This is a genomic window from Serratia sp. K-E0102 (genome assembly GCF_029962625.1).
Taxonomy (GTDB): Bacteria; Pseudomonadota; Gammaproteobacteria; order Enterobacterales; family Enterobacteriaceae; genus Serratia; species Serratia sarumanii.
On sequence record NZ_CP124754.1, the window covers coordinates 1,415,091 to 1,524,523 of the forward strand.

General features: G+C 62.8%; 115 protein-coding genes and 1 pseudogene (2 of these 116 cut by a window edge). 61 read left to right on the forward strand and 55 right to left on the reverse strand.

Annotated elements, in window-relative coordinates:
- From lsrG to SSARUM2_RS06795, 3 genes are all read left to right on the forward strand, one after another.
- On the forward strand, positions 1–51 hold the end of the coding sequence (lsrG, locus tag SSARUM2_RS06785; protein WP_004939559.1) for a (4S)-4-hydroxy-5-phosphonooxypentane-2,3-dione isomerase. It extends 243 nt beyond the left edge of the window; only the last 51 of its 294 coding nucleotides appear in the window; its start codon lies beyond the left edge, outside the window; the stop codon is at positions 49–51.
- 87 nt (positions 52–138) lie between these two features.
- Complete coding sequence (locus SSARUM2_RS06790; RefSeq protein WP_033647025.1) at positions 139–1,044, forward strand: EamA family transporter; 906 nt, start codon at positions 139–141, stop codon at positions 1,042–1,044.
- An 83-nt stretch (positions 1,045–1,127) separates the two neighbouring features.
- Positions 1,128–1,718: a LysE family translocator gene (locus SSARUM2_RS06795; RefSeq protein WP_049233815.1), complete on the forward strand. Its 591-nt coding sequence runs from the start codon at positions 1,128–1,130 to the stop codon at positions 1,716–1,718.
- Here the strand turns inward: SSARUM2_RS06795 and SSARUM2_RS06800 are convergent.
- Positions 1,694–2,521 (reverse strand): AraC family transcriptional regulator, encoded by an 828-nt coding sequence (locus SSARUM2_RS06800; RefSeq protein WP_049195102.1) that lies wholly within the window; start codon positions 2,519–2,521, stop codon positions 1,694–1,696. The two genes, SSARUM2_RS06795 and SSARUM2_RS06800, sit on opposite strands and share 25 nt — an antisense overlap.
- A gap of 69 nt (positions 2,522–2,590) precedes the next feature.
- Between SSARUM2_RS06800 and SSARUM2_RS06805 the strand changes: the two genes are divergently transcribed.
- Positions 2,591–2,809 carry a hypothetical protein gene (locus tag SSARUM2_RS06805; RefSeq protein ID WP_033647021.1) on the forward strand — a complete coding sequence of 73 codons (219 nt, stop codon included), beginning with the start codon at positions 2,591–2,593 and terminating at the stop codon, positions 2,807–2,809.
- A 9-nt stretch (positions 2,810–2,818) separates the two neighbouring features.
- Here SSARUM2_RS06805 and SSARUM2_RS06810 read toward each other — a convergent pair whose 3' ends face one another.
- The 5 genes from SSARUM2_RS06810 to SSARUM2_RS06830 form a co-directional block, all read right to left on the reverse strand.
- The gene (locus tag SSARUM2_RS06810) at positions 2,819–3,667 is read right to left on the reverse strand and encodes a PA4780 family RIO1-like protein kinase (protein WP_033637570.1); all 849 of its coding nucleotides are present in this window, start codon (positions 3,665–3,667) and stop codon (positions 2,819–2,821) included.
- Positions 3,668–3,787: 120 nt separating this feature from the next.
- Complete coding sequence (gene amyA, locus SSARUM2_RS06815) at positions 3,788–5,278, reverse strand: alpha-amylase (RefSeq protein WP_060452739.1); 1,491 nt, start codon at positions 5,276–5,278, stop codon at positions 3,788–3,790.
- A 118-nt stretch (positions 5,279–5,396) separates the two neighbouring features.
- Positions 5,397–6,053 (reverse strand): DUF799 domain-containing protein, encoded by a 657-nt coding sequence (locus SSARUM2_RS06820; RefSeq protein WP_033647017.1) that lies wholly within the window; start codon positions 6,051–6,053, stop codon positions 5,397–5,399.
- Positions 6,050–6,406, reverse strand: coding sequence for a DUF4810 domain-containing protein (locus SSARUM2_RS06825; protein WP_033637573.1), 357 nt, complete (start codon positions 6,404–6,406; stop codon positions 6,050–6,052). Before SSARUM2_RS06825 ends, SSARUM2_RS06820 begins: the two co-directional genes overlap by 4 nt.
- 18 nt (positions 6,407–6,424) lie before the next feature.
- Positions 6,425–7,096: a CsgG/HfaB family protein gene (locus SSARUM2_RS06830; protein WP_033647014.1), complete on the reverse strand. Its 672-nt coding sequence runs from the start codon at positions 7,094–7,096 to the stop codon at positions 6,425–6,427.
- 481 nt (positions 7,097–7,577) lie between these two features.
- Here SSARUM2_RS06830 and SSARUM2_RS06835 point away from each other — a divergent pair, with 481 nt between their 5' ends.
- Together SSARUM2_RS06835 and SSARUM2_RS06840 are read left to right on the forward strand one after the other, a co-directional pair.
- Positions 7,578–8,483 (forward strand): helix-turn-helix domain-containing GNAT family N-acetyltransferase, encoded by a 906-nt coding sequence (locus tag SSARUM2_RS06835; RefSeq protein WP_033647012.1) that lies wholly within the window; start codon positions 7,578–7,580, stop codon positions 8,481–8,483.
- A gap of 84 nt (positions 8,484–8,567) precedes the next feature.
- Entirely contained in the window at positions 8,568–9,866 is a 1,299-nt protein-coding gene (locus tag SSARUM2_RS06840; RefSeq protein ID WP_060452740.1) for an SLC13 family permease, read from the forward strand.
- Here SSARUM2_RS06840 and dapF read toward each other — a convergent pair.
- The 3 genes from dapF to SSARUM2_RS06855 all read right to left on the reverse strand — a co-directional run bounded on the left by dapF (position 9,841) and on the right by SSARUM2_RS06855 (position 11,538).
- Positions 9,841–10,716 carry a diaminopimelate epimerase gene (gene dapF / locus SSARUM2_RS06845; protein ID WP_047568715.1) on the reverse strand — a complete coding sequence of 292 codons (876 nt, stop codon included), beginning with the start codon at positions 10,714–10,716 and terminating at the stop codon, positions 9,841–9,843. The genes SSARUM2_RS06840 and dapF overlap by 26 nt on opposite strands.
- A 113-nt stretch (positions 10,717–10,829) precedes the next feature.
- Positions 10,830–11,087, reverse strand: coding sequence for a YdgH/BhsA/McbA-like domain containing protein (locus tag SSARUM2_RS06850; protein ID WP_004939517.1), 258 nt, complete (start codon positions 11,085–11,087; stop codon positions 10,830–10,832).
- A gap of 193 nt (positions 11,088–11,280) precedes the next feature.
- Positions 11,281–11,538 (reverse strand): DUF1471 domain-containing protein, encoded by a 258-nt coding sequence (locus tag SSARUM2_RS06855; RefSeq protein ID WP_033637578.1) that lies wholly within the window; start codon positions 11,536–11,538, stop codon positions 11,281–11,283.
- 176 nt (positions 11,539–11,714) lie between these two features.
- Between SSARUM2_RS06855 and SSARUM2_RS06860 the strand changes: the two genes are divergently transcribed.
- On the forward strand, positions 11,715–12,359 hold the full coding sequence (locus SSARUM2_RS06860) for a TetR/AcrR family transcriptional regulator (protein WP_033637579.1): 645 nt from the start codon (positions 11,715–11,717) through the stop codon (positions 12,357–12,359).
- Positions 12,360–12,394: 35 nt separating this feature from the next.
- Here the strand turns inward: SSARUM2_RS06860 and SSARUM2_RS06865 are convergent, their stop codons facing one another.
- From SSARUM2_RS06865 to SSARUM2_RS06880, 4 genes are all read right to left on the reverse strand, one after another.
- The gene (locus SSARUM2_RS06865) at positions 12,395–13,213 is read right to left on the reverse strand and encodes a MetQ/NlpA family ABC transporter substrate-binding protein (RefSeq protein ID WP_033653453.1); all 819 of its coding nucleotides are present in this window, start codon (positions 13,211–13,213) and stop codon (positions 12,395–12,397) included.
- Positions 13,214–13,232: 19 nt separating this feature from the next.
- Positions 13,233–13,901, reverse strand: coding sequence for a methionine ABC transporter permease (locus SSARUM2_RS06870; protein WP_033653452.1), 669 nt, complete (start codon positions 13,899–13,901; stop codon positions 13,233–13,235).
- Positions 13,894–14,919, reverse strand: coding sequence for a methionine ABC transporter ATP-binding protein (locus tag SSARUM2_RS06875; RefSeq protein WP_060452742.1), 1,026 nt, complete (start codon positions 14,917–14,919; stop codon positions 13,894–13,896). Before SSARUM2_RS06875 ends, SSARUM2_RS06870 begins: the two co-directional genes overlap by 8 nt.
- A 264-nt stretch (positions 14,920–15,183) precedes the next feature.
- Entirely contained in the window at positions 15,184–15,627 is a 444-nt protein-coding gene (locus tag SSARUM2_RS06880) for an acetyltransferase (protein ID WP_015377088.1), read from the reverse strand.
- Between the two features lie 242 nt (positions 15,628–15,869).
- On the opposite strand from SSARUM2_RS06880, the gene SSARUM2_RS06885 reads away from it, so the two are divergent.
- From SSARUM2_RS06885 to SSARUM2_RS06895, 3 genes are all read left to right on the forward strand, one after another.
- The gene (locus tag SSARUM2_RS06885) at positions 15,870–16,742 is read left to right on the forward strand and encodes an oxygenase MpaB family protein (protein WP_004939498.1); all 873 of its coding nucleotides are present in this window, start codon (positions 15,870–15,872) and stop codon (positions 16,740–16,742) included.
- Positions 16,743–16,905: 163 nt separating this feature from the next.
- Complete coding sequence (locus tag SSARUM2_RS06890) at positions 16,906–18,009, forward strand: suppressor of fused domain protein (protein ID WP_033653450.1); 1,104 nt, start codon at positions 16,906–16,908, stop codon at positions 18,007–18,009.
- Positions 18,010–18,038: 29 nt separating this feature from the next.
- A complete protein-coding gene (locus SSARUM2_RS06895) occupies positions 18,039–18,566 on the forward strand; it encodes a cysteine hydrolase family protein (RefSeq protein WP_060452743.1) in 528 nt (175 codons plus the stop codon).
- A gap of 33 nt (positions 18,567–18,599) precedes the next feature.
- Here the strand turns inward: SSARUM2_RS06895 and SSARUM2_RS06900 are convergent, their stop codons facing one another.
- Positions 18,600–19,475 carry an NAD(P)-dependent oxidoreductase gene (locus SSARUM2_RS06900; protein WP_060452744.1) on the reverse strand — a complete coding sequence of 292 codons (876 nt, stop codon included), beginning with the start codon at positions 19,473–19,475 and terminating at the stop codon, positions 18,600–18,602.
- 279 nt (positions 19,476–19,754) lie between these two features.
- On the opposite strand from SSARUM2_RS06900, the gene trpS reads away from it, so the two are divergent.
- From trpS to urtE, 15 genes are all read left to right on the forward strand, one after another.
- Positions 19,755–20,762, forward strand: coding sequence for a tryptophan--tRNA ligase (trpS, locus tag SSARUM2_RS06905; protein ID WP_041034039.1), 1,008 nt, complete (start codon positions 19,755–19,757; stop codon positions 20,760–20,762).
- Positions 20,763–20,879: 117 nt separating this feature from the next.
- The gene (gene phnC / locus SSARUM2_RS06910) at positions 20,880–21,713 is read left to right on the forward strand and encodes a phosphonate ABC transporter ATP-binding protein (protein ID WP_041034041.1); all 834 of its coding nucleotides are present in this window, start codon (positions 20,880–20,882) and stop codon (positions 21,711–21,713) included.
- A gap of 41 nt (positions 21,714–21,754) precedes the next feature.
- A complete protein-coding gene (gene phnD / locus SSARUM2_RS06915; protein ID WP_025302014.1) occupies positions 21,755–22,687 on the forward strand; it encodes a phosphonate ABC transporter substrate-binding protein in 933 nt (310 codons plus the stop codon).
- Positions 22,688–22,765: 78 nt separating this feature from the next.
- Entirely contained in the window at positions 22,766–23,629 is an 864-nt protein-coding gene (phnE, locus tag SSARUM2_RS06920; RefSeq protein WP_033637590.1) for a phosphonate ABC transporter, permease protein PhnE, read from the forward strand.
- The gene (phnE, locus tag SSARUM2_RS06925; protein WP_033637591.1) at positions 23,626–24,525 is read left to right on the forward strand and encodes a phosphonate ABC transporter, permease protein PhnE; all 900 of its coding nucleotides are present in this window, start codon (positions 23,626–23,628) and stop codon (positions 24,523–24,525) included. Before phnE (SSARUM2_RS06920) ends, phnE (SSARUM2_RS06925) begins: the two co-directional genes overlap by 4 nt.
- 109 nt (positions 24,526–24,634) lie before the next feature.
- Positions 24,635–25,099, forward strand: coding sequence for a DUF1456 family protein (locus SSARUM2_RS06930; RefSeq protein ID WP_004939471.1), 465 nt, complete (start codon positions 24,635–24,637; stop codon positions 25,097–25,099).
- 179 nt (positions 25,100–25,278) lie between these two features.
- On the forward strand, positions 25,279–27,846 hold the full coding sequence (locus SSARUM2_RS06935; RefSeq protein WP_041034047.1) for a putative mucin/carbohydrate-binding domain-containing protein: 2,568 nt from the start codon (positions 25,279–25,281) through the stop codon (positions 27,844–27,846).
- Between the two features lie 223 nt (positions 27,847–28,069).
- Positions 28,070–29,899, forward strand: a complete 1,830-nt coding sequence (gene atzF, locus SSARUM2_RS06940) for an allophanate hydrolase (protein ID WP_033653444.1) — start codon at positions 28,070–28,072, stop codon at positions 29,897–29,899.
- Positions 29,900–29,901: 2 nt separating this feature from the next.
- A complete protein-coding gene (uca, locus tag SSARUM2_RS06945; RefSeq protein ID WP_060439070.1) occupies positions 29,902–33,522 on the forward strand; it encodes an urea carboxylase in 3,621 nt (1,206 codons plus the stop codon).
- A gap of 14 nt (positions 33,523–33,536) precedes the next feature.
- On the forward strand, positions 33,537–34,247 hold the full coding sequence (locus tag SSARUM2_RS06950; RefSeq protein WP_033646979.1) for a GntR family transcriptional regulator: 711 nt from the start codon (positions 33,537–33,539) through the stop codon (positions 34,245–34,247).
- A gap of 35 nt (positions 34,248–34,282) precedes the next feature.
- Positions 34,283–35,551, forward strand: coding sequence for an urea ABC transporter substrate-binding protein (gene urtA / locus SSARUM2_RS06955; protein WP_060438960.1), 1,269 nt, complete (start codon positions 34,283–34,285; stop codon positions 35,549–35,551).
- 56 nt (positions 35,552–35,607) lie between these two features.
- Positions 35,608–37,188: an urea ABC transporter permease subunit UrtB gene (gene urtB / locus SSARUM2_RS06960; RefSeq protein WP_060438959.1), complete on the forward strand. Its 1,581-nt coding sequence runs from the start codon at positions 35,608–35,610 to the stop codon at positions 37,186–37,188.
- Entirely contained in the window at positions 37,188–38,264 is a 1,077-nt protein-coding gene (gene urtC, locus SSARUM2_RS06965) for an urea ABC transporter permease subunit UrtC (protein ID WP_033637598.1), read from the forward strand. The genes urtB and urtC overlap by 1 nt, the downstream gene beginning before the upstream one ends.
- Entirely contained in the window at positions 38,261–39,067 is an 807-nt protein-coding gene (urtD, locus tag SSARUM2_RS06970) for an urea ABC transporter ATP-binding protein UrtD (RefSeq protein ID WP_015377102.1), read from the forward strand. Before urtC ends, urtD begins: the two co-directional genes overlap by 4 nt.
- 12 nt (positions 39,068–39,079) lie before the next feature.
- Positions 39,080–39,778: an urea ABC transporter ATP-binding subunit UrtE gene (urtE, locus tag SSARUM2_RS06975; protein ID WP_033653440.1), complete on the forward strand. Its 699-nt coding sequence runs from the start codon at positions 39,080–39,082 to the stop codon at positions 39,776–39,778.
- 7 nt (positions 39,779–39,785) lie between these two features.
- Here the strand turns inward: urtE and SSARUM2_RS24365 are convergent, their stop codons facing one another.
- Together SSARUM2_RS24365 and SSARUM2_RS06985 are read right to left on the reverse strand one after the other, a co-directional pair.
- Positions 39,786–40,043 carry a type II toxin-antitoxin system RelE/ParE family toxin gene (locus SSARUM2_RS24365; protein ID WP_308316030.1) on the reverse strand — a complete coding sequence of 86 codons (258 nt, stop codon included), beginning with the start codon at positions 40,041–40,043 and terminating at the stop codon, positions 39,786–39,788.
- A gap of 24 nt (positions 40,044–40,067) precedes the next feature.
- The gene (locus SSARUM2_RS06985) at positions 40,068–40,331 is read right to left on the reverse strand and encodes a type II toxin-antitoxin system ParD family antitoxin (RefSeq protein WP_049195072.1); all 264 of its coding nucleotides are present in this window, start codon (positions 40,329–40,331) and stop codon (positions 40,068–40,070) included.
- A gap of 134 nt (positions 40,332–40,465) precedes the next feature.
- Between SSARUM2_RS06985 and SSARUM2_RS06990 the strand changes: the two genes are divergently transcribed.
- Positions 40,466–40,978, forward strand: a complete 513-nt coding sequence (locus SSARUM2_RS06990) for a DUF2165 family protein (protein ID WP_033653439.1) — start codon at positions 40,466–40,468, stop codon at positions 40,976–40,978.
- A 22-nt stretch (positions 40,979–41,000) separates the two neighbouring features.
- On the opposite strand, the gene SSARUM2_RS06995 is transcribed toward SSARUM2_RS06990, so the two are convergent.
- From SSARUM2_RS06995 to SSARUM2_RS07015, 5 genes and pseudogenes are all read right to left on the reverse strand, one after another.
- Positions 41,001–41,513 (reverse strand): GNAT family N-acetyltransferase, encoded by a 513-nt coding sequence (locus SSARUM2_RS06995; RefSeq protein WP_043146939.1) that lies wholly within the window; start codon positions 41,511–41,513, stop codon positions 41,001–41,003.
- Positions 41,514–41,537: 24 nt separating this feature from the next.
- Entirely contained in the window at positions 41,538–41,843 is a 306-nt protein-coding gene (locus SSARUM2_RS07000; RefSeq protein WP_033637605.1) for a type II toxin-antitoxin system RelE/ParE family toxin, read from the reverse strand.
- 1 nt (position 41,844) lies between these two features.
- Complete coding sequence (locus SSARUM2_RS07005; RefSeq protein ID WP_033637606.1) at positions 41,845–42,105, reverse strand: type II toxin-antitoxin system Phd/YefM family antitoxin; 261 nt, start codon at positions 42,103–42,105, stop codon at positions 41,845–41,847.
- 68 nt (positions 42,106–42,173) lie between these two features.
- On the reverse strand, positions 42,174–43,409 hold the full coding sequence (locus SSARUM2_RS07010) for an FAD-dependent oxidoreductase (RefSeq protein WP_033653437.1): 1,236 nt from the start codon (positions 43,407–43,409) through the stop codon (positions 42,174–42,176).
- Positions 43,410–43,485: 76 nt separating this feature from the next.
- Positions 43,486–43,626: pseudogene (locus tag SSARUM2_RS07015) on the reverse strand (DUF4865 domain-containing protein); the annotation flags it as partial.
- Between the two features lie 124 nt (positions 43,627–43,750).
- Between SSARUM2_RS07015 and SSARUM2_RS07020 the strand changes: the two are divergent.
- Positions 43,751–44,620 carry a LysR substrate-binding domain-containing protein gene (locus SSARUM2_RS07020; RefSeq protein WP_033653436.1) on the forward strand — a complete coding sequence of 290 codons (870 nt, stop codon included), beginning with the start codon at positions 43,751–43,753 and terminating at the stop codon, positions 44,618–44,620.
- On the opposite strand, the gene sseA is transcribed toward SSARUM2_RS07020, so the two are convergent.
- The gene (gene sseA, locus SSARUM2_RS07025; RefSeq protein WP_033653435.1) at positions 44,617–45,462 is read right to left on the reverse strand and encodes a 3-mercaptopyruvate sulfurtransferase; all 846 of its coding nucleotides are present in this window, start codon (positions 45,460–45,462) and stop codon (positions 44,617–44,619) included. The genes SSARUM2_RS07020 and sseA overlap by 4 nt on opposite strands.
- A 101-nt stretch (positions 45,463–45,563) precedes the next feature.
- Between sseA and SSARUM2_RS07030 the strand changes: the two genes are divergently transcribed.
- Entirely contained in the window at positions 45,564–45,986 is a 423-nt protein-coding gene (locus SSARUM2_RS07030; protein WP_033646950.1) for an NUDIX hydrolase, read from the forward strand.
- Here SSARUM2_RS07030 and SSARUM2_RS07035 read toward each other — a convergent pair.
- Complete coding sequence (locus SSARUM2_RS07035; protein WP_060438957.1) at positions 45,974–47,413, reverse strand: PLP-dependent aminotransferase family protein; 1,440 nt, start codon at positions 47,411–47,413, stop codon at positions 45,974–45,976. The two genes, SSARUM2_RS07030 and SSARUM2_RS07035, sit on opposite strands and share 13 nt — an antisense overlap.
- A 180-nt stretch (positions 47,414–47,593) precedes the next feature.
- Here SSARUM2_RS07035 and SSARUM2_RS07040 point away from each other — a divergent pair, with 180 nt between their 5' ends.
- The 3 genes from SSARUM2_RS07040 (at position 47,594) to SSARUM2_RS07050 (ending at position 49,768) form a co-directional block, all read left to right on the forward strand.
- Positions 47,594–47,776 carry a DUF1127 domain-containing protein gene (locus tag SSARUM2_RS07040; protein WP_060438956.1) on the forward strand — a complete coding sequence of 61 codons (183 nt, stop codon included), beginning with the start codon at positions 47,594–47,596 and terminating at the stop codon, positions 47,774–47,776.
- A 9-nt stretch (positions 47,777–47,785) separates the two neighbouring features.
- Positions 47,786–48,409, forward strand: a complete 624-nt coding sequence (locus SSARUM2_RS07045) for a glutathione S-transferase family protein (RefSeq protein WP_060438955.1) — start codon at positions 47,786–47,788, stop codon at positions 48,407–48,409.
- A 228-nt stretch (positions 48,410–48,637) separates the two neighbouring features.
- Complete coding sequence (locus SSARUM2_RS07050; protein WP_041034068.1) at positions 48,638–49,768, forward strand: Gfo/Idh/MocA family oxidoreductase; 1,131 nt, start codon at positions 48,638–48,640, stop codon at positions 49,766–49,768.
- A gap of 102 nt (positions 49,769–49,870) precedes the next feature.
- Here SSARUM2_RS07050 and SSARUM2_RS07055 read toward each other — a convergent pair whose 3' ends face one another.
- The 3 genes from SSARUM2_RS07055 to SSARUM2_RS07065 are packed head-to-tail and all read right to left on the reverse strand — an operon-like array spanning position 49,871 to position 53,002.
- A complete protein-coding gene (locus tag SSARUM2_RS07055) occupies positions 49,871–51,742 on the reverse strand; it encodes an amidohydrolase (RefSeq protein ID WP_060438954.1) in 1,872 nt (623 codons plus the stop codon).
- Between the two features lie 21 nt (positions 51,743–51,763).
- Complete coding sequence (locus SSARUM2_RS07060; protein WP_033637617.1) at positions 51,764–52,309, reverse strand: antibiotic biosynthesis monooxygenase; 546 nt, start codon at positions 52,307–52,309, stop codon at positions 51,764–51,766.
- Positions 52,310–52,357: 48 nt separating this feature from the next.
- A complete protein-coding gene (locus tag SSARUM2_RS07065) occupies positions 52,358–53,002 on the reverse strand; it encodes a hydrolase (RefSeq protein WP_033637618.1) in 645 nt (214 codons plus the stop codon).
- 140 nt (positions 53,003–53,142) lie between these two features.
- Here SSARUM2_RS07065 and SSARUM2_RS07070 point away from each other — a divergent pair, with 140 nt between their 5' ends.
- The 8 genes from SSARUM2_RS07070 to SSARUM2_RS07105 all read left to right on the forward strand — a co-directional run bounded on the left by SSARUM2_RS07070 (position 53,143) and on the right by SSARUM2_RS07105 (position 60,339).
- The gene (locus SSARUM2_RS07070; protein WP_033646934.1) at positions 53,143–54,054 is read left to right on the forward strand and encodes a LysR substrate-binding domain-containing protein; all 912 of its coding nucleotides are present in this window, start codon (positions 53,143–53,145) and stop codon (positions 54,052–54,054) included.
- A 43-nt stretch (positions 54,055–54,097) separates the two neighbouring features.
- On the forward strand, positions 54,098–54,469 hold the full coding sequence (locus tag SSARUM2_RS07075; RefSeq protein ID WP_060438953.1) for a cell envelope integrity protein TolA: 372 nt from the start codon (positions 54,098–54,100) through the stop codon (positions 54,467–54,469).
- A gap of 154 nt (positions 54,470–54,623) precedes the next feature.
- A complete protein-coding gene (locus tag SSARUM2_RS07080; protein WP_041034075.1) occupies positions 54,624–55,655 on the forward strand; it encodes a fatty acid desaturase in 1,032 nt (343 codons plus the stop codon).
- Between the two features lie 40 nt (positions 55,656–55,695).
- Entirely contained in the window at positions 55,696–56,625 is a 930-nt protein-coding gene (locus SSARUM2_RS07085) for an ABC transporter substrate-binding protein (RefSeq protein WP_033637621.1), read from the forward strand.
- A 61-nt stretch (positions 56,626–56,686) separates the two neighbouring features.
- Entirely contained in the window at positions 56,687–57,847 is a 1,161-nt protein-coding gene (locus SSARUM2_RS07090; protein ID WP_060438952.1) for an ABC transporter permease, read from the forward strand.
- The gene (locus SSARUM2_RS07095; RefSeq protein WP_033637623.1) at positions 57,844–58,779 is read left to right on the forward strand and encodes an ABC transporter ATP-binding protein; all 936 of its coding nucleotides are present in this window, start codon (positions 57,844–57,846) and stop codon (positions 58,777–58,779) included. The genes SSARUM2_RS07090 and SSARUM2_RS07095 overlap by 4 nt, the downstream gene beginning before the upstream one ends.
- Positions 58,776–59,549, forward strand: a complete 774-nt coding sequence (locus SSARUM2_RS07100; protein WP_033637624.1) for an ABC transporter permease — start codon at positions 58,776–58,778, stop codon at positions 59,547–59,549. Before SSARUM2_RS07095 ends, SSARUM2_RS07100 begins: the two co-directional genes overlap by 4 nt.
- Positions 59,550–59,577: 28 nt before the next feature.
- Positions 59,578–60,339 (forward strand): PhnD/SsuA/transferrin family substrate-binding protein, encoded by a 762-nt coding sequence (locus SSARUM2_RS07105; protein ID WP_080435369.1) that lies wholly within the window; start codon positions 59,578–59,580, stop codon positions 60,337–60,339.
- Positions 60,340–60,601: 262 nt separating this feature from the next.
- Here SSARUM2_RS07105 and SSARUM2_RS07110 read toward each other — a convergent pair whose 3' ends face one another.
- The 4 genes from SSARUM2_RS07110 to SSARUM2_RS07125 all read right to left on the reverse strand — a co-directional run bounded on the left by SSARUM2_RS07110 (position 60,602) and on the right by SSARUM2_RS07125 (position 63,241).
- A complete protein-coding gene (locus SSARUM2_RS07110) occupies positions 60,602–60,778 on the reverse strand; it encodes a hypothetical protein (protein ID WP_016928550.1) in 177 nt (58 codons plus the stop codon).
- 106 nt (positions 60,779–60,884) lie between these two features.
- Positions 60,885–61,805 (reverse strand): drug/metabolite exporter YedA, encoded by a 921-nt coding sequence (gene yedA / locus SSARUM2_RS07115; RefSeq protein ID WP_041034079.1) that lies wholly within the window; start codon positions 61,803–61,805, stop codon positions 60,885–60,887.
- A gap of 110 nt (positions 61,806–61,915) precedes the next feature.
- Complete coding sequence (locus SSARUM2_RS07120) at positions 61,916–62,410, reverse strand: DUF2878 domain-containing protein (protein WP_033637629.1); 495 nt, start codon at positions 62,408–62,410, stop codon at positions 61,916–61,918.
- Between the two features lie 177 nt (positions 62,411–62,587).
- Positions 62,588–63,241: a metalloregulator ArsR/SmtB family transcription factor gene (locus SSARUM2_RS07125; protein WP_033637630.1), complete on the reverse strand. Its 654-nt coding sequence runs from the start codon at positions 63,239–63,241 to the stop codon at positions 62,588–62,590.
- Positions 63,242–63,344: 103 nt separating this feature from the next.
- Between SSARUM2_RS07125 and SSARUM2_RS07130 the strand changes: the two genes are divergently transcribed.
- The 3 genes from SSARUM2_RS07130 (at position 63,345) to SSARUM2_RS07140 (ending at position 66,076) form a co-directional block, all read left to right on the forward strand.
- On the forward strand, positions 63,345–64,799 hold the full coding sequence (locus SSARUM2_RS07130) for an MFS transporter (protein ID WP_033637631.1): 1,455 nt from the start codon (positions 63,345–63,347) through the stop codon (positions 64,797–64,799).
- A 186-nt stretch (positions 64,800–64,985) separates the two neighbouring features.
- The gene (locus SSARUM2_RS07135; protein WP_033646915.1) at positions 64,986–65,555 is read left to right on the forward strand and encodes an XRE family transcriptional regulator; all 570 of its coding nucleotides are present in this window, start codon (positions 64,986–64,988) and stop codon (positions 65,553–65,555) included.
- A 2-nt stretch (positions 65,556–65,557) separates the two neighbouring features.
- Positions 65,558–66,076: a GNAT family N-acetyltransferase gene (locus SSARUM2_RS07140; RefSeq protein ID WP_060438950.1), complete on the forward strand. Its 519-nt coding sequence runs from the start codon at positions 65,558–65,560 to the stop codon at positions 66,074–66,076.
- Between the two features lie 3 nt (positions 66,077–66,079).
- Here the strand turns inward: SSARUM2_RS07140 and SSARUM2_RS07145 are convergent, their stop codons facing one another.
- The 3 genes from SSARUM2_RS07145 to ompC all read right to left on the reverse strand — a co-directional run bounded on the left by SSARUM2_RS07145 (position 66,080) and on the right by ompC (position 69,056).
- Positions 66,080–66,910, reverse strand: a complete 831-nt coding sequence (locus tag SSARUM2_RS07145; protein ID WP_060438949.1) for a 5'-nucleotidase, lipoprotein e(P4) family — start codon at positions 66,908–66,910, stop codon at positions 66,080–66,082.
- Between the two features lie 17 nt (positions 66,911–66,927).
- A complete protein-coding gene (locus SSARUM2_RS07150) occupies positions 66,928–67,779 on the reverse strand; it encodes a GNAT family N-acetyltransferase (protein WP_033653416.1) in 852 nt (283 codons plus the stop codon).
- A 179-nt stretch (positions 67,780–67,958) separates the two neighbouring features.
- On the reverse strand, positions 67,959–69,056 hold the full coding sequence (ompC, locus tag SSARUM2_RS07155) for a porin OmpC (protein WP_033646909.1): 1,098 nt from the start codon (positions 69,054–69,056) through the stop codon (positions 67,959–67,961).
- Between the two features lie 241 nt (positions 69,057–69,297).
- On the opposite strand from ompC, the gene SSARUM2_RS07160 reads away from it, so the two are divergent.
- The 4 genes from SSARUM2_RS07160 (at position 69,298) to dinG (ending at position 73,058) form a co-directional block, all read left to right on the forward strand.
- Entirely contained in the window at positions 69,298–69,954 is a 657-nt protein-coding gene (locus tag SSARUM2_RS07160; protein WP_041034091.1) for a glutathione S-transferase family protein, read from the forward strand.
- 124 nt (positions 69,955–70,078) lie between these two features.
- Positions 70,079–70,411: a carboxymuconolactone decarboxylase family protein gene (locus tag SSARUM2_RS07165; protein WP_033653414.1), complete on the forward strand. Its 333-nt coding sequence runs from the start codon at positions 70,079–70,081 to the stop codon at positions 70,409–70,411.
- Complete coding sequence (locus tag SSARUM2_RS07170) at positions 70,401–70,793, forward strand: tautomerase family protein (protein WP_033646903.1); 393 nt, start codon at positions 70,401–70,403, stop codon at positions 70,791–70,793. The genes SSARUM2_RS07165 and SSARUM2_RS07170 overlap by 11 nt, the downstream gene beginning before the upstream one ends.
- 66 nt (positions 70,794–70,859) lie before the next feature.
- Complete coding sequence (gene dinG, locus SSARUM2_RS07175) at positions 70,860–73,058, forward strand: ATP-dependent DNA helicase DinG (protein WP_033637643.1); 2,199 nt, start codon at positions 70,860–70,862, stop codon at positions 73,056–73,058.
- Here the strand turns inward: dinG and SSARUM2_RS07180 are convergent, their stop codons facing one another.
- Entirely contained in the window at positions 73,059–73,493 is a 435-nt protein-coding gene (locus SSARUM2_RS07180) for an Lrp/AsnC family transcriptional regulator (protein ID WP_033646897.1), read from the reverse strand.
- 136 nt (positions 73,494–73,629) lie between these two features.
- Here SSARUM2_RS07180 and SSARUM2_RS07185 point away from each other — a divergent pair, with 136 nt between their 5' ends.
- Positions 73,630–74,538, forward strand: a complete 909-nt coding sequence (locus SSARUM2_RS07185; RefSeq protein ID WP_033637645.1) for a DMT family transporter — start codon at positions 73,630–73,632, stop codon at positions 74,536–74,538.
- A gap of 3 nt (positions 74,539–74,541) precedes the next feature.
- Here the strand turns inward: SSARUM2_RS07185 and prpR are convergent, their stop codons facing one another.
- The gene (gene prpR, locus SSARUM2_RS07190; protein ID WP_060452745.1) at positions 74,542–76,131 is read right to left on the reverse strand and encodes a propionate catabolism operon regulatory protein PrpR; all 1,590 of its coding nucleotides are present in this window, start codon (positions 76,129–76,131) and stop codon (positions 74,542–74,544) included.
- Positions 76,132–76,376: 245 nt separating this feature from the next.
- On the opposite strand from prpR, the gene prpB reads away from it, so the two are divergent.
- The 4 genes from prpB (at position 76,377) to SSARUM2_RS07210 (ending at position 80,675) form a co-directional block, all read left to right on the forward strand.
- On the forward strand, positions 76,377–77,267 hold the full coding sequence (gene prpB, locus SSARUM2_RS07195; protein WP_060452746.1) for a methylisocitrate lyase: 891 nt from the start codon (positions 76,377–76,379) through the stop codon (positions 77,265–77,267).
- Positions 77,268–77,300: 33 nt separating this feature from the next.
- A complete protein-coding gene (gene prpC / locus SSARUM2_RS07200) occupies positions 77,301–78,464 on the forward strand; it encodes a 2-methylcitrate synthase (protein WP_033646891.1) in 1,164 nt (387 codons plus the stop codon).
- Positions 78,465–78,514: 50 nt separating this feature from the next.
- Positions 78,515–79,966 carry a bifunctional 2-methylcitrate dehydratase/aconitate hydratase gene (locus SSARUM2_RS07205; protein ID WP_060452763.1) on the forward strand — a complete coding sequence of 484 codons (1,452 nt, stop codon included), beginning with the start codon at positions 78,515–78,517 and terminating at the stop codon, positions 79,964–79,966.
- A gap of 79 nt (positions 79,967–80,045) precedes the next feature.
- A complete protein-coding gene (locus tag SSARUM2_RS07210; protein WP_048321374.1) occupies positions 80,046–80,675 on the forward strand; it encodes a LysE family translocator in 630 nt (209 codons plus the stop codon).
- Here SSARUM2_RS07210 and SSARUM2_RS07215 read toward each other — a convergent pair.
- A complete protein-coding gene (locus SSARUM2_RS07215; RefSeq protein WP_033637650.1) occupies positions 80,672–81,511 on the reverse strand; it encodes a helix-turn-helix transcriptional regulator in 840 nt (279 codons plus the stop codon). The two genes, SSARUM2_RS07210 and SSARUM2_RS07215, sit on opposite strands and share 4 nt — an antisense overlap.
- Before the next feature lie 99 nt (positions 81,512–81,610).
- Here SSARUM2_RS07215 and SSARUM2_RS07220 point away from each other — a divergent pair, with 99 nt between their 5' ends.
- From SSARUM2_RS07220 to SSARUM2_RS07235, 4 genes are read left to right on the forward strand one after another with little or no spacing between them, the layout of a single operon-like run.
- Entirely contained in the window at positions 81,611–83,035 is a 1,425-nt protein-coding gene (locus SSARUM2_RS07220; protein WP_033653410.1) for an MFS transporter, read from the forward strand.
- 56 nt (positions 83,036–83,091) lie between these two features.
- Entirely contained in the window at positions 83,092–83,721 is a 630-nt protein-coding gene (locus SSARUM2_RS07225) for an FMN-binding negative transcriptional regulator (protein WP_060452747.1), read from the forward strand.
- Between the two features lie 38 nt (positions 83,722–83,759).
- A complete protein-coding gene (gene ybiB, locus SSARUM2_RS07230) occupies positions 83,760–84,719 on the forward strand; it encodes a DNA-binding protein YbiB (RefSeq protein ID WP_060452748.1) in 960 nt (319 codons plus the stop codon).
- 46 nt (positions 84,720–84,765) lie between these two features.
- Entirely contained in the window at positions 84,766–86,622 is a 1,857-nt protein-coding gene (locus SSARUM2_RS07235) for a M3 family metallopeptidase (RefSeq protein WP_041034103.1), read from the forward strand.
- A 66-nt stretch (positions 86,623–86,688) separates the two neighbouring features.
- Here SSARUM2_RS07235 and SSARUM2_RS07240 read toward each other — a convergent pair whose 3' ends face one another.
- The 3 genes from SSARUM2_RS07240 to SSARUM2_RS07250 all read right to left on the reverse strand — a co-directional run bounded on the left by SSARUM2_RS07240 (position 86,689) and on the right by SSARUM2_RS07250 (position 88,669).
- Positions 86,689–87,324 (reverse strand): carbonic anhydrase, encoded by a 636-nt coding sequence (locus SSARUM2_RS07240; RefSeq protein ID WP_004939270.1) that lies wholly within the window; start codon positions 87,322–87,324, stop codon positions 86,689–86,691.
- Between the two features lie 287 nt (positions 87,325–87,611).
- A complete protein-coding gene (locus SSARUM2_RS07245; RefSeq protein ID WP_015377148.1) occupies positions 87,612–87,872 on the reverse strand; it encodes a YdgH/BhsA/McbA-like domain containing protein in 261 nt (86 codons plus the stop codon).
- Positions 87,873–88,039: 167 nt separating this feature from the next.
- The gene (locus SSARUM2_RS07250; protein WP_033646882.1) at positions 88,040–88,669 is read right to left on the reverse strand and encodes a flavin reductase family protein; all 630 of its coding nucleotides are present in this window, start codon (positions 88,667–88,669) and stop codon (positions 88,040–88,042) included.
- 118 nt (positions 88,670–88,787) lie between these two features.
- Between SSARUM2_RS07250 and rlmF the strand changes: the two genes are divergently transcribed.
- A complete protein-coding gene (gene rlmF, locus SSARUM2_RS07255) occupies positions 88,788–89,753 on the forward strand; it encodes a 23S rRNA (adenine(1618)-N(6))-methyltransferase RlmF (RefSeq protein ID WP_165790341.1) in 966 nt (321 codons plus the stop codon).
- A gap of 294 nt (positions 89,754–90,047) precedes the next feature.
- A complete protein-coding gene (locus tag SSARUM2_RS07260; RefSeq protein WP_033653405.1) occupies positions 90,048–91,352 on the forward strand; it encodes a PAS domain-containing methyl-accepting chemotaxis protein in 1,305 nt (434 codons plus the stop codon).
- A 34-nt stretch (positions 91,353–91,386) separates the two neighbouring features.
- On the opposite strand, the gene ybiO is transcribed toward SSARUM2_RS07260, so the two are convergent.
- The 6 genes from ybiO to dps all read right to left on the reverse strand — a co-directional run bounded on the left by ybiO (position 91,387) and on the right by dps (position 97,225).
- On the reverse strand, positions 91,387–93,597 hold the full coding sequence (ybiO, locus tag SSARUM2_RS07265) for a mechanosensitive channel protein (protein WP_060452749.1): 2,211 nt from the start codon (positions 93,595–93,597) through the stop codon (positions 91,387–91,389).
- A gap of 154 nt (positions 93,598–93,751) precedes the next feature.
- On the reverse strand, positions 93,752–94,474 hold the full coding sequence (gene glnQ / locus SSARUM2_RS07270; protein ID WP_004939230.1) for a glutamine ABC transporter ATP-binding protein GlnQ: 723 nt from the start codon (positions 94,472–94,474) through the stop codon (positions 93,752–93,754).
- Positions 94,471–95,130 (reverse strand): glutamine ABC transporter permease GlnP, encoded by a 660-nt coding sequence (gene glnP / locus SSARUM2_RS07275; protein ID WP_004939229.1) that lies wholly within the window; start codon positions 95,128–95,130, stop codon positions 94,471–94,473. Before glnP ends, glnQ begins: the two co-directional genes overlap by 4 nt.
- Before the next feature lie 102 nt (positions 95,131–95,232).
- Positions 95,233–95,976, reverse strand: coding sequence for a glutamine ABC transporter substrate-binding protein GlnH (gene glnH, locus SSARUM2_RS07280; RefSeq protein ID WP_004939223.1), 744 nt, complete (start codon positions 95,974–95,976; stop codon positions 95,233–95,235).
- A 338-nt stretch (positions 95,977–96,314) separates the two neighbouring features.
- A complete protein-coding gene (locus SSARUM2_RS07285) occupies positions 96,315–96,581 on the reverse strand; it encodes a DksA/TraR family C4-type zinc finger protein (RefSeq protein WP_049196278.1) in 267 nt (88 codons plus the stop codon).
- Positions 96,582–96,721: 140 nt separating this feature from the next.
- Positions 96,722–97,225: a DNA starvation/stationary phase protection protein Dps gene (gene dps, locus SSARUM2_RS07290; RefSeq protein WP_004939215.1), complete on the reverse strand. Its 504-nt coding sequence runs from the start codon at positions 97,223–97,225 to the stop codon at positions 96,722–96,724.
- 355 nt (positions 97,226–97,580) lie between these two features.
- On the opposite strand from dps, the gene SSARUM2_RS07295 reads away from it, so the two are divergent.
- Positions 97,581–98,132 carry a shikimate kinase gene (locus tag SSARUM2_RS07295; protein WP_060452764.1) on the forward strand — a complete coding sequence of 184 codons (552 nt, stop codon included), beginning with the start codon at positions 97,581–97,583 and terminating at the stop codon, positions 98,130–98,132.
- On the opposite strand, the gene SSARUM2_RS07300 is transcribed toward SSARUM2_RS07295, so the two are convergent.
- Both SSARUM2_RS07300 and rhtA read right to left on the reverse strand, forming a co-directional pair.
- Positions 98,114–98,581, reverse strand: coding sequence for a YhcH/YjgK/YiaL family protein (locus tag SSARUM2_RS07300; protein ID WP_033646871.1), 468 nt, complete (start codon positions 98,579–98,581; stop codon positions 98,114–98,116). The genes SSARUM2_RS07295 and SSARUM2_RS07300 overlap by 19 nt on opposite strands.
- A 132-nt stretch (positions 98,582–98,713) precedes the next feature.
- Complete coding sequence (gene rhtA / locus SSARUM2_RS07305; RefSeq protein ID WP_004939202.1) at positions 98,714–99,601, reverse strand: threonine/homoserine exporter RhtA; 888 nt, start codon at positions 99,599–99,601, stop codon at positions 98,714–98,716.
- Between the two features lie 400 nt (positions 99,602–100,001).
- Here rhtA and ompX point away from each other — a divergent pair, with 400 nt between their 5' ends.
- Positions 100,002–100,520 carry an outer membrane protein OmpX gene (gene ompX, locus SSARUM2_RS07310; protein ID WP_033637662.1) on the forward strand — a complete coding sequence of 173 codons (519 nt, stop codon included), beginning with the start codon at positions 100,002–100,004 and terminating at the stop codon, positions 100,518–100,520.
- 87 nt (positions 100,521–100,607) lie between these two features.
- Here the strand turns inward: ompX and SSARUM2_RS07315 are convergent, their stop codons facing one another.
- Positions 100,608–101,591, reverse strand: coding sequence for a nitrilase family protein (locus SSARUM2_RS07315; protein ID WP_060452750.1), 984 nt, complete (start codon positions 101,589–101,591; stop codon positions 100,608–100,610).
- Between the two features lie 91 nt (positions 101,592–101,682).
- On the opposite strand from SSARUM2_RS07315, the gene SSARUM2_RS07320 reads away from it, so the two are divergent.
- Positions 101,683–102,555, forward strand: a complete 873-nt coding sequence (locus SSARUM2_RS07320) for a LysR family transcriptional regulator (RefSeq protein WP_060452751.1) — start codon at positions 101,683–101,685, stop codon at positions 102,553–102,555.
- Positions 102,556–102,558: 3 nt separating this feature from the next.
- Here SSARUM2_RS07320 and SSARUM2_RS07325 read toward each other — a convergent pair whose 3' ends face one another.
- From SSARUM2_RS07325 to ltnD, 6 genes are all read right to left on the reverse strand, one after another.
- Positions 102,559–103,089, reverse strand: coding sequence for a GNAT family N-acetyltransferase (locus tag SSARUM2_RS07325; RefSeq protein WP_033637665.1), 531 nt, complete (start codon positions 103,087–103,089; stop codon positions 102,559–102,561).
- 63 nt (positions 103,090–103,152) lie between these two features.
- A complete protein-coding gene (locus SSARUM2_RS07330) occupies positions 103,153–104,523 on the reverse strand; it encodes a GntP family transporter (protein ID WP_033646865.1) in 1,371 nt (456 codons plus the stop codon).
- 104 nt (positions 104,524–104,627) lie between these two features.
- Positions 104,628–105,404: a 2-oxo-tetronate isomerase gene (otnI, locus tag SSARUM2_RS07335; protein WP_060452752.1), complete on the reverse strand. Its 777-nt coding sequence runs from the start codon at positions 105,402–105,404 to the stop codon at positions 104,628–104,630.
- 3 nt (positions 105,405–105,407) lie between these two features.
- Entirely contained in the window at positions 105,408–106,040 is a 633-nt protein-coding gene (locus SSARUM2_RS07340; RefSeq protein ID WP_033637668.1) for an aldolase, read from the reverse strand.
- On the reverse strand, positions 106,037–107,296 hold the full coding sequence (gene otnK / locus SSARUM2_RS07345) for a 3-oxo-tetronate kinase (RefSeq protein ID WP_080437560.1): 1,260 nt from the start codon (positions 107,294–107,296) through the stop codon (positions 106,037–106,039). Before otnK ends, SSARUM2_RS07340 begins: the two co-directional genes overlap by 4 nt.
- Positions 107,296–108,210 carry an L-threonate dehydrogenase gene (gene ltnD, locus SSARUM2_RS07350; protein WP_033646860.1) on the reverse strand — a complete coding sequence of 305 codons (915 nt, stop codon included), beginning with the start codon at positions 108,208–108,210 and terminating at the stop codon, positions 107,296–107,298. The genes otnK and ltnD overlap by 1 nt, the downstream gene beginning before the upstream one ends.
- A gap of 283 nt (positions 108,211–108,493) precedes the next feature.
- Here ltnD and ygbI point away from each other — a divergent pair, with 283 nt between their 5' ends.
- Positions 108,494–109,264, forward strand: coding sequence for a DNA-binding transcriptional repressor YgbI (ygbI, locus tag SSARUM2_RS07355; RefSeq protein ID WP_060452754.1), 771 nt, complete (start codon positions 108,494–108,496; stop codon positions 109,262–109,264).
- 77 nt (positions 109,265–109,341) lie between these two features.
- Here the strand turns inward: ygbI and SSARUM2_RS07360 are convergent, their stop codons facing one another.
- A protein-coding gene (locus SSARUM2_RS07360) for a hypothetical protein (RefSeq protein WP_041034124.1) crosses the window boundary here: on the reverse strand, positions 109,342–109,433 show its end. The gene runs 508 nt beyond the window's last position; only the last 92 of its 600 coding nucleotides appear in the window; the start codon falls outside the window, past its right edge — the gene reads right to left on this strand; the stop codon is at positions 109,342–109,344.

Consider the following 109,433-nt stretch of genomic DNA (forward strand, 5'->3'; position numbering starts at 1 on the left):
ATGACCGGCCCGCGCAAGAAGACCACCTTTATCGGCCTGATGCCGGAATAATCGCCGGCGTTTGCCGGTGTCCATGCGCCCGGTTTGGTTGTAACCTGCAAGCTAAAGCGAATTTTCAATGGGATAAGCGGGGCGAGGATGACATTGCGCGATCGGCTGTTGGCGCTGTTGGTGGTGGTGATCTGGGGCGTGAATTTCGTCGTGATTAAGTTTGGTTTACAGGGCATGCCGCCGTTTCTGCTGGCCGGGATGCGTTTTTTGCTGGTGGCGTTGCCGGCGATCTTCTTTATCCCGCGCCCGACGATCCCGTGGAAATGGCTGCTGCTGTACGGCATGACCATGAGCTTCGCGCAGTTTGCCTTCCTGTTTGTCGCCATCAAGGTGGGCATGCCGGCGGGGCTGGCTTCGCTGGTGTTGCAGGCGCAGGTGTTCTTCACCCTGCTGTTGGGTGTCGTGCTGATGGGCGAAAAGTTGCGCGTCAACCATTTCGTCGGCATCGCTATCGCCAGCGGCGGCATGCTGGTGCTGGCGCAGGCCAGCCTGCATAAGCCGGGCAGCGGCGCGGTCCCCCTGGCGGGCCTGCTGCTGACGCTGGCGGCGGCGTTTTCCTGGGCGCTGGGCAACCTGACCAACAAGAAGATCCTGGCCGGTTTCCCGCAGCGCAACATTTTGTCGCTGGTGGTGTGGAGCGCGCCGATCCCGGTCGTGCCGTTCCTGGCCTGCAGCTGGTTGTTCGACGGCCCTCAGGCGGTGCTGAGCAGCCTGGGCCATGTGCAGGTCGGCACCTGGCTGGCGGTTGCCTACTTGGCGTTTGCCGCCACGCTGTTCGGTTATTCGGTGTGGGGCAGCCTGCTGGGGCGCTATGAAACCTGGCGCGTTGCGCCGCTGACGCTGCTGGTGCCGCTGGTCGGGCTGTTCGCCGCCTGGCTGCTGCTGGATGAAGCGCTGTCGCCGGCGCAGTTCGGCGGCGCATTGCTGGTGCTGGGCGGCATGGCGGTCAACACCTTCGGGCTGCCGCGCCGCCGGGCGGCGATCGCGCGTTAAACCGAACAGGGCAATTCTGTTCAATACCTTGTCGACGGCGGTCGGCATTCTGGCGCCTGTGAATACTTTCTCAGGTGACCATCATGAATATCTACTTTTCCATGGCCGCGTTTGCGCTGGCGGCCTCCATCACCCCCGGCCCGGTCAACATCGTCGCATTGAGTGCCGGGGCGCAATTCGGCTTTGGCGCGGCCCAGCGCCACGTGTTCGGCGCCACGCTGGGGTTTACCCTGTTGCTGGTGCTGCTGGGATTGGGCATGCACCAGCTGCTGATCCTGTGGCCGGCGCTGACCCGCTTGATTCAGTGGGCCGGCGTGGCTTTCCTGCTGTTTATGGCCTATCGGTTGGCGTTTGACGACGGCAGGTTGGGCAGTGGCGCGGCGCGGGCGCCTTCCTGCCGCTACGGCGCGCTGATGCAATGGCTGAACCCCAAGGCGTGGCTGGCGTCGGTGGCCAGCCTCGGCGCCTTTGTCGGCGACGGCGACATCCGGCTGCTGTGGCAGTTCGCCGGGCTCTACTTCGTGATTTGCTATGCCTCGGTGGCCTGCTGGGCCTATGTCGGCGCGATGCTGCGCGGCCTGCTCAGGCAGGCGCGCAACGTGCGGCGTTTCAACCGCGCAATGGCGGCGTTGCTGGCGACCAGCGCCTGCTATCTGCTGGCGGAGGGTTTTTGATACTGGCCGGGCGTGGCGGCCAGCAGCTGTTTGAAGGTGCGCTGGAAGTGCGCCTGATCGGCAAAGCCGCTTTCGCTGGCGGCCGCGGCGATCGGCAGGCCGCTTTTCAACAGCCGATGGCCGTACTGCACGCGGCGGTTGACCAGATAGGCGTGCGGCGTCATGCCGTAACGCTGGCGGAAGGCGCGGATCAGGTAAGAAGGGGACAGCGCGGCGGCGCGGCAAATGTCGTCCAGCGTCAGCGGCCGGGTGCAGTGCGCGTCGATAAACGCCGCCGCCGCTGCCAGCCGGGTATGCGGCGGTGTCTCCGGTTGGCGGACATCGCCCAGCCCGAGCTGCAGGGCGCTGAAATACTCCACCATGGCGATCTGTTTTTCCAGCGCGCTGCACAGCGGATCCGTCAGCAGCGCATAAAGCCGGTTCAGGCCGTGGAACAGCGCCGGATCGCGGCTCAGCGGCTGGCTGAACGGAACAAAACGGTCGCCGTCGCCGCCGAGCAGCTCCTGCTGCAGCGCGCCGAGCCAGGCGAGATCGAGATAGAACATGATGTACGACCAACGCCGATCGGCGATGGGGTTGCAGGCATGCGCCTGCTGCGGGTTGATGACAACCAAATCGCCGGCGCTGACCTGCATGCGCCGCTCGCCGTTGACATAGGTGCTGACGCCGCCGGTGATGGCGCCGATGGAAAAGAATTCGTGGCTGTGCAGGCTGTAGCACACCTGGCGGCCATCCGCGATGGCGCGGGCTTCGACGAACGGCAACTGCGGATCGCGCCAGAACTGCGGCGTTTTTTCACTCATACGCTTTCCTTTTCACTGCGGCGGCATCACAGTGTTATAGCCTGAAAGCGACGAGAGGGGGAATGGCGGATGATGATTTTTAACGTATTCGGCCGTCTGCTGGGCGTGAAGCGCATCGGGGACGAATGGCGGCTGTTCCGCGTGACGCTGCCGGAGCGCAAGTATGCCCCCAGCTACGATATCGTGCTGCCGGCCGACCTGCGCGAAGAGGAGATCGCCGGCTATCTGGGGGATATTTATCACGAGGCGGCGACGCTGCAGCGGCCGGAGGTGTTTCGCGTCGAATAGCGCGGCGCGTTACTCTTCCGCGTTGCGCGCCATCATGCGGCGTTGATGTTCCTCGCCGGCGGCCTGGATCTCTTCCAGCACCGAGCCGACGTCGGCGCGTTTCAGGGTTTCGCTGAACCGGCCGCTGAGGACGCTGTCCGGCGTCAGGTTGCCTTCCTGATACAGCGCCCAAATCTCTTTGGCGTATTGGCTATCGCGCAGCTCCGGCGCGAACTGGCCGTAATACTCCGCCAGATTGCCGATATCGCGCTCGAACATGCTTTTGGCGTGGTTGTTGGCGGCGGCGTCCACCACCTGCGGCAGATCGATGATCACCGGCCCGTCTTTATCCATCAGCACGTTGAATTCCGACAGGTCGCCGTGGACCAGGCCGGCGCACAGCATGCGCACCGCGTAGTTCATCATCAGGGCGTGATCGGCGCGCGCCTGTTCCGGCGTCAGGATGACATCGCTCAGGCGCGGCGCCACCAGGCCTTCTTCGTCGGTGATCAGCTCCATCAGCAGCACGCCGTCCAGGCAGATATCCGGCTGCGGCACCCGCACCCCGGCCTTGGCCAGCAGATACAGCGCGTCCACTTCGGTGTTTTGCCAGGCTTCTTCCTGCTGCTGGCGGCCGAATTTGGAGCCTTTGCTCATGGCGCGCGCGTCGCGGCTATTGCGCACCTTGCGCCCTTCCTGATAGTGAACGGCCTGCTTGAAGTTGCGCTTCTCGGCCTCTTTGTACACTTTGGCGCAGCGGATCTCATCGCCGCAGCGCACGATAAACACGTCGGCTTCTTTGCCGCTTTTCAACCGGCGGATGACGTCGTCGATTAATCCGTCATCAACCAGCGGCTGGAGTCGTTTTGGAATTTTCATGCAGCCTTGTACCCTATTTAGGCTCCGGTGTGAATGGCTTGCGCAGTTGATAGCGTAAGTTAGACCCGAAAGGCAAACATTAGTTTTGCCGCCGCTGCATCATTGCGCGGCGGCGGGCGCTTACAGGCTGGCGGCCGGCACCCAGACGCTGACGCTGCCGGCGTTGACCGGGAAATGGGCGCTGCCCTGGTCGTCGGTGGTGATTTCCTCCTGACGGTTGCCGAGGAAATCGCGCCAGGCGGTGTGCGCCAGATCGGCTCCCAGCGCGACGGTTTTGCCGCTTTCGCCGCCGTTGGTCAGCACCACCACGCACCCTGGGGTCTCGGCGGTGCCGGCGCGGCTGAAGGCCACGCAGTGGCTGTCGTCGAAGTAGTCGGTTTGCGGGCCGTTGGCGAAACGCTGGCGGGCGGCGATCAGCTTCTCCAGCTCCGGGATCGCCGGCATATCAATCTGGTACTCGCCGCCGTCGCGCCCCTTGTCACGGTAGCTGGCGCCATACAGGTCGGGATAAAACACGCAGGGCACGCCCTGTTCGCGCAGCAGGATCAGCGCGTAGGCCAGCGGTTTGAACCAGGGTTCCACCGGCGCTTCCAGCGACTGCAGCGGCTGGGTGTCGTGGTTGGCGACCAGCGTCACCGCGTGGGCCGGATCGGCGGCGGTCAGGGTATCGGTGAAGATTTGCGCCATGTCGAAGCCGTCGCCCTGTTTCGACGCCTGATGAAACTTCAGGTGCAGCGCCACGTCGAACAGCATCACCTTGCCGTCCACCAACTCGATGTATTGTTGCAGCGCGCTCAGATCGTGCGACCAGTATTCGGCAACGATCAGCAGGTCACGCTGCGCGCTGTCGCGCACGTGATCCGCCCACTCTTTGAAGAACCAGGCGGGAATGTGTTTGGCGGCGTCCAGGCGGAAGCCGTCGCACGGCAGGCTTTCCAACAGCCAGCGCGCCCAGTATTTGAGCTCCTCCGTCACGGCGGTATTGCGGAACTCCACGTCGGCGCCCATCAGATAGTCGTAGTTGCCCTTTTCGTCGTCGACCTGATCGTTCCAGCCGTCGTCGCCATAGTCGTTGGCGATTTTGAACACCCCTTTGTCGTCCGGCTGCTCAACGTAGTCGACGCCGCTGAAGCATTTGTAATCCCAGATAAACTCGGAATGCACGCCCTGGCGGCCGGGAAAGGTGAAGCGGGTGTAGGCCAGCGCGTCGAAGCCCTGGTCGTCGATGTCGTTGCGGTTGTTGGCGTCCACCTTGAACACGTGTACCTGTTCTTTCTCGTCCGCGCCGAGCTTGTGGTTGAACACCACGTCGTAGAGCACCCCCACGCCGTGTTCGCGCAGCGTATTGGCGGCGTGTTCGAGCGCCTCCTTGTCGCCGTATTTGGTGGCCACGCTGCCTTTCTGGTCAAACTCGCCGAGATCGAACAGATCGTAAGTATCGTAGCCGACGGAGTAGCCGCCGGAAGCGCCCTTGCAGGCGGGCGGCAGCCACAGATCGGTGATGCCCAGTTCGGCGAGGTGCGGCGCGCGCTCGGCGGCCTCCTGCCACAGTTTGCCGCCGTCGGGGTAGTACCAGTGGAAGAATTGCAGCAGGGTGGTTTTTTTCGTCATGAGCCAGCGTCCCGGTTAGCCAGAAGGAGAGGAGCAGTTGCCGTTAAAGCATGGGCTACTTTTGGCAAAAGGGACAAGTTTGGCATAGGCGGCCCGAGAAGGCCGCCCGAGAGACGGCTTAACGCTGGCTGGCGTAATGAGGTGAGCGTGGGCCATAAAGAATGGCGCCGTTCTGACCTGTCGCCGATAGCAGGCGGGTGTTGGCGATGGCGCCAACATCAAATCCTTTGTCGCTGATGGTATCGGCGATTTGCGAAATCGCGGCGCTGATCACCATGCCCAGCAGGCCACCGGAGTTGTTGTTGCCTTCGTTGCTGGATGCGGTGGCGGTGCCGGCCCACAGCTGTTTGCCGTTGCGCAGATCGACCAGACGAGCGGCTACGGTAACGCGGGTTTCGCTGCTGATCACCATGTAGCTGGTGCCGTATTGCGTGACATCCAGGTACAGCACGGTGTCGGCGCCGAAAATCTGGTGCAGTTTTTTCGGACTGACGGCGCGGATGTCGTTGGCGTTGGTTAGGCCGTTTTGCAGGAAGGTTTCCTCCACTACAGCGACCGGCAACACATAGTAACCGGCCTCGGCCAGCGGCAAGGTGGCGCTGGCGAGCACGCTGTGGCTGGCTTTGACGTCCGGCGACTGGTTAACCGGCGGCAAGACCAGGATCGACTTCGGCTTGCTCTCATGGAACGCCGCATAGTCATAAGGCGTCTGCTTGGCACAGCCGCTTAGCAACAGGGTGGCGGCAACGGCGAGGAAAGTGAGTACACGTTTCATTTAAAGCTCCCTTTATCCCTGGCCATCAGGAAATTCATAAACGGCGCCGACTCCGGGAACAGCGTTTTTTCCGTGTTGAATTCATTCATGGCTTGTCCGTCGTTGCCGATTTTGCTGTACAGCAGCCCCAGCTGCGCATGCAGACCTGGCGGTACGGCTTTATCCTTGGCGCGGGATTTCTCGACGATCTCTTTCAGCGTGGCGATCTGCTGCTCAGGGCTTTGCCCCTCCTGCTGGTAGTATTGATAGAGAGAAGTCTGGTAGCCATCCCAATTGTAAAGCGTTTTCGGCGCGGCGCAGCCGGCCAGCAGGGTCGCTGCAAACAGCGCCCCGCCCATTTTTTTAGTTATCATCTTTCTGCTTCTATTCCGTTAGTTAGCAGGGCGCCATGCGCCGTTTTCGATACCGGTGACCAGGTTATTGACGGCTTCACGCACGGCCAGATCCAGCACCTTGCCGTTGAGGGTGGAGTCGTAGCTGGCGGTGCCCCCGAAACCGATGATTTCGCGATTGGACAGTTCGTATTCACCGGCACCCTGAGCGGAATAGACGACTTCTGAGGTCTGTACGTTTACGACGTTCAGATTGACTTTGGCGTAAGCGACCTGTGATTTACCACGGCCCAAAATCCCCCACAGCTGATGATCGCCGACTTCTTTACGGCCGAATTCGGTGACATCGCCGGTAATCACATAGTTGGCGCCTTTCAGCGTTTGCGCCTTCCCTTTAATGCCGGCTTCAGTTTTCAACTCTTCCATGTTGGCGCGATCCAGCACGTTGAAACGGCCAGTCTGCTGCAAATGCGTGATCAGGATAGTCTTGGACTGATTGCCCAGCCGATCGACGCCATCGGAGAAGATGCCGTTCATGTAGCTGGATCGGTTGTCGAATTTGCCGACGGCGATAGGGCTGCGTGGGCCCTGATAAGTGGTGTTGTAGGAAGCCACTTTCGGCACTTCCAAAGAGCGGGAGGATTCGGTCGCGCAGCCCGCCAGCAAAGTGACGGAAAGGGCAACGGAACAGACGGCGAGTGATTTTTTCATTGGCATGCGATCTCTCCATGAGCATAAAACAGCGCGGGAGCAACCCGCGCCCGACGTTGACATAACGAACGTTGCCGCCGTTATGGAAACGCCGCGATCCTGCCATGAATATGTAACAAATTACAACAAGATATCGGCATTAATGTCGTTATTAACATTGTTGTAACCCGTTGGAATGCAATGAATTAGTATCGATTTTCTCTTGTCATCACAGCGTTTTCCACGATTGTGCATTTTTTGTCTGGGTTATTGTCTTTTTAATCGCAAACATATGGCCATTAATCCTGAAATATTTTAACTAATCAGTTTGTTGTATTGAGTAATGTTACGTTTTGCATCAACTCCTGTGTTATGCCGGGATTCATGGCGGCTTGATGATCCGTTAAGGTAGTGAAAAATAGGTAACACTATCAACCAAGTGTCATTTTTCATCGGTAGCTAATCGGGGATATCAATTGTGAACATCAGGGATTTCAGAGCATTGGCGCGTAGTTTGGTCAGAGAATTCGGCATGTTGAACAAGCAGAGCAACGGCTCGCGCTTTTCGCCGCTGCAGATCCATCTGATGATCGAAGTCAGCGAGCAGCCGCTGGGCGTCACCGAGCTGGCGGCCCGGCTTTGCATCGACAAGGCCAGCGCCAGCCGGGCGCTGCGCAGCCTGGTGGCCGCCGGCGTGATAGAAACGGTGGATCATCCGGATGACAGGCGGCACAACCTGCATCGGCTGAGTAAAAAGGGCGGCAAGGCGCTGGCCGGCATCGAGAGCGACGCCGACGGTTTTATGCAGGCAGCGCTGGCGCAGTTGGACGACGATGAGCTGGCGAGCACCACGGCGGCGATGAAAAAGATGACCGCGGCGCTGCGCAGCGCGCGCAAACAGCGCGACGCCAACCTGCGGGTGCGGCCGATCGCCGCGCGCGACGATGCGGCGATGGCGGCGATCATTCGCGACGTGTTTCGCGAGTACGGCATGGACAAGATGGAAGGGGTCAGCCTGCACGATCCGGATCTCGATCGGCTGACCGGCTTGTATCGCGACAACGGCGGCCACTACTGGGTGCTGGAGCGGGACGGGCAGGTGGTGGGGGGCGTCGGCATGGCGCCGCTGGCGGGCGAAGAGCCCGGCTATTGCGAGCTGCAGAAACTGTTCTTCAAGCCCGGCGCGCGCGGGCTGGGCATGGCGCGCTATATGGTGGTGCAGGCGCTTAAGGCGGCGCGGGCGGCGGGGTATCGCTACTGCTACCTGGAAACCACCGAACAGTTGAAAGAGGCGATCGGGCTGTACTACGCGCTGGGGTTCACGCTGTTGACGGAACGGCGCGGCAACACCGGCCATCACGGCTGCAACGTGTGCATGCTGAAAAATCTGCAGAACGACGATATGTGAGCGGTTTCAAGGTTAGCGCCCGCGCCTTGTGCCACCCTGTTAACCGTTTGATAACAATCACAACGTTTTATCAGGGAGGAAACTATGTTGGGGGATCCGATGGCGCTGTCCGCGCTGGTCACGCTGGTGGTCATCGCGCTATGGGCCAGCGCCCGCTTACCGGAGTATCTGGTCGCGCTGCTGTTCTTCGCGGCGGTGATGGTGTTGCAGCTGGCGCCCGCCGCAGTGACCTTTTCCGGTTTCGCGTCTTCCGCATTCTGGCTGGTGCTCAGCGGTTTCGTGCTGGGCACCGCCATCCGCAGCACCGGCTTGGCGGATCGCCTGGCCAACCGACTCTTGCCGCACCTGGCCGGCTCCTGGCCGCGCCTGGTGGGCGGCGTGGTGGCGATAAGCTACGCGCTGGCGTTTGTCATGCCTTCCAACATGGGGCGCATTACGCTGCTGATGCCGATCGTCATGGCGTTGGCCGATCGCGCCGGTCTGGCGGAGGGCACGCGCGGCCGCATCGGTTTGGCGCTGGCGGTGGGGTTCGGCACCTTCCAGCTCTCCGCCAGCATCCTGCCGGCCAACGTGCCCAACCTGGTGATGAGCGGCGCGGCGGAAAGCGCCTACGGCAGCCACTTCGCTTATCTCTCTTACCTGCTGTTGCACGCCCCGGTGCTCGGGGTTGCCAAAGGCGCGCTGCTGACGCTGTGCATCTGCGGCCTGTTCCGTGCGCGGCCGCAGCCGGTGGCGGCCGAGGCGGCGCAAACCCCGCTCAGCGCCGCCGAATGGCGGCTGATCGCGCTGTTGGGCGCCACGGTGTTGCTGTGGATGACCGACAGCTGGCACGGCATCGCTCCCGCCTGGATCGGGTTGGCGGCGGCCTGCTTGTGCCTGTTGCCGCGTATCGGGTTTCTCAACGGCGAGCAGTTCGCCGCCGGGGTTAACGTGCGCACCTGCATCTACGTGGCGGGGATCCTGGGGCTGACGGCGCTGGTCAGCCACTCGGGGCTTGGCGATCGGTTGGGCGGTGCGCTGCTGGCGATGATGCCGGATCTGCACGGCAAACCGTTCACCGCATTCGGTTCGCTGGTGGGGATCACCGCATTGCTGAATTTCGTGGTGACCGCCAACGGCGTGCCGGCGCTGTTTACCCCGCTGGCGCAGGCGCTGTCCGCGGGCAGCGGCCTGCCGCTGCTGACGGTGCTGATGACCCAGGTGATCGGTTACGCCACGCCGCTGCTGCCGTATCAGGCTTCGCCGATCGTGGTGGCGATGGGGATGGGCAAAGTGCCGGCGCGCGAAGGGCTGAAGCTGTGCCTGCTGTTGGCCGCGCTCAGCTTTGCGCTGCTGGTGCCGTTGGACTATCTGTGGTTCAGACTGCTGGGGTGGATCCCGTAAACAGCCCCGCGCCGCCGGCAAAACAATCTTCGTCCAGCGTCAGGGTGGCGATTTTATGCACCGGTCCGCGCATGCTGACCTGAAAATCGCCGCTGAAGGCGATCTGCAGTTCGCCGCCAGGCATCCGCACGCTAACCCGATCGCCGACTCGTCCCAACTTGCGCATCACGCTGGCGGCGGCGCAGCTGCTGCTGCCGGAGGCGAGGGTAAAACCGGCACCGCGCTCCCAGATGCCGATGCGCAGCGTCTGGCGATCGACCACTTCCACCAGTTGTACATTGGTGCGTTTCGGGAACAGCGGATGGCGTTCAATCTGCGGTCCGAGCCGATGCACCTGCGCCAGATCCAGTTTCTCCACCGGCACCACGCAGTGCGGGTTGCCCATCGACACCAGCGAAACGCTTAACGTCTCCTCCCTCAGGGGCAGGGGATAGTTCAGCGCCTCCGGCAGATCGATCAAGGCCGGCAGCGCCGCCGGGCTGAAATTGGCGCGCCCCATCTCCACGGTTATCTGATGCGCGTCTTCCGCCACTTGGCAACGCACGTCGCCGCCGGCGGTGTGCACCAGAAACGGCTGATGCCCTACGCGCTCGCTGTCGAACAGATACCGCGCGTAGATACGCAGGCCGTTGCCGCTTTTCTCCGCTTCGGAGCCGTCCGGGTTGATGATGCGCAGGGTGGGATTGACGGCGTCGCCGCTGTCGATCAGCAGGCCGTCGGAACCGATGCCGTAATGCGGGTGGCACAGCAGGCGGATCTGTTCCTGGCTCAGACGATCGGCGACCGAACGGTGGCATACCAGGTAGTCGTTGCCCAGGCCGTGATATTTGTGAAACAGCAGGGGAGTCATGTCGTTGCTCGGCTCAGCAAAAAAAGGTTGCTACAGCTTACAACAGAACGTTGGCGTCAAAACAAACAAAAGGCGGCCTGAGCCGCCCTTTTGCACGATTACCTATCTGGCAATTAATTGTAGATGATCGCGGTACCGTGCAGTTTGTTGTCGCCGGTGGTGGCGATGATCTGGAAGGATTTGGCGCCGGCCGCGTCGGCTTTGGCCGCCAGTTTGTTTTCCAGGCTGCTCAGGTCGGAAGCACCGCTGACGGTAACGACGCCGGCTTTTTGCAGATCGGCCGGTTGAGCGTTGACCAGTTCGGCGGCGAAGCTGCCGAAAGAGACGGAGGCCAGTGCGATGGCGGCGATGGTCATTTTCAGGTTTTTCATGGTCTTATTTCCTATCTATGTTCTTTACGATGTTTGTTTTGTAAGGTCGTTAAATTAATTAACGATCGATAATTTAATGTTAGATGCCGGTTTGACGGATTGCAAGTATTTTTTTAATGCTCGTTAATTAATTTTTTTTGATGCCCTGGCGTCGGGAGCAGAATTTCTCGCGATCCGCTGGATTAATGTCTTGTTATTGATAGATTTCTGCGGTGCCATGCAGCTGGTTGTTACCGCCGGCGCCGATGATGCGGAAGGATTTGGCACCCGCCTGATCGGCTTTGGCGGCCAGGCTGCTTTCCAGCGAGGTCAGATCGGACGCGCCGCTGACGGTGATGACGCCCACTTTCTGCTGGTCTGCCGGTTGGTTCTGGACTAAATCGGCGGCGAAGCTGCCGAAGGAAACGCTGGCCAGAGTGAGAGCTGCTAAGGTTAATTTTAAGTTTTTCATAATGTTAATTCCTTTCCGATAACGGTGAATAAAGGGTTTTAATCCGCTTCGCTAAATTATCTTAACGATCGATAAATAAATGCTAATCGGTTCTCGACGAAGGCGCAATATTTTTTTATAATGATCGTTAATTTATTTGTGCTAACCCTGCCGTGGAGCGGGATAGGAGAGGAACGATGAGCATCAATGAAGAGGTTTGCGGCAAGAAAAGCCGCGGCAGACCGAAACAATTTGATCGCGACCGGGCGCTGGAAAGCGCGCTCGATCTGTTCTGGCGGCACGGTTATGAAGCCACCTCGCTGGCCGATCTGGTGGAAGTGACCGGCGCCAAGGCGCCGACGCTGTATGCGGAATTCGGCAACAAGGAAGGAATGTTCCGCGCGGCGGTGGAACGCTATCTGCAAAAATACACCACCTGCACCAACCAACTGTTGGAGCAAGATCTGCCGGTGGCCGAGATCGTCGAGGCCTACGTGCGCTCTTCCGTTGAAGTGTTTACCGACCCCGATACGCCGTCAGGCTGCTTTATGGTGTGCGCCTCGGCCGCGCTGTCGTCTGCGTCCGACGACGTCGCCCAGATGCTGCGCAGGAAACATCATGCGCAGGAAGCGGCGCTGAAGGCCTGCTTCGATCGCAAGGTGCAGCAGGGCGAACTGCTGGCGAAAACCGACACCACGCTGCTGGCGAAATACGTGATTTGCACCATTGAAGGCATGTCGGTGCAGGCGCGCGAAGGGGCAAGCCGGAGCGATCTGCTGCGGTTGCTGGAGGCGTTGATGCTGGTGTGGCCGCGGCTCAGCCAGATTGGCAATAAGGTATAACAACCGGCCCGGTTTTTACCGGGCCGTGTAACCCATTACTGATTGACCGGGATCACCGCGCCCTGATATTTCTCGCGGATAAAGTCCTGAATCGGTTTGGAGTGCAGCACCTTCACCAGCGCCACGATCTCCGGCTTGTTCACGTCGGCCTGGTGCACGGTGATGATGTTGGCGTACGGGTTGTTTTCGCCGCTTTCGACCGCGATCGGATCTTTGGTCGGGTTCAGCCCGGCGTCGATGGCGTAGTTGGCGTTGATCACCACCGCGTCGCCTTCGTCGTTGTTGTACATCTGCGGCAGCAGCGCGCCCTCAACGTTGGCCTGGAATTTCAGGTGTTTCGGGTTTTCCACCACGTCGGTGATGCGCGCGTCCACTTTGCTCACCCCCGGCTTCAGCTTGATCACGCCTTCCCGCTCAAAAATAGACAGGATGCGGCCTTCTTCCGCCACCGCGTCGCGCATGATGATTTTGCCGTTTTCCGGCAGATCTTTCAGGCTCTTGTACTTCTTCGAGTAGATGCCGATAGGCTCAATATGGATCGCGCCGGCGCTGACGAAGTCGTAGCTCTTGTCGTCGGCGTGGTCTTTCAGCACCGAGTTCAGGTAAGGCACGTGCTGGAAGTAGTTGGCGTCGATGTCGCGGCTGGCCAAGGCGGTGTTCGGCAGGATGTAGTCCTGGAAGCGCTTGATCTGCAGGTCGATGCCTTCCTTCGCCAGTATCGGCTTGGCCTGTTCGAGGATCTCGGCGTGCGGCACGTTGGAGGCGCCGACCACCAGCTTGGTCGCCGCGGCGGCGCCGTAAGAGGCGAGGGTGGCGACGGAGGCGAAAGCCAACATCAGTAGGTGCTTTTTCATCATCGTTTTCCTTGGTTAATTAACGTTTATCGAGCGTTCTTGTCAGGGTGTCGCCGATGAACTGAATGACGAAAACGATCAGCAGAATCGTCAGCGTCGCCACCAGCGTCACGTCACTGTGGTTGCGTTGAAACCCTTCCAGATAGGCCAGGTTGCCCAGGCCGCCGGCGCCGATCACCCCGGCCATCGCGGTGTAGCTCACCAGCGCGATCAGGGTGACGGTGATGCCGGAAACCAGCGCCGGCGAGCTTTCCGGCAGCAATACGCGGAAAATCAGGGTGCGGTTTTTGGCGCCCATCGAGCGCGCCGCTTCGATCACCCCTTTGTCGACCTCGCGCAGCGCGATCTCCACCAGCCGGGCGTAGAACGGCGCCGCGCCGACGATCAGCGCCGGCAGGGCCGCGTCCGCGCCGAGAATGGTGCCGATCAGCGACTTGGTAAACGGGATCAGCAGCACGATCAGAATGATGAACGGAATGGAGCGGAAGACGTTGACCAACACGGAGATCAGCGAGTAGACCGCCCGGTTCTGCCACAGCTGGCCTTTCGAGGTTAAAAACAGCAGCACGCCGAGCACGATGCCCAGCACCAGCGTGGCCAAACCGGCGATGCCGGTCATGTACAGCGTTTCCCAGGTGGCGTCCCACAGTGAGTCCAGGCGCAGGTGGGGGAACAGGGATTCAATCATGTTGGATAACCTCGACGGCGATATCTCTTTCGTGCAGCAGGCTGAGCATGTCGGCGACTTGTTGTTCGTTGCCTTCGGCGTGAATGTACAGTTCGCCGAACGAACCGTTGAGGGTGTGGCTGATCTTGCCGTGCAGAATGTTGATGGTCAGGGCGTAGCGCCGGATCACTTCGGCGATCACCGCCTGATGGGTTTGCACGCCCACGAAGGTCAGCTTGAAAATCGCCCCCGGCAGATGGGCGGTGAGCAGCGGATTGAAGCTCTCTTCGGTATCCGCATACTGCGACACCTGTTTGACGAACTGCCGGGTGATCGGTTGCTGTGGCCGGGTGAACACGTCGAGCACCGGGCCTTCTTCGACGATGCGGCCGTTTTCCATCACCGCCACGCGGTGGCAGATTTTGCGCACCACGTGCATCTCGTGGGTGATCAGCACGATGGTCAATTTCAGCTGGCGGTTGATATCCAGCAGCAGGTCGAGAATGGCGTCGGTGGTCTGCGGATCGAGCGCCGAGGTGGCCTCGTCGCACAGCAGCACGTTCGGGTTATTGGCCAGCGCGCGGGCGATGCCGACGCGCTGTTTCTGGCCGCCGCTGAGCTGCGACGGGTAGGCGTCTTCGCGCCCCTGCAGGCCGACCAGCGCGATCAGTTCCGCCACGCGCGGCGCAATCTGCGCCTTGGGCACGCCGGCGATCTGCATGGAAAAAGCGATGTTTTGGCTGACGGTGCGCGACCACAGCAGGTTGAAGTGCTGAAACACCATGCTGATTTTCAGACGCGCCTGGCGCAGGTGGCTGCCTTTGGCGCGGGCGATATTGAAGCCGCCTACGTCAATGCGGCCGCTGGTGGGCGTTTCCAGGCCGTTAAGCAGGCGGATGAGCGTGCTTTTGCCGGCGCCGCTGTAGCCGATGATGCCGTAAATTTGCCCTGCCTCTACTGCCAGACTGACGTTGTCTACCGCCACGACGCGGCCCTGTGTGCTGTCAAAAGTTTTGCAAACGTTCGAAAGAACGATCATAGCGAAGCGGATCCTTATCGATACATCACAGCATTCCGTCCAGAGCGCGGTGCGCCGGACAGGGATCGTTCGGCTTTTCGGCGGGCACAACCCGGCGGGGAGTGGCGGACGGAACCTCTGTTGCGGGTGAATACCGGGCAATCCTACCGAGGGTTTATAGTGACAGGAAGAATGTAAATTCTATTACTTATTCTGATTTGATATATAAAACGGTGGGTGAAACAGGGGGGGAGAAAACCGGCCGCAGGGCGGCCGGCGGGAGGGCTAGCGTTTGTCCAGCTTCATGTGCAGCAGCGGGAACGGGTTGCCCTGGCCGTCGAGCGGCGAGCGGCCGGTGATGACAAACCCGTAGTGGCGATAGAAACCGCTGGCCTGCGGATTTTGCTCGTTCACGTCCAGCTGCAGCTCATCGTGCAGCGTTTCCGCATGGGTGAGCAGCGCTTTGCCCACCCCTTTGCCGCGCTGATCGGCGTCGATAAACAGCATCTCCACCTTGTTGCCGTTCAGGCCGATAAAGCCGCAGGGGTGCCCCGGCCGCTCTTCGGCCACCCAGACGTTAACCGCCGGCAGGTAGTCGTTCAGCACCAGCGGGAACAGCTGCGCGATGTTGTCTTCGGTTAAAAAATGGTGAGTGGCGCGCACCGAACGCAGCCAGATATCTGCCAATTGCGCGTTGTCTTCCGCCGCGCGTGCTCTGATGGTAATCATCGAACTCTCTGCTATCTAAGTTGGAGGAAAAAAACTAGATAGAGGTTTTGTGGGGTTAGTGCCGAATTAACGTGGGTTAACGCCCTGCAAAGCGCCTCTGCAGTGGATCGAATAGGCCCGCCTTTCTGCCGGCGGTATAATAAATGTAATTCAGTAAGTTAATGCTTTCAACCGCCGCAGGGCGCAATGAGGCGCCCGACGCGTGGTACACTGGCCGCCGGGTGAACAGCGGAGGCAGCAGGATGGAAGCGGTACGCGCAGCGATAGAAAAACAGGTGCTCAGCCTGACCGGGCTGGCGCTCGGCGGCGTCGATTTTGAGAACCCGCCCGGCGATCCGGGCTTGTTCGGCCCGCAGTCGGTCATCTGGCAGGTTCACCGCGATTTCACCCCGATGCTGTGCGGCGGCGTCAGCGCCTTGCTGCTGCAGATGCTGCACCCGCTGGCGCTGGCCGGGGTATGGGATCACTCCAACTTCCGAGAAGATATGATTGGCCGCCTGCGCCGCACCAGCCAGTTCGTGTCGGTTACCACCTTCGGCCCGACCGCCGAGGCGCAGCGGCTGATTGCCAAAGTCAAAGCCATCCATCTGCGGGTGACCGGCGTCGGCAGCGACGGCACGCCTTATGCCGCCAGCGATCCGGCGCTGCTCACCTGGGTGCACGTCGCGGAGAGCAGCCGTTTTCTGGCCAGCCACCTGCGCTACCGCAACCCCCATCTTTCCCGCGATTTGCAGGATCAATACTACCGCGAAGCGGCGCGCGTGGCCGCCGCGCTGGGGGCGACCGCCATCCCTCAGTCCTGCGCGGAGGTCGAAGAGTACCTGCAGGCGATGCGGCCGCAGCTGGTCTGCGATGAACGCACGCAAGAGGTGGCGCGCATTCTGCTGAAGGCGCCGGCGCCGAGCGCATTGGCGCGCCCGCTCGGCGGGGTGGTGATGCAGGCGGGCATCGATCTGTTGCCCGATTGGGCGCAGCGGCAGTTCGGTTTTCATCCGGGCGCGCTGCGGCGGCGGCTGGTGCGAACGGGCGCCGCAGGCCTCGGCAAGGTGCTGGGCGCGTCGATGCGCAACGGCTCCTATCAGCGCGCGGTGCGGCGCATCACTCAGCCGTCATGAGCCACAGCCGCTATAATTAACCTTTGTTTATCTTCGTTTACGGCCGCTTTTGAGACTTTTACGGGTGATCCGGCCAGTAATGCGTTTTACACTTGGGGGCAAAACCACATTCCATTTTTAGCGCGCAGCCGATTCTGCCGCGCCCTGACCCTATTGAGGTGATATGAACGAGTCATACGTACTTGCTGAAGTCAGCAATGAGAACCAGACGCTGGTTGCGGTGGTTCAGCAAGGGAGCAGGGCAGCCTATTTTTATATCTATCCCGCCGAAGCCTACAGCGATCGCTATCAGGTGCGCGCCTGCTGGCTGCGCAACCTGGCCGCCGCGCCGCTGCAGGAAGATCGCGCCGCGCTGGAACAAGGGCAGCCGCCGATGCTGGCGGCGGAGTATTGCCGCAACCTGGAAGGCGAAGCGCCGCTGAACCCGGAAGGGCTGATGGTGGTGTGGAGCGAAAGCGACGACGGCGCGGCCCTGTGGTATTACGGCCAACTGCTGGCGGTGATCCCCGGTTGGAGCCTGTATATCGACCATTCGGTGTGCTATTCCGCCAGCTGCATCAAGGAGAGCCCGCTGGCCTATCCGCTCGGTTCGGCCTCGACCAACACCCAGTATGCGCAGGCGGAGAGCACCCGCCAGTTCTGGCGCAGCTGGCAGCGTGAAGAGGGCAACCCGTGGCCGAAGATGCAGCGCGATTTTCAGGCGCGCTATGAGCCGCATTTCGGCCCTTCGGTGAAGTACTACGCCATCGATCAGGGCAAGTGGCCGCCGATGGCCATCACCCAGCACGAGCGCGACGGCATCTATTACTTCCTCACCATGGGGGTCAGCATCCGGCCGATGCCGTGGGTGGAGATCCTGTTCAACGACGAGGCTTCGCGCTATCGCCGCATGGAGATGGCGATCGCCATCGACAGCCAATACATGACCGAAGACAACGCGGTGCAGATGGCCAGCGCGCTGGCCGGTTTCGCGCATGCGCCGTGGGCGCGGCTGACCTGGATCGGCGAAGGGCATACGCTGGAGTCGGACGTGGCGCCGCTGGGCTACGAGGGCTATATTTTATCGTCGTCCTTCTACCCGCATAACGCGCACCTGACTCTGCCGCAGCAGTACGGCGATCCGGTGAACCTGTTCTGGGCCAGCCCGGTGTTTACCGCCGAGCGGCAGCTGGCGCACGCCACGCCGAACGGCGGGCACGATCTGGTTAACCGGCTGCGGGAGCAGGGCGTCGACCATATTTTCCGCCCGCGCCAGCCGGTGTGCTGACGCCACTTATCTTCTGTTCGGGAGCCGCCATGACCAGCGCGCTGTTGATTATCGATGTGCAGGAAGGATTGTTTACGCCGCCGCCGGCGGATGCCGCGGGCACCGTTGCGCGCATCAATCAGCTGAGCGAGCGCGCACGCCGGGCGGGCGTGCCGGTTGTCGTGATTCAGCATCATACGCCGGACGACGAGCTGCCGCACGGCAGCGCCGCCTGGCAAGTGCTCGCGGCGCTGAAGGTGGCGCCAGGCGATCATCGGGTGGATAAAACCACGCCGGACTCGTTCCTGCGCACCTCACTGGGTGCGTTGCTGATCGCTAACGGCGTATCGCAGCTGGTGGTTTGCGGCTACTCCACGCCGTTTTGCATCGACACCACGGTGCGCAGCGCGGCGGCGCACGGCTATCCGGTGACGCTGGCGGCGGATGCGCATACCTGCCACGACAAACCCTATGCCGACGGTCTGCTGATCCGCACCCACCATAACGAGACGCTGTCGAATATCGACAGCTTCGGCGTGCCGATCCGCGCCGTGCCCGCGGCGGACATTGTGTTCTGAGAACGGAAAAACGGGGGCCTCGGCCCCCGTTCGTTATTTCAGGCCCGCCCGCCGCGCCGCCACCTTGGCCAGCGCCGCCCAGTCCAGATCCGCATCCCCCTGCGCCATCGCGTCGAGGAAGTTGTCTTTCAGCACCCCGGCGAACGGCATCGGCGTATGGCTGTCGGCGCCGGCGGCCAGCGCCAGCCCGACGTCCTTCAGCCCCAGCGCCAGCCGGAACCCGGCGGGGGAATACTTCTCGGCGGCGATCAGCGCGCCATAGCCCTGATAGGCCGGGGCGGCGAAGACGGTGCTACTCAGCATCTGCAGGTAGTCGGCGCCGGACACGCCGTAGTTGCGCACCAGCGCGCTGCCTTCCGCCATCGCTTCAATGGCGCTGGCCAGCGTAAAGTTGGTGGCGATTTTGACCACGTTGGCCTGCGCCGGATCGGCGCCGAAGTGCCAGGTTTTCTGGCCGAGGGCATCGAACAGCGGCTGCGCTTGCTTCAGCCGCTCGCTATCGCCGGCCGCCAGAATATTCAGCTTGCCGGCGGCGGCCACGTCGACCCGCCCCAGCACCGGCGCGGCGAGATAGCCGATGCCGTGTTCCGCATGCAGCGCCGTCAAACGCTTGGCGAGTTCGACCGAGATGGTCGCCATATTGATATGCAGCGCGCCCGGTTTCATCCGTTGCAGCAACCCGCTGTCGACCACCACCTGTTGCGTGGCGGCATCGTCGGCCAGCATGGTGATCAGCACGTCGGCATCGGCCAGCTGTTCCGGCCGTTCTGCCTGCCGCGCGCCGGCGCTCACCAGCGGCTGCGCCGCCTGCGGCGAGCGGTTCCATACCGTTAAGGTGAAGCCCGCTTGCAACAGGTTCGCCGCCATGGCGCTGCCCATCCCACCCAGTCCGGCAAATCCGATCTTCATCATGCGCTCCTTTTTCAGGTTGAAGGTTTTACCCTAGCGCGCCAGGGCAGGAACGCAAATGCCGGAGTGTAACGCCGTCTTACGCGCTATTGACGCGTTGCCGCTGCGGGTATACCTTGATGCCATGAATATATCGATGCACTCCACCCACAATCAGTCATGGTGGCGCCTCTTCTGAGGCGGCACGAGTATTCACATCTCTTATTAATGCCGCCGGTTTGGCGGCATTATTTTGTGTGGCGTTGATCCGGCGGTCTACAGACCTTCAGGAGCACTGTCATGAGTTACACCATTCTTACCGGCGATCGCGCCACCGGCCCACTGCATTTAGGCCACTTCGTCGGCTCGCTGCGCCAGCGCGTGGAACTGCAGCACCAGCATAACCAAACGGTGATGGTGGCGGATCTGCAGGGTCTGACCGACAACGGTAACAACCCGCAAAAAATCAGCGCCAACGTGCTCAACGTGGTGGCCGACTATCTGGCGGTGGGCATCGATCCGCATAAGACCACGATCTGCCTGCAGTCGGCGCTGCCGGCGTTGGCCGAGCTGACGATGTACTACCTTAATCTGGTCAGCGTGGCGCGGCTGGAGCGCAACCCGACGGTGAAAAACGAAATCGCCGAGAAGGATTTCGCCCGCAGCCTGCCGGCCGGTTTTTTGATTTATCCGGTCAGTCAGGCGGCGGACATCACCGCCTTTGGCGCCACCCACGTGCCGGTCGGTGAGGATCAGCTGCCGATGCTGGAGCAAACCAATGAGATCGTGCGGCGTTTCAACCACATCGTCGGCCAACCGATATTAACGGAGTGCCGGCCGCTGTTAAGCAACGTCGGGCGTCTGCCGGGGCTGGACGGGCAGGGCAAGATGTCGAAATCGCGCGGCAACGCCATCCAGCTTGGCGCCGGCGCCGACGAGGTGCACAAGGCGGTGATGAGCATGTTCACCGACCCCGGCCATCTCAACGTCAGCGATCCCGGCCGGGTGGAAGGCAACATGGTGTTCACCTACCTGGACGCCTTCTGCGAAGACACCGCGCTGGTGGCGGATCTGAAGGCGCACTATCGGCGCGGCGGGTTGGGGGACGTGAAAATCAAACGGCTGCTGGAGGATTGCCTGCAGAGCCTGCTCGAGCCGATCCGTGCCCGCCGCGCCGAATTCATCGCCGATAAAGGCGAGCTGACGCGCATCCTGCAGCACGGCACCCGCCGCGCGCATCAGGTCAGCCAGCAGACGCTGCAACAGGTCAAGACGGCGCTGGGGCTGGACTTCTTCACCCTGGCGTGAGGTGAACGCCGGGGCGGCACGCGTCACGCCCCGGCCATAAAACCATCATCCCACTGTCATAAACTTATCCGTTAATAGGTGCCCATAATGATTAGCCACTGAAACCAGAGAAATCATATGGCTCAGGCACTGTTAAAATTGGCACAGCACGACTTTCCAGGGCAGCACGCCGCCGCATCCCGCAAAGTATTGTCGGTAAAGGGACTCGGCAAGGCCTACAAAGCGCAGCAGCGCGTGCTGGATGACATCAATTTCGATCTGCACGCCGGCGAATTCGTGGCGGTGATCGGCCGCTCCGGGGCGGGCAAGTCCACGCTGCTGCATACCCTGAACGGCACCATTCCTTCCAGCTGCGGCGAGATGCTGCACTTCGAAGACGATGGTGTGGCGCAGGATATCGCCCAGCTGGCCGGCCGCCAGATGCGCCAGTGGCGCGCGCGCTGCGGCATGATCTTCCAGGACTTCTGCCTGGTGCCGCGGCTGGACGTGATGACCAACGTGCTGCTGGGCCGCCTGAGCCACACTTCCACTCTGAAATCCTTCTTCAAACTGTTCGATGACGCCGACCGCGCTCGCGCCATCGAGCTGTTGCAGTGGCTCAACATGCTGCCGCACGCGCTGCAGCGCGCCGAGAACCTCTCCGGCGGCCAGATGCAGCGCGTCGCCATCTGCCGCGCGCTGATGCAAAACCCGCAAATCCTGCTGGCCGATGAACCGGTGGCGTCGCTCGATCCGAAAAACACCCGCCGCATCATGGACGCGCTGCAGAAAATCAGCGAAGACGGCATCGCGGTGATGGTGAACCTGCACTCGGTCGAACTGGTGAAAGAGTATTGCTCGCGGGTGATCGGCATCGCCCACGGGAAGATCGTGTTTGACGGGCATCCTTCGCAACTGAACGAACGGATCCTGCACCAGCTGTATGGCGAAGAAGCCAATCAGATCCATTGAAGCACTTTTGACCTTTACCCTTTACACACAAGGCACACCTGATGAAAAAAGTATTGAGTCTGACCACCCTGATGGCCGGCGCGATGATGGTATTTAATGCTGCCGCAGCGGATGCGCCGAAAGAGCTGAACCTGGGCATTCTCGGCGGCCAGAACGCCACCCAGCAGATCGGCGATAACCAGTGCGTGAAGCAGTTCCTGGACAAAGAGCTGAACGTCGATACCAAGCTGCGCAACTCGTCCGACTATTCCGGCGTGATCCAGGGCCTGCTGGGCGGCAAGATTGACCTGGTGCTGAGCATGTCGCCGTCGTCGTTCGCCTCGGTCTACATCAAGGATCCGAAAGCGGTGGACATCGTCGGCATCGCGGTCGACGACGTCGACCAGTCGCGCGGCTACCACTCGGTGGTGGTGGTGAAGGCCGGCAGCCCGTACCAGAAACTGGAAGACCTGAAAGGCAAGGCCATCGGCTTCGCCGATCCGGATTCCACCTCCGGCTTCCTGATCCCGAACCAGGCGTTTAAAAAGCTGTTCGGCGGCACGGTCGACAACAAATACAACAACACCTTCTCCAGCGTCACCTTCTCCGGCGGCCACGAGCAGGACATTCTCGGCGTGTTGAACGGCCAGTTCGAAGGCGCGGTGACCTGGGCGTCGATGATCGGCGACTACAACACCGGCTACACCAGCGGCGCGTTCACCCGCATGATCCGCATGGATCACCCTGACCTGATGAAACAGATCCGCATCATCTGGCAGTCGCCGCTGATCCCGAACGGCCCGATCCTGGTGAGCAACTCGCTGCCGGCCGACTTCAAGGCCAAAGTGGTCACCGCCATCAAGAAGCTGGATAAAGACGATCACCAGTGCTTTATCAAAGCGATGGGCGGCAAGCAGCACATCGGCGACACCACCCTGGCGGAATACCAGACCATCATCGATATGAAGCGCGAGCTGACCAAAGGCGACCGTTAATCCCCTGCTGTCTCGGCCGTCCGAATGAAGGGGTTCAGCGTGCTGAGCCCCTTGTTCCATAAAGATGGAAGACCTCTTTTGAATACCGATTTCGCACACTATTACCAACGGATCCGCAGCAAGCAAAAGCGCGAAGCGCTGCTGTGGTCGCTCGGGCTGGTGGCGCTGTACCTGGGCGCCGGCAACCTCGCCGAGTTCAACCTGCACACCGTTTGGGTGTCTATTCCGCACTTCTTCGACTACCTGGCCGAAACCATTCCGACGCTGCACTGGCCTCTGCTGTTCGCCGACGGGCGCACCGAGGGCTCGCTGGCCTACTGGGGTTACCGCCTGAATATCCAGCTGCCGCTGATCTGGGAGACCCTGCAGCTGGCGCTGGCGGCGACCATTTTCTCGGTGCTGGTGGCGACCGTGCTGGCGTTCTTGGCGGCCGGCAACACCTATACCCCGGCCTCGGTGCGGCTGGCGATCCGCACGCTGGTGGCGTTTTTGCGCACCATGCCGGAGCTGGCGTGGGCGGTGATGTTCGTGATGGCGTTCGGCATCGGCGCTATTCCCGGCTTCCTGGCGCTGGCGCTGCACACCATCGGCAGCCTGACCAAGCTGTTCTACGAATCGATCGAAACCGCCTCCAACAAACCGGTGCGCGGGCTGGCGGCCTGCGGCGCCACGCCGCTGCAGCGCATGCGCTTCGGCCTGTGGCCGCAGGTGAAGCCGGTGTTTCTCTCCTACAGCTTCATGCGGCTGGAGATCAACTTCCGCCAGTCGACCATTTTGGGGCTGGTGGGGGCGGGCGGCATCGGCCAGGAGCTGATGACCAACATTAAACTCGACCGCTACGATCAGGTCAGCATGACGCTGCTGCTGATTATCGTGGTGGTTTCCGTGCTCGACTACGTGTCGGGCGAGCTGCGCAAGCGCGTGGTGGAGGGGGCAAAATGATAGCGGGCACTCCGGCGTCGGCGGAAACGCTGCGCCAGTTGAAACAGCAGCATCCGGCGATCTTCGCGCAGCAGGGGCGCTACCTGCGCACCGTCGGCCTGATAGCATTGGCGATCGTGCTGTACTACGTGTTCTTCTTCCTGGTGTTCGGCATTACCTGGCCGCAGTTTATCAACGGCTGCCAGCAGCTGGGGCGCTATTTCCTGCGCATGTTCGTCTGGCACGACTTCGTCAACTGGCCGTTCATGTACTACTTCCAGCAGATCGGCATCACCATCGCCATCGTGTTCGCCGGCACCATTACCGCGTCGCTGATCGCGCTGCCGCTGTCGTTCTTCGCCGCGCGCAACGTGATGTCGACGCCGCTGCTGCGGCCGATCTCCGTGCTGGTGCGCCGCTTGCTGGACGTGCTGCGCGGCATCGACATGGCGATCTGGGGGCTTATCTTCGTGCGCGCCGTCGGCATGGGGCCGCTGGCCGGGGTGTTGGCGATCGTGATGCAGGACGTCGGGCTGCTGGGCAAACTGTACGCCGAAGGGCACGAGGCGGTGGACAAGTCCCCCAGCCGTGGCCTGACGGCGGTAGGCGCCAACGGGTTGCAGAAGCACCGCTACGGCATCTTCACCCAATCGTTCCCCACCTTCCTGGCGCTCAGCCTGTACCAGATCGAGTCCAACACCCGCTCTGCGGCGGTGCTGGGCTTCGTCGGCGCCGGCGGCATCGGCCTGGTATACGCGGAGAACATGCGGCTGTGGAACTGGGACGTGGTGATGTTCATCACCCTGATCCTGGTGGTGGTGGTGATGATCATGGACAAGGTCTCGTCGATGCTGCGCAACAAGTACATCATCGGCGAAGACATCCCGCTGTATCAGCAAAAAAGCCAAATCGATTGAGAAACCCCTTGCCGATCCCTATACTGCCGCACATTCAAGGTGTGTGGCAGTCATTTCGTTTCGCAATGTGCGCACGTCCCCGTTAGACAAGTAAAGGCAATGCAATCCCATGATGAACAACGACGTGCTGCGCAGTGTGCGCTATATGCTGAGCATTAACAACGCCAAAATGGTCGAGATTATCAAACTGGACGATTTCGAGGTGGCGGTGTCGGCGATGGACGCTTACGTGATCAAAGAAGGCGAGCCGGGCTACGAGAAGTGCCCGGACGAAGTGATGGCGCACTTCCTCAACGGCCTGGTGTTCTTCAAGCGCGGCAAGGACGACAAGTTCCCGGCGCCGGCGGTTGAACTGCCAATCACCAATAACCTGGTGCTGAAAAAGCTGCGCGTGGCGTTTGAGCTGAAAGACACCGATATGCACCAGATCTTCACCGCGGTGGACTTCCGTATCTCCAAGCCGGAGCTGAGCGCGCTGTTCCGCAAAGAGGGCACCAAGAACTACCGCCCGTGCGGCGATCAGATGCTGCGCTACTTCCTCAAAGGGCTGGCGCAGCGCGTTCGCGGCGAGTAACGCGCAGCGTTCACCGAACATCGGGCGCAATCGCAAGGTTGCGCCTTTTTTATTGCCGTTCTCTCTCGCCCGCCGTTGTTGTACTGGCCCTCAGCCATCCGCCATCGATGGTGGGCGTGCCGCCCCTCCGGTTACTTTCTCATGGTCAATTCAATCCCCCCAACCATGAGGAAAGCAGGATGCCAACCATCACGAAAACCCAATCACTTTACACGTTGACCCGGCCGGTCTGGCTGGATGCGGCAGGCATGAGCAAGGGCATCGACCACGATCGTCAGCACCTGGGCATCATTCTCGCCGCCGGGCAGGTGCTGCGAGTGCGGCAGACCAACGCGGCGTTTACCGGCAAGCTCACGCTGCGCTTGCTGAATGACGACAGCAAAACGGAGGCTGAATTCAGCGTCGGCGCGAGCTGGGTCGAGGCCCAGGTCAATGCCGTCTCGGTGCCGTTTATCGATACGCCGTACGGGCAGGGCGAACCGGCGCTGGAGTTCGAGTATCCGGACACGGCGAAAGCGCTGCCGGTTTATCGCCGTGGCGAAAACGAAGCCGCATTCTTCGCCCGCTGGGACGATCGGGACGCCGAGTTTGCGCTGGTCGATGCGGAATACGCGGTATTGCTGGTGCCGAAAATCAGTAAACCGGCGCTGAAGTCGCTGGGCGAAGCGAAAAACATCGACGGGCTGATCGCCTACTATGACCGCATTTTCACCTTCTACAATGCGCTGACCGGTGTCTCGTTCGAGGCCGAACACGAATCCGATCGCAATATTCGCAACCGCTACTTTATGAAGGCCGATAAACACGGCGCCGGCGCCGCGTATTACGGCGGGCGCTGGACGGCGGAAACCAGCAACTCGGTCAGCAGCTTCTGGCTGACGCCGAAAGACAGCAACTGGGGCAGCCTGCATGAGATTGCGCACGGCTATCAGGGGCACTTTATGGGCGACAAATATTTCTCCACCGGTGAGATGTGGAACAATATTTACGCCGCTTGCTATCAGGACGTGATGCTGGGAGAGCGCAAATACCAGGAAGGGTGGCTGTATAACTACGGCAACGCGGCCGGCGTCGAGAAGAAAATCGTCGATCTGATCGCTCAGGGCACGCCGCTCAACCAGTGGGATCTGCGCTCCAAGCTGTTCTTCGCGATGCTGATGGTCGACAAGGCAGGCAAGAACGCCTTCACGCACTTTAACCAGCAGTATCGCCAAAGCTGCAATACGCCGGGCTTCGTGCCGTCCGAACATGCCTTGCTGGATCTGCTGTCGGCAAGCTTCGCCGCGGCCGGCGAGCAAATCGACGTGACGCCGTTCGTCGAGCTGACCGGCGGCGTGATCACCCAAACGCAGCGCGATCTCAACGCGTTCAGCCACGCCAAGGCGGTGTATCCGCTGTATCAACTGGTGGATGCGCAGAGTTTGCCGGCGGTGCAGGCACAGCTGAAGCTGGATTCCTCCCTGCGCCTGGTCGATTCCTCTCAGCTCAAGGCGAGCGGCCTGAAAGGCGATGTCGCCCTGAGTCTGGATATCGATGACTTTGCGCAGATCTACGGTGAGGATCTGGTGCTGATGGAAGGGGCGCGCTATGCCCACAAGGTCCGTATCGACGCGCCGACCCTGGCCCTGAATGCGTTGCCGATCGGCGTGTACACCCTGCGGTTACCGACCGGCAAGGATCGCAAATATCGGCCAACGGCGGGTTACCTGACGGTGAAGCAGGGGAAAAACGCGGTAACGCTTCGCTTCGAACGCAAAGCCGCTTCGCCGATCGTTTCACAGGAGATCGCTCTGTTGGGCCTGAGCGATGCGGTCTTCGCCACCGTGGTCGTCGATCGCGCCAAGGGCGCAGTGGTGGTTGACGTGACCAGTACCACGCCGCATTCCTACTTCCCCGGTGAAACCTATGCCCGAGTGACGCTGCGCGATCGGCAGGGCGCGGTGCGCTTCACTAAGGAGATTCAGGGCACTCAGGCTACGTTAAGTCATGACGAGCTGCCGTTTGCCGAGGGCGATGACATCGAGATTTACCATGTGGAGCCGAGCCGGGTGCGCTTGAATCCGGCGGCGGCCGGCGTCATCGACAACAAAAACAAAACCAACGTGCTGCGTATCGAAAAAAGCGGGCTGAAAAATCCGGCGTTGCCCGGCGATCCCGAGCAAGCGCTGCTGGCGCGCCTGGAACAGGCGGCGCAGCGTTTGCGCCGCCTGCTGCCGGCTTACTACGCGCCGTCGTCGTCGTTCAAGGACGATATTTATCTGGCGATCGGAACCTTCGCCGAGCCGCAGCGCGAGTCGCTGTTGGCGACCTATCGGGATTGCCTGCCGGCCGACAATACGCCGCCGGACGCTAACGTCGGCAATGCGTTTACCGTGGTTTGCAAAGGGATCGGCGATCGCCAGTTTCTGACCGGCGCCGTCGATCTGGTGAAGAAAACCGTGACCGTGACGCTGGCGGCGGGGATTGCCCACCACTACTTTGCCGACAGCTACGCCTTCCTCAGCGTGACGGATGCGGACGGTAACACCTTGCTCAGCTACGACGTCATCGGCAGCCAAAATCAGCCGGCTAAAACCTGGGTGCTGCCGCTGTCAGGCTATGGCGGTGAGGTGATCCATCTGCGGCATGAAGAGCCGGACAACCGTCTGGCGATCGTCAACGAGATGCAGCACGTGCGGTTGGCGGAGAAGGGCAAGCAACAGACCTACTGCATTACCTCGATCGGTTTGAAACGTATCAACGACTGATCCACATCCCCCTCCCGGGGCGGCGAGCGTCGTCGCCCCGGTTTTCCTCTGCATCATCCCCTTATTGCACTCTTTTTGTTCTCCCGCTGCGCGCCGTTGGTGCAGCCCATTCGCCGCCGTCGTCATAAGTTTTAATTATAATTTATTGAAATCATGAGATTAAAAATTGGCACGCCGGTTGCTCTGTTGAATCCCATCTTGTGTACCAGATGGAATTCAGCCGATGAGCGACCCTGTTGAAACGTGCGGTTTTACCCTCAGTGAATGGCAGCACCATTATCAAACCCGTCCGGCGGGCGAGCGCCTCGCCTGCGTCAGCGCCACGATCGAAGCGCTGGTCGCCGATTTGGATTCAGACGACAACGCCTGGCTGTATCTCGCCACCCCGGCGCAGCGCGAGCGGCAGTATCGGCAACTGGCACAGAGGCTCGAAGCAGTCGCCGGCGATCTCAGCCGCCTGCCGCTGTTCGGCGTGCCCTTCGCCATCAAAGACAATATCGACGTCGGCGGCTGGCCGACCAGCGCCGCCTGCCCGGCGTTCACCTATCAGGCCGCGGCGGACGCCACCGTGGTCGCCAACCTGCGCGCCGCCGGGGCGATCGCCCTCGGTAAAACCAATCTCGACCAGTTCGCTACCGGGTTGGTGGGCACCCGCTCACCCTATGGCGCAGTGGTCAACAGCTTCGACAGCCGCTACGTCAGCGGCGGCTCCAGTTCCGGCTCCGCTTCGGTGGTGGCGCGCGGCCTGGTGCCGTTCGCGCTGGGCACCGACACCGCCGGTTCGGGGCGCGTGCCCGCCGGGTTCAACAACATCGTCGGGCTGAAGCCGACCAAAGGGCGGTTGTCCAACCGCGGCGTGGTGCCGGCCTGCCGGTTGAACGATACGGTGTCGGTCTTCGCGCTGACGGTGGCCGATGCCGCGCAGGTGGCGGAACTGGCGAGCGGCTTTGACCCGGCAGACCCGTATTCCCGCCCAGATCCGCATACCGCGCCGGCGGATATCCCCGCCGCGCCGCGTTTTGCCGTTCCCGCCCAGCTGGAGTTTTTCGGTGACGTGCAGGCCGAGCGGGCGTTTCACCGCGCATTGGCGCAGCTGCAGGCGGGCGGAGCCACGCTGGAGCCCCTCGATTTCGCGCCGTTTCGCACCCTGGCGGAGCAGCTGTATTACGGCCCCTGGGTGGCGGAGCGCACCGTGGCGATTGAGCAGGTGCTGGAAGCGAACCCGCAGGCTATCGACCCGGTGGTGCGCGGCATCGTCGGCAACGGCCTGGGCTACAGCGCCTGCGACGCCTACAAGGCGGAATACCTGCGTGCCGAATTGGCGCGGCAGATCGCTCAGCGGCTGGCGCCGTTCGACGCGCTGGTGGTGCCGACCGCGCCCACTATTCGCACCCTGGCGGAGATGGCGCAGGAGCCGGTGCTGTTCAATTCGCAGTTCGGCACTTACACCAATTTCACCAACCTGGCCGATCTGAGCGCGCTGGCGCTGCCGGGGCCGCTGCGCGAAGACGGGCTGCCGGCGGGCATCACCCTGATTGCGCCCGCCTGGCATGACCGGGCGCTGGCGGCGTTTGGCCTGCGCTGGCAACGGCAAAGCGCCTTGCCGCTCGGCGCAACCGGCCGGGCATTGCCGCCGCAGCCCGCGCCGGCGCCGTCTTCGGGACACGTGCGTCTGGCGGTAGTGGGCGCTCACCTCAGCGGTATGCCGCTCAACGTCCAGCTGACGCAGCGCGACGCGGTGCGGGTGGAGCAAACCGTCACCGCACCCTGTTACCGCCTGTACGCGCTGGCCGATACCGAGCCGCCGAAGCCGGGGCTGGCGCGCGCGGCGCAGGGAGCGGCGATCCGTCTTGAGCTGTGGGACATCCCGCTGGCCCGTTTCGGCGAGTTTGTGGCGGAAATTCCGGCGCCCTTGGGTATCGGCACGCTGCTGCTGGCGGACGGCCGGCGGGTGAAGGGGTTTATTTGCGAAGCCTGGGCGCTGGAAGGCGCCACGGATATTACCGAGTTTGGCGGCTGGCGCGACTATCTCGCCGGCGTTAAGGGGGCATGAACATGTTTACTACCGTACTGATCGCTAACCGCGGCGAAATCGCCTGCCGCGCCATTCGCACCCTGAAACGCCTGGGCGTCACCAGCGTGGCGGTTTATTCCGACGCCGACCGCAATGCGCCGCACGTCACCGAAGCCGACAGGGTGGTGGCGCTCGGCGGCGACAAGGCCGCCGACAGCTACCTGAGCATCGACAAGATCCTTGCGGCGGCGGCAGCCACCGGCGCGCAGGCGATCTACCCCGGCTACGGCTTTTTGTCCGAGAGCGCCGAGTTTGCCGACGCCTGCGAGGCGGCGGGTATCGCCTTTATCGGCCCGACGGCGGCGCAGATGCGCGAGTTCGGTCTCAAGCACCGGGCGCGCGAGCTGGCGGCGTTGGCCGGGGTGCCGATGACGCCGGGCACCGGCTTGCTGGAGAACGTGGAGCAGGCGGTTGCCGCCGCCGCGCGCATCGGCTACCCGGTGATGCTGAAAAGCACCGCCGGCGGCGGCGGCATCGGCCTGACGCGCTGTGACGACGAGGCGGCGCTGCGCGAGGCGTACGACAGCGTCAAACGGCTGGGAGAGCAGTTCTTCCGCGACGCCGGCGCGTTTATCGAACGCTTCGTCGATCGGGCGCGTCACGTCGAGGTGCAGATTTTCGGCGACGGCCAGGGGCGGGTGGCGGCGCTCGGCGAGCGCGACTGCTCGCTGCAGCGCCGCAACCAAAAAGTGGTGGAGGAAACCCCGGCGCCACACCTGCCGGCGGCGACCCGCCAGGCGCTGCAGCGGGCGGCGGTGGCGCTGGGCGAATCGGTGAATTACCGCAGCGCCGGCACCGTGGAATTTATTTACGACGCCGCGCGCGACGAGTTTTACTTCCTCGAAGTGAACACCCGCTTACAGGTCGAGCACCCGGTCACCGAGATGGTCACCGGCCTGGATCTGATCGCCTGCATGCTGCAGGTGGCGGCGGGCGATGCGCTGGATTGGGCGGCGTTGCAACGCGCGCCGCAGGGTGCGGCGATCGAAGTGCGCCTCTATGCCGAAGATCCGCTGAAGAACTTCCAGCCCAGCCCCGGCGTGCTGACCGAGGTGCATTTCCCCGCCGACGTGCGCCTCGACGGTTGGGTGGCGACCGGCAGCGAAGTCTCGGCGTTTTACGACCCGATGATCGCCAAGCTGATCGTACACGGCGCTGACCGCGCGCAGGCGCTGGAAAAACTGCGCGTGGCGCTGGCGGCGACCCGTTTGCACGGCATCGCCACCAACCTCGATTATCTGCGGCAGGTGATCGCCACGCCGCAATTTCAGCGCGGCGACGTTTGGACGCGCCTGCTGGACGATTTGCATTACCAGCCGCACTGCCTCGAAGTGCTGCAACCCGGCACCTACAGCAGCGTGCAGGACTATCCCGGCCGCCTCGGCTATTGGGACATCGGCGTGCCGCCGTCCGGCCCGATGGACGACTTCGCGTTCCGGCTGGCCAACCGCATCGTCGGCAACCACCCGGCGGCCGCCGGGCTGGAGTTCACCCTGCAGGGGCCGACGCTGCGCTTTCACTGCGACGCCACCATCGCGCTGACGGGTGCCAGCTGCCCGGCCGATCTGGACGGCGAAGCGGTCGCCTACTGGCGGCCGATCGCGGTGCGGGCCGGGCAGGTGCTGACGCTGGGGCGCGCCACGCACGGTTGCCGCACCTATCTGGCGGTACGCAACGGCTTCGACGTGCCGGTGTATCTCGGCAGCCGTTCCACCTTCGCGCTCGGCCAGTTCGGCGGCCACGCCGGGCGCACCTTGCGCGTGGCGGACATGCTGGCGATCGCTCAACCGGAATTGGCCGCCAGCACCACGCCGGCGCCGATCGCCGCGCCGCAGGCGATGGACGACACCCTGATCCCGCACTACGGCGACCAGTGGCACATCGGCGTGCTGTACGGGCCGCACGGCGCGCCGGACTTTTTCACCGCCGAATCGATAGACGCCTTCTTCGCCACCGACTGGCAGGTGCATTACAACTCCAATCGCCTCGGCGTGCGCCTGGCGGGGCCGAAGCCCGAGTGGGCGAGAGAGGACGGCGGCGAAGCCGGTTTGCATCCTTCCAACGTGCACGACTGCGAGTACGCCATCGGCGCGATCAACTTCACCGGCGACTTCCCGGTGATCCTGACCCGCGACGGGCCGAGCCTCGGCGGCTTCGTCTGCCCGGTGACCATCGCCAAGGCCGAGCTGTGGAAAGTGGGGCAGGTGAAGCCGGGCGACCGCATCCGGTTCCATCCGATCGGTTTTCGCCAGGCGCAGTCGCTGGAACAGGCGCAGCTCGGCAGCATCGAAGCGCTGGCGGCGGTGAAGGCCATCACCCTGCCGCCGCCGGATCTGGCCCCGGCGGATACCGTTTCCGCCGCGGTGCTGGCGGCGCTGCCGGCGGCGGAAGGGCGCCCGGCGGTGGCGTATCGCCAGGCGGGAGACGGCTACATCCTGATGGAGTACGGCGACAACGTGCTCGATCTGGCGCTGCGGCTGCGCATTCATCTGCTGATGCAGTCGCTGCGGCAGGAGGCGATACCGGGCGTGGCGGAGCTGGCGCCGGGCGTGCGTTCGCTGCAGATCCGCTACGACAGCCGGCTGATAAGCCAGGCCGATCTGCTGCAGCGCCTGCTGGCGCGCGAACGGGCGCTGGGGGACGTCAGCCGCCTGAAGGTGCCGACGCGCACCGTCTGGCTGCCGATGGCGTTCGAGGATTCGGCCACGCTGGGGGCGGTCGATCGCTATCAGCAGACGGTGCGCGCTTCGGCGCCCTGGCTGCCGAACAACGTCGATTTTATTCAGCGTATCAACGGCCTGAGCCGACGCGAGCAGGTGCGCGACATCCTGTTCGACGCCAGCTACCTGATCCTCGGATTGGGAGACGTCTACCTCGGCGCACCCTGCGCGGTGCCGCTCGATCCGCGCCATCGCCTGCTGAGCTCCAAATACAACCCGGCGCGCACCCACACCGCCGAAGGGACGGTCGGCATCGGCGGCATGTACATGTGCATCTACGGCATGGATTCGCCGGGCGGTTACCAGCTGGTGGGGCGCACGCTGCCGATCTGGAACAAATTCCTCAAAAACCCGCAGTTCACCGCCGGTGAACCCTGGCTGCTGCGCTTCTTCGATCAGGTGCGCTTCTACCCGGTCAGCGAGCAAGAACTGGACGAGCAGCGCGAAGCGTTCCGCGAAGGGCGCATGCAGGTGCGCATCGAAGAGAGCGAATTCGACTTCGCCGCCTACACCGATTTCCTGGCCGACAACGCCGGGGCGATCGCCGACTTCCAGCATCGCCAGCAGCAGGCGTTCATCGCCGAAGTGGCGCGCTGGCGCAGCGATGACGACGAGGCCGAGGCGCAGCTGTTGCCGCCGGTTGAAGAAGACGCGATCGATGGCGATCTGGTCAGCGCCGATCTGAACGGCAGCGTGTGGAAGATCCTGGTGGAACCGGGGCAGGCGGTGGCGGCCGGGCAGCCGCTGATCGTGGTCGAGGCGATGAAGATGGAATTGGCGGTCACCGCGCCGCGCGCCGGGATCGTCAAACGCATCAGCTGCCGGCAGGGGCGGCCGGTCGGGCCGGGCGACGCCCTGCTGTGGCTGGAAAAAGCGATCTGAACGGAGGGGCGAAGATGCAAATCACCAACGGAGAGCACAAGGCGCGGCCGGAGGGGCTGGCGGAGCGCATTTATCTGCAGCTCAAGGCCGACATCTTCGAGTTTCGCCTGCTGCCGGGCGATCGCTTCAGCGAAAGCGACGTGGCGCAGCGCATGGCGGCCAGCCGCACGCCGGTGCGCCAGGCGCTGTTTCGACTCGAGCGCGAAGGCTATGTCGAGGTGCTGTTTCGCAGCGGCTGGCAGGTGCGGCCGTTCGATTTTGCCTACTTCGAAGAGCTGTACGACCTGCGCATCGTGCTGGAACAAGAGGCGGTGAAACGGCTGTGCGAATGGCCGGCCGGGGAAACGCCGGCCGCGCTGGCGGCGCTGAACCGTTTTTGGACCGAAGCGCCGCGTCTGGCGGACGGCCAGGTGGTGTCGCAGCACGACGAGCAGTTTCATCAGGCGTTGGTGGCCGCGGCGGGCAACGGCGAAATGGCGCGCATCCACCGCGAGCTGACCGAAAAGATCCGCATCATTCGCCGATTGGATTTCACCCAGCAGGCGCGGGTGGACGCCACCTACCGCGAACACGCCGCCATTTTGCAGGCGATCCTGCAGCGGCAAAGCGGGGTGGCGCAAGCGCTGCTCGGCGAGCATATCGCCGTCAGCAAGGCAGAGGTACGAAAAATAACGCTGCACATGTTGCACCAGGCGCGGGCCCAGCAGCCGGCGCGCTCGGCGTAACGATTTTGATTTCACACACATCAGGAGTTTGAACTATGCAACGTCGTCGTTTTATCAAAGCTTTTGCGCTGTCCGCCGCCGCGCTCGGCCTGGGCCTGGCCTGGAGCGCGCAGGCCGCCGACACCATCAAGGTCGGCATTCTGAGTTCGCTTTCCGGCACCATGGCGATTTCCGAGACGCCGCTGAAGGATGTGGCGCTGATGACCATCGACGAGATCAACGCCAAAGGCGGGGTGCTCGGCAAAAAGCTGGAGCCGGTGGTGGTGGATCCGGCCTCCAACTGGCCGCTGTTCGCCGAAAAGGCGCGCCAGCTGCTGAGCCAGGACAAGGTGGCGGCGGTGTTCGGCTGCTGGACTTCGGTGTCGCGCAAGTCGGTGCTGCCGGTGTTTGAGGAGCTGAACGGGCTGCTGTTCTACCCGGTGCAATACGAGGGCGAAGAGATGTCGCCGAACGTGTTCTATACCGGCGCGGCGCCGAACCAGCAGGCGATCCCGGCGGTGGAATACCTGCTGAGCGAGGACGGCGGCGGCGCCAAGCGCTTCTTCCTGCTGGGCACCGATTACGTCTATCCGCGCACCACCAACAAGATCCTGCGCGCCTTCCTGCACAGCAAAGGCGTACAGGACAAGGATATCGAAGAGGTCTACACGCCGTTCGGCTACAGCGATTACCAGACCATCGTCGCCAACATCAAAAAATTCGCCGCCGGCGGCAACACGGCGGTGATCTCCACCATCAACGGCGACTCCAACGTGCCGTTCTACAAAGAGCTGGCCAACCAGGGCGTCAAGGCCACCGACGTGCCGGTGATCGCCTTCTCGGTCGGCGAGGAAGAGCTGCGCGGCATCGACACCAAACCGCTGGTGGGCAACCTGGCGGCCTGGAACTACTTCGAATCGCTGGATAACCCGACCAACAAGCGGTTTGTCAGCCAGTGGAAAGCCTACGCCAAGGCGCACAACCTGCCGAATTACGCCACCGCGGTGACCAACGATCCGATGGAGGCCACCTACGTCGGCCTCCACATGTGGGCGCAGGCGGTGGAAAAGGCCGGCACCACCGACGTCGATAAGGTGCGCGCGGCGATGGCCGGGCAAACCTTCGCCGCGCCGTCGGGCTTCACGCTGACCATGGACCAGACCAATCACCACCTGCACAAGCCGGTGATGATCGGCGAGATCGAGGGCAACGGCCAGTTCAACGTGGTATGGCAGACCGAGGCACCGGTGCGCGCGCAGCCGTGGAGCCCGTATATCGCCGGCAACGACAAAAAACCGGATTACCCGGTGAAAGGCGGCAATTAACGTCACTCAGCGCCGGCGCGGCCCAGCGCCCGCCGGCCCAACAGAAGAGGCAGCTGATGCAATCTCCGTTTTTATCCTCTTTGCGCGTCGGGCTGTGGCTGCTGTGCGCCTGGCCCCTGCTGGCGCAGGCCGGGCCGGCCGATGAGTTCGCGGCGGCCAACCGTGCGCAGCAGGCCAAGTTGCTGCAGGCCTGGGCGGCCGAGCCGGACGCCGCGCGCCTGCCGCTGCTGCAGGGGCTGCAGCAGGAAACCGTGGCGATCGACGGGGCGAAGCGCGCCTTTATCCGCCAGGGCGATCGCTATCTGCCGCTCGAGGGCGAGGCGGCCCCGGTTGGCGAACCGAAGAAGGTGTGGCTGAACAACCGGCTGCGCATTCTGATCGCCAACGCGTTGTCGGCGCAGCGGTTGGTCAGCGCGGACGCGGCGGTGCGGCTGCAGGCGGCGACCGCGCTGCAGCGCGAAGCGCAGGGCGAGCAGTTGCCACTGTTGACCCGGCGGCTGGCGCAGGAGAAAGACCCGCAGGTACGCGACGCGCTGAGCATTGCGCTGGCGAACCTGCAATTGACCGACGCCAGCCCGCAGGTGCGCTTCAATGCGGTGCGGCTGCTGGGGGAATCGGGCGAGCCGGAAACCCGCGCGCGGCTGCAGGCGTTGACCGACGCCGCTCACGAGCCGGACGCCGCGGTGCGCGCCGAGGCGCAACGCAGCCTGCAGCGGGTGCAGCATCGCCTGATGATCGGCGATCTGCTCGGCCAGGCGTTCAGCGGCCTGTCGCTCGGCTCGATCCTGCTGCTGGCGGCGCTCGGGCTGGCGATCACCTACGGCCTGCTCGGCGTCATCAATATGGCGCACGGCGAAATGCTGATGCTCGGCGCCTATTCCGCCTACCTGGTGCAGGGGATGTTTCAGCAGTTTGCGCCGCAGTGGCTGGCGCTCTACCCGCTGGCGGCGCTACCGGTGGCGTTCGCCATCACCGCCGGGATCGGCATGCTGCTGGAGCGCACGGTGATCCGCCACCTGTATGGCCGGCCGCTGGAAACCCTGCTGGCCACCTGGGGCATCAGCCTGGTGCTGATCCAGCTGGTGCGGGTGCTGTTCGGCGCGCAGAACGTCGAGGTCGCCAACCCGGCGTGGCTGTCGGGCGGCGTGCAGCTGCTGCCGAACCTGGTGCTGCCGTGGAACCGCATCGCGGTGATCGCGTTCGTGCTGTTGGTGCTGGCGCTGACCTGGCTGCTGCTGAACAAGACCCGGCTCGGCATGAACGTGCGCGCGGTGACGCAAAACCGCGCGATGGCGGCCTGCTGCGGCGTGCCCACCGGGCGGGTGGACATGCTGGCCTTCGGGTTGGGATCCGGCATCGCCGGGCTCGGCGGGGTGGCGCTGTCGCAGTTGGGCAACGTCGGGCCGGAGCTGGGGCAAGGTTACATCATCGATTCGTTCCTGGTGGTGGTGCTCGGCGGCGTCGGCCAACTGGCGGGGACGGTGGCGGCGGCCTTCGGCCTCGGCATCGTCAACAAGATCCTCGAGCCGCAGATCGGCGCCGTGTTGGGCAAGATCCTGATCCTGGTGCTGATCGTTCTGTTTATTCAAAAGCGTCCGCAGGGGCTGTTCGCCCTCAAGGGCAGGGTGATTGACTGATGAGCCAACCATTGACCGTAACCGGCGTGCAGAAAGCGCCCCGGCTGGCGTTGAGCATCGGCGCGCTGGCGTTGCTGGTGCTGCTGGTGATGCCGTTCTTGACGCTGTTGCCGGCGGATCATCCGCTGGCGGTGTCCACCTATACCCTGACGCTGGCGGGCAAGATCCTGTGCTACGCGGTGGTGGCGGTGGCGCTCGATCTGGTGTGGGGCTATGCCGGGCTGCTGTCGCTCGGCCACGGGCTGTTCTTCGCGCTCGGCGGCTACGCCATGGGCATGTACCTGATGCGGCAGGCGGCGGGCGACGGGCTGCCGGCGTTTATGGCGTTCCTCTCCTGGAATGAGCTGCCGTGGTTCTGGAGCGGCACCCAGCATTTCGCCTGGGCGCTGTGCCTGATCGTGCTGGTGCCGGGCCTGCTGGCCTTCCTGTTCGGCTACTTCGCCTTCCGCTCGAAAATCAAAGGGGTGTATTTCTCGATCATGACCCAGGCGCTGACCTATGCCGGTATGCTGCTGTTCTTTCGCAACGAGACCGGCTTCGGCGGCAATAACGGCTTTACCGGTTTCACCACGCTGCTCGGCTTTCCCATCACCGCCGCCGGCACGCGGGTGGCGCTGTTCCTGGCGACGGTGCTGCTGCTGGCCGCCAGCCTGGCCATCGGCTTTGCGCTGGCGCGCAGCAAGTTCGGCCGGGTGCTGACCGCGGTGCGCGATGCGGAAAACCGGCTGACCTTCTGCGGCTACGATCCGAAGGGCTTCAAGCTGTTCGTCTGGACGCTGTCGGCGGTGCTGTGCGGGCTGGCCGGCGCGCTCTATGTGCCGCAGGTCGGCATCATCAACCCCGGCGAAATGTCGCCGACCAACTCGATCGAGGCCGCCATCTGGGTGGCGCTCGGTGGGCGCGGCACGCTGGTGGGGCCGCTGCTCGGCGCCGGCATCGTCAACGGCGCCAAGAGCTGGTTCACCATGGCCATTCCCGAATACTGGCAGTTCTTCCTCGGCCTGATGTTTATCGTCGTCACGCTGTTTCTGCCCAAAGGGGTGATCGGCCTGCTGCGCCGGAGGAAAACCTCATGAAAGCGATGCAAGTGACCGACGAGCTGTTTACCCACCCGCTGCCGGCGGATAAATACCGGCAGCAAACCGATCCGGTGCTGCAGCTCGACAACGTCAACGTCAGCTTCGACGGTTTTCGCGCGCTGACCGATCTATCGCTGCGCATTGGCGTCGGCGAACTGCGCTGCGTGATCGGCCCCAACGGCGCCGGCAAGACCACGCTGATGGATGTGATCACCGGCAAGACCCGGCCGGACAGCGGCAGGGTGTTTTACGATCAGACCGTCGATCTGACCCGGCTGGCGCCGATGCAGATCGCCCACGCCGGTATCGGCCGCAAGTTTCAAAAACCGACGGTGTTCGAGGCGCTGACGGTGTTCGAAAATCTGGAGATCGCGCAGAAAACCCGCAAGTCGGTGTGGGCCTGCCTGCGCGCCCGCCTGAGCAGCGAACAGCGCGACCGCATCGACGAGATGCTGAAGACCCTGCGGCTGGGGCATGAACGCCACCGGCCCGCCGGGCTGCTGTCCCACGGGCAGAAACAGTTTCTCGAGATCGGCATGCTGCTGGTGCAGGAGCCGCACCTGCTGCTGCTCGACGAGCCGGCGGCCGGCATGACCGACGCCGAAACCGACTACACCGCCGAACTGTTCCGCGAGCTGGCGGGCAAGCATTCGCTGATGGTGGTGGAGCACGATATGGGGTTTGTGGAAACCATCGCCGATCGCGTGACGGTGCTGCACCAGGGGCAGGTGCTGGCGGAAGGATCGCTGGCGCAGGTGCAGGCCGACGAACGGGTGATTGAGGTATATCTGGGGCGCTGAGGAGGCGTAATCATGCTGCAGGTAGAAGAATTGAATCAATATTACGGCGGCAGCCACATTCTGCGCGGCCTGTCGTTCGAGGCGCGCATTGGCGAGGTGACCTGCCTGCTGGGGCGCAACGGCGTGGGCAAGACCACGCTGCTGAAATGCCTGATGGGGCTGGTCCCGGCGCGCAGCGGCAGCGTCCGTTGGCAGGGCGAAACCATCACCGGTAAAAAGCCGCATCAGCGGGTGCGGGCGGGCATCGCCTATGTGCCGCAGGGGCGGGAGATTTTCCCGCGCCTGACGGTCGAGGAAAATCTGCTGATGGGGCTGGCGCGCTTTTCCGGCGCCGCTGCACGCACGGTGCCGGATCCGATCTATGAACTGTTTCCGGTGCTGCGGCAAATGAAGGATCGGCGCGGCGGCGATCTCTCCGGCGGGCAGCAGCAGCAGTTGGCGATCGGCCGGGCGCTGGCCTGCCGGCCGCAGCTGCTGATCCTCGACGAGCCGACGGAAGGGATCCAGCCTTCGGTGATCAAGGAGATCGGCGCGGTGATCAAACAGCTGGCGGCGAAGGGCGATATGGCGATCCTGCTGGTGGAGCAGTTCTATGACTTTGCCGCCGACCTGGCGGACAGCTATCTGGTGATGTCGCGCGGCAGCATCGTGCAGCGCGGCGCCGGCAGCAATATGGAACAGGACGGCGTACGCGGGCTGGTGGCGATTTGACGTTGGATCAGCTGAAAAAGGATCGGCTGAGCGGATCGCGGGAATGATGCAGCACTCTGATGATATTCACCTCTCGCCTGTGCTGACGAAAATAAATCAGGTGGTTGGCGACGGGCAATACCCATAGGCCGGGGCCGATTGCATCGATGTTTCTGCCGAGTTGGTGGTGGCTAAGGTTATCGAAAGCCTGTGCAGGTGGCGCAGATAATCTTCGGCCACCTGTAAGCCAAAGTGCGCCAATCCGTAAAAATAGATCTCTCCATATCGTCCAAGGCTTTTGGGCGGACGGTTACTTTCCTGCGCATCCTTTTGCTTTGCTCCGTATTCTTTCCATGAACACATCACGATCCCATTCGACGGCTTCGCCGCTGTTCTCTCCTTCGGCAATCAGGCGCCTAAGCTCTTCCAGTTTTGAGGCGGCGGTACGTTCGCGCAAAGTGCGCACGGATTCGCGGATGACTTCGCTAGGCGTGCGGTAATCGCCGCTGGCCACCAGGTCTTCGACGAAGCTACGCAGTTCGTCACCCAGATCTACCGTTAATGTTCTGCCCATTGTTCCCCCTCACTTTCGGCTATGCTGCGTAATTGTAAGATTAGTTCTTACATTGTGCACGTCAAACTCTCAGGATCTCAATAGCGGTCCCGTCATGAGGACGGGAGCCACGCGTTTACTCATTAAGGATAACCATGAACGAAATCACTGTGTCACGCCTCGGCTGCATCGTCCTGTCCCTGTTTCCGGCCCTGTGGGGGCTGTTCAGCCTGTTGAACAATACGGCGGATTTCGCCGGCACCGCGCGCAATGCGGTGGGGCCATTGCTTGCCATGCAGGATACCTATCAAACGCCGGGGCTGATGTGGCGCGCGATCGGCGCCGACTGGGCCTGCATGTTGGGGTTGGCTGTCATCACCACGCTGGAAACGCTGGCCGGCCTATTCGCGGCGGCGGGCGTGGTGCTGATGATCGGGCGATTTAAAGGCCCTTACGCCGCCTTCGCCAAGGGCAAAATCTGGGCGATGCTGGGGGCGATTTGCGCGATCGCGGTGTGGGGCGTCGGCTTTATGGTGGTCGCCGGCGACTGGTTTATGGCCTGGCAGGCCAAGCAGGATCCGCTGGCGGTGCAGCTGGGGGCGCTGATCTACCTGGCGCCCAATGCGTTTGCCTTGCTGTTCCTGATGCTACAGCGGGAGCCGCGCTAAACGAAGGCGGAGCGGGGCGCGGTTACAGCGCCTTGCTCATATACCAGATGCCTATCGAGCCCTGGGCGCTGGTGTAGCAGGTCTCGCCACAAATGCTCAATCCCTGGCGCTGATAAAAGCGTTGGGCGCCGGTGTTGCGTTGCAGTACCTCCAGCCACAGCGTCTTCTGCCGGCGCTCGATGGCCCGCTGCTGCACCTGTTCGAACAGCCGCTGGCCATAGCCGTTGCCGGCATGGCCCGGCAGGAAATAGATTTTCTGCAGCTCTGCGCCGCGGGTTTGCGTTGGCGCCAGCAAGCTGTCGACGTTGAGCCGCGCATAGCCGACCAGGGCGTCATCCTCATAGGCCAACAGCCAGCACACGTCGGGATCGCGCAGCGTCCGTTCCAGCGCGGAGACGGCAAAATCCTCGGCCAGAAAGGCCTCCAGCTCGTGCGGGTAGCGCCACAGCTCACCGAAGTGCGCGCGATAGGTGCGGATGCCGATATCGCGCACCTGGGTTAAATCTTCCAGCAATGCCTGACGGACGGTGAACATCAGTGCCCCTTTGAGTAAGAAAAGTTACAGCCGTTGTTCCAGATGCCGGTGGGGTACCATCGCCTGATGCAAAATGGCAAGAACGGTGATGCCGGCAGGGCGGCTGCGGTAGTAGATCCTATGGCTGGCGTAAGGAAAACTGCGTATCTCTTCGCCCAGATCGTGAAAGTGGGCTTTACCCGCTTCCGGCATGTCCGCCAGATGATGCATGATCTCTCTCAACTGCTCAAGATAGCGGCGAGATTGCGTTTGGCCCCAGTGCTCGACGGTGAAATGGCGAATAGCCAGCAGATCTTGTTGGGCTTGCGGGGTGAGGCGAAACGCGGGCATATCAGTCGGTTTCATCGGTGAGCAGACGGTTGAAGAAGGCATCACCGTCTACCGCCTTACCGGCGTCTTCCTCGGCGGTAGCCTGCGCGATTTTTTGCTGCAGCGCGCGTAGTTTGAGATCTTCCAGCGCCTGGTAGTCTTCTACCGACATGACGACGGCGACCGGTTTGCCGTTGCGATTGATTTGCACCGGTTCGCGCTGCGCCTTGAGCAGCAAATCGCCGAATTGGGTTTTGGCCTCGTTCGCGCTGAGTGCGTACATTTAATCGCTCCAGTTAATTAAATCGTTCGATTTAACCATTATACGGTGCGATGAAAAAAGCACCAATGTTATTCCGGCGGGCAGGTTTCGTTGGACAGATGCCGCGGCGTTTCGCGGCGAAAACCCAGGCCGATGATGCGGCCGAACAGGCGCGGCAGCCAGCGGCTGTTGCCGACGCGGGCGATCAGGCGCGAACCGCCCGCCGCGCGGCGTTCGCCCGGCTTGCGCTGGCTCATTTTGATCTGCAAAAACTGGATGGCCCGGGTGGGGAATTCGCGCCGGCGCTGCACGCTCAGCAGATGCTTCAGCTGCAGCCGATGCTGGCGCAGCGGTGGGATCAGGGCGTTGGCGGCGGCCACCGCGTCCTGAATCGCCAGGTTGACGCCCACGCCGCCGATCGGCGACATGGCGTGCGCGGCGTCGCCGATGCACAGCACTCCCGGTTTGGCCCAGCGATCCAGACGATCGATGCGGATGCTCAGCAGCTTCACCTGATCCCACTCGACGATCTCCTGCAGGCGATCGTCCTGGAATGGCGCCACTTCGGCGAGGTGCAGCAAAAATTTCTCCAGACCGCTGCGGCGGATCGCGTCGAAGCTACCTTTATCGATCGAGTAGCCGCACTGCCAGTAGTCGCCGCGATCGATCATGATGAAGTTCTGCTTCGGCCCGGTATGGCCCATCGACCAGGCCGGATCGCCCGGCTGCTTGCTGAGTTTCATCCACAAGACGTCGCGCGGGGCGCCGAAGGAGCGGCTGCTGAGCGCCGCCTGCTCGCGCACCACCGAGTTGCGGCCGTCGGTGCCGATCACCAGCTGGCTGCGTACGCGGATCGGGCCTTCCGGCGTGTCGGCCAGCACGCCGCATACCTGGCTGCGGTCGTAGAGCAGCTTATGAACCTGCGTCGAGGTGAGCAGCCTGAAATGGGGGAACGCGGCGGCCTGCTGCGCCAAAAAGTTGAGGAACTCCCACTGCGGCATAAAGGCGATAAATTTGCAGCGCGTCGGCAGGCGAGTGAAATCCGCCAGCTTAATGTCGCGCCCGGCGACTTCGGCGTGCAGGGATTCGGCGCGCTGGTGTGGCAGCGCCAGCAGTTCGTCGAGCAGGCCCAGCTGGTGCATGACTTCCAGCGTCGACGGGTGAATGGTGTCACCGCGAAAATCGCGCAGGAAGTCGGCGTGCTTCTCCAGCACCGTCACGTCGATCCCCGCCCGCGCTAGCAGATAGCCGAGCATCAGCCCGGCGGGGCCGCCCCCCACGATGCAGCAGGTGGTGGCGTAAGGTGTGATCGGTGATGACGACATGGCGGTTGACCCTGGAGAGCGGCCCGCATCCCGCGAGCCGCAAGTGAATGTTTAGTGTTGATAATGATTATCAATATCAAGTTTGGCTGTCAACCCGCGGCGCAGTGTGGTCAAAGGGGACGGACAGATGGCCGACGCGGAACAGCTGGCCGTTGTGCGGCTGCGCCTGCGGCGGTTCACGCCATAAATCCAGCCGCACTAACCGCCACTTGGCGGGCTGCGTGCATCGCGAGCATAAGGATTCTCCGCAAAGACGTTGACCGGGAGAGCGTGACACGCCATCTTTATCAGTAAAATCGGTATTATTTTTATCGATGGTTCAGAAAATCAGGATGGTCAGCATGAGGCGAATAACGTTCGATCTCGAGGATTTGCGCAGCTTCGTCACCGGCGTCGAGCTGGGCAGCTTCGCCAAGGCGGCTGAACGGCTGGGGCGTTCGACGTCGGCGGTCAGCGCTCACCTGAAAAAGCTGGAACAGCAGGTCGGCGCGCCGATCCTGCGCAAGGCCGGGCGCGGCATGGTGATGACCGAGGCGGGGGAAACGCTGCTCGGTTACGCGCGCCGCCTGCTGGAGCTCAATGACGAAGCCGCCGCCGCGGTGCGCGGGTTGGATTTGCAGGGCACGGTGCGGCTGGGGCTGCAGGAGGATTTCGGCGAGACGTTTCTGCCGCAGGTATTGGGCAGCTTCGCGCGCGCCAATCCGAAAGTGCGCATCGAGGCGCGCATCGCGCGCAATGCCGAGCTGATCGACTGGGTGCTGAAAGGTCAACTGGATCTGTCGCTGGCGTGGGATGGCGGTTTGAGCACGCCGTTTCATCTGGCGCTGGGGCAGCGGCAACTGCACTGGATCGCCTCGCCCGGCTTCGCGCTGGCGCCCTGGCGAGAAGGGGACGAGCCGTTGCCGTTGGTGATGTTTGACGCGCCTTGCCTGATGCGCAGCGCGGCGACGCAGGCGCTGGATCGCGCCAGCATACCCTGGCGCATCGCCTTTACCAGCCGCAGCCTGAACGGCGTGTGGGCGGCGGTGAGCGCCGGATTGGGCGTCACGGTGCGCACGGCGGCGGGTTTGCCGCCTGGCCTGGCGCCGCTGGCCCCCGATCTGCTGCCCGCTCTCGGCCAGCTCGGCGTGGTGCTGCACCGCGCCGAGGATCAGCCTTCGGCCGCCGTGCAGCGGCTGGCGCAGATCGTGGTCGAGCGGATCGAAACTTAATCTTGGGCGATCGGCTGCTTGCCGCTCAGCTGGCCCCATTCGCTCCAGGCGCCGTCATACAGCTTGACCTGCGGCGCGCCGAGCGACAGCAGGCCGAACGCCAGCACCGCCGCCGTCACGCCGGAGCCGCAGCTGGTGATGATCGGGCCGTTGATATCCACCCCCTTGTCGTTGAAGGTTTGGCGCAGCGCCTCCAGCGATTTGAAGCGGCCGTTTTCCAGCAGCTCGCCGTACGGAATGTTGATGCTGCCGGGAATATGGCCGCGGTGCAGGCCGGGGCGCGGTTCCGGCGCTTCGGCATAAAAGCGCGGCGCGGCGCGCGCGTCGAGAATTTGCACCGGCGTGCCTAACGCCTGCTCCACTTGCCGCATATCCACCACCGCGTCGGCGTTGAACCGGGCGTTGAACGTCTGCGGGGCAGGCTGCGCCGGGCCGGTTGCCAGCGCCTGGCCCTGCGCGGTCCAGCCGTTCAGCCCTTCGTCCAGCACGTAAACGCGCTCGGCGCCGAAATTGCGGAAAGTCCACCAGCCGCGCGGCGCGGAGAACTGGTTGCCCTCGTCGTAAATCACCAGGGTATCGCGTTCGCTGATGCCCAATTGGCCCGCCGCCGCGGCGAATTCCGCCGCCGTCGGCAGCATATGCGGCAGCGCGGTGCTTTTGTCCGCCACCTCGTCGATATCGAAATAGACCGCGCCGGGGATATGGCCGCGTTCGAACTCGGCAAGCATATCTTTCTTCGGCGTCAGCCCCACCGGCGACATCCGGACGTCGATCACCACCAGATTTTCATCGTTGATATGTTGCGCAAGCCATTGAGGGGTCACCAGAAACGGAGAATTCATCGTATTGTTCGCCTGTTTTGAAACGGATTTTCACTATACACCAGGCCGTGCCGGGATGGAGTATGATGTTCAGGCAACGGTATGGGCGGGAGACGGAAAACATGACGGATCGGGCGTTTGGCGGGGCCAAGATCGCGCTGCTGTGCGACGGCCGCCTGCTGGTTTACCAACGGGACGACAAGCCGGGCATTCCGTGGCCCGGGATGTGGGATCTGCCCGGCGGCGGGCGGGAAAACGGCGAGACGCCGCTGCAGTGCGTGCTGCGGGAAACGCAGGAAGAGTTCGGGGTGTTGCTCGCCGAACGCCAGGTTGTCTGGCAGCGGCGTTACGACGGTATTCAGCCCGGCTACCCGCCGACTTGGTTTATGGCCGGGGTGATCACCCCGGCGCAGATCGCCGCCATTCGCTTTGGCGATGAAGGGCAGCGCTGGCGAATGATGCCGGTAGAGCAGTTTATTCATCACCCGCAGGGCATCGGTCATCTGCGCCGCCGGGTGGCGGAGTATTGGCTTCAGTCCGCCTGAGGTTGCAGCACGCCGCTCGGCATCAGTGCCTGGATGGTGGCGCCGACCCGCTGCACCGCCTGTTCGATCTCCGCCGTCAGCCTCGGCGCATAGTTGATGCGCAGGCAGTTGCGGTATTTGCCGGCGGCGGAAAAGATGCTGCCGACGGCGATCTGCACGCCCTGCTGCTCGAGATGGCGGTTCAGCCGCAGGGTGTCGAACGCCTCGTCCAGTTCGATCCACAGCATAAAGCCGCCGCGCGGCCGGCTGACGCGGGTGCCGGCCGGGAAGTGTTTCAGGATAAGGTCGGTCATGCGATCGCGGTTCTGCTGGTAGCGGGCGCGCATGCGCCGCAGGTGCTGCAGATAGTGCCCGCCGCGGATGAATTCGGCGATCGCCAGCTGCGGCTGGGTGGCGGTGGCGCCGGAGCCGATGAACTTCATGTGCAGCACCCGTTCCAGGTAGCGGCCGGGTGCGATCCAGCCCACCCGCAGCCCCGGCGCCAGCGTTTTGGAAAACGAGCTGCACAGCAGCACGCGGCCGTCTTCGTCGAACGACTTGATGGTGCGCGGCCGCGGGTAGTGATAGGCGATGTCGCCGTAGACGTCGTCCTCGATGATCGCCGCGTCGTGGCGCTGCGCCAGCGTCAGCAACCGCTGTTTGTGGGCGTCGGGCATGATGTAGCCCAGCGGATTGTTGCAGTTGGGCGTCAGCAGAATCGCTTTGATCGGCCACTGTTCCAGCGCCATCTCCAGCGCCGCCAGGCTGACGCCGGTGAGCGGATCGGTGGGGATTTCCAGCGCCTTGATGCCCAAGCCCTTCAGCGTCTGCATGGTGCCGTGGAAGCAGGGCGAATCGACCGCCACGATGTCGCCGGGTTGGCAAACGGCGCGCAGCCCGGCGGAGATCGCTTCCTGGCAGCCGGTGGTGATCAGCAACTGATCGGGGCCGATTTGGCAGCCGGAATCCAGCAGCAGGCGGGCGACCTGCTCGCGCAGCGCGGCCACGCCCTGAATGCTGTCGTAATACAGGCTGCGCAGATCGCCGTGGCGGGCGGCGTTGCGCAGGGCGACGATCAGCGGTTTCATCGTCGGCTCGGCGATATCCGGCATGCCGCGCCCCAGCTGGATCAGGCCCTCGCGCGGCCGGCTGCGCACCAGCTCCAGCACCTGCTCCCATTGCGAAATGTCCACCGGCCGCTGCACCGGCGCCGTCATGGCGGGCAGCTCGGCCTGCGCGCGCCGCGTATGCACGAAGTAGCCCGACTTCGGCCGCGCCTCCACCAGGCGCTGTTCCTCGAGCAGCCGGTAGGCTTGCTGCACCGTGCTGATGCTGACGCCGTGCTCCTGGCTCAGCGCGCGCACCGAAGGTAGGCGATGGCCGGCGGGATACAGCCCTTGCTGAATGCGTTGGCTGAGAATGGCGGCCAGAGTGGCGTAGCGTGTCATACAGAGGCCTCTTATCGGGATGCAGGATTAAAAAACCGGTACAGATGCTTTCAAAGTAAACCATTCAGCGGTTTTTTTGGCGCAGCTGTATGAAAAAAATAGCGCCAGCGTGAATCTGTATTGTTTTTCTCCCGGCGAGCATGATGACTGCAACGCAAAAACAGCAGGGAGAATAACAACATGGCACTGTTTGATGGCATGACGACGTGGCGACGGGTAGGCTGGTCACGCTGGCGTTGGTATTTGTTGCGCCGCAGTACGCGCAGAGAGTTACTGCTGCTGAACGACAGGCAATTGGCGGATATCGGCCTGACGCGGGCGGATGCGCAGCGCGAAGGCGATAAACCGTTCTGGAGAGGGTAAGGAAAGCGAATGCTGAAATTATTGGGCAAAGCCTCATCGATCAACGTGCGCAAGGTATTGTGGACCTGCCAGGAGCTGGGGTTGCCGCTGGCGCGGGAGGACTGGGGCAGCGGCTTTCGCTCCACGCAGGAGCCGACGTTTCTGGCGCTGAATCCCAACGGCCTGGTGCCGGTGCTGATCGACGGCGAGCGGGTGCTGTGGGAGTCGAACACCATCTGCCGCTACCTGGCCGGACGGGAAGGGCGCCGCGATCTGCTGCCGCAGGAACCCGGCGCGCGCGCGGCGGTGGAGATGTGGATGGACTGGCAGGCCACCGATCTGAACGGCGCCTGGCGCTATGTGTTCATGTCGCGGGTGCGCGGGCATGCGGATTATCAGGATGCCGCCAGCCTGGCCGCCGCCGAGCGTGAGTGGAATCGGCTGATGGGGCTGCTGGACAAGCATTTGGCGCAGCACGGCCCTTATGCCGCCGGCGCGGCCTTCACGCTGGCGGACGTGGTGCTGGGGCTGTCGCTGAATCGCTGGCAGATGACGCCGTTCGAGCGGCCGAATTATGCGGCGCTGGCGGCCTATCAGCAGCGCCTGCTGCAACGCCCTGGCTACGTGCAGCATGGCGCCAACGGTTTACCTTGATATGAAATAAACAGTTCATTTTACCTCGTCCGGATATGGCAAGCCGTATCCGGGCTTTCCCCGTTGCATCATCCCGTCAATGTTTCATGAACGGCATCACGAATGTGAACTTTATTTTCCTTTTTTCTTGTTGTTGAAATTTAAATTCCATATAAACCTGTTATCAGCCGGCGCGTTTCATTGAGCAGCGCCTGGTTCTATGCAGGATTTCGATCACGGGAGAAAATGATGAAACAGGTACGCGTTGGGTTAATCGGCACCGGCTATATCGGGCGTTGTCACGCCATCGCCTATGCGCAGGCCGCCACGGTCTTTCCTCTGAAAGGGGAGCTGGTGCTGGAGATGCTGGCGGAAGTGACGCCCGAGCTGGCGGCGCAGCGCGCAACCGAGTTCGGCTTTGCGCGCTCGACCGGCGATTGGCGGCAGCTGGTGGCCGATCCGGCGATCGACGTGGTGGACATCTGCGCGCCCAACTTCTTGCACAAAGAGATGGCGCTGGAAGCGATCCGCCACGGCAAGCACGTGTATTCGGAAAAGCCGCTGGCGCTGGACGCCGCCGACGCGGCGGAGATGGTGCAGGCCGCCCGCGCCAAGGGCGTGAAAACGCTGGTCGGTTTCAACTACATGAAGAACCCGACCAGCCAGCTGGCGCGCGAGATCATCGCCAACGGCGAAATCGGCGAAGTGGTGCATTTTTACGGCACCCACAATGAGGATTATCTGGCCGACCCGCGCACGCCGCTCGACTGGCACTGCCGCCGCGCCAGCGCCGGGCTGGGCGCGCTGGGGGATCTGGCGGCGCACATCGTCAACATGGCGCACTACCTGGTGGGCGACATCGTGGCGGTCTGTGGCGATATGCAAACGGTGATCAAACAGCGCCCGGATCCGCAAGACCCGGCGCGCCTGCTGCCGGTGGAAAACGAAGATCAGGCCGGCGCGCTGCTGCGCTTCGCCGGCGGGGCGATGGGCACTATCGAAACCTCGCGCATTGCCTGCGGGCGCAAGATGGGGCTGACCTATGTGGTCACCGGCACCAAGGGCACGCTGAGCTATACCCAGGAGCGGATGGCGGAGCTGAAGCTGTATCGGCACGATGAGCCGGCGGAGCGGCAAGGGTTCAAAACGCTGTTGGTAGGGCCGAAGCACCCGGACTACGCGGCGTTCTGCATCAGCGCCGGGCACGGCATCGGCTTTAACGATCAGAAGACGGTGGAGATCCGCGATCTGGTCAACGGCATCGCCGCGGGCGATCGCATGTGGCCGGACTTTGAAGAAGGCTGGAAGGTGTCTTGCGTGCTGGATGCGATAGCCGCCTCCGCCGAGCAGCGGCGCTGGCTGGAGATCAACCGCGATTGAAAATGAAATGGCGCTCTCCCGTGGGCAGCGCCATTAATTTGTTGTGTTGCTAGCTTAATATCTTATTAAGCTAGTTGCATAATAAGTTGCTTGCCTGGCAACTTAGAACGAGAAGCATGAACAGCCGAACGCGCCCCAGAAGGCGTTTTCATCCGACACCGGGATGCTGGAGCGGCGCGCGATGTCATGCTGGTGCGCGTGTACGCCGCACGGGCCGCAGCATTGGTGCGCCTGGCTCAGCACGCCGACTTTGGCCGCCGCCGACGGCGGCGCGGAACGGTAGTGGCCCGGCACCTGGGTGACCGGCGACCACTCCGGCAGCACCGGCAGCGGCGGCGGCGCCAGCGGCGAGAAGCTGCCGGCGGCGTAGACCACCTTGCCGTCCACCACCGTCATTACCGACTCAATGCCTTTGATCTGCTCTTCCGGCACGCTGAAATAGTCCTGCGACAGCACCGCCACATCCGCCAGTTGGCCGACCTTGATCTGGCCTTTCTTGCCTTGCTCGGTGGAGAACCAGGCGCTGCCTTGCGTCCACAGCATCAGCGCCGTTTCGCGATCCAGCCGGGCGCTGTCGTCGTACATCGCCATGCCGCCGACGGTGCGGCCGGAGACCAGCCAGTACAGCGCCGTCCACGGGTTGTAGCTGGCGACGCGGGTGGCGTCGGTGCCCAGCCCGACCGGCAGCTCGGCCGCCAGCATTTTCGCCACCGGCGGCGTATGTTTGGTGGCTGCGATGCCGTAGCGGTCAGCGAAATATTCGCCCTGGAATGCCATGCGGTGCTGCACCGCAATACCGCCGCCCAATGCCTTGACCCGTTCGATATTGCGTTCGGTAATGGTTTCGGCGTGGTCGAACAGCCAGTGCAGCCCGTTGAACGGAATGTCGCGGTTCACCTTCTCGAACACGTCCAGCATGCGGCTGATGGATTCGTCATAGGTGGCGTGCAGGCGGAACGGCCAGCGGTGCTCGACCAGATGGCGCACCACCCGCTCCAGCTCGTCCTCGGTGCCCGGCGGCAGATCCGGGCGCGGCTGCAGGAAGTCTTCGAAGTCGGCGGCGGAGAACACCAGCATCTCGCCGGCGCCGTTGTGGCGATAAAAGTCGGTGCCCTGGCCCGGCTTGAGCATGTCGGTCCACAGCTCGAAGTCTTCCAGCTCCTGCTTCGGCCGCTGGGTGAACAGGTTATAGGCGATGCGAATGGTCAGCTGCTTTTTCTCGTGCAGCTCGGCGATCACCTGATAATCCTCCGGGTAGTTCTGGAAGCCGCCGCCGGCGTCGATGGCGCTGGTGAGGCCCAGACGGTTCAGCTCGCGCATAAACTGGCGGGTGGAGTTGACCTGCTGCTCCAGCGGCAGCTTCGGCCCTTTCGCCAGCGTGGCGTACAGGATCATGGCGTTGGGCTTGGCGATCAGCATGCCGGTCGGGTTGCCGTTGGCGTCGCGCTGGATCTCGCCGCCCGGCGGGTTCGGCGTGTCTTTGGTGTAGCCGACCACCTTCAGCGCCGCGCGGTTGAGCAGCGCGCGATCGTAGAGGTGCAGAATGAACACCGGCGTGTCCGGCGCCGCCTGGTTGATTTCGTCGAGCGTCGGCATGCGGCGCTCGGCGAACTGGAATTCGGTCCAACCGCCGACCACCCGCACCCATTGCGGGCACGGTGTGCGCAGCGCCTGTTCTTTCAACATGCGCAGCGCGTCGGCCAGCGAAGGCACGCCTTCCCAGCGCAGCTCCAGGTTATAGTTCAGGCCGCCGCGGATCAGGTGCAGGTGCGAGTCGTTCAGGCCCGGAATGGCGGTGTGGCCGTGCAGGTCGATCACCTGGGTTTCCGGCCCGGCGTGCTGCATGACTTCGCTTTCGCTGCCGACCGCCAGAAATTTGCCGTCGCGGATGGCGACCGCCTGTGCGGTGGGATTTTGGCGATCGACAGTGTGAAACTTGCCGTTGGTGATGATCAATGAAGCGTGGTGGTTCATAACATTCTCCCGGCGAACCGCCTAGCGGCGGGTCAGCCATTGATGAAAAACGCGGGTCACGATAGGCATCCACAGGTACACCACCAGGGCGACCACGGTGGCGTCATTGAGAAAATGGCCGAGCAGCGTGCCGTTCAGCTGCGGCAGCGCCAGCCCCCAAAACCAGGGCACCAGATTGGTGGAAGGGAAGATCACCAGCAGGGTGATGATGAACTGCTTCCACTGGGGCGGCTGGCGCACGCCGGGGCTGGGCGGGGTAAACCAGAACTCCGCGCCGGGGCGGATCTCGATATGGTCGCTCTCCAGCAACAGCGGGGTGACTTCTTCGATGTATTGCTTGCGCAGCGGCGAGTGGATCCAGCGGTACAGATTGTCGAGGTTGTCGAAGCGGACCAGCACCGTATAGGCCTGCTCGTCGCCGGAAGGGCGAATCACGTTGACGCCCAAATGGCCGGTGAAGCCCGCGGCGTCGGGCATGATGCGGTTCAGCCAGGCCTCATAGGCCTGCTCGTTCCCCGGCGCCAAACGGTGGGTGATCACCAGCGTGACATGCTGCGGATGGGCCATAAAACCGACTCCTGAAAATACCCCGGCGCGGAGCCGGGGCAAGGGGAATTATTTCAGCGTGCGGGCCGGTGCGTGGTGCACCATGGTGTAAGCGTAGTCGACGCCCATGCCGTACGCGCCGCTGTGTTCGCGCACCAGCGCCATCACCGCGTCGTAGGTGTCTTTGCGCGCCCAGTCGCGCTGGTACTCCAGCAGCACCTGCTGCCAGGTCACCGGCACGGCGCCGGCCTGCACCATGCGATCGATCGAACGCTCGTGCGCATCGACGGAGGTGCCGCCGGAGGTGTCGGTCACCACATACACTTCATAGCCGGCTTCCAGCGCCATCAGCGCCGGGAAGGTCAGGCACACTTCGGTCCACAGCGCGGAGATCACCAGCTTTTTGCGGCCGGTGGCTTCCACGGCTTTAACGAAGGCCGCGTCTTCCCAGGAGTTCATCGAGGTGCGTTCAATCGGGGTGATTTCCGGGTGTACCGCCAGCAGTTCCGGCCAGATATAGCCGCTGAAGCTTTCGGTTTCTACCGAGGTGAAAAGGGTTGGCACGTTGAAAATCTTGCCCGCCTTCGCCAAACCAACAACGTTGTTTTTCAGTTGCTGACGATCAATATTAGCCACGCCGAAGGCCATTTGCGGTTGATGGTCGATAAAAATCAGTGCGGAGTTGTCTTTATCAAGCAGTTGAAACTTGGACATAATTTACCTTCCCAGTGATATTTCGGTTGAACATCTGATGAGTGTAACGCCGATAAAACGCATGGTAGGCAGAGGGCGATTTCAAAGATACCGCAGAATTTTTGCCGACTTGTTGAGTTTTTTTATACACGGGAGAAAGCATGAGATTAAACCTGGAAGCGCTGCTGATTTTGGACGCGCTGGACCGGCACGGATCTTTCGCCGCCGCGGCCGCCGCACTGTTTAAAACCCCTTCGGCACTCAGCTATATGGTGCAAAAGCTGGAGAACGATCTCGACATCACCCTGCTGGACCGCTCCGGCCACCGGGCGAAGTTCACCGATACCGGCAAGCTGATGCTGGAAAAAGGGCGGGTGTTGCTGCGGGCGGCGCAGGATCTGGAGCAGCAGGCGCGCTACGTGGAGAACGGCTGGGAAAGCGAGATCACGCTCGGGATCGATGCCTCCTTCCCGTTTGCCCGCCTGTTGCCGCTGATCGACGAGTTCTATCGGCAGCATCACCATACTCGGCTGCGTTTCAGCCACGAGGTGCTGGCCGGCTCCTGGGAATCGCTGGTTTACGGCTGCGCCGACATTATCATCGGCGCCATCTGCGAGCCGCCGTCGCGGGTGGGTTATGCGTTCAGCCGCCTGGGGCAGTTGGATTACGTGTTCGCCGTCGCGCCACAGCATCCGCTGGCGGCGCTGCCGGAACCGTTGCCGAAAGATGAGATCCGTCAGCACCGGGCGGTGGTGGTGCGCGATACCTCGCGGGTCAACGCGCCGCAGAGCCTGAACCTGCTGGAAGAACAGGATACGCTGACGGTCTTCGGCTTCGACGCCAAGCTGCAGGCGCAGTTGGCCGGGCTGGGCTGCGGCTATCTACCGCGTTCTCTGGCGGAACCTTACCTGAACAGCGGCGAACTGGTGGCGAAACGCGTTGAATCTGAGCGCTGCAGCGACGTTGCCTATTTCGGCTGGCGGGAAAGCGCCAGCGGTCTGGCAGCCAAGTGGTGGCGCGAGCGGCTGCAGCGTTACGCGGATGACGGCGAGGCTTACCCGGCGGCGCAGTGATCGCCGTCATATAAGGATTAACAACCCAATAAGGATATAGGGAATGAAAAAGACACTAGGCCTGTTGGCGCTGTTGCTGTTAAGCGGCTGCGGTGCCGGGCGTCAGGCCGGCATCCCGTTGCCGCAGCCGCAGGCCGAGGCGCAGGCCACGGCGCCGCTCAGCTATCCGGTGCGGGTGCATAACGCGGTGAGCCGCGAGCTGCGTTTGCCTGAACGCGCGCGCGGCCAACGCTGCACCATCAGCATTCGGCTGCGACCGGACGACGGCAAGCTGGCGAGCAGCAAGATCGTAAGAGGCGACGCGCCACTGTGCGCAGCGGCGAGCGCGGCGGTGCAGCGCGCGCAGTTTCCGCCGATGGCCAACGCCACCGAGTATGCGCTGTTCAACGCCGTGGTGCTCGATTTCGTTCCCTGAAGATGTGACCGACGGGCCGCCTGCGCGGCCCGTTTTTTCGCTTTTACGCGTACGCAACCCGCTGAATTTTCACTTAGCTTTGCCATTTTCGTTATTTTGAATGCCGCTACGGCTCACGGATACTGGGAGAAAATCTCTTACCGCGAGCCGCAGCATGTCCCACGCCCACTATTTGCACCCCGAACAGCGCGAACGAATCAGGCAGCTTTATCGGCGCCGGCATTGGCGGCTGGAGCTGCCCACCTGGGGGATCATGGCGGCGGTGTACGGCGGCTGGTTCGGCGTGGCGCTGGGGTGGCAAACGCTGGGCCCGTGGCTTGGCGCGCCGCTGCTGATCCTGCTGACCACCTGGTACATGTCGTTGCAGCACGAGCTGATCCACGGCCATCCGACGCGCTGGCCGCGCGTCAATCAGCTGTTCGGCCTGTTGCCGCTGGCGGTGTGGTATCCCTACGGGCTGTATCGCGATTCGCATCTGCGCCACCACCGCAACGACCACCTGACCGATCCGCACGAAGATCCCGAAAGCTATTACTTCAGCGCCGCGCAGTGGCGGCGCTATCCCCGGATGCTGCCGCTGCTGGCCGCCGTGCGCAATACGCTGATCGGCCGGGTGCTCCTTGGCCCGGCGCTGGATATCGCCGCGACCCTGGTCGGGGCGGTGAAAGCGCTTGCCGCTGGGGAGTGGCGCGCCTGGGCGAGGTGGTTGGTGCACCTGTCGCTGTTGGCGATGCTGCTCGACTGGCTGCAGGCGCAGGGTATCGGCGCGGCGTTTTACCTGCTGGCCATCAGCTACCCGGCGCTGGCGCTGACCAAGGTAAGATCGTTTTTTGAGCATCGCGCCGTGGACGCACCGCAGGCACGTTCTATTATTAATGAGGCGGGTTGGCCGTGGCGGCTGCTGTTTCTCAATCTGAACTATCATTTAGTGCATCACGATCTGCCCGGCCTGCCCTGGTATGGTTTGCGCGAAGTCTATCTGGCGGAGCGCGAGGCGTACCAGCGTCGCAGTCAGGGATTTGTCGCGCAGGGCTACGGCGAGTGGCTGCGCGATTACGCCCTGACGCCGATCGACGTCGGCGTGCATCCGTTGCGCGCCGGTGAACCGCAGGGGGAGGGCGATGCCCTGCCGACGGAAAAATTTATTGCGCGCTGGAAGCGCGTTTCTCAGGATTTTCCAACCTAACCGGCCCATGAGCCGGAAAACGTATAACCAGAGGAAAAGTATGGCAATCACCTTATCACGCGGACGTTCCTTTGCCGTCGCGCTGGCCCTGCTGGCCACCGGCGGTCTGGCGCAGGCGGCCGACTCGGTGCGCGTCGGCTCCAAGATCGACACCGAAGGTTCGCTGCTCGGCAACATCATCGTGCAGGTGCTGGAAGCCAACGGCATCCAGACCACCAACAAGCTGCAGCTCGGCACCACCAAGGTGCTGCGCGGCGCCATCACCTCCGGTGAGATCGACATCTACCCGGAATACACCGGCAACGGCGCGTTTTTCTTCTCCGATGAGAAAGATCCGGCGTGGAAGAACGCCCAGGCCGGTTTCGAGAAGGTGAAGCAACTCGACTACGACAAAAACAAAATCGTCTGGTTGGACGCTGCGCCGGCCAACAACACCTGGACCATCGCCATTCGCCAGGACGTGGCGGAGGCCAATCACCTGAAGACGCTGTCGGATCTCGGCAAGTGGATCAACGGCGGCGGCAAGTTCAAGCTGGCGGCCTCGGCGGAATTTATCGAGCGGCCGGATGCGCTGCCGGCGTTCCAGAATGCCTACGGCTTCAAGCTGAATCAGGATCAGCTGCTGTCCCTGGCCGGCGGCGATACGGCGGTGACCATCAAGGCGGCGGCGGAGCAGACCTCCGGCGTCAACGCGGCGATGGCCTACGGCACCGATGGCCCGGTGGCGGCGCTGGGGCTGCAGACGCTGGCTGATCCGAAAGGCGTACAGCCGATCTACGCGCCGGCGCCGATCGTGCGCGAAGCGGCCCTGAAGGCGCACGCCAATCTGCCTGAGCTGCTGAAGCCGGTGTTCGCCTCGCTGGACGGGCCGACGCTGCAAAAACTCAACGCGCAGATCGCCGTGGAAGGCCAGGACGCCAAACAGGTGGCGGCCGCTTACCTGAAAGAGAAAGGGTTTGTTAAGGGATAATGCCGAGGTGCCCCCTCTGCCGTCGGGAGAGGGGGTAAACCGAGGGAACCGGAGCGTTTCTTTGACTATCGCCGTAAAACATCGCGTCTTGTTGACGCTGTTCATGCTGTTGCTGCTGGCCGCGTTCGGCCTGCCGTTCCTCAGTTATGCCCCCAATCGCCTGTTGTCGGGCAAAAGCCTCTCCTTGTTCTCCCTGCTGCACGGCCCGAGGCTGTGGCTGCTGTTGCCGCTGGCGGCATTGGCGATCCTCAGCCTGTTGCCGCCGACGCGGGGACGGGCGCTGCTGGCGGCGCTGGCCGCCTGCGGGGTGCTGACGCTGGCCTTCTGGATCAGCGGGCAGGCCGCCGGGCGTCTGGCGCAGGAGGGATCGCGCCTGGCGCGCACCTCCTGGGGCAGCGGATGCTGGCTGACGATGGCGCTGAGCCTGCTGATCGCCGCCGACGCCATGGCGCGCATCACCGCGTCGCACCTGTGGCGCATGCTGGGCAACGCGCTGGTGCTGGTGCCGCCGGCGCTGCTGCTGTTCGGGCATCAGCTCGATCAGCTGTCGCTGCTGAAGGAGTACCACAATCGCCAGGAGGTGTTTGACGCCGCGCTGCTGCAGCACCTGACCATTCTGCTGGCGACGATGGCGCCAGCGCTGGCGATCGGCGTGCCGCTCGGGGTGCTGTGTTTTCGCTCCGAGCGCTGGCAGCGGCCGATTTTCTCCGCGCTGAACATTATCCAGACCGTGCCGTCCATTGCGCTGTTCGGCCTGCTGATCGCGCCGTTGGCGGGGCTGGCGACGGCGGTGCCCTGGCTGGCGGAACACGGCGTCAGCGGCATCGGCATGGCGCCGGCGATCGTGGCGCTGGTGCTGTACGCGCTGTTGCCGCTGGTGCGCAGCGTGGTGGCGGGGCTGCAAAGCGTGCCGGCGGGGGTGATAGAATCCGCCACCGGCATGGGGCTGACGCGCGGGCAGATCTTCCTGCGCGTGCAGCTGCCGTTGGCGCTGCCGCTGTTCCTGACCGGCGTGCGCATTCTGGCGGTGCAAACCGTCGGCATGGCGGTGGTGGCGGCGCTGATCGGCGCCGGCGGCTTTGGCGCCATCGTCTTTCAGGGGCTGCTCAGCAGCGCGCTGGATCTGGTTCTGCTGGGGGTGATCCCGGTGGTCATGATGGCGATCATCGTCGATTCGCTGTTTAAATTTTGGGTTTCAATCCTGGACGTATCGCGCCGATGATTCACTTTGAGCAAGTCAGCAAAATTTTTCAGGGCAAGCCGGCGGTAGACGATCTCACGCTGCACATCGCCGAGGGCGAATTCACCGTGTTGATCGGCACTTCGGGTTCCGGCAAGTCCACGACGTTAAAAATGATCAATCGCCTGATCGAGCACGATCGGGGCAAGATTCTCTTTGCCGGCGAAGAGATCCAGTCGTTCAAACCGCAGGATCTGCGGCGGCGCATGGGCTATGCGATCCAATCGATCGGCCTGTTTCCGCACTGGACGGTGGAGGAAAACATCGCCACCGTGCCGCAGCTGCTGAAATGGCCGCGCGCGCGCATTCGCGATCGGGTAACCGAACTGCTGGAGCTGTTGCATCTGGAGCCGGATCTGTTTCGCCGTCGCTATCCGCACCAGCTGTCCGGCGGGCAGCAGCAACGGGTAGGGGTGGCGCGCGCGCTGGCCGCCGATCCCGAGGTGTTGCTGATGGACGAACCGTTCGGCGCGCTGGATCCGGTCACCCGCGCGGCGTTGCAGGCGGAGATCGCGCGCATCCATCAGCTCTCCGGCCGCACTATCGTGTTGGTGACGCACGACATCGACGAGGCGCTGGGCTTGGCGGATCGCCTGGTGCTGCTCGATCAGGGGCGGGTGGTGCAACAGGGCACGCCGCTGGCGCTGCTGACCGCGCCGGCCAATGACTTCGTGCGGGACTTCTTCGGGCGCAGCGATCGCGGCATCAAGCTGCTGTCGCTGGGAACGGTGGCGGAGCGAGTGCGGCCCGGCGCCGCCGAGGGCGAGCCGATCGCCGCCGCCATGAGCCTGCGGGAGGCGCTGTCGGTGTTTGTGGCGCGCGGCAGCGACTGCCTGCCGGTGGTGGATGAACGGGGCGAAGCGTTGGGGGTGTTGCACTTCAACGATCTGATCGCCGGGCAGGCGCTGTCATGAGCGGGCGCATCTGGCGCCTGCTGCGCGATCCGCTGCCCTGGACGCTGGCGCTGCTGTTGGCGCTGGTGTTCGGCATGGATCATCTGCGCGGCCTGTTTGCCGCCTGGTTCCCCGATCTGGAGCGGCCCATTTATCAGCAGGACAGCTTTATTGCGCTGGTGGGGGCGCACCTGTCGCTGGTGGCGATCTCCAGCCTGATCGCGGTGGCTCTCGGCGTGGCGGCCGGCGTGGCGGTAACCCGGCGCAGCGGCCGGGAGTTTCGTTCGCTGGTGGAAACGGTGGTGGCGGTGGGGCAGACCTTCCCGCCGGTAGCGGTGCTGGCGGTAGCGGTGCCGGTGATGGGCTTCAGCGAACAGCCGGCGATCATTGCGCTGGTGCTGTACGGCCTGCTGCCGATCCTGCAGGGCACGCTGGCGGGCATCGAATCGGTGCCGCCCGCCACGCGCGAGATTGCCCGCGGCGTGGGGATGAGCGCCTGGCAAATCCTGTGGCGGGTCGAATTGCCGCTGGCGGCGCCGGTGATCGTCGCCGGGATCCGCACGTCGGTGATCATCAACATCGGCACGGCGGCCATCGCTTCCACCGTCGGCACCAAGACCCTCGGCTCGCCGATCATCATCGGTCTGAGCGGCTTTAACACCGCCTATGTGATCCAGGGCGCGGCGGTGGTGGCATTGTTGGCTATTATCACCGATATGCTGTTCGAACGTTGGGTGCGTTATCTCACCGCCTGGCGTCAGCAGACGCTGGCGACCACTCCGGCGGGGTAAGGGGGAAATGATGCAGGTGTCTCTACCGATGTACGGCGTTGGCCGGGAGCAGGCCGAATCTTTCTGGCAGGTATTGCGCGACAAGCTGCTGCGCCTGGGGCTGCCGGCGGCGCCGGAGCGGCTCAGTTGGCCGGACGATTTGGCGCAGCACTGGCGGCGCGACGATCTGCTGCTCAGCCAAACCTGCGGTTATCCGTTGGTCGGCACTCTGCCGCAGGTGCAGCTGATCGGCACCTACCATTATCGGGTTGAGGGGTGCGACGGGCCGAATTACCGCAGCTGGCTGGTGGTGCGCGCGGGCGACCCCGGCGAACGGTTGGCGGATTTTCGCGGCCGGACGGCGGCCTATAACAGCACCGATTCCCAATCCGGCTACAACGGCCTGCGCGCGCTGATCGCGCCGCTGGCGCAGGACGGGAAATTCTTCGGTGCGGCGATTGCCTCCGGCGCGCATTATCAGTCGCTGAAGCTGATCCGCAGCGGGCAGGCGGATATCGCCGCCATCGATGCGATCAGCATGGAACTGCTGCGCCGGGCGCAGCCGCAGGCGCTGGAGGGGCTGAAAATCATCGGCCGCACGGCAGCGGTGCCCGGTCTGCCGCTGATCACCGCGGCGGGTACGCCGCCGGAACAGGTGGAAATCCTGCGCGCCGGCGCCCGGGCGATGCTGGATGAGGCGGTCAGCGACCGCCTGCTGATCGGCGATTTCAGCCTGGTGCCACGTTCGGCCTACCAGATTATCACCGTGCTGGAACAGCAGGCCGCCGCGCAGGGCGTGACGGCGCTCTAGCCGCCGTTACAGCAGGGCGTCGCCGTCGATGTCGATCGCGCTGCCGGTGACGAAGCCGTTCTCCATCGCCAGCAGGTAACCTGCCGCGCGTCGGCCTGCATCAGGCGCAGCGCGTCGTTTTTCTCCCCGGCGTGGGGAAGGCGGCTATGGCGCGGTGAGGAACTGCTCGAAGTGCCTGGTGCCCGCATCGCTCGCCGGTGTCGGAACGCGTCAGGCGGCTGCAGCGCTTTTTACAGCTGCGCTGCCAGCGCTGGCTGGACGATCACTTGGCCTGAAGGGTTTCGGTTTGCGCCGGCGTGGCGGCGGCATCCCCGGCAGGCGCGCTTTCTTCGTGCGGGGTGGTGGAACGGGTGTAGATGTTCAGCCCGGCGAGGAATACGCCGCCCAAAGAACCGAAGGCGCACAGGGCGATGACGATGACGAACGCTTTTTTCAGCATAGGAATAATTTCGCAGGTTGCTTGGAACAGCGGGAATTATAGCCCCTTCGCCGAGTGAAACAAGAATCGTTTTTAACGGCGGCCCGCAGACCGCCCTTTGCGATCGCTACCGTTCGCTGTCGATGGCCTGCACGCGGGCCGGGCGGGCGAACAGGTATTTTCCCAGCGTCACCAGCACCACCGCCGCCACGATGATCACCAGCGCCAGCCACTCGCGCGGCGCCAGCGATTCGCCGGCAAAGCCGATGCCGAGCAGCACCGCCACCACCGGGTTGACGTAGGCGTAGCTGGTGGCGACCGCCGGGCGCACGTTCTTCAACAAGAACATATAGGCGCTGATCGCCAGCATCGAGCCGAAGACGATCAGATAGCCCAGCGCCAGAAAGCCGCCGGTGCTCGGCATCTGAGTCAGACGCTCGCCGCTCAGCTGACTGGCTGCCAATAACACCACGCCGGCGACCAGCATTTCCGCCGCGCCGGCCATCGGCCCGGCCGGCAGCGAGATGCGCGATCCCAGTACCGACCCGAAGGCCCAGCTGGCCGACGCCAGCAAAATCAGCAGCGCGCCGGTCGGGTTGCCCACCAGGTTGTTGCCGGTATTAAGCAGCACGATGCCCACCAGACCGAGCGCGATGCCGGCCCATTCCAGTTTGGTGTTGCGCATCCCCCACAGCAGGCTGAAGCAGAGGGTGAACAGCGGCACCGTCGCCACCATCACCGCGGCGATGCCGGACGGCACGTGTTGGTGCTCCGCCACCGTCACCAGGCCGTTGCCCACCGCCAGCAGCAGAATGCCGATGGCGCCGGCGGCCAGCCACTGCTTCGGCGTCGGCAGCGCGTGGCCGCGCCAGGCCAGGAAACTGAACAGCAGGATACCGGCAACCAGAAAGCGAATGCCGGCCATCATCAGCGGCGGCCACTGCGCGACGCCGAGGCGAATGACGAAATAGGTGGAACCCCAAACGATATATAACGTGAACAACGCCCCGATCAACGGCAGGACGCTACGGCTTTGTTGGCTAAGCATAGGGATATGTTTTTGCAGGGGTGATTATTATTAGAACGCTCAGTAAACCCGATCGGGCAACCGATAAGCAATGGCTTTCGGCATTATTTTTCCCGGCCGCCGCCCGCCGTTCAGCTGTCCCGCCGCTTCCACTGCAGCCAGCTGACGGCCGGCAGGTAAATCGACCATCCGACGGCCAGCAGCAGCAGCATGAACTCCGGCGGCACGCCGGGCAGCAACGCGTCCAGCTTCCAGGACACGGCGTAGGCGAAGGGGCCGACGGCGGCGCCCAGCACCGCCAGCGGCCAGGGGGCCGCTCTGACCACGTCCAGCAGCCAATACCACCAGCAGCCGAAGCCGATCCACAGCGCGATGGTCCAGAGCGGCAGGCCGTGTTGCCCGCTGTAGTGCAGCACGCCGCTGTAGCTCCACAGCCCATCCATGCCGATACCGCCCAGGGCGGCCAGGGCCGCGCCTTTGCGGCGGGCGGCCGGGGTAAAGATCAGCGCCAGCGCCGCGCCGGCCAGCAGGATGCCGTTGAGCCGATCGCGAGTCAGCAGCGCCAGCAGCCAGCAGACGCCCAGTCCCAGCGTCGCCAGCCAGAATCCGGCATGCGGCTTCTTCATCGTTCAACTCCCGTGGGGTTACTCTGCCGCTGCGCGCCAGGCGCCGGCGGATTTCTCAGAGCGGGCGCGAGGCCCGCTGTTGGTCTGAATATGCGTTAATTCAACCTTAGAAGGGAAGGTGCGGGATGCACAAGCAGAATAATCTGTACCGGTTGAAAACGCGGGCAAAAACCGGCATTACAGGAGCGAAATCCGGTAGGCGCAGCGGCGCGAGCCGGCCAGAATGTGTTCGGCGCGCTCCACCTGCGCCTGCAGCACTTCGGTGAAGATGCTCAGCTCCGCCCGGCAGAAGCCCTGGCAGACGGTGGCGGCGGCGCAGATCGGGCAGTGGTTTTCCACCAGCAGATAGGAACCGTCTTCCTCCTGACGCCATTCGGCCATATAGCCTTCGCGGCAGCGGATTTCGGTCAGGCGCGCCACGCGCTCCTGCAGATCGGCGGCGCCGATCATCGCCTGCTTGTAGTTGATGCGGTTTTCCTGCTCGCGGGTCTCGATCAGCACATCGAGCGCCTGTTCGCCCAGCTTGTCGCGCACGGTGCGCAGCAGCTGCACCGTCAGATCCGCATGGGTGTCGGGAAAGCGCGCGTTGCCGGCCGAGGTCAAATGCCACAGCTGCACCGGGCGGCCTACGCCGCGCGTTTCCGCCACCGCTTCGACCAGCCCCTCTTTCGCCAGCTTGACGAACTGCTGGCGGGCCGCCTCACCGGTGGTGCCGAGCACCTTTCCTGCGTCAGAAGCTTGCTGCGGGCCGCGGGTTTTCAATAGCGTCAGCAAGCGGTCACTGACCGATTGTGCGGTGCCGCCGCTATTTTCCAAGTTTATTCTTGACATATTTCTCCGCCTCGCCCTAACTTATTCCAAGATAACTCTTGTTAAATTTAACGCAATCTTATGACCAACTCAATGCCATTCCTCTGAAAACAGGACGACAACCGTGATAACCCATGACGATAGCCGCTGGAGCGACCTTTTCTCCGGCAAAAATGCGGCCAGTGCGATCGCGCTTTCGCTCGGCGTGGCGCTGCATGCCATCAATATTCTGGTCGCCACCACCATTCTGCCCTCGGTGGTGCAGGATATCGGCGGTCTGGATCTCTACGCCTGGAACACCACGCTGTTCGTGGTGGCGTCGATCCTCGGTTCCGCGCTGTCGGCCCGGCTGCTCAGCGGCTACGGCGCGCGCAGCGCCTATCTGGTGGCTTCGCTGTTCTTCATCGCCGGGGCGGCGCTGTGCGCGCTGGCGCCGAGCATGCCGGTGATGCTGATCGGCCGTACGGTGCAGGGCTTCGGCGGCGGGCTGATCTTTGCGCTCTCCTACGCGATGATCAACCTGGTGTTCGAGCAGCGATTGTGGCCGCGCGCCATGGCGCTCATCTCGGCGATGTGGGGCATCGCCACCCTGGTGGGGCCGGCGGTGGGCGGCATTTTCGCCGAGCTGAACGCCTGGCGTTGGGCCTTCGGCATTCTGCTGCCGATCATGGCGCTGTACGCCGCATTTACCTTCCTGATCCTGCCCAAGGGTAAAGCGCAGCAGGCGGCCGCGCCGTTGCCGACTGCGCAGCTGCTGTTGCTGACCGTGGCGGTGCTGGCGGTGTCCGCCGGCAGTCTGGCGCACAGCGCCTGGATCAACCTGGCGGGCATCGCGCTCTCGCTGGTGCTGATGGCCTGGCTGCTGAAGCGCGAAGCGCACTCGCGCGCCCGCCTGTTGCCGCACGGCGCGCTGCGGCGCGGCTCATCGCTGGCGGCGCTCTACATCACGACCGCGTTGCTGGTGATCGGCATGACCAGCGAGATCTTCGTGCCCTATTTTCTGCAGCTGCTGCACGGCCAGTCGCCGCTGATCTCCGGCTATATTGCCGCCGCCATGGCCGCCGGCTGGACGCTGTCCGAGATCCTCAGCTCCGGTTGGCGCGGGGCGGGCATTCGCCGGGCGATCGTCAGCGGGCCGCTGTTTGTGCTGGTGGGGCTGCTGGCGCTGGCGATCCTGATGCCGGTGCCGTCCGGCGGCCACTGGCAGGCGCTGGCGCCGATCGTCATTGCGCTGTTGCTGGTGGGGTTCGGCATCGGCTTCGGCTGGCCGCACCTGCTGACGCGCATTTTGCAGGTGGCGCCCGAAGCGGACAAAGATATCGCCGGCGCTTCGATTACCACGGTGCAGCTGTTCGCCACCGCATTCGGTGCGGCGCTGGCCGGGATGATCGCCAATCTGGCGGGGCTGAACGATCCGGGCGGCGCGGCGGGCGCGGCGTCGGCGGCGCGCTGGCTGTTCCTGGCGTTCGCGCTGGCGCCGCTGCTGGCGGTATTCAGCGCCTGGCGCTGCGCGGCGATCGCGCCGCCGGGCGCCGAGACGGGCAATTTTGTACAAAACCCGCCCTCGCGCGAGTGCTAGAACGCTCCTCCTTCTTCGATAGTGTTTGCGGTGATAGTGGCGTTCTTGCTGCGCAGTATGCTGGCGGTGGTGTTGCTGAGCATGCTGATATTCATCGCGCTGCGCGGCATTTTTTAAAATCCGCTTGCCATATCTCTAATTTGAGATTATTTCTCTTATATGGGATTTCAAGGCGGAGTGTGAGCGATGGATAACGGTTTGGAGACTGCCGACCTGAGGTTGGCGCAGCGGCTGGCGGATTTGCGCCAGCAGCAGGGATGGTCGCTGGAAGAGTTGGCGCAGCGCACCGGCCTCAGCCGGGCGACGCTCTCGCGGGTGGAGCGCGCCGAAACCAGCCCGACGGCGTCGCTGCTGAACCGGCTGTGCGCCGCCTACGGGTTGACCATGTCGCGCCTGTTGAGCGAAATCGAAGACGAACCGCCGGAGCTGTTGCGGCCGCCGCAACAGCCGGTATGGGTCGATCGCGCCAGCGGTTTCCACCGTCGCTCCGTTTCTCCTCCCGCCGCGCTGTATAAGGCCGAGTTTATCGAAGCCCGGCTCGATGCCGGCGCGCAGATTGATTACGACCTGCCGTCGATACCGGCGCTGGAGCATCACCTCTGGTTGCTGTCCGGGCAGCTGGAATTGACGCTGGAAGGGCGCGTTTTCCGGCTGTCGCCCGGCGACTGCCTGCGCTACCGCCTGTTCGGCGCGTCCCGTTTCCATGTTCCCGGCGATGAGCCGGCCCATTACACGCTCGTTATCTGCAGGCCATAGCCATGATTGAATTGCAACAGTGGGGCGCCGACGCGGCGCAAAGCGCCATGGACGACTTGGCCGAGATGCTGCACGCCAGCGTGGCGCACGGCGCCAGCATCGGTTTTGTCATGCCCTTTACGGTGGATCAGGCGCGGGCGTTTTGGCAGGGGTTGCTGCCGGCCCTGGCGCGGGGAGAGCGCGCGATGCTGGTGGCGCTGGCGAACGGTCGGCCGGTTGGCGCCGTGCAGCTGCTGTTGGCGATGCCGGACAATGGCCGCCACCGGGCGGAAGTGGCCAAGCTGATGGTGCACCCGCAGGCGCGGCGGCAGGGCGTCGCCCGGCAGTTGATGCAGGAAGTGCAGGCGCTGGCGGCGCGTCATCGCCGCAGCCTGTTGGTGCTGGACACCCTGAGCGGCAGCGCGGCGCAGGGGTTGTACCGCCAATTGGGGTTCGAGGCGGCGGGCGACATTCCGCATTACGCCCGCGCCAGCGACGCCGGGGCGTTGGAAGCCACCTGCTATATGTACAAACTGCTGTGAGGCTTAGCGCCCGCGCCAGGCTTTGATCGCCTGTTGGCGCACCTGCAGCTTCTGCTGCGGCGTCAGCTTGTTGTAGTCGCGGGCCAGCCCGCTTTCCCAATCGCCGTACAGCGGGTTGGGCAGCACGATGAATTCGGTGCCGAACTTGTTCTGGTTCTCGCTGACGAATACCCGGCGCTGCGCGTTGTCCTGGTGGTAAGTCGCGGCGCCGAAGTCGTTCAGGTTGTCGCCCGCGTACACCACGATGTCGTAGCCGGCTTGTTTGATGGCGTCGAAGCGCGCCTGCTTATTGGAGGTATCGGTGCTGAGCAGCACGGTCTTTTCCGACATGCCGGTGAAACCGAGCTTCTGCATGTTGGCCACCGTGGCGGCGTATTCGCTCTGCTTGCGGTTCGACACGTAGAACATCGTGCCCTGATGGGCGTTGACGTAGCGGGCGAACGACACCGCGCCCGGCACCGCGCCAGCCTGTTCGGCCTGCGTCCATTTGGCCCAGGTGGCGCCGTCGTATGGCTGGCCCTGCTGCGCCTGCCAGCCGGAGTAGGCGCTGTTGTCCAGCATGGTTTCATCCAGATCGACCACCACCGCCTTTTTACGGCCCGGCGCGGCCCTGGCCTGATCGAAGGCGCGCTGCGCGCTGTTGAAAGCCTGATGCGCCAGCGCGCGGTATTCGCCGGACTGTTGGAACCAGTTCACCGCCAGCACCGACTGATCCGCCAGCCGCTGCTGGGCCTGCGCGTCGGTGTGCGGCGGCTGCGCGCAACCGGCCAGCGTCAGCAGCGCGACGCCAATCGCCGCGCCGAGGGTGAGTGTCCTTGCCTGTTTTCCTGCCATCGTTATCTCTCTCGGTTTTATTCTTGTGGGCTGTCCAGCAGCATATCCATCTCGAACTGGCGCAGGGGATCCTGCCGCCAGCCAAGATGCGTAAAGAAGGGGGCGGCCACCTCGGGCACAACGACGTTGGCAGTCAGCGGCAAAGGGGCGAACCGTGTTTGCAGGGCGGCCAGCAAGGCGCGCGCATGCCCCTGGCCGCGGTGCTGCGGCGGCACGTAGATCAGGCGCAGCCAGCAGTGCTCGGCGCCGGGCATCACCACGGCGTAGGCCTGACGATTGAGCGTATAGGCTTGCGGTTTGCCCGGCAGCTTGAACAGCGATTCGGGGGCGATCAGCCAGGGCAGATCGGTGGCGCCTTCCGCCGTCAGGCGATGGCTGACGGTCAGCGGATCGACCGCCTGCAGTTCCGCCGTGCCTGGCGGCGCTTCCGCCGGCGCCTGATGGCCGGTCAGGGTGCGCACGATGCGCAGCCCGGCGCGGTGGTACAGTGCCAGCGCGGCGTCGTTGCCTTCGATCACTTCCAGCGACAGCCGCCGGTCGCCGCGGTGGCGGGCGTCTGCCACCAGCCGCTGCATCAGCGTCTTGCCCAGGCCCTGGCCGCGCATCTCCGGGCGCACGGAAAAGGCCGCGACCCGGCTGTGCCGGCCGCGGCGGGCGATCAGCGCCACCGCCACCGGTTCATGGCGGTGGGTGACGATCAGGCTGTCGTTCAGGCTGAGATCTTCGGCGCCGAAACGGGCGGCGAAGGTCGGCCCGTCGACAACAAAGCGCACGATGTAGTTTTCAAAGCAGTGGCTGAGGATATTCGCCAGTTCGTCGCTGCTGTAGCGCAGGGCGTTGTGGAAGTCGAAGCGTCCGTCGTTATGCATGGCTGATTTCGCTCGGGGAGAAAGCTATACATGTAGACCCGTTTTTTTTGCAAGGCAAGCGGGGGGATTGGACAGGGGGAAAATAAAAACAAAAAAGCCGGACGCAGCCGCCCGGCGAAATAAAACTCTGGGTATCAAGTGACGCTAAAGTTTGCAGTGGTGGTTATTCATTCATCACATCAGAACTGGTAGGTCAGGGCGACAACAACCACGTCGTCGTTTTTCAGACCCAGCTTGTTGTCGTCATCGAGCTGGTTGATTTTATATTCGACATAAGTGGACATGTTTTTGTTGAAGTAATAGGTTGCCGCTACGTCGAAATATTTCACCAGATCGACGTCGCCGATGCCTTCAATATCTTTGCCTTTCTGCTGAACGTAACCCAGCGATGGGCGCAGACCGAAGTCGAACTGATATTGCGCGACCAATTCAATCCCTTCCGCTTTATTGGCGAAGCCGCTAACGGAAGTGGCATTGTTATTGATGGTGGCGGTGCCGGAAATAGGCGCGATATTGCGGCTCTGCGAATAAGTCGCGGCCAGGTAGACGTTGTTGTTGTCGTATTTCAGACCACCGGCCCAGATATCGGCCTTGTCGCCTTTACCGAAGGTGCCCGCTTTTTGCGTGGTGGTGCGGTTGGAAGAGGCATAGGCGGCGCCCACGCTCAGGCCGTCGATGATTTCGTAGCTGGAGGAGAGGCCCCAGCCGTCGCCGTTCGCCTTGCTGGCGGAGCGGCCGTCGTTTTCGTTCTTGCCCTGGTACTGCACGGCAAATTTCAAGCCGTCGACCAGTCCGAAGAAGTTGTTATTACGGTAGGTGGCGACGCCGTTGGTACGGCCGTTCATAAAGTTGTCGGTCTTGATATAAGCATCGTCGCCGAATTCAGGGATCATATCCGTCCAGGCGCCGACGTCGTAAATGATGCCGTAGTTGCGGCCGTAGTCGAAGGAACCGAGATCCTTATATTTCAGACCGGCGAAGCCCAGACGCGTTTTGGTGTCTTTAGTGCCGTCGGATTCCGTGTGGTTGGCGGCGATCTGATATTCCCACTGGCCGTAGCCGGTCAGCATATCGTTAATCTGAGTCGCGCCTTTAAAGCCGATACGCACGTAGGTTTTATCACCGTCGTTGCCGGCATCATCGGAGAAATAATGCAGGGCCTTTACACGACCGTAAAAATCGAGTTTGTTGCCGTCTTTATTGTAGATTTCTGCTGCCTGTGCCGCTTGCGCAAGTAAAAGTGCCGGAATAATAACGGCCAGAAGATTACGTTTCATGGGTTACCCTGCTTTATTCGATTGAAAGACGCTTATCATCAGTTGCATTGCTGTTTTACTGTGCCGCCTGATTGTTGGCGGCGGAGAATTTTTACCGTAGTAATGTGATCTATTTATGACAAAAAATTCATTTTCATGTCGAACGATTAAAAATGTCGCGTAAAGAGTGAATTTTTTCTTCGGCCGACGGTCGACGGCTGGTCTACAGTTATCGATACCTTGTTCCGCTGCGGGAGGAATCATGCACGATACTTATACTTTGTTCGGCACGCAGGGCTGCGGCTCGACGATCGTGGCCGCCGCGTTGGTGTTGACCGCTTTCCCCTGGGGCTATGAGGAGGTGGACTACACGCAGGACGGCCCGGAGCGCGATCGCCTGCTGGCGCTGAACCCGTTGGGCCAGGTGCCCACCTTAGTGTTGCCCAATGACGAAGTGATGACGGAGAGTGCGGCGATCATTCTGTTGCTGCACGATCGCGCGCCGCACGCCGAACTGGCGCCGCCCGGCGGCTCGCCGCTGTTGCCGCGTTTTCTGCGCTGGCTGCTGTTCATCAACGCGGAGATTTACCCCACCTTCACCTATGCCGACCATCCGCAGCGCTGGCAGCCGCAGGCGGCGGGGGCGGAACAGCTGAAAAACGCGGTAATGGATTATCGCGAGCGCTTATTGCGGCAGCTGAACGCCGCCGCCGGCGCAGCGGGCCCGTGGTTTCTCGGCAAGAGCTTCAGCGCGTTGGATCTGTACGTGGCGGTGATGTGCAACTGGCGGCCAGGCCGCGCGTGGTTCCGGCAACACTGCCCGCGGCTGTACGCCATCGCAGAGCGGGTGGAACAGCGGCCGGAGCTGAATGCGTTGCTGAGCGCCCATTTCGACGGTGTTGCCCCGCTGGAATCGTGATGCCTCCCCGCCGCCCGGTGGGGAACCCTCCCGTTTTTCTGAACCGAGACTGCTGAAAATCCCGATTTTCACTCGCTGCGGCGGCGGGTAGCGTAAGGCTATCCGCAACTGACAGGAGAGTGTGATGCCATCAGAATCCCAGGCCGGGCAACAGGCGTTCGGCGATATTGCCCCCAAGCTGGCGCAGCTCAGCGACAGCGTTTTGTTTGACGATATTTGGCAGCGGCCGGCGCTGAGCCCGCGCGAGCGCAGCCTGATTACCGTCGCCGCGCTGGTGGCCCTCAACCGCGTAGAACAGCTGCCGTTTCACCTGCAGCTGGCGCAGCGCAACGGCGTGACGCGTCAGCAGCTGGCCGAGCTCATCACCCATCTGGCGTTCTACGCCGGCTGGCCCGCGGCGGCGTCGGCCGTGGCGCGCCTGCGCGAACTGGAACAGGAGGACAACCATGCCGTTTAGCCGTATCGCCCTGCATCAGGGCAAGTCCGCCGACTATCTGCAAACCTTGTCCGACAGCCTGCATCAGGCGCTGGTGGAGGCCTTCGAGGTGCCGCCGACGGATAAATTTCAGGTGATCGATCAATACCGCCCCGGTGAGCTTATTTACGATCGCGACTATCTCGGCGGGCCGCGCAGCGCGGATTTCGTGCTGTTTTACATCACCGCCGGGCGGCCGCGCGACACCGACACCAAGCGGCGCTTCTACGGGCGGCTGGCGGCGCTGCTGGCGGAAAACCTGCGGCTGCGCCCCGAGGATGTGATGGTGGTGATCACCACCACCCAGTTGGACGAGTGGTCGTTCAGCGCCGGGCGCGCCTCGATGATCGATCCGCAGGCGTAACTCGGGCTGACGCCGCGGGCGGTCTGTGGGACAATGGCGCCATCATTTCGTTTAGATAAGAGTTGAATGGCGCTCTCCTCCGCAGTTAAAGATCAGATTGGCCAGTGGTACAAAGCCCTGCAGCAGCAAATACCGGATTTCATTTCCCGTGCGCCCCAGCGCCAGATGATCGCCGAGGTGGCGAAGACGCTGGCCGGCGACTACCCGCGCCATCTGGCGATCGAGGCGCCGACCGGCGTCGGCAAAACGCTGTCTTACCTGATCCCGGGCATCGCCGTCGGGCGGGCGGAGAGCAAACCGCTGGTGGTCAGCACCGCCAACGTGGCGCTGCAGGACCAGATCTACAGCAAGGATTTGCCGCTGCTGAAAAAGATTATCCCCGATCTGAAATTTACCGGCGCCTTTGGCCGCGGGCGTTACGTGTGCCCGCGCAATCTGGCGGCGATGAGCACCGACGTCAGCCAACAGGGCGATCTGACGCTGTTCCTCGACGACGAGCTGGCGCCGTCCAGCGGCGAAGAGCAGGCGCTGTGCCAGAAGCTGACCAAGGCGCTGGCCCGCTTCGAGTGGGACGGGCTGCGCGATCACTATCAACAGAGCATCGACGATCCGCTGTGGGCCAAGCTGAGCACCGACAAGGCCAACTGCCTGGGGCGCAACTGCCACTATATTCGCGAATGCCCGTTCTATATCGCCCGCAAAGAGATCGAGAGCGCCGACGTGGTGGTGGCCAACCACGCGCTGGTGATGGCGGCGCTGGAGACGGAATCGGTGTTGCCGAACCCGAAAGAGCTGCTGCTGGTGCTGGACGAAGGCCACCATTTGCCGGAGGTGGCGCGCGACGCGCTGGAGATCGACGGGGAAATCACCGCGCTGTCGACCAACCTGCAGCTGGACATGATCGTGCGCCAGGTCGAGCAGTGCATGACGCAGTACCGGCCGAAGAATCCGCCGGGGCTGGCCAACAGCGAGCGGCTGAAAAACCATTGCGAGGAGCTGCGCGAGCTGGTGCAGATCTTCGAGCATCAGGTCAGCGCCTATCTGCCCGGCGACAGCGTGGCGGCCGAGCACCGTTTTGAAATGGGCGAGCTGCCGGCGGAGATGGTGGAGAGCTGCGCGCGGTTGTTTAAACTGACCGACGCGCTGCGCGGGCTGGCGGAGTTCGTGCTTAACGATCTCACCGAGCAGACCGGCAAGCATGACATCGTGCGCCTGCACCGGTCGATCATTCAGATGAGCCGCACGCTGGGTTATCTGGAGGCGATGAGCAAGCTGTGGCGGCTGGCGGCGCTCGACAAATCGTCCAATGCGCCGATCTCCAAATGGGTCACGCGCGAGCTGCGCGATAACGTCACCCATCTTTACCTGCACTGCGTCGGCATCCGCGTCAGCGACCAGCTGGAGAAGCTGCTGTGGCGCAAGGTGCCGCATGTGGTGGTCACCTCGGCCACGCTGCGTTCGCTGAACAGCTTCGCGCGTTTGCAGGAGATGAGCGGGCTGAGCGAGAAGGCCGGCGATCGTTTCGAAACGCTCTCTTCGCCGTTCAATCACGTCGAACAGGGCAAGATTGTCATTCCGCAGATGCGCTACGAACCGGCGCTCGCCAACGAGGCGGAACACCTCGAGGAGATGGCGCGATGTTTCCGCGCCGAGCAGGCGAGCGGCAAACACAAAGGCATGCTGATCCTGTTCAGCAGCCACCGGGCGATGCAGACTTTCCTCAGCTACGTGACCGATCTGCGGCTGATGCTGCTGGTGCAGGGCGACCAGCCGCGCTACCGGCTGGTGGAAGAGCACCGCAAGCGGGTGGAGAAGGGCGTCGCCAGCGTGCTGGTGGGGCTGCAATCGTTCGCCGAAGGGCTGGATCTGAAAGGCGAGCTGCTGACCCAGGTACACATTCACAAAATTGCGTTCCCGCCGATCGACAGCCCGGTGATCATTACCGAAGGCGAGTGGCTGAAATCGCTGAAGCGCTATCCGTTCGAAGTGCAGAGCCTGCCGAGCGCCTCGTTCAACCTGATCCAGCAGGTCGGCCGCCTGATCCGCAGCAACCAATGCTACGGCGAGATCGTGATCTACGATCGCCGGCTGTTGACCAAAAACTACGGTTCGCGGCTGTTGGCGTCGCTGCCGGTGTTCCCGATCGAACAGCGCGCGGTGCCGGAGGCCGACAAGGCGCATCTGGCGGCGCTGAAATCCGCCGCCGACGCGGCCAAAAAAGAGAAGAAGCGCGGCAACCCGTTCGCCCGCAAGCGGCGGCGTTAATCAGAGCAGCGGCGGCAGGCGGCGTTTGACCGGCGTGGTTTTCACGATCGAGGTGTTGCTCTGTGCGTGTTCGGCCAGCCGATCGAGGGTGTGGTCGAGCTGCGCCATCGAGTGCGCCACCAGCCGCACGATAAAGCAGTCTTCGCCGGTCACCTTGTCGCACTCGACCACTTCCGGGATCGCCTGAATCAGCTGTTCAACCTTCTTCAGCATGCCCGGCAGCGGCTTGATGCGCACCAGCGACTCGAAGGCGTAGCCCACCGCCTGCAGATTGACGTTCAGGGTATAGCCCTGGATCACGCCGCTTTCCTCCAGCCGCCGCAGCCTTTCCGACGTGCTCGGCGACGACAGCCCCACCTGCGCGCTCAGCGTCTTCAACGACGCGCGCGCGTCCTGCGCCAAAAGAGTCAGGATCTGGCGATCGATATCATCCATAACGCCTCCGTTAGGTGTTTTCTTTATTATAGCTACGAGAAAAAGGCAGTTAAGCACATCTGCCTTTTTTATGCTATGGAAAGCCGCCCGGCGAAGCCGCAAGCTATGCCTCTGGGCAAGTTTGGAGGAACGCAGAATGAATGCAGAGATAAAACGCGGCTCGCTGGAGATGACGGCGGCGATGCTGATTTCCGGCTCCATCGGCTGGTTTGTGCTGATGTCCGGCCAGCCGGTGGTCAACGTGGTGTTTTGGCGCTGCGCGGTGGGGGCGCTGGTGCTGCTGGCGGTGTGCGGCGCGCTGGGGCAGCTGCGGCGCGATGTGCTGACGCGCGCCACGCTGCTGCTGGCGATCGCCGGTGGGGTGGCGCTGGTGATCAACTGGCTGCTGCTGTTTGCCGCCTATTCCTATGCCTCTATCTCCATCGCCACGGCGGTGTACAACACCCAGCCGTTTATGCTGGTGGGGCTGGGGGCGCTGTTTCTGGGGGAACGGCTGACCGCCCGCAAGCTGCTGTGGCTGGGGCTGGCGTTCGGCGGCATGATGCTGGTGGTGCTGGCGCAGCCGCGGCAGGCGGGGGAACAGAGTCATTATTTGGCGGGCATCGCGCTGGCGCTCGGCGCGGCGTTTTTCTACGCCCTGATGGCGCTGGCGGCCAAGCGGCTGAAGGGCACGCCGCCGCATCTTATTGCGCTGATCCAGGTGGCGGTAGGGGCGGTGATGCTGTTGCCGCTGGTGGATTTCCACGTTTCGGCCAGCGCTGGGCAGTGGGGCATGCTGGCGACGCTCGGCGTGCTGCACACCGGCCTGATGTACGTGCTGATGTACGGCGCGCTGCAGAAGCTGCCGACCAACCTGATCGGCTCGCTGTCGTTCATCTACCCGATCGCCGCCATGCTGGTGGATCGCCTGGCGTTTGGCCACCGGCTGTCGGCCTGGCAGCTGTTGGGCGCGGCGATCATCCTGCTGGCGGCGGCGGGCATGAACCTGCTGGGCGAGCGGCGAGCGCGACTGCTGCCGGCCTCGGACGGCCGGCGCGCCGGCTGATGCTCAGTTCGTTTTTTTCAGCCGGCGCCATAAGGTGGTGCGGCTGATCCCGAGCAACCGGGCGGCGGCGGCGTGGTCGCCCCCGCACCGCGCCAGCGCTTCGTGGGCGGAGACGGGCGCTGGCGGCGTCTCGGGGGGCGTGCCCGCCGCCAGCTCCGGCAGCAGCCAGCGCAGCGTCTCGCCGCTCGGCGCGGTGCCGGTGCTTAGCATCAGCGCCACCCGCTCCATCATGTTGCGCAGTTCGCGCAGGTTGCCGGGCCAGGCGTAATGACTCAGCGCGGCGTAACAGCCGGCCAGGGCGGCGCGCAGCGGCTCCGTCAGCGGTACGTCGAGCGCCGCCAGCGACCGCTTCAGAAAGTGTTCCGCCAGCATCGCGATATCGTCGCCGCGCGCCCGCAATGGCGGCAGCTGCAGCCGCAGGGCGCTCAGGCGGTAGAACAGATCGGCGCGAAAGCCGCCCCGTTGAATCGCCTGCTCCAGGTGGTTGTGGGTGGCGCTGATGACGCGAAAGTCGACCGCCACCGGCTGCTGCCCGCCGACCCGGGTGACGGCCTTCTCTTCCAGCGCGCGCAACAGCCGGGTTTGCAGGTGCAGCGGCATTTCGCCGATCTCATCCAGAAACAGAGTGCCGCCGTTGGCGGTTTCCAACAGCCCGCGCCGGCCGCCGCGCCGTGAGCCGGTAAAGGCGCCTTCCTCATAGCCGAACAGCTCCGCCTCCAGCAGCGATTCGGCGATGGCGCCGCAGTTGATGGCGACGAACGGCGGCGTCGCGCCTCTGGCCGGCGCGCCGCGCCGGGAAAAGTATTCCCGGTGGATCGCCTGCGCCGCCAGCTCCTTGCCGGTGCCGGTTTCTCCCTCAATTAATACCGCCGCCGGCGAGCGGGCGTACAGCATGATGGTGCGCCGCGTCTGCTCCATCTGCGGGGACTTGCCCTGCAAATCGCCCAGCCCGTAGCGCGGCTGCAGGGTATTGCGCGCGGCGTAATCGCCGCCGCGTTTGCCGCCGCCCTGCATCAGGCGCGTCACGTCCAGCGCATCGCTGAAGGCGGCGCGCAGGGTGGCGGCGGAATAGAGAAAAATGGCGGTGAGCCCGGCCTCTTCCGCCAACTCGCTGATGAGGCCCGCTCCAACCACGGCCTGAATGCCGGCGGCTTTCAGCTCGGCGATCTGGCCGCGCGCGTCCTCTTCGGTGACGTAGCTGCGCTGCTCCAGCGGCAGATCGAAGGTCTGCTGGAACTCCAGCAGCGCGGGCAGAGGGGTTTTATAGGTGATGACGCCGATCCGATCGGCGGTTCTGCGCGCCTTGCTCAGCGCCTGCAGCAGGTCGAAGCCGCCGGGCTTGACCAGGATGACCGGCACCGACAGGCGGCTTTTCAGGTAGGCGCCGTTGGAGCCGGCGGCGATGATGGCGTCGCAAGGCTCGGTAGCCAGGCGGGCGCGGATGTGCTGCACCGCCTCCTCAAAGCCGAGGCGGATCGGGATGATGGTTGCCAGATGGTCGAACTCGAGGCTGATGTCTCGGAACAGATCGAACAGGCGGGTGATGGAGACGGTCCAGATCACCGGTTTGTCCGGCGTGACGTGATCGCTCATGGTGGGTTACCGAATGGAAGTGGCTGCATTAGGTGTAGCCCGGTTTCAGTTATGTTTCAAATTTTCTGCGTGAAACAGCGATTGAAACGTTAGCTGAAACGTTTTTTACCTCTTTGTCTGGCCAATGGCGCTGCAGATGTTGTAACTCGCTTATTTTTATCGATTTTAATTTTTCGCCTCACCGAAGTGCAACCTGGCCCGCCCCTTGCTCTGTCTGTTTCATCTGGCTAATCGGAGAAAACGTCATGACGCTGCGCTCACCCGGGCTCGCCTTTCGTCAGGCCCTGAGTAAAGAAAAACCCCTGCAAATCGCCGGCGCGATCAACGCCAACCATGCGCTGCTGGCCCAGCGGGCCGGATTCCAGGCCATCTACCTTTCCGGCGGCGGCGTGGCGGCCGGTTCGTTGGGGCTGCCGGATCTGGGCATTTCGACCCTGGACGATGTGCTGACCGACATTCGCCGCATCACCGACGTTTGCCCGCTGCCGCTGCTGGTGGATGTGGACAGCGGTTTCGGCGCTTCGGCGTTCAACGTCGCCCGCACGGTGCGATCGGTGAGCAAGGCCGGGGCGGCGGCGCTGCATATCGAAGATCAGGTCGGCGCCAAGCGCTGCGGCCATCGTCCCAATAAGGCCATCGTTTCCACCGGAGAGATGGTGGATCGCATCAAGGCGGCGGCGGATGCGCGCAGCGATCCAGACTTCGTGATCATGGCGCGCACCGATGCGCTGGCGGTGGAGGGGCTGGAGGCGGCCATCGAGCGCGCTCAGGCTTACGTGGCGGCCGGAGCCGACATGCTGTTTCCGGAAGCGATCACCGAGCTGGGCATGTACCGCCGCTTCGCCGAAGCGACGCAGGTGCCGATCCTGGCCAATATCACCGAATTCGGCGCGACGCCGCTGTTTACCACCGACGAACTGCGCAGCGCCCAGGTGGATATGGCGCTGTATCCGCTGTCGGCCTTCCGGGCGATGAACCGCGCGGCGGAGCGGGTGTACCGCGCTTTGCGCGAGGAGGGCACGCAGAAAAGCGTCATCGACACCATGCAGACCCGCAACGAGCTGTACGAAAGCATCAACTACTATTTGTTCGAAGAGAAACTCGACGCCCTGTTCGCTCGCCAACGCGACGAATAGGCGCCATTCACGCACAAGCCAAACGAGGACGGTATGAGCCAAGCGATCCCCCCGCAAAGCCCGACTGGCGTTAAGCCGAAAAAATCCGTGGCGTTATCCGGCGTGCCCGCCGGGAATACCGCGCTGTGCTCCGTAGGGCGCAGCGGCAACGATCTGCACTATCGCGGTTACGACATTCTCGATCTCGCGCGCCACTGCGAGTTTGAAGAGGTCGCCCACCTGCTGATCCACGGCAAGTTGCCCAACCGCGATGAGCTACAGGCCTACAAACACCGTCTCAAAGCCCTGCGCGGCCTGCCCGCCAGCGTGCGCACGGTGCTCGAGGCGTTGCCTGCGGCGTCTCACCCGATGGACGTGATGCGTACCGGCGTCTCGGCCCTTGGCTGCACGCTGCCGGAAAAAGAGCAGCACGGCGCGGCCGGCGCGCGCGACATCGCCGACCGGCTGCTGGCGTCGCTGGGATCGATGCTGCTGTATTGGTATCACTACAGCCACAACGGCGAGCGCATTCAGCCGGAGACCGACGACGACTCCATCGGCGGCCACTTCCTGCACCTGCTGCACGGCGAAGCGCCTTCCGCCAGTTGGGAGCAGGCGATGCACGCTTCCTTGATCCTGTATGCCGAGCATGAGTTCAACGCCTCGACCTTCGCCGGCCGAGTGATCGCCGGCACCGGATCCGACGTCTATTCGGCGATCGTCGGCGCCATTGGCGCGCTGCGCGGGCCGAAACACGGCGGCGCCAACGAGGTGTCGCTGGAGATCCAGCAACGCTATGAAACGCCGGACGAAGCGGAGGCCGACATTCGCCGCCGCATCGACAACAAAGAGGTGGTGATCGGCTTCGGGCACCCGGTGTACACCGTCTCCGATCCGCGCCATCAGGTGATCAAAGAGATCGCGCTGCGCCTGTCGCGGGAGGCGGGGGCGATGAAGCTGTATGACATCGCCGATCGGCTGGAAAGCGTGATGCGCGACACCAAAAAGATGTTCCCCAACCTCGACTGGTTCTCGGCGGTGTCTTATCACCAGCTGGGGGTGCCCACCGAAATGTTCACGCCGCTGTTTGTCATGGCGCGGGTGAGCGGCTGGTCGGCGCACATCATCGAGCAACGCCAGGACAACAAAATCATTCGCCCGTCCGCCAACTATACCGGGCCGGAAGCGCGGGCGTTCGTACCGCTGGATCAGCGCTGAGCGCCGATCGCTATCGTGTCGTTTTCACTATGGAGCCTTTGGGAATCATGATGCTTGAGTCTGCCAATACCCGCCGTCCGCCGTTCGATCGCGAAATGGTCGATATCGTCGATTATGTGATGAAAGAGGCCGTCGATACCCCGGCGGCGTACCGTACCGCCCACTATTGCCTGCTCGATACCCTCGGCTGCGGGCTGGAGGCGCTGAGCTATCCGGCCTGCAAGAAACTGCTGGGGCCGGTGGTGCCGGGCGCCGAGGTGCTGAACGGCAGCCGGGTGCCGGGCACCCGCTTCCAGCTGGATCCGGTGCAGGCGGCGTTCAATATCGGCGCCATGATCCGCTGGCTCGACTTCAACGACACCTGGCTGGCGGCGGAGTGGGGGCACCCGTCGGACAACCTGGGCGGGATCCTGGCGGTGGCCGACTGGCTCTCGCGCCAGGCGGTGGCGGCGGGCAAAGCGCCGCTGACCATGCGGCAGGTGCTGATCGCCATGATCAAGGCGCATGAGATCCAGGGCTGCCTGGCGCTGGAAAATGCCTTTAACCGGGTGGGGTTGGATCACGTGCTGCTGGTGAAGGTGGCGTCCACCGCGGTGGTGGCGCAGATGCTCGGCCTGAGCCGGGCGGAGATCCTGAACGCGGTGTCGCTGGCGTGGGTGGACGGGCAGTCGCTGCGTACCTATCGCCATGCGCCGAACGCCGGCACCCGCAAATCCTGGGCGGCGGGGGATGCGACCGCCCGCGCGGTGCGGCTGGCGCTGATGGCCGCCACCGGCGAGATGGGCTATCCCTCGGCGCTGACGGCGCCGACCTGGGGATTCTACGACGTCTCGTTCAACGGCAAGCCTTTCCGCTTCCAGCGGCCGTACGGCGCGTATGTGATGGAGAACGTGCTGTTTAAAATTTCGTTCCCGGCGGAGTTCCATGCCCAGACCGCCGTGGAGGCGGCCATGACGCTGCATCGCCAGATGCAGGCCGCCGGTAAAACCGCCGCCGACATCGCCGCAGTGAGCATCCGCACCCACGAGGCCTGCCTGCGCATTATCGACAAGCAGGGGCCGCTGGATAACCCGGCGGATCGCGATCACTGCATTCAGTATATGGTGGCGATCCCACTGCTGTTCGGCCGGCTGACGGCCGCGGACTACGAGGATCGGGTGGCCGAGGATCCGCGCATCGATGCGTTGCGCGGCAAGATCCGCTGCCATGAAGCTCCCGCCTTCACCCGCGATTATCACGATCCGGAAAAACGATCGATCGCCAATGCGCTGACGGTGGAGTTTACCGACGGCAGCCGTCTGGATGAGGTGGCGGTGGAGTATCCTATCGGCCATGCGCGGCGGCGCGAAGAGGGCATCCCGCTGCTGGTCGAGAAGTTCAAAACCAACCTGGCGCGCCAGTTCCCGGCTCTGCAGCAGCAGCGCATTCTCGAGGTGTCGCTGGACCGGCAGCGGCTGGCGCAGATGCCGGTCAACGAGTATCTCGATCTGTGGGTGATCTGACGCGAGCGGCGCTGACAAGCCACGTCGGCGCCGCTATGATGGACGCTCCATTCCCGTCCGTCTTCTTATCAGGTGATTCATGATTGATGCCGCAACGCTGTTGTTGTTTTCCGGTGCCTGCGTGGCGCTGGCGCTGACCCCCGGCCCGGATATGCTGCTGATCGCTTCGCGCAGCGTCAGCCAGGGGCGGCGCGCCGGTTTCGCTTCGCTGGCGGGCATTCAGCTCGGCACGTATTGTCACGCGCTGGCGGCGGCGCTGGGGTTGTCGCAACTGTTCGTCGCGGTGCCGCTGGCTTACGACGCGGTGAGAATGCTGGGCGCCGCCTATCTGCTCTATCTGGCGTGGAAAACGCTGCGATCCGGCAGCAGTTTGCAGGCTTCCGCCGGGTTGCAGGCGGTGCCGACGGCGCGCATCTTCCGCCAGGGGCTGTTCACCAATATCCTCAACCCGAAAATGGCGCTGTTCGTGCTGGCGCTGTTTCCGCAGTTTATCGATCCGCGTTCAGGCTCGGTGGTGGTGCAGATGCTGGCGCTGGCGACGGTGCTGAATCTGGTGGGCTTGCTGATTAACGGCGGGGTGATCCTGGCGGTCAGCGGCATGAAAAGCCGCTTCGCCGGCCGCCGCTTCAGCGCCCGCTGGCCGAACTACCTGCTGAGCGGGGTGTTCGCCGGGCTGGCCTGCAAGCTCATTTTCGACAGCCGCCGCTAACCCTCGCGCAGCAGCGCTTCAAACGCCGCGCTGGCCGGTTCGTCCGGCAGCGCGCTGTACATCACCAGCCGCAGGTGATTCTCTTCGTCGACGATGAAAGAGGCGTGGTCAAAGGTGACCGGGCCGATTTCCGGGATGGCGAAGCTGCGCCGTCCCTGGCAGCGCCCGTGAATGTCGTGCTGCCGCCAGAGCTGGCGGAACTGCGGCGACACCCGCTCCAGCGCCTGTACCCGTTGGCGCATCACCTCATCCTCCGGCGCGCGAGCGTAGTCGCGGCGGAAGCTGGCCAGGATTTGCGGCGCCTGCGCCCGCCACTCCAGCAGGCGCGCATTGAGCTGCGGATCGGCAAACAGCATCCACAACATGTTGCGCTCTTCCGGCGGGCGTTCGGCGATGGCGAACAGCCGCTGCGCCGCCGGGTTCCAGGCGATGATGTCCCAACTCAGGTTCATGACGTAGGCCGGCCGCAGCGCCAAATCGTCCAGCAGCCGCCGCACCAGCGGCGAGACCTGGCACCACTGATGGCCGACCGGCACCGGCGGGCGCTGATGCGCCAATAAAAACAGGTGGTAGCGGCCGGCGGCGTCGAGCTGCAGCACCCGCGCCAGGTTTTCCAAAAACGCCACCGACGCATTGATTTCCCTGCCTTGTTCCAGCCAGGTGTACCAGGTAAGGCCGACGCCGGCCAGCGCCGCGACCTCCTCGCGCCGCAATCCCGGCGTGCGGCGGCGGCTGCCGCTCGGCAAACCGACCGCCTGCGGCGACAGCTGTTCTCGCTTTTGACGCAGAAAATCCGCCAGTTCGTGGCGAGTGCGCTCGAGGGTGCGTGGGGGCATGGCGGCCGTCCTGTTGCTGTTAGTAATAGTATAAGTGGCTATATAGTAACAGTTTAAAACATGTTTCATACTGCGGCCATCATAATCTCTGGAGGTGGTATGGAACATTCATTATCTCGTGAACGGCGAGGGTTGGCCGGCCTGCCGGTGCTGCTGTTGGGCGGTTTTGTCACGGTGTTCGATCTGTTTGTGGTCAACGTGGCGGCGCCGGTGATCCAGCGAGAATTCGCCGCCGATTTTGCCGGCGTCGGGTTGATCGTCGCCGGTTATGAACTGGCGTTCGGGGTGCTGTTGATCGCCGGCGGGCGTCTGGGCGATCGCTTCGGACGTCGGCGTCTGTTCAGCCTCGGCATGCTGGGATTCACGCTGACTTCATTGCTGTGCGGGTTGGCGGGATCGCTCAGCCTGCTGATCGCCGCGCGTATTCTGCAGGGGGCGGCGGCGGCGCTGCTGTTTCCGCAAATTTACGCCTTGATGCGGGTGCTGTACGAGCCGCAACAGCGGCGGCGCGCCTTCGCCTGGCTGGGCATGACGCTGGGGCTGGCGGCGATCTTCGGCCAGATCCTCGGTGGTTTTATCATCGAGGCCAACCTGTTCGGCAGCGGCTGGCGCATGATCTTTCTGATTAATCTGCCGATCGGCGCGCTGGCGCTGTGGGCGGCGCGGCGCATTCCCGAATCGCGGGTGGCGCAGGCGCAGCGGCTGGACGGCGTTGGCCTGGGGCTGGCGGCGACCGGCCTGTCGCTGTTGCTGCTGCCGCTGCTGGAAGGGCCGGCGCGCGGCTGGCCGTGGTGGATCGCGCCGATGTTGGCGCTGGCAATGCTGACGCTGTGGGGCTTCCTGCGTTGGGAGCGCCGTCTGGCGCAGCGCGGCGACGATGCGGTGCTCGATCCGGCGCTGTTCCGCCAGGCGGGCTTCGCGCCGGGTATGGCGGTGGTGCTGGCGATTTATGCCACCGCTTCCTCGTTTTTCTTGTGTTTCGCGCTGCTGCTGCAGGCGGGGGCGGGGCTGACGCCTTTTCAGGCGGGCAGCCTGTTCGCCCCGGCCAGCGCGGCCTTTATGCTGGCGTCGATGTTGGCGCCCCGGCTGGCGCTGCGTTGGGGCAACCGTGCGTTGAGCGCGGGCGTGGCGATTTACGCCGCCGGGCTGGCGCTGCTGATGGCGCAGGCGCTGTGGGGCGCGGCGCTGGCGCATCCGCTGCGGCTGCTGCCGGGGTTGGTGGTGCTGGGATTCGGCCAGGCGCTGAGCATGACGCCGCTGCTGAATCTGGTGCTCGGTTTGGCGCACGAGCGGCAGGCGGGCATGGCGGCGGGGCTGGTTGCCACCGTGCAGCAGGTGGGGGGCGCGCTGGGCATCGTGGTCAGCGGCGTCGGTTTCGTGCCGCTGCTGGCGCACGGCGGCGCGGCGGAGCGCTATGCCGAGGCCTTTGCCGGCGCCATGGTATTTAATCTGTTGGCGATGGGCGTCGCCCTGATCTTGTTAAACCGGATCACGCGAAATAGTCAGAAAGCGGATCTTAAGTAGGCCGCCGGCGGGTGCTTTACTGTCGTCATGATGAGAGAGCGTAAGGAGCCACACTGATGTTTCAACCCGCCGCATTTCGCGAAGACGATCTGGATGCCCAACTGGCGCTGGTGCGCGCCCACCCGTTGGGGCTGCTGGTCAGCTACGGCGAGCAGGGATTGACGGCCGATCCGCTGCCGTTTCTGGCCGATGTCGAACAGGGGCAGATCCGGCTGCGGGCGCACCTGGCACGCTCCAACGAGCACTGGCGGCGGCTGCAGCACGCGGCGGAATGCCTGGTGATTTTTCAGGGGTTGGAGGGCTATGTATCGCCCGGCTGGTATCCGAGCAAGCGCCAGACCGGCAAAGTGGTGCCGACCTGGAATTACAGCGTGGTGCAACTGTATGGCGTGCCGACGGTGACGGACGACCCGGCCTGGCTGCGGCGCCAGCTGATCGATCTGACCGCGCAGCAGGAAGGGGGGCGCCCGGCGCCCTGGCGGCTCGACGACGCGCCGGCCAACTACATCACCGCGCAGCTTAAAGGCATCGTCGGTATCGAGATCGCCGTCACCCGGCGCGAAGGCAAATGGAAGATGAGCCAAAACCGCAGCGCCGACGATGCCGATGGGGTGATCGCCGGGCTGCGCGACGGCGATGAAACGCAGCGGCGGCTGGCGGAGGAGGTTGAGCGGCGGCGCGGATAGGGTATGCTAACCGAAGAGTGAGCAAGGGGAACCTTCGGATGGATTACACCAAAATTATCAAAGAAATAGGCCGCGGCAAAAACCATGCGCGCGACCTGGATCGGCAGACCGCCTTTGAGCTGTATCAGGCGATGCTGGCCGGGGCGATCCCCGAGCTGGAGCTGGGCGGCATTCTGATCGCGCTGCGCATCAAGGGTGAGGCCGAAGAGGAGATGCTGGGCTTCTACCAGGCGATGCAGCAGCAGGTGTTGCCGCTGCAGGCGCCGCAGGGGCGGCCGCTGCCGGTAGTGCTGCCGAGCTATAACGGCGCGCGCAAGCAGGCCAACCTGACGCCGCTGCTGGCGCTGCTGCTCGCGAAAGTGGGCCTGCCGGTGGTGGTGCATGGCGTGCTGGACGACAGCACCCGCGTGACCAGCGCCGAGATTTTCCGCGCCCTGGGGTTGCCGTGGTCGGAACAGGCCGTTCACGCCCAGCAGCGTCTCGATAACGGCGAAGCGGTGTTCATGCCGGTTTCCACGCTGTCGGCGCCGCTGGCGCGGCAGCTCGGGCTGCGTTGGCGCATGGGGGTGCGCAACAGCGCCCATACGCTGGCCAAGCTGGCGACGCCGTTCGGCGAACGGGATGCGCTGCGCCTCGCCAGCGTCTCACACCCGGAGTATGTCGGCCGGGTGGCGTCGTTTTTCCGCCAGATCGGCGCCCGCGGGCTGTTGATGCACGGCACCGAAGGCGAAGCCTACGCCAACCCGCTGCGCTGCCCGCAGATTCACCATATCGTCGGCGGCGAACAGCGCGTGTTGCTGGAGCGCACCTTGCAGGATGAAACGCCGACGTTGCCGGCGGCGAAAGACGCGGAAACCACCGCACGCTGGACCGAGCGCTGCCTGGCGGGCGAGGTGGCGATCCCGCAGGCCATCCAGCGGCAGGTCGCCTGTTGCCTGGTGGCCGCCGGCGAGAGCGAGACGCTGGAACAGGGGCTGCAGCGCCTGCATCAGGCCTGAGCGCGACTATACTGGGATATTTCCTCATCGGCTGAGAAGGACGGTTATGCAACAGGCTCTCGATTACTTCAATCAATTGAACCAGGATTACCTCGACGTACACCGCGCCAAAGAAGAGCTGTTCTGGCAAAACTACATGGGCACTGGCGGTGAAGAGGTGTCGGCGCGCTTTGCCGCCGCGGAAAGCGCTTATAAGCGCTTTATCGCCCAACCGCGCCGGCTGGCGGAGATCCGCAATCTGCTGGCCGGATTGGAAACGCTGCCGCAGGCGGCGCAGCGCGAGGCGCTGATCCACGGCCTGCAAGGTTGGCTGCGCTTCTTCGACTGCAACGCCATTGAAGATCCGCAGGCGCAGGCGCTGTTGGATCGGATCATCCACGCCGAGTCCGATCTCTACGCGCGCCGCAAGGGCTATCAGGTTACGCATCTGAACGCCGAAGGCCGGCGGGTGGCGGCCTCGCTCGGCGAGCTGTTGACCAACCAGGCGACCAACCCGAACGAAGACTACCGCCGCAGCTCGCAGCAGGCGCTGCGCGATCTGGAGCAATGGCTGCTGCATAACGGCCTGCCGGAACTGATTGGCCTGCGCAACCGCTTTGCGCGCCAGATGGGCTATCGCAACTATTTCGACTACAAGGTGAACAAAACCGAGCGCATGACGCCGGAGCAGCTGTTCGCCATTCTGGATCGCTTCGAGCGGGAAACCCGCGAGGCCAACGCCCGCAGCCTGCAGCAACTGGCGGCCGACAAGGGCAGCCAGGCGCTGGAGCCGTGGAACGTGCGCTTCGCCAGCGCCGGCGACGTCACCCGCCAACTGGATCCTTACTTCCCGTTTTCGCGTTCGCTGGAACGCTGGGTCGACAGCTTCAAACGCCTGCACATCGGCTTTGGCGGCGCCGAGATGAACCTCGATCTGCTGGTGCGCAAAGGCAAGTATGAGAACGGCTTTATGCACGGCCCGGTGCCGCCGTTTGTGCGCCAGGGGGAATGGGTGCCGGCGCGCATCAACTTCACCAGCCTGGCGCAGCCGGGGCAGGTGGGCAGCGGGGCTTACGGGCTCAACACCCTGTTCCACGAGGGCGGCCACGCGGCGCATTTCGCCAACATTCGCCAGAATGCGCCGTGCTTCTCGCAGGAATTCCCACCGACCTCGATGGCCTATGCCGAAACCCAGTCGATGTTCTGCGACAGCCTGCTGGACGACGCCGACTGGTTGAAACGCTATGCGAAAAACGCCGCCGGCGAAGCGGTGCCCGATGCGCTGATCGAAGCCGGTATCGCGGCGCGCCAGCCGATGCGCGCGTTCAACGAACGCCATATCCTGCTGGTACCGTACTTCGAGTGGGCGCTGTATCAGTGGGATGACGAGCAGCGCACGCCGGAAGCCATCACCGCGCTGGCGCGCGAGGTCGAGCAGAAGATCCTCGGTATCAGCGGCAGCCCGCGCCCGACGCTGGCGATCCCGCACCTGCTGTCGCTGGAGTCCGCCTGCTCTTATCAGGGTTATCTGCTGGCGATGATGGCGGTGGAACAAACCCGCCAGTTCTTCCTGCAGCGCGACGGTTACCTGACGGACAACCCGGCCATCGGCCCGGATCTGGCGCAACACTATTGGTTGCCGGGCAACAGCGTCAGCCATGATGACACGCTGCGCAGCCTGACCGGCGAAGGGTTCAACCCGGACTATCTGGCGCAGGCCTGTAACCAGACGGTGGCGCAGGCGTGGCGCGAGGCGCAGCAGACGATGGCCGCCGCCGCCGCGCGCCCGCAGCCGCCGGCGGATTTCGATTTGGAGGCGCATATTCGGGTGGTGGACGGCGAGACGGTATTGGCGGACAACGCCGACGGCGACGAACGGATGTGTCGCGATTTCGCCGCAGCGATAGAGGCGCGTTTGGTTTAAGGCTGACAATAAAAAAATCCACGCGGCAGCGTGGATTTTATTTAATGATAAAATCTGGGCGTTATTTTATTCGAAATAGACGTCGGGATTATCGGCCAGGGAAACGAAGCTCTTGGTGTTTCTATCCAGCGTACGAATTTCGCCGCTTTCGATGTCGTACACCCAGCCGTGCAGGCGCAGCCCGCTGTTGCGCAGACCCACCGCCACAGAAGGGTGGGTTTTGATATTATTTAGCTGGGCGATAACGTTCTCTTCCACCATAGCGTTAACTTTGTCTGTTTCGCTATTCCAGGTTTTCTTCTCGACCACCGCTTTGGCCGCATCCGCGTAGTGCAGCCAGTGGGCTACCGCAGGCATGGGATCGAGGCACTGACAGGACGCGATAGCCTTCATGGCGCCACAGTTCGAGTGGCCACAAATCACGATATCAGTGACGCCCAGCGCCACTACCGCGTATTCGATAGTCGCAGAAACCCCACCCGGCTCCGGGCCAAAGGAAGGAACGATGTTACCGGCGTTGCGGATAACGAACAGTTGCCCAGGCTCTTGCTGCGTCACCAGCTCGGGCACCAGGCGGCTGTCAGAACAGGAGATAAACAGCGCTTTGGGATTTTGGCTGGAGGCCAGGCTGCGAAAGAGTTCCTTACGCTGCGGGAAAATCTCTTTCTGGAAACTGAGGAAACCTTCAATGATATGTTGCATACAACGCTCTCTGCATCTGTAGTCTGCGTAATATGATAATCATCCTCTTCCGTTAGTCCAGCAATGGCACGGTAAAAAAATGTGTGTACATATCCCCTGTAAACCCCATTAAATACGAGGTTTAAACCCGTTTCCGGCAGCATTGTCCGGTTCGCTTACGCGTGGGTTGCTGATAAAGCGGGTGGCAAAAAACCGGCTGTCGTGCCCATGCAGCGCTGACGCAAGCGAAGATAAAAAAAGCCCGCCGGGGTGATAGCCGGCGGGCTTTTTGGCGTCTGGGGCGGTGATTATTTGTAGATAACCGCGGTGGCGTGCATCAGGTTGTTACCGCTGGTGGAAGTGATGGTGAAGGCCTTGGCGCCTGCCGCATCGGCTTTGGCGGCCAGTTGAGACTTCAGGCTGCTCAGGTCGGTTGCGCCGCTGGCGACGATCACGCCGGCTTTTTCGAATTGGGCGGCATCCTGGGCGCTGACGTGTTCAGCGGCGAAAGTGGTGAAAGAAACGGTGGCCAGGGCGATAGCGGCAGCAAAAGTTTTGATGGTTTTCATGTTCGTCATTCCTGTCAAAGTGAATTAGGGAGAAAGGGGTTTGCCTTTCGATGGGAAGATTATTGCGCAGTGACAGGCGGGATGAAATCGGAGAGTGTTGATGGTTTTGTTCAGATTTTTTGATTATTTATTCCCCCGTTCATCTTCTGCCTAAACGGGGGAGACGATCAGCGCGTCGGGCGCGCCAGATCGAAACGGTGCTGTTCGGAAATGCCGTAGTAGGCGGTCGGGCCGCCGGCGCGCAGAATAGGTTCGGCGGCGGCGGTCTGGTAGACGCCATGTTCGTCCAGCAGCGCCGGATCGAGGTGCACCGCCACCACCTCGCCCAATACCAGCCAGGTTTCCACCTGTTCACCGGCGGCGGTTTGCAGCTGAATGCATTGGGTCAGCCGGCATTCGAAGTTAACCGGGCTTTCGGCCACGCGCTCGGCTTTGACCCGGCGCCCGGGCAGCGGCGTGACGCCGGCGAAGGCGAATTCATCCTCGCCGCGCGGCAGGGGGATGGAACTGTTGTTCATCGCTTCCGCCAGCGGGCGTGTCGCCAGGTTCCAGACGAATTCGCCGGTTTCCACGATATTCGCCACGCTGTCTTTCCAGCCGGTGCTGGCGAAACCGACGATCGGCGGGCGGTAGTTGAAGCAGTTGAAAAAGCTGTAGGGCGCCAGATTGCGCAAGCCGGCGGCGCTGCGGGAAGAGATCCAGCCGATGGGGCGCGGGCCGACGATGGCGTTCAGCGGATCGTGCGGCAGGCCGTGGCCAGCGGCGGGTTCATAATAATAACGAGATTCACGGCTCATGGGGGATCCTGTGGCAATCGATGAGGTTTTCATTGTGCCGGGTTTCCCGCCGCTGCGCCATTGCGGGCGGGATGTGTTATCTTACGCGCCGGAAATACCTTCAAGAGAGCCCGTCACGGTGGAAAAAAAGAAAACCTTCCCGCAGCAGAAAAGCGGCCTGCATCCGCGCAACCGTCATCGTTCACGCTATGACTTCCCGGCGCTGATCGCCAGCTGCCCGGCGTTGGCGCCGTTCGTAAAACCGAACGCCTGGGGCGATGTGTCGGTGGACTTCGCCGATCCGGCGGCGGTGAAAATGCTCAACCGTGCGTTGCTGCAGCACTTTTACGGCATCGAACACTGGGATATTCCGGCGGACTACCTGTGCCCGCCGATCCCCGGCCGCGCCGATTATCTGCACCACCTGGCGGATCTGCTGGCGACCAGCAACGGCGGCGAGATCCCGCGCGGCAAGGGCGTGGCGATCCTCGACGTCGGCGTCGGCGCCAACTGCATTTACCCGATCGTCGGCCTGCGCGAATACGGCTGGCGTTTCACCGGGTCTGAAATCGATTCGGTGTCGCTCAACGCGGCCAAAATGATCGTCGAGATGAACCCGACGCTGCGCAACAGCGTGCGTCTGCGGTTGCAAAAACAGCCTGAGCTGATTTTTAGCGGCATCATCGGCGCGGCCGAGAAATTTGACGCCACCCTGTGCAACCCGCCGTTCCACGCGTCCGAGCAGGAAGCGCGCGCCAGCACCCGCCGCAAGCTGCATAAATTGGGCAAAGGGGAAGTGGCCGACAAGCCGGTGCAAAACTTCGGCGGCAAGAACAACGAACTGTGGTGCGAAGGTGGCGAAGAAGCCTTCGTGAGCAAGATGGTGGAAGAGAGCGTCGGCAAGGCCAACAACTGCCTGTGGTTCACTTCGCTCATCTCGAAAAACACCACGCTGCCAGCCATTTACCATGCGCTGAAGGTGGCGGGCGCGGCCGAGGTGCGCACCATCGAGATGGCGCAAGGGCAGAAGATCAGCCGCTTTGTCGCCTGGACATTCCACGACGCCGAGCAACAGGCCGCCTGGGCAGCCGAACGCTGGCGCTAATCCTTCCGGCGCCGGTGACCTGCCGGCGCCGATAAAAATCCGCATTTTACCTTTCAATTTTCATCACTTACGTTATTCTCAATACGGAATTAATAATAAAAATCTTAGGCTGTTGGTTTATTTAAATTCGAATAATTACTTTACTGAATAAATAAATTCAATCCGGTTAATAGCAATAACCAGAAGGAACGGCGCTGCCCGTTCCTTCCGCGATGGCACGTCTGCGTGTGGGCGCGGCACGTGGCCAGGCAAAAATAAGAAAAGCGCCATCATCTGCCACAAGGACTACACCTTATGCTGTTACGATTCAGTCAGTTAACTACCCACAAAGGCGCCGAACTGAGCGCGATAGAACACGCCGTTCCGATGATCGTATTCTCGCCCGATGGCACGGTATTGCGCGCCAACGATCTTTTCCTCAACACGCTGGGATTTCAACGCGATGACGTGATTGGCCGGCATCACCGTATTTTCTGCGATCCGAACTATGTTGCCAGCCCGCTATACCGCAAACATTGGGAGACGCTGAATAAGGGCCAACCCATTACGGACACCATAAAGCGCATCGCGAAAAACGGCGAGGCGGTGTGGCTGCAAGGCACCTATGCGCCGGTGCTGAATAAACAGGGTAAGGTGGTGGAGATCGTCAAGATCGCCAGCGAAGTGACCGAGCGAGTGACCCAGGCGCAGGAGCATCGCAGCCTGCTGGCGGCGCTGAATCGATCGATGGCGATGATCGCTTTCACGCCGCAGGGCACCATCGTCAGCGCCAACGACAATATGCTGGCGCTGATGGGCTATCGGCTGGAAGAGGCGTGCGGGCAGTCGCATGCGGTGCTGTGCCCGCCGGAGTTCGCCAATTCCGACGATTATCGGCGGCATTGGCAGCGCCTGGCGCGCGGCGAGTTCATCACCGGGCGTTTTGAGCGCCTCAACCGGCGCGGCGAACGGGTATGGCTGGAGGCCAGTTACAACCCGATCCTCGACAACGAAGGCCAGGTGGTGAAGGTGGTGAAGATTGCCCAGGACATCACCCGGCTGATGCAACAGCAGCAGCATGAAGAAGAGATGGTGCGCAACGCGCATCATCTGTCGCTCGATACCGACCGGCAGGCGGCGCAGGGCGCGATTATCGTGCAGCAGGCGGTGAAAGGCATGCAGCAGGTCGAAGCGGCGGCGCGCGAAACCTCGGACGTGGTCACCGAGCTGGGCAAGTGTTCTCAGCAGATCGGCACCATCGTCGAAGCCATTCGTAAAATCGCCTCCCAAACCAACCTGCTGGCGATTAACGCCTCGATCGAAGCCGCCCACGCCGGCGAGCACGGGCGCGGTTTTGCGGTGGTGGCCAACGAAGTGCGCACGCTGGCGGAACAGTCGCGCAAGGCGGCGACCGAGATCGAACGCATGACCAAGTCCATCCAGCAAGGCGTGGCGGCGGCGATTGCCGGCATGGCAACCTGCGTAGAGCAGGCCGGCGGCGGCGTGGCGCTGACCCATGACGCCGGTGAAGTGATCAACCAGGTCAACATCGGCATGCACGACGTCGTGAAGCTGATGCAGGCGTTCACGTCGGTGAAGCAGGGCGACGCGCTGCACTGAATGGTCCGGCCCCGTACCGGACGGGGCCTGAAAGCTAGCGTTCGGCGGGCGGTTCCTGCGGCTGCGGCGCGCGGGAGATCTGCATCGCCTGCTGCGGCATGCCGATGCCGGCCCGATCGAAATGGATTTTCACCAGCCGATCGAGGGCGTATTGCACCACCCACTGTTTCAGCGCCTGCGTGCGCACCGTTACGCGGGTGGTGAACGAGCGGTCGCCCAACGCCACCACGCCGTTGAAGACCGGCTCGCCAATCAGGAAATGCTTCACCTGTTCATCCTGCTTCAGCGCCGCGATGGCCTGATGCAGCACCTCATTGACCCGATCGATGTCCTCGTCGCGGCTGACGGTGTAGTTGGCGCGGTATACCCCGAATTCGCGCGCATAGTTGGCCAGCGTGGTGATCGAGGAGTACGGCACGATGTGGTAGACGCCGTAGTCGTCGCGCAGGCCGATCGAGCGGATGGTCATGCGCTCCACGGTGCCGGTGATGCCGCTGACGGTGACATATTCGCCGGTGTTCATGCCGTTTTCGAACTGGATGAACACGCCGGTGATCACGTCTTTCACCAGCGTCTGGGCGCCGAAGCTGATGGCCAGCCCCAGCGCGCCGGCGCCCGCCAGCAGCGGCGCGATGTTCAGCCCCACCTGCGACAGCACGATCATCACGGTAATGGTGCTGATAACGATGGCCAGCACGTTGCGAAACAGCGTCAGCAGCGTGCGTTCGCGTGCGCTCGGCCGCACGCCGTTGCTCAGTTCCAGCGCCAGGCGGTGCTCGATGATGCTGGCCATCAGCGTCCAGCTGAAGACGGCGATCAGCAGGATCAGCAGGATATGCACCAGCCCGCCGAGCGTTCGCTGGCCATTTTCGCTGCCCGCCCACTGGTACAGGTTGATCAGGTGCCAGGCATCGAGCAGGAACAGCGTCACTGCCAGCACCACCATCACCCGCAGTATCTTCAGCCCGTTGGGGATGTAGGAGTTGATGCGCCGCTCGAGCATCGGATAGCGCAGATTAACGTCGGTCGGCAGCGAAATGCGGCGGAAAATCCAGCGGGTCAGCATGCCGGACAGCAGAGCGCCGACGCCGACCACCAGCAGGCTTTTCACCGTGGCGCTCATCATAAAGCGCAGGCTGTTGCCGATGTCGAACTGGGACAGCACGAACAACACCAGAAAATAGGCGATCGCCAGCAGATGCCAGATATGCCCCAGGCCGCGCAGGATCACGCTGAAAAACGCCATCGACCGTTCGGCCAGCAGGTTGATCTGTTGCTGTATCGGCTTGCGGTTGTGCAGGATCAGCCAGATGGCGTACAGCGTCAGCGCCAGCATCACCACCAGATTGACGGCGGCGGCGGCCGGGTAGCTGATCTGCACCGCCACCACCGGCACCACCACCATCAGGCCGTAGCCGATCAGGCCGCTGAGCCAGGCGAGGCGCGTGTTCCAGTAGCGCGCGCTCTGGTCGCTGAAGGGGAAGGGGCGCAGGTAGTCGAAGTTGGGAGCGAAAATCAGCCGCAGCACCGCTTTGAAAAACTCAATCACCGCGAAGGCGCTGAGAAACAGGGTCTGCAGCCGCAGAATGGTGGCGCTGTCGGCGTGGACGTGGCGGGCGAACAGGTTGCCCGCCGCCAGCGCCAGCAGCAGCACCAGCAGATCGACGGCGAAAGCGCCGAGAATGGCGGCGGGGCGCTTATACCACGGGCCGCGCTGTAGCCGCGCGTTGTGCCCCCAGCTGCCCATGCGTTTGTACAGCGGCGCGATCAGCCGCCGGATCAGGTGGAACAGCGCAAAGGTGACCGCCACCGTCAGCAGAAAGTAACCCAGCGCGCGGAAAAAGCCGGCGGGATTGAAAACGCGCTTCGGGCCGGAGTCGATCAGCTTTTGCAGCGCGCCGAGCTTCTGGTTAAAGGTGCCGATGCCTTCCTGCGCCAGCGAGTTCAGGCTGTCGCTCAGCGTGGCCGGCGTTGATTCCTCCGGCGTTGTTGGGGCGGCGGCGGGGGCGTCGCCGGCGGCCTGTTTCAGGTGATTGATGAGTGCCGCGCGCGCTTTGTCGTCTTGCAGCAGATCGGCCAGCGCGGCGTAGGCGGCCTTCTGCTGCTCGCTTTTGTCGGCGGGCGCGGGCGGCGCGTTTTGCGCCAGCGCCGGTGGCGCGAAGACGTTCAGGGTCAGCAACAGCAGCAGGAAAAGCAGGTGTTCTCGCAGATGAGAACCTCGTCGGGAGTCTGCGTTTGGCGGCATTGTTCCTCTCTTTGGCGTTCTGTGATCGGCGGATGTCAGAGCAATACGATGAAAAACAATGAATATAGTAGGAAAGGTGGCGCGATGTGGCGTGGGAACGCGTGCGGAATGAAAGCGGCGGGCGCGTGGCGCGCCCGCCGTGAAACCGCCAGGATCAGGATACGTGCTGCAGGAACTCCTGCAGACGCGGGCTGGGCGGATGGTTGATCAGGTCGTGCGGGTTGCCGTCTTCGGCAATCCGGCCCTTATCGATAAAGATCAGGCGCGACGCCACTTTTTCGGCAAAGCCGACTTCGTGGGTGACGATGACCATCGTCATGCCTTCCTCGGCCAGATCCTGCATCACCTTCAGCACTTCGTGGCGCAATTCCGGATCGAGCGCGGAGGTCGGCTCATCGAACAGCATCATTTTCGGCTTCACCGCCAGCGCGCGCGCAATCGCCACGCGCTGCTGCTGCCCGCCCGACAGTTCGGACGGATAGTGGTGGGCACGCTCCGCCAGACCGACCTTGGCCAGCAGCTCGCGCGCCAGCTTTTCCGCATCGGACTTCTTCGCGCCGCGCACGCGGATCGGGCCGAAGGCGACGTTTTCCAGCGCCGTCAGGTGCGGGAACAGGTAGAACTGTTGGAACACCATGCCGGCTTCCTGGCGGATCAACCGATCGTCCACTTTCGGATCGTTGGCTTTCAGGCCGTCGACGATCAGATCGCCGCTGGTGACCTCTTCCAGCTTGTTGATGCAGCGCAGCAGGGTGGATTTGCCGGAGCCGGACGGCCCGATGATCACCACCACTTCGCCTTTGTCGATCTTCAAATCGATGTTATGCAGCACCTGGGTTTGGCCAAAATGCTTGGAGACGTTTTTAAATTCAATCACAGGATTTTCATCCTTCTTTCCAGACGACGCAGCACGAAGCTCAGCACCAGGGTAATAATCAGATAGATAACCGCCACGGCGCTCCAGATTTCCAGCGCGCGGAAGTTACCGGCAATAATTTCCTGACCCTGACGGGTCAGCTCCGCCACGCCGATCACGATGAACAGCGAGGTGTCTTTGATGCTGATGATCCACTGGTTGCCCAGCGGCGGCAGCATGCGGCGCAGCGCCAGCGGCATAATGACGTAGCGGATGGTTTCGCGGCGCGACAGGCCGAGCGCCAGGCCGGCCTCGCGGAAACCGTTATGAATCGACAGCACCGCGCCGCGGGTGATTTCCGCAATGTAGGCGCCGGAGTTGATCATGATGGTCACCACCGCCGCGGTGAACGGATCGATGCGCAAATCGGTGAACGCCATCGGCAGGGCGAAGTAGATGAACATCACCTGCACCACGATCGGCGTGCCGCGGATCACTTCGATAAACACCAACGCGATGTGGTTGGCGATCCAACCGCCGTAGGTACGGGCAAAGCCGGCGACGAGGCCGATGATCAGGCCGCCAATCAGACCGAGGACCGAAATCCACAGGGTCATTTTGGCGCCCTCTAACAAGATAGGAATGGCGGGCCAGATGGCGCTCCAGTCGAACTGCATGATATTTCTCCCGGTGATCCCGAACGTGGGTATCAGATACAACGAAGCGCAGGGGGGTAAGCGCCCCCTGTGCTTAAGTTAATAGCTTGCCAAATTCACAGCTTACTTAGGTTCGGTGCCGAACCACTTCTTGTAGATCTCGTTATAGGTGCCGTTCTCACGCAGGGTTTTCAGCGCGCCGTTCACCTTCTCGCGCAGCTCGTCGCTGCCTTTAGGGAAGGCGATGCCATACTGCTGTGCTTCCAGCGAATCGCCTACGGTTTTGAACTTGCCGGCGCCGGCCGTCTTGATGAAGTACAGGATGTTTGGCGTGTCGTGCAGCACCGCATCGGCGCGCTTGGTGCCCAGCTCCATGTAGGCGTTGTCGATGTTAGGGAACTGACGCAGATCCTTGGTTTTGATGTGCTGCTTGGCGTAATCCACCGAGCCGGTGCCGCTCTTCACCGCCACCACTTTGCCGTTCAGATCGTCGATGCTTTTCACGCTGTTGTTGTCGGCGTTGACCATCACCAGCAGGCCGCTCTTATAGTAGCCGTCGGAGAAGTCGATGGCTTTCTTGCGCTCATCGGTGATGGTGATGCCGGCCAGCGCCAGATCGACGTTTTTGGTCTGCAGCGCCGGAATGATGCCGCCGAAGTCCATTGGCTTCAGGGTGTAGTCCAGCTTCAGCTCTTTGGCGACGGCGGCCCACAGGTCGATGTCGAAGCCGACGTATTTGTCGCCTTGTTTGAACTCAAAAGGAACGAAAGCGGTGTCGGTGGCGACCACCAGTTTGTCTGCTGCGTGGGAACTTACGGCAAAGGCCAGAGAGAGTGCGGCCAGGGAGACTTTAAAAATCGACTTCATGAGAGGAATTCCTGTACAGGTTGCGGATTACCCATTTTTTATATTGCAGTTGGTGCCATGAAAAAATCGTGCCATGTTTTCAACTACTATAAAAACAAAGAGTTATTGCGTGATGTTGTGCCGTAAAGGCGAATTGTTATGGTTATGCACCAAGGTGAGGCACCAAAATGGTGCGTAAGAATTATCTTGGTGCATGGGGCTATCATTAACCAAACTTTGGCTGTGAAACAACCGTTCTTTAACGTTTTTGCTTCAATATTGATAACTAACTCTAACTTTCATGATGCACTGACGGTGCAAGCGGAGCCGCGTGCGGCGAAAAGGGGGGGCAGATAATGCTAGCGCAACTGGCTGTCTTTGCTGCCGCGCCGGTTATACAGGCTGGCGGCCGCGTGTTTTTTGTCTTGTTCGGTCTGGCAGGTGAGGCAAAAACGCACGCCGGTTAACGCCTTGCGGCGCGCCTCGGGGATCGGCTCTCCACATTCCTGGCAATAGCGCTCGCTCTCGCCGTGCCCGAGCGCTTCACGCGCGCGCTGCACCGCATCGTCGACGGTGGAATCAATCTGATCTTGTACGGCGCCGTCCGCCGCCCAGCCGCTGGCCATCGTTACCTCCTGACAAAGGAACCTTACCGTTTAATATGGGCCGTTTTTTGTACAATGCAACGGCCGCGCAAAAGAAAACAGGCCGGGCGAAGCCCAGCCTGTTCTGCCCGGAACGACGGGCGCTCTGCAACTTTTTAGCGTTATTCGATGTTGGATTCGATGAACCACAGGAACTTGTCCAGATCGCGCGAGGCGGCGGTGAACATGTCGGCGGTATCTTCGTCTTCCACTTCGGTAATGGCTTTACGGATGTCATTCGCGACCGCGCCGTAGCGATCGGCCAGCGCTTTCAGGTGCTCTTGCACGCTGTGGATATTGGTCGGATAGCTTTTCAGCGGCGTGCGATCGTTAACCACCTGTACGGTGCCCAGCGCCACGCCGCCCAGTTGCACCACGCGTTCGGCGAAGGTGTCCTGATGCTCGATGATGGCGGTGCGGAAGCCGTCCAGCATTTCATGGACCGCGATGAAGTTTGCGCCGCGCATGTTCCAGTGCGCCTGCTTGGTGATCAACGAAAGATCGATGAATTGCACGACCTGATGGTTCAGCGCCTTGATGGCGGCCAGTTTGACTTTTTCGTCCAGATCGTTACGGGTGTACAGCAGATCAGAAGATTTCGTTTTCACCAGTTTAGCGGTACTCATATCAGATATCCTCTTGATTAGTCGTTGTCCTATTTCGTTACGGGATCAATTATAGCAGGGGTATTTATTTTTGCCGCACGAAAATGGCTATTGCACAAATAGGAATGGCCGAATGGCACTATTTTTATTTGTTTTTTGTTTTTGTGTAACTTTATGAAAGTTATTGTTATTTCAATTTAAGGTGTTATTTATGTCAGTGAAGATTTACCCCTGTTATTTTATTTTCTGCCGGCATGCGGGTTCGGCTAAATATCTGCTTTGTTATCGGGGTGTTAATTTCAAGCCTATTCAGATTGATAGCCGTAATTGATGCGGATAAAGTAAGGGAATTAACCCCGGACTTTATTGGCGAATGATGAAAATTAACGTCGTCGGCACCAGCGGCAGCGGTAAAAGCACCCTGGCGCGTCAACTGGCGGAACGGCTTGACGTTCCCTATATCGAGATGGACAGGCTCTATTGGCGGCCCGAATGGCAGGGGACGCCCGATGAGGCGTTCCTGGCGCGGCTTGAGCAGACGCTGGCCGAAGCGGGAGGAGGCTGGGTGCTGGACGGCAACTACAGCCGCACGCAGGCGATCAAGTGGCGCGAGGTCGATTATATCCTGTGGCTGGACTACGGCTTCTGCCGCACGCTGTGGCAGGCCGTGCGCCGCGCGTGCCGGCGCGCGGCCAGCAAACGCGAGCTGTGGCCGGGCACCGGCAATCGGGAAAGTTTCCGCCGTTCTTTCTTCAGCCGCGAGTCGATCGTGCTGTGGACGATCCGCACTTACTCGAAGAACCGGCGAAAATACCTGGCGGAGATGGCCCGTACCGATGCAGGGCGCCGTTTCAAGCGCTTGCGCTCTCCCCGCCAGGCCGCCGATTTTCTACGGACGCTGCCGCAGGTTCACAGCAGCAGGCGGTGATGGATCCTCACCACCGCTTTCTTGATGTGCTGCGGCCGCTGCCACAGGCAGCCGGTTTTGTGCGCTTCCATCTGGAAAAAGATCGCGAACATGCCGTGCGTCATGTGCAGCGTTTGCGGGTGGCGTTTGATGTCCAGCAGCAGAAGGTCGCTATTTTCCGCGTGGGGATGTTCGCGGTGCCAGTCGCCCGCCAGGCCGTATTCGATGCGTTCTTCGCCGCTGATCAGCAGATGCAGCGCGATGTACTCCTGATGCATTTCGGCGCGCTTTTCCGCCGCCGGCACGGTGGTCAGCGTCATCACGTCCATAAAGATGTTGTCGCCGTCGATCGGGTGATGGCCCAGCGCCAGTTCGGGCAGGTCGCATCGGCGTAACTCGGTCAGGGTTGAAACCAGCGCCGGCGCGAGTCCGCGGCCGAAGCGGGGGTTGAACAGGCTGTTGTGAATCACTGTTATTCTCCATGTGAGCGAAAGTCCAAAGAGCCTGCGATACAGGCTAAGGGGAAGTATGCCGATTTGTCACGAGGAAAACAGTTAACCCGCCTGCATTCCGACGTTGCGGTCGGCAGGCGAGTCAGGCGATCAGGAAAGGCTTTCGAGGCGCGGCTTGGGGCGAATGGTCAGGGCGGAGCCCATGGAGGCGGCGATAATCGCCGCCAGCGCCAGCCATTGCACGCCGCTCAGGTGTTCGCCGAGGAACAGCATGCCGGACAGCGCCGCCATCGCCGGTTCGAGGCTCATTAAGGTGCCGAAGGTGCGCGCCGGAATTTTGGGCAGCGCGATGATCTCCAGCGAATATGGCAGCGCGGTGGAGAGGATCGCCACCGCCAGCGCCACCGGCAGAATATCGAGGTTGAACAGCACGCTGCCGGTTTGCCAGGCACCGATCGGGCAGAACACCAGCGCGGCGATCAAGGAGCCGAGCGCCACCGTACCGGGGCCGTGATCGCCGCCGGCCTTCTGGCCGAAGATGATATAGACCGCCCAGCAGGCGCCGGCGCCGAGCGCACAGGCGGCACCGAACGGATCGATCCCGCCCACGCCGTGGCCGAGCGGCAACAGGAACCATAACCCGGCGATCGCCAGCGCCACCCAAAGAAAGTCGATCGGCCGGCGCGACGAGAACATGGCCACCGCCAACGGGCCGGTAAACTCCAGCGCCACGGCGATGCCGAGCGGCACGGTGCGCAGCGACAGGTAGAACAGGTAGTTCATCGCGCCGAGCGACAGGCCGTAAATCAGCAGCGGCAAGCGGCTGCCGGCGACGATGCGCATACGCCACGGGCGGAAGATAATGAACAGAATCAGGGTGCCGATGAAAAGGCGCAGCGTCGTAATGCCTTCGGCGCCCACGATCGGGAACAGGCTTTTGGCCAACGAGGCGCCGCTCTGGATAGACACCATGGCGATGATTAACAGACAGATGGGCAGCAGCGCGGAGGGCGCTCTGCCGGAAGTAGATAACGACATCCTTAACGAGCCTTTTTTGCGCCGTTCCTCAGCCTTGAGAAAACGGTCGAAACGGGGATGCGAGCAGTGTAAATGAAATGGCGAAAATCTGTCTGAGAAAAGCGCGCATCGCGGTGAAATCCGCCGATCCTCGGATGAGATGCGGCGGATTTGGTCAAAAAGTGCGCTTTTTCTTAAGAATTATCTGGATATTAAATTGGTGATTTTTGTCACAGAAAGCCGTAGAATACGGCCGAAAATAGAGCGAAAAGAAGCAGATACACTGTTCTTGAAATCTTCTGTTACACGATATAAAGCTTTAGACACTCATTTCAAGGCAGAGTTTCACGCTAATTTTTGTTATATTTTCAAAGCATGAACAAATGGATGTACTTAATAATAAAACGCGTTTGAGGTGGTTATGAAAAAAATTGCATGTCTTTCCGCAGTAGCAGCTTGCGTATTAGCAGTTAGCGCAGGTACCGCATTCGCTGGTCAGAGCACCGTATCCGCTGGCTATGCGCAGGGTGATCTCCAAGGCGTTGCTAACAAGGCCGACGGTTTCAACCTGAAATACCGTTACGAGTTCGACAACAACCCACTGGGTGTGATCGGCTCCTTCACCCACCTGGAAAAAAATCGTTCTGAAAACGGTTTCTACAAGAAATCTCAGTACGATTCCATCACCGCAGGTCCAGCTTACCGCTTCAACGACTGGGCGAGCATCTACGGTGTGATCGGTGTTGGCTACGGCAAAAACATCGACAACGCCCAGGCTGGTGGTAACAAAGGTGGCAACAGCGACTACGGCTTCACCTACGGTGCCGGTCTGCAGTTCAACCCAATCGAAAACGTTGCCCTGGACGTTGGCTACGAGCAGAGCCGCATCCGCAGCGTGGACGTTGGCAGCTGGAACGTTGGCGTAGGCTACCGCTTCTAAGATTTCTTCATGCCTGCGGGCGTGAATGCGCGGCACAGGTTGCCGCGCGGATAAAAAATCCGCCTTCGGGCGGATTTTTTTTATCTGTCATTGGCCGCCGCGCCCCGTCGGCTGCGTCGAAAAGCGTGCGCTGCGGGCATCGCGCTCATAGCCTTGCGGTTCGGTCAGTAAACCGTACAGCTCGGGGCGGCGTCCGTAAATCCAGCGGCGGCCGGTGCTGAGCGGGATCAGCGTCAGATCGAGATCGGCGCTGACCATCCGGTCTTCCGCCGCCCAGGTCTCCGCCACGATGCGGCCGTAGGGATCGAGGATCATCGCATTGCCGGTGCGTACCTCATCGTCATCGCGGCCCACGCCGTTGCTGAACAGCAAAAACAGCCCGTTGTCGTGAGCGCGCGAGGGCAGCCAGCGCATCAGCCAGCCGCGGCCGTGTTCGCCGCGAAAGGCGACTTCTATCGCCTGCGGATCTTCCGCCCGCCGCTGCCACAGCGCCTGTGGGATCGGCTTCATGCCGTGCGGGCTGCGCGAATGGGTGCCGCCGGTCTGGTGCGGGGCCATCAACACCTCCGCGCCCAGCAGCGCCGTTGCGCGCACATTCTCCACCAGATTATTGTCCCAGCAGATCAATACGCCCACGCGCACGCCCCAGGGGGTGTCGAATACGGTATAGCGATCGCCGCTGGCGATAGCCGGGTGTTCGAAGGCGTGCAGTTTACGGTGCACATGCAGCGCGCCGTCCGGCAGGCATACGGCGTAGGCGTTGTAGCAACGGCCGTTGTCGCCCAGCTCGATCAGCCCGACGCCGATCGCCATGTTGTATCGCTCCGCCAGCGGGCGAATGCGCGCCAGCGAAGGGCTGGCGGCGATCGGTTCCGCCAGCGCCCGCACTTCGACGTCGGACAGATGGCGCACGTGCCAATAGCCGGTGATGCACATTTCCGGGAAGGCCAGCAGCTGTACCTGCTGCTCGGCCGCCTGAGCGATAAAGCGCTCAATGATCGACAGGTTGTAATTCTTATCGTTGGCGCGATGCTGGAACTGCACCGTGGCGGCGCGCAATGAGATGGTCATGGTGTCTCTCCTGTTAGGGTCTGCGTTGATTACAGCAGGTGGATTGATTACTGTATAATCAATTAAATTCCCTATTTGATAACCTGATGGAATGGACATAAAACAACTGCGCGCCCTGGTGGCGCTGGCCGAGCAGGGCAACTATCGACAGGCGGCGAGCCGGCTGTGCATCAGCCAGCCGGCGCTGAGCAAGCAGATTCAGGCGCTGGAAACCCAGCTCGGCGTTCGATTGTTCGAGCGTGGCCGACAGGGCGCGGTGCTCACCGCCGGCGGGCAGCGGCTCTACTCGGAGGCGCAGGCGCTGGTGGAACAGTACCAGCAGTTTCAGCGGCGCGCCCGGCGGGTGGCGCTCGGGGAAGCGGGGCGGCTGGCGCTGGGATTTGGCCTCTCCAGCTTTCATCTGGCGCCGCAGCTGGTGGCGGCTTTTCGCCAACGGTTTCCCGAGGTGGCGATCGGCCTGGAGGACATCCCGTCGGAGCGGCAGTATCAGTTGCTGTTACAGGGGGAGTTGCAGGCGGGGTTCGTGCGTTTGCCGGTCAATACGCCGCTGTGCGGCGTGGCAATGCTGAGTGACCGGTTGGTGCTGGCCGCGCCGGGCTCGCTGGCGCTGTGCGCCGACGATCTGATGGCGCGTTTCAATCAGCTGCCGCTGTTGCAGTTGACTCCGAAGCGTGGGCGCGGGCTGAGCGATCAGTCGCTGCGGTTTATCGCCGCTCATCGCTTGACGCCGAACGTGGTGCAGCAGGCCGGCGATATTCAGACGCTGTTGGCGCTGGTCGCCGCCGGCGTCGGCGTTGCGCTGCTGCCGCACAGCATCACGCATATCGCGCCGGCCGGCATCGATATTTTACCGCTGAGCGGCGAGGAAACTGAGTGGCAGGTCGGTATCGCCTGGGACCCGCAGCGCGCCGACGCGCTGCGGGACAACTTTGTTCAGACGGCGTTGGCGATGCAACACGGTTAGGTTTTAGAGCGGGCAATGCATCACGACGATCGGGCTCTGGTGATACTCGCTGCGGCGGCTTTCGCTAAAGCCGACTTTTTTCGCCAGCGCCAGCGAAGCCTGGTTTTCCGGCGAGATGATGCAGACGGTTTTCTCCCCCGGCAGGTGCGTTTTACCCCAGGCCAGCGCCGCCCGCAGTGCCTCGGTGGCGTAGCCTTTGCCGTGCGCCGAACTCACCAGCGTCCAGCCCATTTCCGGCGCGTCGAGCGCCGGGGTGATATCGCGCAGGCCGTCGAAGAAGCCGATGCTGCCGAGGTACTCGCCGCTCTGTTTGTCACGCACTGCCCAATTTCCATACCCCAACAGCGCCCAGTGGCCGGCGTAGCGCATCAGGCGCCCCCAGGAGTCTTCCCGGTCGCGCGGCGTGCCGCCGATATAGCGTACCACCAGCGGATCGGCCCACAATGCGGCCAGCGACTCGAAGTCGTCCAGCCTGTGCGCGTCCAGCCGCAGGCGTTCGGTGACAAGCGTTGGCGCGGTGTTGATTACGGTCATGTTGCTGCTCCTGCACAGGGTGAAAGGCGATGAAAAACAACGGCGTTCAGTATGCCAGAGAAATCACACCGCCAGCCACAACAGCCAGGTGAACAGAAAGCCGCTCAGGCCGAGCAGGGTGGTCAGCACCGTCCAGGTTTTCAGGCCGTCGGCCACCGACAGCCCCAGATAGCGCGTGACGATCCAAAAACCGGAGTCGTTGACGTGGGAAAGCCCCAGCCCGCCGAAACAGGTCGCCAGCGTCACCAGCACCAGCTGCAGCTGATTCAAGCCGCTGACCGCCTCCGACAACAGGCCGCCGGTGGTCAGGATCGCCACGGTGGCGGATCCCTGCGAAGCGCGCAGCGCCAGCGAAATGATAAAGGCGGCGGGCACCAGCGGCAGGCCGATGGCCGTCAGCACCTCCGCCAGCGCCTTGCCGACGCCGGATTCCACCAGCACCTTGCCGAACACGCCGCCCGCGCCGGTCACCAGGATCACCACCGCGGCGGTCGGCAGCGCAGCGCCCATCACGTCGCTGGCGTGTTGCAGGCTCCAGCCGCGGCGCAGCGCCAGGAAATAGAAGGCCAGCAGCAGGGCGATCATCAGCGCCACCGCCGGCGAGCCCAGCAGCGACAGCGTATCGCGCAGCGCCGAGCCGGCAGGCAACAGCGTGGCGGAGACGGTACCGAGCATGATGATGGCGATCGGGATGACGATCAGCGCCGCCACCAGGCCGGCGCCGGGCGGGTTGATGCGATCGCTGAGCGGCGCTTGCCCTTCCGGACGCGGTTCCGGCGCCGCCAGCTGCAGCTGTTCCAGCACCTCTATCGATAACGGATAGGTTTTTCGGTTGAGGTAGTTGGCGGCGAAATAGCCGATCGCGCCGACCGGAATACAGATCGCGAGGCCGATGATAGTCAGCCAACCGATGTCGGCGTTGAGCAAACCGGCGGCGGCCACCGGGCCGGGGTGCGGCGGCAGCGCGACGTGGACCGTCAACATCACGCCGGCCATCGGCAGGCCGAACTTCAGCGGCGACACTTTGGCGACCTTGGCGAAGCCGTAGATAATCGGCGCCAGAATGATAAAGCCGACGTCGAAGAACACCGGAATGCCGAGGATAAACGCGGCGAGGGTCAGCGCGGCGACGGTGCGTTTCGGCCCCAGCCCCTGGCTGAAGCGCTGCGCCAGCGACTCGGCGCCGCCCGAGTGTTCGATCATGCGGCCAAGCATCGCCCCCAGGCCGATGATGATGGTCACCGAGCCGAGCACGCCGCCCATCCCGGCGGTCATCACTTTCATCACTTCACCGGTCGGAATGCCGCTGGCCAACGCCACCAGCAGACTGACCACCAACAGCGCGACAAAGGGTTGCACCTTCGCCTTGATGACCATCAATAACAGCAGCACCACGCCGAGTACGGCAATCAGCAACAGCAGAGAGGTAGACATGAAAAAAGCCTTTCGTTGGGTAAGCGTTGGGCACCGCGATCGCCGCGTGGCGATACGGGTGCGTTTCATTGTTATAAAATCGATTTCTGGTGTCGGCGGCGGCGTTAGCGGTAAGGTTTCAGCCAGCCGAGCCCGGCGGCGGTGTCGCCGCGCGGCCGGTATTCGCAACCTACCCAGCCTTGATAACCGAGCGCATCCAGCCTGTCGAACAGCCACGGGTAATTCAGTTCGCCGTCATCCGGCTCATGGCGATCCGGCACCGAGGCTATCTGGATATGCGCGTAGCGCCCGGCCAGCGTTTCCAGCAGCCCGCTGATATTGCCGTCCACTAACTGCGCGTGGAAAAAGTCGAACTGAATGAACACGTTCGGTCTCTCGATAGCCGCCACCGCCTCCGCCGCCTGATGTTGACTGGCGAACAGGTAGTCGGGTTTGACCGGTGGGCTGAGCGCTTCGATCAGCACCTTGACGCCGTGCGGGGCGAAGGCGTCGGCGGCATAGCGCGCATTGGCGATAAAGGTGTCGAGATAACGCTGCCGGTCCGCGCCCGCGGGCACCACGCCGGCCATCAGGTGCACGCAGGGGCAGGCGAGGGCGATGGCGTAGGCCAGCGCGCGATCGATATCGGCGCGCGCATCCTGCTCGCGGCCCGGCAGCGCCGCCAGCCCCCATTCGCCGGCGGCGACATCGCCGGGCGCGGTGTTGAACAGCACCTGTTGCAGGCCGTGTTCGCGCAGTTTTTCCGCCAACAGCTCGGCGGGATGCTCGTAAGGGAACAGGAACTCCACCGCGTTGAAGCCCTGTGCGGCAGCGGCGGCGAAGCGCTCGAGGAACGGCACTTCGTTAAACATCATCGATAAATTGGCGGCAAATTTAGGCATGGGTCAGCTCCGTAATTCGGCAATTTCATCATCGGTCAAATAGCGGATCGGACGATCGCCGAGGGTGAAGATCAGCCGCGCCGCATCTTCCATCTCTTCGGTATTGTCCGCCGCCGCTCGCAGGTCTTTACCCGTCACCACCGGCCCGTGGTTGGCCAGCAAAAAGGCGCGGTGGGTGGGCGCCAGGCGGGCCAGATCCTGCGCCAGCCTTTCGTCGCCGGGGCGATAGTAGGGCACCACCGGCACCTTGCCGACGCGCATCACCACATAGGGGGTGAACGGTTTGATGGCGTTGTCGACGTCCAGCCCCTGCAGGCAAGAGAGCGCCGTGAGGTAGGTGCAATGCAGGTGCACCACCGCTTTGCATTCCGGGTTGTTCAGATACAGCGCGCGGTGAAAGCTGATCTCTTTCGACGGCTTGTCGCCGGACAGCCAGTCGCCGTTCAGGCTCACTTTAGACAGGCGGTCGGCCTGCAGCTCGCCGAGACAGGAGCCGGTCGGCGTCGCCAGCAGCGCGCCGTCCGGCAGCAACAGCGAGAGGTTGCCGGCTGAGCCGGTGGCGTAACCGCGTTGGAAAAACGAGGCGCCCAGGCGCACCATCTCTTCTCGTGCCTGCTGTTCGATGGTCGTGGTCATACTGGAAACTCCGTTTGCGCGCGCGTGAAGAAGGCTTCATCGCCAAAATTGCCTGATTTCAATGCCAGGGAAATGGCCCGATCGCTGGCGCGCACCCAGGGAACGCCGGGGGAAATGCTGGGGCCGATATGGAAGCCGCGAATGCCCAGCGCCTGCGTGACCACGCCGGAGGTTTCGCCGCCGGCGACGATAAAGCGGCTGAATCCCAACTGGCGCAGTTGCACTACCAGCTCGGCGAACAACGCCTCCACCGCCTCGCTGGCGGCGCTACCGTACTGCCGTTGCGTTTGCTGCAGCGCTTCCGGCGCTGCGGTGGCGTAGATCAGCGGGGCAAGCGCCTCCCCGGCGTGACGCTGCGCCCAATGCGCCAGCTCGGCGGCGTAGGCGGCGCGCGCCTGCGGATCGAGACAGCGGCCGATATCGATGGCCTGCGCCGCCGCGCGTTCGCGGTAGTGCGCCACCTGCCGGTTAGTCATGACGGAGCAAGAACCGGACAGCACAGCCGCTTTCTCGCCCTGCGGCGCACCGGCCGCCTCTGCCGAACGCTCGCCGTTCTGCGCCCACTGCTGCGCCAGGCCGATCGCCAGGCCCGAACCGCCGGTCACCAGCTTCATCGTTTTCAACGCTTCGCCCTGGCTGAGCAGATGCCGTTCGTTGAGCGTATCCAGCACCGCGTAGCGCACGCCTTCCTGCGCCAATTGCCGCAGTTTCTCGCTGATCGCCCCGGCGCCGCGATCCATTTCCGCCGCCGTCACCAGCCCGCAGCGCCCGGTGGCCTGGGATTCCATCAGGCGCAGCAGGTTGCTGTCGGTCATCGGCGTGACCGGGTGATGACGCATGCCGGATTCGGACAGCAGCTGTTCCCCGACGAACAGGTGGCCCTGATAGACCGTGCGGCCGTTTATCGGCAACGCCGGAGATACCACAGTGAAACTTTCCCCCAGCGCGGCGAGCAGGGCGTCGGTCACCGGGCCGATATTGCCCTGCGCGGTGCTGTCGAAAGTGGAGCAGTATTTGAAGTAGAACTGGCGGCAGCCCTGTTTTTGCAGCCAGGCCAGCGCCTGCAACGACAGTTCGACCGCCTGCTCTGCCGGGCAGGAGCGCGATTTCAGGCTGATGACCGCCGCCTGCGCGCTGACCGGCGTTTCGTCTTGCGGCACGCCGTTCAACTGCACCGTCGGCAGGCCGTTTTGCACCAGAAAACTGGCGATATCGGTCGCGCCGGTAAAATCATCCGCGATTACGCCGAGCAGCATCAGATTGCCTCCTTTTTCTGCGGCAAATCGATGCCGGCAAAGATTTTGATTACCGCACTGTCGTCTTCTTTACCGTAACCGGCGTTGCTGGCGGCGGTAAACATGGTGAAGGCGGTGGAGGCCAGCGGCAGCGGGAAGTGCAGCGCCTTGGCGGTATCGGCCACCAGCCCCAGATCCTTGACGAAGATATCCACCGCCGATTTGGGCGCATAGTCGCCGTCGACCACGTGGCGCATGCGATTTTCGAACATCCAGGAGTTGCCGGCGGCGTGGGTGACCACGTCGTACATCACGTCCAGCGGGATGCCGGCGCGGGCGGCCAGCGCCATGGCTTCCGCTCCGGCGGCGATGTGCACCCCGGCCAATAGCTGGTGGATGATTTTAACCGTCGCGCCCAGGCCGATCGCCTCGCCGATGCGGTAAACCTTGCCGGCGATGGCGTCCAGCACGGGTTGCAGGCGCTCGAAGGTGGCGTCGGCGCCGGCGGCCATCACCGTCATCTGGCCTTCCTCCGCCTTGGCCGCTCCGCCGGAAACCGGTGCATCCAGCATCGGCAGCCCGTAGTCCAGCAGCCGTTGCTCGATCTGTTTGGCGTCATCGGCGGAAATGGTCGAAGAGACCATCACCGCGGTGCCCGGCTTGAGCTTTGGCGCCAGGCCTTGTTCGCCGAACAGGATCTGCTTCACCTGGGCGGCGTTCACCACCAGCAGCAGCACGGCGTCCAGTTCGGCGGCGAAGTCGCGCGCGCTGGTAGACGCGTGTTTTGCGCCGGCCTGTTGCAGCGCCGCCAACGCCTGCGGATTCAGGTCCGCCCCGTAGGTGGTCAATCCGGCGCGGAGGCACGAGCGCGCCGCGCCCATGCCCATCGCGCCCAGCCCAATGACGCAGACGGCATAATTCCCTGGGTGTGTCATACTGCACTCCTGTTAATTTTAGTGATAATTTGTTTTGTTGTGTTAAATGTAAGCGCTTGACGGCCGTTTATCCGCGATCGATATCACAATAATTAACAGTGAGTGAGACGAATTCTTCGTACAGTTTCTGGCCTGTATCAACATTATTGTTATGTTTTTAAATAAGTTTATGTTTTTCTGGCGTCACTGCGCGCGCCGTCACGCCGCGAAAAATTAGGGCTATCGGCGAACGAAAATTGACGTAAAATCACAATTATTATCACCGCAGCAACGAGAGGGAACCGTGATACCTGTAGAACGCCATCAACAAATTCTTGCGCTGGTATCCGAACGCGGCGTCGTCAGCATTGTCGAGCTGACCGAACGGCTGGGGGTGTCGCATATGACGATCCGCCGCGATTTGCAAAAGCTGGAGGAACAGGGCGCGGTGCAGTCGGTCTCGGGCGGCGTGCAGGCACCCGAGCGGGTGGCGAGCGAACCTTCGCACCAGGCCAAAGAGGGGATGTTCAGCCGGCAGAAAATCGCCATCGGCCGGCTGGCGGCGCGGCAAATTCCCGCCAATAGCTGTATTTATCTGGATGCCGGCACCACCACGCTGGCGCTGGCGAAGCAGATCGGTGAACGTGACGATTTGACGGTGGTGACCAACGACTTTGTCATCGCCGGCTTCCTGATCGAACACAGCCAGTGCAGAATCATCCACACCGGCGGCACCGTGTGCCGGGAAAACCGCTCCTGCGTCGGCGAAGCGGCGGCGCAGGCGCTGCGCGGTCTGTTTATCGATCTGGCGTTTATCTCCGCCTCTTCGTGGAGCATGCGCGGCCTGTCGACGCCGAACGAAGACAAGGTGATGGTAAAGAAGGCCATCGTCGAGGCCAGCCGCCGCTGCATTCTGCTCAGCGACACCTCGAAATACGGCAAGATCGCGACCTACCTGGCGCTGCCGATCGCCGCCTTTGACGCCGTCATTACCGACGAGGGGCTGCCAGCCGCCGCGCGGGAGGCAATCGAGCAAGCGGGGCTTGCGTTGCTGACGGCAGGGGAAGAAGAGTAAGAACGAACCGGAATCAGGATAAAAGTTCGGTATCGATGCCACATGCGGGCGGTTCACTTGCTTCAACGCCGTCGCGTTCACGCCATTCGCGGCGCCTTTGTTCCGCCCATTCTTCGTGGAAAGCTTGCATCTCTTTTTGGTGCCGTTCCTTCATGCTCATAGGGGTTGG

Coding starts and splice junctions, on each gene's coding strand:
- SSARUM2_RS06790 (WP_033647025.1), top strand. CDS start 139: ATGACATTGCGCGATCGGCTGTTGGCGCTGTTGGTGGTGGTGATCTGG.
- SSARUM2_RS06795 (WP_049233815.1), top strand. CDS start 1,128: ATGAATATCTACTTTTCCATGGCCGCGTTTGCGCTGGCGGCCTCCATC.
- SSARUM2_RS06800 (WP_049195102.1), bottom strand. CDS start 2,521: ATGAGTGAAAAAACGCCGCAGTTCTGGCGCGATCCGCAGTTGCCGTTC.
- SSARUM2_RS06805 (WP_033647021.1), top strand. CDS start 2,591: ATGATGATTTTTAACGTATTCGGCCGTCTGCTGGGCGTGAAGCGCATC.
- SSARUM2_RS06810 (WP_033637570.1), bottom strand. CDS start 3,667: ATGAAAATTCCAAAACGACTCCAGCCGCTGGTTGATGACGGATTAATC.
- amyA (WP_060452739.1), bottom strand. CDS start 5,278: ATGACGAAAAAAACCACCCTGCTGCAATTCTTCCACTGGTACTACCCC.
- SSARUM2_RS06820 (WP_033647017.1), bottom strand. CDS start 6,053: ATGAAACGTGTACTCACTTTCCTCGCCGTTGCCGCCACCCTGTTGCTA.
- SSARUM2_RS06825 (WP_033637573.1), bottom strand. CDS start 6,406: ATGATAACTAAAAAAATGGGCGGGGCGCTGTTTGCAGCGACCCTGCTG.
- SSARUM2_RS06830 (WP_033647014.1), bottom strand. CDS start 7,096: ATGAAAAAATCACTCGCCGTCTGTTCCGTTGCCCTTTCCGTCACTTTG.
- SSARUM2_RS06840 (WP_060452740.1), top strand. CDS start 8,568: ATGTTGGGGGATCCGATGGCGCTGTCCGCGCTGGTCACGCTGGTGGTC.
- dapF (WP_047568715.1), bottom strand. CDS start 10,716: ATGACTCCCCTGCTGTTTCACAAATATCACGGCCTGGGCAACGACTAC.
- SSARUM2_RS06850 (WP_004939517.1), bottom strand. CDS start 11,087: ATGAAAAACCTGAAAATGACCATCGCCGCCATCGCACTGGCCTCCGTC.
- SSARUM2_RS06855 (WP_033637578.1), bottom strand. CDS start 11,538: ATGAAAAACTTAAAATTAACCTTAGCAGCTCTCACTCTGGCCAGCGTT.
- SSARUM2_RS06860 (WP_033637579.1), top strand. CDS start 11,715: ATGAGCATCAATGAAGAGGTTTGCGGCAAGAAAAGCCGCGGCAGACCG.
- SSARUM2_RS06865 (WP_033653453.1), bottom strand. CDS start 13,213: ATGAAAAAGCACCTACTGATGTTGGCTTTCGCCTCCGTCGCCACCCTC.
- SSARUM2_RS06870 (WP_033653452.1), bottom strand. CDS start 13,901: ATGATTGAATCCCTGTTCCCCCACCTGCGCCTGGACTCACTGTGGGAC.
- SSARUM2_RS06875 (WP_060452742.1), bottom strand. CDS start 14,919: ATGATCGTTCTTTCGAACGTTTGCAAAACTTTTGACAGCACACAGGGC.
- SSARUM2_RS06880 (WP_015377088.1), bottom strand. CDS start 15,627: ATGATTACCATCAGAGCACGCGCGGCGGAAGACAACGCGCAATTGGCA.
- SSARUM2_RS06885 (WP_004939498.1), top strand. CDS start 15,870: ATGGAAGCGGTACGCGCAGCGATAGAAAAACAGGTGCTCAGCCTGACC.
- SSARUM2_RS06890 (WP_033653450.1), top strand. CDS start 16,906: ATGAACGAGTCATACGTACTTGCTGAAGTCAGCAATGAGAACCAGACG.
- SSARUM2_RS06895 (WP_060452743.1), top strand. CDS start 18,039: ATGACCAGCGCGCTGTTGATTATCGATGTGCAGGAAGGATTGTTTACG.
- SSARUM2_RS06900 (WP_060452744.1), bottom strand. CDS start 19,475: ATGAAGATCGGATTTGCCGGACTGGGTGGGATGGGCAGCGCCATGGCG.
- trpS (WP_041034039.1), top strand. CDS start 19,755: ATGAGTTACACCATTCTTACCGGCGATCGCGCCACCGGCCCACTGCAT.
- phnC (WP_041034041.1), top strand. CDS start 20,880: ATGGCTCAGGCACTGTTAAAATTGGCACAGCACGACTTTCCAGGGCAG.
- phnD (WP_025302014.1), top strand. CDS start 21,755: ATGAAAAAAGTATTGAGTCTGACCACCCTGATGGCCGGCGCGATGATG.
- phnE (WP_033637591.1), top strand. CDS start 23,626: ATGATAGCGGGCACTCCGGCGTCGGCGGAAACGCTGCGCCAGTTGAAA.
- SSARUM2_RS06930 (WP_004939471.1), top strand. CDS start 24,635: ATGATGAACAACGACGTGCTGCGCAGTGTGCGCTATATGCTGAGCATT.
- SSARUM2_RS06935 (WP_041034047.1), top strand. CDS start 25,279: ATGCCAACCATCACGAAAACCCAATCACTTTACACGTTGACCCGGCCG.
- atzF (WP_033653444.1), top strand. CDS start 28,070: ATGAGCGACCCTGTTGAAACGTGCGGTTTTACCCTCAGTGAATGGCAG.
- uca (WP_060439070.1), top strand. CDS start 29,902: ATGTTTACTACCGTACTGATCGCTAACCGCGGCGAAATCGCCTGCCGC.
- SSARUM2_RS06950 (WP_033646979.1), top strand. CDS start 33,537: ATGCAAATCACCAACGGAGAGCACAAGGCGCGGCCGGAGGGGCTGGCG.
- urtA (WP_060438960.1), top strand. CDS start 34,283: ATGCAACGTCGTCGTTTTATCAAAGCTTTTGCGCTGTCCGCCGCCGCG.
- urtB (WP_060438959.1), top strand. CDS start 35,608: ATGCAATCTCCGTTTTTATCCTCTTTGCGCGTCGGGCTGTGGCTGCTG.
- urtC (WP_033637598.1), top strand. CDS start 37,188: ATGAGCCAACCATTGACCGTAACCGGCGTGCAGAAAGCGCCCCGGCTG.
- urtD (WP_015377102.1), top strand. CDS start 38,261: ATGAAAGCGATGCAAGTGACCGACGAGCTGTTTACCCACCCGCTGCCG.
- urtE (WP_033653440.1), top strand. CDS start 39,080: ATGCTGCAGGTAGAAGAATTGAATCAATATTACGGCGGCAGCCACATT.
- SSARUM2_RS06985 (WP_049195072.1), bottom strand. CDS start 40,331: ATGGGCAGAACATTAACGGTAGATCTGGGTGACGAACTGCGTAGCTTC.
- SSARUM2_RS06990 (WP_033653439.1), top strand. CDS start 40,466: ATGAACGAAATCACTGTGTCACGCCTCGGCTGCATCGTCCTGTCCCTG.
- SSARUM2_RS06995 (WP_043146939.1), bottom strand. CDS start 41,513: ATGTTCACCGTCCGTCAGGCATTGCTGGAAGATTTAACCCAGGTGCGC.
- SSARUM2_RS07000 (WP_033637605.1), bottom strand. CDS start 41,843: ATGCCCGCGTTTCGCCTCACCCCGCAAGCCCAACAAGATCTGCTGGCT.
- SSARUM2_RS07005 (WP_033637606.1), bottom strand. CDS start 42,105: ATGTACGCACTCAGCGCGAACGAGGCCAAAACCCAATTCGGCGATTTG.
- SSARUM2_RS07010 (WP_033653437.1), bottom strand. CDS start 43,409: ATGTCGTCATCACCGATCACACCTTACGCCACCACCTGCTGCATCGTG.
- SSARUM2_RS07020 (WP_033653436.1), top strand. CDS start 43,751: ATGAGGCGAATAACGTTCGATCTCGAGGATTTGCGCAGCTTCGTCACC.
- sseA (WP_033653435.1), bottom strand. CDS start 45,462: ATGAATTCTCCGTTTCTGGTGACCCCTCAATGGCTTGCGCAACATATC.
- SSARUM2_RS07030 (WP_033646950.1), top strand. CDS start 45,564: ATGACGGATCGGGCGTTTGGCGGGGCCAAGATCGCGCTGCTGTGCGAC.
- SSARUM2_RS07035 (WP_060438957.1), bottom strand. CDS start 47,413: ATGACACGCTACGCCACTCTGGCCGCCATTCTCAGCCAACGCATTCAG.
- SSARUM2_RS07040 (WP_060438956.1), top strand. CDS start 47,594: ATGGCACTGTTTGATGGCATGACGACGTGGCGACGGGTAGGCTGGTCA.
- SSARUM2_RS07045 (WP_060438955.1), top strand. CDS start 47,786: ATGCTGAAATTATTGGGCAAAGCCTCATCGATCAACGTGCGCAAGGTA.
- SSARUM2_RS07050 (WP_041034068.1), top strand. CDS start 48,638: ATGAAACAGGTACGCGTTGGGTTAATCGGCACCGGCTATATCGGGCGT.
- SSARUM2_RS07055 (WP_060438954.1), bottom strand. CDS start 51,742: ATGAACCACCACGCTTCATTGATCATCACCAACGGCAAGTTTCACACT.
- SSARUM2_RS07060 (WP_033637617.1), bottom strand. CDS start 52,309: ATGGCCCATCCGCAGCATGTCACGCTGGTGATCACCCACCGTTTGGCG.
- SSARUM2_RS07065 (WP_033637618.1), bottom strand. CDS start 53,002: ATGTCCAAGTTTCAACTGCTTGATAAAGACAACTCCGCACTGATTTTT.
- SSARUM2_RS07070 (WP_033646934.1), top strand. CDS start 53,143: ATGAGATTAAACCTGGAAGCGCTGCTGATTTTGGACGCGCTGGACCGG.
- SSARUM2_RS07075 (WP_060438953.1), top strand. CDS start 54,098: ATGAAAAAGACACTAGGCCTGTTGGCGCTGTTGCTGTTAAGCGGCTGC.
- SSARUM2_RS07080 (WP_041034075.1), top strand. CDS start 54,624: ATGTCCCACGCCCACTATTTGCACCCCGAACAGCGCGAACGAATCAGG.
- SSARUM2_RS07085 (WP_033637621.1), top strand. CDS start 55,696: ATGGCAATCACCTTATCACGCGGACGTTCCTTTGCCGTCGCGCTGGCC.
- SSARUM2_RS07095 (WP_033637623.1), top strand. CDS start 57,844: ATGATTCACTTTGAGCAAGTCAGCAAAATTTTTCAGGGCAAGCCGGCG.
- SSARUM2_RS07100 (WP_033637624.1), top strand. CDS start 58,776: ATGAGCGGGCGCATCTGGCGCCTGCTGCGCGATCCGCTGCCCTGGACG.
- SSARUM2_RS07105 (WP_080435369.1), top strand. CDS start 59,578: ATGTACGGCGTTGGCCGGGAGCAGGCCGAATCTTTCTGGCAGGTATTG.
- SSARUM2_RS07110 (WP_016928550.1), bottom strand. CDS start 60,778: ATGCTGAAAAAAGCGTTCGTCATCGTCATCGCCCTGTGCGCCTTCGGT.
- yedA (WP_041034079.1), bottom strand. CDS start 61,805: ATGCTTAGCCAACAAAGCCGTAGCGTCCTGCCGTTGATCGGGGCGTTG.
- SSARUM2_RS07120 (WP_033637629.1), bottom strand. CDS start 62,410: ATGAAGAAGCCGCATGCCGGATTCTGGCTGGCGACGCTGGGACTGGGC.
- SSARUM2_RS07125 (WP_033637630.1), bottom strand. CDS start 63,241: ATGTCAAGAATAAACTTGGAAAATAGCGGCGGCACCGCACAATCGGTC.
- SSARUM2_RS07135 (WP_033646915.1), top strand. CDS start 64,986: ATGGATAACGGTTTGGAGACTGCCGACCTGAGGTTGGCGCAGCGGCTG.
- SSARUM2_RS07140 (WP_060438950.1), top strand. CDS start 65,558: ATGATTGAATTGCAACAGTGGGGCGCCGACGCGGCGCAAAGCGCCATG.
- SSARUM2_RS07145 (WP_060438949.1), bottom strand. CDS start 66,910: ATGGCAGGAAAACAGGCAAGGACACTCACCCTCGGCGCGGCGATTGGC.
- SSARUM2_RS07150 (WP_033653416.1), bottom strand. CDS start 67,779: ATGCATAACGACGGACGCTTCGACTTCCACAACGCCCTGCGCTACAGC.
- ompC (WP_033646909.1), bottom strand. CDS start 69,056: ATGAAACGTAATCTTCTGGCCGTTATTATTCCGGCACTTTTACTTGCG.
- SSARUM2_RS07160 (WP_041034091.1), top strand. CDS start 69,298: ATGCACGATACTTATACTTTGTTCGGCACGCAGGGCTGCGGCTCGACG.
- SSARUM2_RS07165 (WP_033653414.1), top strand. CDS start 70,079: ATGCCATCAGAATCCCAGGCCGGGCAACAGGCGTTCGGCGATATTGCC.
- SSARUM2_RS07170 (WP_033646903.1), top strand. CDS start 70,401: ATGCCGTTTAGCCGTATCGCCCTGCATCAGGGCAAGTCCGCCGACTAT.
- dinG (WP_033637643.1), top strand. CDS start 70,860: ATGGCGCTCTCCTCCGCAGTTAAAGATCAGATTGGCCAGTGGTACAAA.
- SSARUM2_RS07180 (WP_033646897.1), bottom strand. CDS start 73,493: ATGGATGATATCGATCGCCAGATCCTGACTCTTTTGGCGCAGGACGCG.
- SSARUM2_RS07185 (WP_033637645.1), top strand. CDS start 73,630: ATGAATGCAGAGATAAAACGCGGCTCGCTGGAGATGACGGCGGCGATG.
- prpR (WP_060452745.1), bottom strand. CDS start 76,131: ATGAGCGATCACGTCACGCCGGACAAACCGGTGATCTGGACCGTCTCC.
- prpB (WP_060452746.1), top strand. CDS start 76,377: ATGACGCTGCGCTCACCCGGGCTCGCCTTTCGTCAGGCCCTGAGTAAA.
- prpC (WP_033646891.1), top strand. CDS start 77,301: ATGAGCCAAGCGATCCCCCCGCAAAGCCCGACTGGCGTTAAGCCGAAA.
- SSARUM2_RS07205 (WP_060452763.1), top strand. CDS start 78,515: ATGCTTGAGTCTGCCAATACCCGCCGTCCGCCGTTCGATCGCGAAATG.
- SSARUM2_RS07210 (WP_048321374.1), top strand. CDS start 80,046: ATGATTGATGCCGCAACGCTGTTGTTGTTTTCCGGTGCCTGCGTGGCG.
- SSARUM2_RS07215 (WP_033637650.1), bottom strand. CDS start 81,511: ATGCCCCCACGCACCCTCGAGCGCACTCGCCACGAACTGGCGGATTTT.
- SSARUM2_RS07220 (WP_033653410.1), top strand. CDS start 81,611: ATGGAACATTCATTATCTCGTGAACGGCGAGGGTTGGCCGGCCTGCCG.
- SSARUM2_RS07225 (WP_060452747.1), top strand. CDS start 83,092: ATGTTTCAACCCGCCGCATTTCGCGAAGACGATCTGGATGCCCAACTG.
- ybiB (WP_060452748.1), top strand. CDS start 83,760: ATGGATTACACCAAAATTATCAAAGAAATAGGCCGCGGCAAAAACCAT.
- SSARUM2_RS07235 (WP_041034103.1), top strand. CDS start 84,766: ATGCAACAGGCTCTCGATTACTTCAATCAATTGAACCAGGATTACCTC.
- SSARUM2_RS07240 (WP_004939270.1), bottom strand. CDS start 87,324: ATGCAACATATCATTGAAGGTTTCCTCAGTTTCCAGAAAGAGATTTTC.
- SSARUM2_RS07245 (WP_015377148.1), bottom strand. CDS start 87,872: ATGAAAACCATCAAAACTTTTGCTGCCGCTATCGCCCTGGCCACCGTT.
- SSARUM2_RS07250 (WP_033646882.1), bottom strand. CDS start 88,669: ATGAGCCGTGAATCTCGTTATTATTATGAACCCGCCGCTGGCCACGGC.
- SSARUM2_RS07260 (WP_033653405.1), top strand. CDS start 90,048: ATGCTGTTACGATTCAGTCAGTTAACTACCCACAAAGGCGCCGAACTG.
- ybiO (WP_060452749.1), bottom strand. CDS start 93,597: ATGCCGCCAAACGCAGACTCCCGACGAGGTTCTCATCTGCGAGAACAC.
- glnP (WP_004939229.1), bottom strand. CDS start 95,130: ATGCAGTTCGACTGGAGCGCCATCTGGCCCGCCATTCCTATCTTGTTA.
- glnH (WP_004939223.1), bottom strand. CDS start 95,976: ATGAAGTCGATTTTTAAAGTCTCCCTGGCCGCACTCTCTCTGGCCTTT.
- SSARUM2_RS07285 (WP_049196278.1), bottom strand. CDS start 96,581: ATGGCCAGCGGCTGGGCGGCGGACGGCGCCGTACAAGATCAGATTGAT.
- dps (WP_004939215.1), bottom strand. CDS start 97,225: ATGAGTACCGCTAAACTGGTGAAAACGAAATCTTCTGATCTGCTGTAC.
- SSARUM2_RS07295 (WP_060452764.1), top strand. CDS start 97,581: ATGAAAATTAACGTCGTCGGCACCAGCGGCAGCGGTAAAAGCACCCTG.
- rhtA (WP_004939202.1), bottom strand. CDS start 99,601: ATGTCGTTATCTACTTCCGGCAGAGCGCCCTCCGCGCTGCTGCCCATC.
- ompX (WP_033637662.1), top strand. CDS start 100,002: ATGAAAAAAATTGCATGTCTTTCCGCAGTAGCAGCTTGCGTATTAGCA.
- SSARUM2_RS07315 (WP_060452750.1), bottom strand. CDS start 101,591: ATGACCATCTCATTGCGCGCCGCCACGGTGCAGTTCCAGCATCGCGCC.
- SSARUM2_RS07320 (WP_060452751.1), top strand. CDS start 101,683: ATGGACATAAAACAACTGCGCGCCCTGGTGGCGCTGGCCGAGCAGGGC.
- SSARUM2_RS07325 (WP_033637665.1), bottom strand. CDS start 103,089: ATGACCGTAATCAACACCGCGCCAACGCTTGTCACCGAACGCCTGCGG.
- SSARUM2_RS07330 (WP_033646865.1), bottom strand. CDS start 104,523: ATGTCTACCTCTCTGCTGTTGCTGATTGCCGTACTCGGCGTGGTGCTG.
- otnI (WP_060452752.1), bottom strand. CDS start 105,404: ATGCCTAAATTTGCCGCCAATTTATCGATGATGTTTAACGAAGTGCCG.
- SSARUM2_RS07340 (WP_033637668.1), bottom strand. CDS start 106,040: ATGACCACGACCATCGAACAGCAGGCACGAGAAGAGATGGTGCGCCTG.
- otnK (WP_080437560.1), bottom strand. CDS start 107,296: ATGCTGCTCGGCGTAATCGCGGATGATTTTACCGGCGCGACCGATATC.
- ltnD (WP_033646860.1), bottom strand. CDS start 108,210: ATGACACACCCAGGGAATTATGCCGTCTGCGTCATTGGGCTGGGCGCG.